This is a genomic window from Pseudomonas fluorescens, from assembly GCF_001307155.1.
In the GTDB taxonomy this organism is placed as follows: domain Bacteria; phylum Pseudomonadota; class Gammaproteobacteria; order Pseudomonadales; family Pseudomonadaceae; genus Aquipseudomonas; species Aquipseudomonas helvetica.
This window is the reverse complement of the sequence record NZ_CP012830.1, coordinates 4766732-4880679: the sequence shown is the minus strand read 5'-3', so window position 1 is coordinate 4880679 and position 113948 is coordinate 4766732. Positions and strand designations below refer to the sequence as shown.

The 113948-nt window shown below is 59.0% G+C and carries 107 protein-coding genes, 1 tRNA gene and 6 pseudogenes (1 of these 114 cut by a window edge); 52 read left to right on the top strand and 62 right to left on the bottom strand.

Going from position 1 to position 113948, the window contains the following annotated elements; genetic code table 11:
• Window positions 1–64: 64 nt before the first annotated feature.
• The 4 genes from ycaC to AO353_RS22265 all read right to left on the bottom strand — a co-directional run bounded on the left by ycaC (window position 65) and on the right by AO353_RS22265 (window position 4502).
• Complete coding sequence (ycaC, locus tag AO353_RS22280) at window positions 65–691, bottom strand: isochorismate family cysteine hydrolase YcaC (protein ID WP_019690857.1); 627 nt, start codon at window positions 689–691, stop codon at window positions 65–67.
• Between the two features lie 69 nt (window positions 692–760).
• Window positions 761–2599, bottom strand: a complete 1839-nt coding sequence (locus AO353_RS22275; RefSeq protein WP_054596909.1) for an amidohydrolase — start codon at window positions 2597–2599, stop codon at window positions 761–763.
• The gene (locus tag AO353_RS22270; protein WP_054596908.1) at window positions 2596–3231 is read right to left on the bottom strand and encodes a hypothetical protein; all 636 of its coding nucleotides are present in this window, start codon (window positions 3229–3231) and stop codon (window positions 2596–2598) included. The genes AO353_RS22275 and AO353_RS22270 overlap by 4 nt, the downstream gene beginning before the upstream one ends.
• Window positions 3232–3578: 347 nt before the next feature.
• On the bottom strand, window positions 3579–4502 hold the full coding sequence (locus AO353_RS22265) for a LysR substrate-binding domain-containing protein (protein WP_054596907.1): 924 nt from the start codon (window positions 4500–4502) through the stop codon (window positions 3579–3581).
• A gap of 226 nt (window positions 4503–4728) precedes the next feature.
• Between AO353_RS22265 and AO353_RS22260 the strand changes: the two genes are divergently transcribed.
• A complete protein-coding gene (locus tag AO353_RS22260) occupies window positions 4729–5193 on the top strand; it encodes a helix-turn-helix domain-containing protein (RefSeq protein ID WP_054596906.1) in 465 nt (154 codons plus the stop codon).
• Window positions 5194–5226: 33 nt separating this feature from the next.
• On the opposite strand, the gene AO353_RS22255 is transcribed toward AO353_RS22260, so the two are convergent.
• Both AO353_RS22255 and AO353_RS22250 read right to left on the bottom strand, forming a co-directional pair.
• A complete protein-coding gene (locus tag AO353_RS22255; RefSeq protein WP_054596905.1) occupies window positions 5227–6051 on the bottom strand; it encodes an alpha/beta fold hydrolase in 825 nt (274 codons plus the stop codon).
• A gap of 43 nt (window positions 6052–6094) precedes the next feature.
• Window positions 6095–6670, bottom strand: a complete 576-nt coding sequence (locus tag AO353_RS22250; RefSeq protein WP_054596904.1) for a flavodoxin family protein — start codon at window positions 6668–6670, stop codon at window positions 6095–6097.
• A gap of 326 nt (window positions 6671–6996) precedes the next feature.
• Between AO353_RS22250 and AO353_RS22245 the strand changes: the two genes are divergently transcribed.
• A complete protein-coding gene (locus AO353_RS22245) occupies window positions 6997–9792 on the top strand; it encodes an ATP-binding protein (RefSeq protein WP_054596903.1) in 2796 nt (931 codons plus the stop codon).
• On the opposite strand, the gene AO353_RS22240 is transcribed toward AO353_RS22245, so the two are convergent.
• Together AO353_RS22240 and AO353_RS22235 are read right to left on the bottom strand one after the other, a co-directional pair.
• Window positions 9739–11235: an ATP-binding protein gene (locus tag AO353_RS22240; RefSeq protein WP_054596902.1), complete on the bottom strand. Its 1497-nt coding sequence runs from the start codon at window positions 11233–11235 to the stop codon at window positions 9739–9741. The two genes, AO353_RS22245 and AO353_RS22240, sit on opposite strands and share 54 nt — an antisense overlap.
• 186 nt (window positions 11236–11421) lie before the next feature.
• On the bottom strand, window positions 11422–12372 hold the full coding sequence (locus AO353_RS22235; protein WP_054596901.1) for a GlxA family transcriptional regulator: 951 nt from the start codon (window positions 12370–12372) through the stop codon (window positions 11422–11424).
• Window positions 12373–12587: 215 nt separating this feature from the next.
• Here AO353_RS22235 and AO353_RS22230 point away from each other — a divergent pair, with 215 nt between their 5' ends.
• The gene (locus AO353_RS22230) at window positions 12588–13310 is read left to right on the top strand and encodes a pirin family protein (RefSeq protein ID WP_054596900.1); all 723 of its coding nucleotides are present in this window, start codon (window positions 12588–12590) and stop codon (window positions 13308–13310) included.
• Between the two features lie 360 nt (window positions 13311–13670).
• Here AO353_RS22230 and copD read toward each other — a convergent pair whose 3' ends face one another.
• Together copD and copC are read right to left on the bottom strand one after the other, a co-directional pair.
• Complete coding sequence (gene copD / locus AO353_RS22225; RefSeq protein WP_054596899.1) at window positions 13671–14609, bottom strand: copper homeostasis membrane protein CopD; 939 nt, start codon at window positions 14607–14609, stop codon at window positions 13671–13673.
• Window positions 14610–14612: 3 nt separating this feature from the next.
• Window positions 14613–14996: a copper homeostasis periplasmic binding protein CopC gene (gene copC, locus AO353_RS22220; RefSeq protein WP_054596898.1), complete on the bottom strand. Its 384-nt coding sequence runs from the start codon at window positions 14994–14996 to the stop codon at window positions 14613–14615.
• A 467-nt stretch (window positions 14997–15463) separates the two neighbouring features.
• Between copC and AO353_RS22215 the strand changes: the two genes are divergently transcribed.
• The 4 genes from AO353_RS22215 (at window position 15464) to AO353_RS22200 (ending at window position 19252) form a co-directional block, all read left to right on the top strand.
• Window positions 15464–15670 carry a co-regulatory protein PtrA N-terminal domain-containing protein gene (locus AO353_RS22215; RefSeq protein WP_054596897.1) on the top strand — a complete coding sequence of 69 codons (207 nt, stop codon included), beginning with the start codon at window positions 15464–15466 and terminating at the stop codon, window positions 15668–15670.
• Between the two features lie 219 nt (window positions 15671–15889).
• Complete coding sequence (locus tag AO353_RS22210; protein ID WP_054596896.1) at window positions 15890–17740, top strand: copper resistance system multicopper oxidase; 1851 nt, start codon at window positions 15890–15892, stop codon at window positions 17738–17740.
• Between the two features lie 12 nt (window positions 17741–17752).
• Complete coding sequence (locus tag AO353_RS22205) at window positions 17753–18688, top strand: copper resistance protein B (protein ID WP_054596895.1); 936 nt, start codon at window positions 17753–17755, stop codon at window positions 18686–18688.
• A gap of 102 nt (window positions 18689–18790) precedes the next feature.
• Window positions 18791–19252, top strand: coding sequence for a DUF411 domain-containing protein (locus tag AO353_RS22200; protein WP_054596894.1), 462 nt, complete (start codon window positions 18791–18793; stop codon window positions 19250–19252).
• 37 nt (window positions 19253–19289) lie between these two features.
• Here the strand turns inward: AO353_RS22200 and AO353_RS22195 are convergent, their stop codons facing one another.
• From AO353_RS22195 to AO353_RS22180, 4 genes are read right to left on the bottom strand one after another with little or no spacing between them, the layout of a single operon-like run.
• Window positions 19290–19961: a methionine ABC transporter permease gene (locus AO353_RS22195; protein ID WP_054596893.1), complete on the bottom strand. Its 672-nt coding sequence runs from the start codon at window positions 19959–19961 to the stop codon at window positions 19290–19292.
• A complete protein-coding gene (locus AO353_RS22190; protein ID WP_054596892.1) occupies window positions 19958–20938 on the bottom strand; it encodes a methionine ABC transporter ATP-binding protein in 981 nt (326 codons plus the stop codon). The genes AO353_RS22195 and AO353_RS22190 overlap by 4 nt, the downstream gene beginning before the upstream one ends.
• Window positions 20935–21750, bottom strand: a complete 816-nt coding sequence (locus AO353_RS22185) for a MetQ/NlpA family ABC transporter substrate-binding protein (RefSeq protein WP_054596891.1) — start codon at window positions 21748–21750, stop codon at window positions 20935–20937. Before AO353_RS22185 ends, AO353_RS22190 begins: the two co-directional genes overlap by 4 nt.
• A gap of 28 nt (window positions 21751–21778) precedes the next feature.
• Entirely contained in the window at window positions 21779–22816 is a 1038-nt protein-coding gene (locus AO353_RS22180; protein ID WP_054596890.1) for an isopenicillin N synthase family dioxygenase, read from the bottom strand.
• A 220-nt stretch (window positions 22817–23036) separates the two neighbouring features.
• Here AO353_RS22180 and AO353_RS31665 point away from each other — a divergent pair.
• From AO353_RS31665 to queC, 3 genes and pseudogenes are all read left to right on the top strand, one after another.
• A pseudogene (locus tag AO353_RS31665) lies at window positions 23037–23172 on the top strand (amino acid ABC transporter permease); the annotation flags it as partial.
• 60 nt (window positions 23173–23232) lie between these two features.
• Window positions 23233–24615, top strand: a complete 1383-nt coding sequence (locus tag AO353_RS22175; RefSeq protein WP_054596889.1) for an LLM class flavin-dependent oxidoreductase — start codon at window positions 23233–23235, stop codon at window positions 24613–24615.
• A 375-nt stretch (window positions 24616–24990) separates the two neighbouring features.
• Window positions 24991–25689, top strand: coding sequence for a 7-cyano-7-deazaguanine synthase QueC (queC, locus tag AO353_RS22170; protein WP_054596888.1), 699 nt, complete (start codon window positions 24991–24993; stop codon window positions 25687–25689).
• 241 nt (window positions 25690–25930) lie between these two features.
• Here the strand turns inward: queC and AO353_RS22165 are convergent.
• From AO353_RS22165 to AO353_RS22160, 3 genes and pseudogenes are all read right to left on the bottom strand, one after another.
• Window positions 25931–26281 (bottom strand): annotated as a pseudogene (locus AO353_RS22165) (alpha/beta hydrolase); the annotation flags it as partial.
• Window positions 26275–26415: pseudogene (locus AO353_RS31660) on the bottom strand (PAAR domain-containing protein); the annotation flags it as partial. The pseudogenes AO353_RS22165 and AO353_RS31660, both read right to left, overlap by 7 nt.
• A 132-nt stretch (window positions 26416–26547) precedes the next feature.
• Complete coding sequence (locus AO353_RS22160; protein WP_054596887.1) at window positions 26548–26760, bottom strand: DUF3079 domain-containing protein; 213 nt, start codon at window positions 26758–26760, stop codon at window positions 26548–26550.
• A 253-nt stretch (window positions 26761–27013) separates the two neighbouring features.
• Between AO353_RS22160 and AO353_RS22155 the strand changes: the two genes are divergently transcribed.
• Genes AO353_RS22155 through AO353_RS22140 form a run of 4 tightly spaced genes read left to right on the top strand, consistent with a single transcriptional unit; the run spans window position 27014 to window position 30115 of the window.
• A complete protein-coding gene (locus AO353_RS22155) occupies window positions 27014–27538 on the top strand; it encodes an iron transporter (protein ID WP_054596886.1) in 525 nt (174 codons plus the stop codon).
• On the top strand, window positions 27539–27871 hold the full coding sequence (locus AO353_RS22150; RefSeq protein WP_054596885.1) for a cupredoxin domain-containing protein: 333 nt from the start codon (window positions 27539–27541) through the stop codon (window positions 27869–27871).
• 22 nt (window positions 27872–27893) lie between these two features.
• The gene (locus AO353_RS22145) at window positions 27894–28748 is read left to right on the top strand and encodes an FTR1 family iron permease (protein ID WP_054596884.1); all 855 of its coding nucleotides are present in this window, start codon (window positions 27894–27896) and stop codon (window positions 28746–28748) included.
• A complete protein-coding gene (locus AO353_RS22140) occupies window positions 28736–30115 on the top strand; it encodes a 4Fe-4S binding protein (protein WP_054596883.1) in 1380 nt (459 codons plus the stop codon). Before AO353_RS22145 ends, AO353_RS22140 begins: the two co-directional genes overlap by 13 nt.
• Window positions 30116–30131: 16 nt before the next feature.
• On the opposite strand, the gene AO353_RS22135 is transcribed toward AO353_RS22140, so the two are convergent.
• The 11 genes from AO353_RS22135 to AO353_RS22085 all read right to left on the bottom strand — a co-directional run bounded on the left by AO353_RS22135 (window position 30132) and on the right by AO353_RS22085 (window position 44844).
• Window positions 30132–30827: an anaerobic ribonucleoside-triphosphate reductase activating protein gene (locus AO353_RS22135; protein ID WP_054596882.1), complete on the bottom strand. Its 696-nt coding sequence runs from the start codon at window positions 30825–30827 to the stop codon at window positions 30132–30134.
• Window positions 30824–30991, bottom strand: coding sequence for an anaerobic ribonucleoside-triphosphate reductase (gene nrdD / locus AO353_RS31845; protein ID WP_054596881.1), 168 nt, complete (start codon window positions 30989–30991; stop codon window positions 30824–30826). The genes AO353_RS22135 and nrdD overlap by 4 nt, the downstream gene beginning before the upstream one ends.
• A 32-nt stretch (window positions 30992–31023) precedes the next feature.
• Window positions 31024–33039 carry a ribonucleoside triphosphate reductase gene (locus AO353_RS22125; RefSeq protein WP_054596880.1) on the bottom strand — a complete coding sequence of 672 codons (2016 nt, stop codon included), beginning with the start codon at window positions 33037–33039 and terminating at the stop codon, window positions 31024–31026.
• A 326-nt stretch (window positions 33040–33365) separates the two neighbouring features.
• On the bottom strand, window positions 33366–34358 hold the full coding sequence (moaA, locus tag AO353_RS22120) for a GTP 3',8-cyclase MoaA (protein WP_054596879.1): 993 nt from the start codon (window positions 34356–34358) through the stop codon (window positions 33366–33368).
• A gap of 25 nt (window positions 34359–34383) precedes the next feature.
• Window positions 34384–35343 carry a peptidylprolyl isomerase gene (locus AO353_RS22115; RefSeq protein ID WP_054596878.1) on the bottom strand — a complete coding sequence of 320 codons (960 nt, stop codon included), beginning with the start codon at window positions 35341–35343 and terminating at the stop codon, window positions 34384–34386.
• A gap of 10 nt (window positions 35344–35353) precedes the next feature.
• Window positions 35354–36034 carry a respiratory nitrate reductase subunit gamma gene (narI, locus tag AO353_RS22110; RefSeq protein ID WP_054596877.1) on the bottom strand — a complete coding sequence of 227 codons (681 nt, stop codon included), beginning with the start codon at window positions 36032–36034 and terminating at the stop codon, window positions 35354–35356.
• On the bottom strand, window positions 36027–36782 hold the full coding sequence (gene narJ / locus AO353_RS22105; RefSeq protein ID WP_054596876.1) for a nitrate reductase molybdenum cofactor assembly chaperone: 756 nt from the start codon (window positions 36780–36782) through the stop codon (window positions 36027–36029). Before narJ ends, narI begins: the two co-directional genes overlap by 8 nt.
• A gap of 2 nt (window positions 36783–36784) precedes the next feature.
• Complete coding sequence (gene narH, locus AO353_RS22100; protein WP_054596875.1) at window positions 36785–38323, bottom strand: nitrate reductase subunit beta; 1539 nt, start codon at window positions 38321–38323, stop codon at window positions 36785–36787.
• A 1-nt stretch (window position 38324) separates the two neighbouring features.
• Window positions 38325–42098 (bottom strand): nitrate reductase subunit alpha, encoded by a 3774-nt coding sequence (locus AO353_RS22095; protein WP_054596874.1) that lies wholly within the window; start codon window positions 42096–42098, stop codon window positions 38325–38327.
• A 66-nt stretch (window positions 42099–42164) separates the two neighbouring features.
• A complete protein-coding gene (locus AO353_RS22090; protein ID WP_054596873.1) occupies window positions 42165–43562 on the bottom strand; it encodes a NarK family nitrate/nitrite MFS transporter in 1398 nt (465 codons plus the stop codon).
• Entirely contained in the window at window positions 43540–44844 is a 1305-nt protein-coding gene (locus AO353_RS22085) for an MFS transporter (protein ID WP_054596872.1), read from the bottom strand. Before AO353_RS22085 ends, AO353_RS22090 begins: the two co-directional genes overlap by 23 nt.
• Window positions 44845–45148: 304 nt before the next feature.
• Between AO353_RS22085 and AO353_RS22080 the strand changes: the two genes are divergently transcribed.
• The 4 genes from AO353_RS22080 to AO353_RS22065 all read left to right on the top strand — a co-directional run bounded on the left by AO353_RS22080 (window position 45149) and on the right by AO353_RS22065 (window position 48839).
• Window positions 45149–46951 (top strand): HAMP domain-containing protein, encoded by a 1803-nt coding sequence (locus AO353_RS22080; RefSeq protein WP_054596871.1) that lies wholly within the window; start codon window positions 45149–45151, stop codon window positions 46949–46951.
• Window positions 46948–47595, top strand: coding sequence for a two-component system response regulator NarL (narL, locus tag AO353_RS22075; RefSeq protein WP_054596870.1), 648 nt, complete (start codon window positions 46948–46950; stop codon window positions 47593–47595). Before AO353_RS22080 ends, narL begins: the two co-directional genes overlap by 4 nt.
• 86 nt (window positions 47596–47681) lie before the next feature.
• Window positions 47682–48359: a Crp/Fnr family transcriptional regulator gene (locus AO353_RS22070; protein ID WP_054596869.1), complete on the top strand. Its 678-nt coding sequence runs from the start codon at window positions 47682–47684 to the stop codon at window positions 48357–48359.
• Window positions 48360–48434: 75 nt separating this feature from the next.
• Window positions 48435–48839, top strand: a complete 405-nt coding sequence (locus tag AO353_RS22065) for a putative zinc-binding protein (RefSeq protein WP_054596868.1) — start codon at window positions 48435–48437, stop codon at window positions 48837–48839.
• A gap of 737 nt (window positions 48840–49576) precedes the next feature.
• On the opposite strand, the gene ubiT is transcribed toward AO353_RS22065, so the two are convergent.
• From ubiT to norR, 7 genes are all read right to left on the bottom strand, one after another.
• On the bottom strand, window positions 49577–50044 hold the full coding sequence (ubiT, locus tag AO353_RS22060) for a ubiquinone anaerobic biosynthesis accessory factor UbiT (RefSeq protein ID WP_054596867.1): 468 nt from the start codon (window positions 50042–50044) through the stop codon (window positions 49577–49579).
• Window positions 50038–50928 carry a U32 family peptidase gene (locus AO353_RS22055; protein WP_054596866.1) on the bottom strand — a complete coding sequence of 297 codons (891 nt, stop codon included), beginning with the start codon at window positions 50926–50928 and terminating at the stop codon, window positions 50038–50040. The genes ubiT and AO353_RS22055 overlap by 7 nt, the downstream gene beginning before the upstream one ends.
• A 10-nt stretch (window positions 50929–50938) precedes the next feature.
• Window positions 50939–51934 (bottom strand): ubiquinone anaerobic biosynthesis protein UbiU, encoded by a 996-nt coding sequence (gene ubiU, locus AO353_RS22050; RefSeq protein WP_054596865.1) that lies wholly within the window; start codon window positions 51932–51934, stop codon window positions 50939–50941.
• Between the two features lie 214 nt (window positions 51935–52148).
• Entirely contained in the window at window positions 52149–53384 is a 1236-nt protein-coding gene (glp, locus tag AO353_RS22045; RefSeq protein WP_054596864.1) for a gephyrin-like molybdotransferase Glp, read from the bottom strand.
• A complete protein-coding gene (gene moaB / locus AO353_RS22040; RefSeq protein ID WP_054596863.1) occupies window positions 53381–53935 on the bottom strand; it encodes a molybdenum cofactor biosynthesis protein B in 555 nt (184 codons plus the stop codon). Before moaB ends, glp begins: the two co-directional genes overlap by 4 nt.
• A gap of 100 nt (window positions 53936–54035) precedes the next feature.
• Window positions 54036–54683, bottom strand: coding sequence for a pyridoxamine 5'-phosphate oxidase (gene pdxH / locus AO353_RS22035; protein ID WP_054598298.1), 648 nt, complete (start codon window positions 54681–54683; stop codon window positions 54036–54038).
• An 88-nt stretch (window positions 54684–54771) separates the two neighbouring features.
• A complete protein-coding gene (gene norR, locus AO353_RS22030) occupies window positions 54772–56301 on the bottom strand; it encodes a nitric oxide reductase transcriptional regulator NorR (protein ID WP_054596862.1) in 1530 nt (509 codons plus the stop codon).
• Window positions 56302–56455: 154 nt separating this feature from the next.
• On the opposite strand from norR, the gene ytfE reads away from it, so the two are divergent.
• Window positions 56456–57130, top strand: a complete 675-nt coding sequence (gene ytfE / locus AO353_RS22025; protein ID WP_054596861.1) for an iron-sulfur cluster repair protein YtfE — start codon at window positions 56456–56458, stop codon at window positions 57128–57130.
• Between the two features lie 75 nt (window positions 57131–57205).
• Here the strand turns inward: ytfE and AO353_RS22020 are convergent, their stop codons facing one another.
• Window positions 57206–57643, bottom strand: coding sequence for a hypothetical protein (locus AO353_RS22020; protein ID WP_054596860.1), 438 nt, complete (start codon window positions 57641–57643; stop codon window positions 57206–57208).
• 28 nt (window positions 57644–57671) lie between these two features.
• Window positions 57672–58862, bottom strand: a complete 1191-nt coding sequence (locus tag AO353_RS22015) for an NnrS family protein (protein ID WP_054596859.1) — start codon at window positions 58860–58862, stop codon at window positions 57672–57674.
• A 596-nt stretch (window positions 58863–59458) separates the two neighbouring features.
• Between AO353_RS22015 and AO353_RS22005 the strand changes: the two genes are divergently transcribed.
• Together AO353_RS22005 and AO353_RS31655 are read left to right on the top strand one after the other, a co-directional pair.
• The gene (locus tag AO353_RS22005; RefSeq protein WP_054596857.1) at window positions 59459–60142 is read left to right on the top strand and encodes a Crp/Fnr family transcriptional regulator; all 684 of its coding nucleotides are present in this window, start codon (window positions 59459–59461) and stop codon (window positions 60140–60142) included.
• Window positions 60139–60339, top strand: a complete 201-nt coding sequence (locus AO353_RS31655; protein ID WP_081013795.1) for a protein DnrP — start codon at window positions 60139–60141, stop codon at window positions 60337–60339. The genes AO353_RS22005 and AO353_RS31655 overlap by 4 nt, the downstream gene beginning before the upstream one ends.
• A gap of 23 nt (window positions 60340–60362) precedes the next feature.
• Here AO353_RS31655 and AO353_RS22000 read toward each other — a convergent pair whose 3' ends face one another.
• From AO353_RS22000 to AO353_RS21975, 6 genes are all read right to left on the bottom strand, one after another.
• Complete coding sequence (locus AO353_RS22000) at window positions 60363–62204, bottom strand: nitric oxide reductase activation protein NorD (protein ID WP_054596856.1); 1842 nt, start codon at window positions 62202–62204, stop codon at window positions 60363–60365.
• A 78-nt stretch (window positions 62205–62282) separates the two neighbouring features.
• Complete coding sequence (locus tag AO353_RS21995; RefSeq protein WP_054596855.1) at window positions 62283–63710, bottom strand: cbb3-type cytochrome c oxidase subunit I; 1428 nt, start codon at window positions 63708–63710, stop codon at window positions 62283–62285.
• Between the two features lie 3 nt (window positions 63711–63713).
• A complete protein-coding gene (locus AO353_RS21990) occupies window positions 63714–64154 on the bottom strand; it encodes a c-type cytochrome (RefSeq protein ID WP_054596854.1) in 441 nt (146 codons plus the stop codon).
• Window positions 64155–64414: 260 nt separating this feature from the next.
• On the bottom strand, window positions 64415–64672 hold the full coding sequence (locus tag AO353_RS21985; protein ID WP_054596853.1) for a cytochrome C oxidase subunit IV family protein: 258 nt from the start codon (window positions 64670–64672) through the stop codon (window positions 64415–64417).
• A gap of 11 nt (window positions 64673–64683) precedes the next feature.
• Entirely contained in the window at window positions 64684–65271 is a 588-nt protein-coding gene (locus tag AO353_RS21980; protein WP_054596852.1) for a cytochrome c oxidase subunit 3, read from the bottom strand.
• Window positions 65255–66058: a CbbQ/NirQ/NorQ/GpvN family protein gene (locus AO353_RS21975; protein ID WP_054596851.1), complete on the bottom strand. Its 804-nt coding sequence runs from the start codon at window positions 66056–66058 to the stop codon at window positions 65255–65257. The genes AO353_RS21980 and AO353_RS21975 overlap by 17 nt, the downstream gene beginning before the upstream one ends.
• Before the next feature lie 199 nt (window positions 66059–66257).
• On the opposite strand from AO353_RS21975, the gene AO353_RS21970 reads away from it, so the two are divergent.
• The 11 genes from AO353_RS21970 to AO353_RS21920 all read left to right on the top strand — a co-directional run bounded on the left by AO353_RS21970 (window position 66258) and on the right by AO353_RS21920 (window position 75297).
• Window positions 66258–67949 (top strand): nitrite reductase, encoded by a 1692-nt coding sequence (locus AO353_RS21970; RefSeq protein WP_054596850.1) that lies wholly within the window; start codon window positions 66258–66260, stop codon window positions 67947–67949.
• A 24-nt stretch (window positions 67950–67973) separates the two neighbouring features.
• Window positions 67974–68288: a c-type cytochrome gene (locus AO353_RS21965; protein WP_054596849.1), complete on the top strand. Its 315-nt coding sequence runs from the start codon at window positions 67974–67976 to the stop codon at window positions 68286–68288.
• Between the two features lie 16 nt (window positions 68289–68304).
• The gene (locus tag AO353_RS21960; protein ID WP_054596848.1) at window positions 68305–68631 is read left to right on the top strand and encodes a c-type cytochrome; all 327 of its coding nucleotides are present in this window, start codon (window positions 68305–68307) and stop codon (window positions 68629–68631) included.
• A complete protein-coding gene (locus AO353_RS21955) occupies window positions 68628–69806 on the top strand; it encodes a cytochrome D1 domain-containing protein (protein ID WP_054596847.1) in 1179 nt (392 codons plus the stop codon). The genes AO353_RS21960 and AO353_RS21955 overlap by 4 nt, the downstream gene beginning before the upstream one ends.
• Before the next feature lies 1 nt (window position 69807).
• Complete coding sequence (locus AO353_RS21950) at window positions 69808–70266, top strand: Lrp/AsnC family transcriptional regulator (protein ID WP_054596846.1); 459 nt, start codon at window positions 69808–69810, stop codon at window positions 70264–70266.
• A complete protein-coding gene (locus AO353_RS21945; RefSeq protein ID WP_054596845.1) occupies window positions 70263–70778 on the top strand; it encodes an Lrp/AsnC family transcriptional regulator in 516 nt (171 codons plus the stop codon). Before AO353_RS21950 ends, AO353_RS21945 begins: the two co-directional genes overlap by 4 nt.
• Window positions 70771–71214, top strand: a complete 444-nt coding sequence (locus tag AO353_RS21940; protein ID WP_054596844.1) for an Lrp/AsnC family transcriptional regulator — start codon at window positions 70771–70773, stop codon at window positions 71212–71214. Before AO353_RS21945 ends, AO353_RS21940 begins: the two co-directional genes overlap by 8 nt.
• Window positions 71189–71692: an Lrp/AsnC family transcriptional regulator gene (locus tag AO353_RS21935; RefSeq protein WP_054596843.1), complete on the top strand. Its 504-nt coding sequence runs from the start codon at window positions 71189–71191 to the stop codon at window positions 71690–71692. Before AO353_RS21940 ends, AO353_RS21935 begins: the two co-directional genes overlap by 26 nt.
• 26 nt (window positions 71693–71718) lie before the next feature.
• Window positions 71719–72897 carry a heme d1 biosynthesis radical SAM protein NirJ gene (nirJ, locus tag AO353_RS21930; protein ID WP_054596842.1) on the top strand — a complete coding sequence of 393 codons (1179 nt, stop codon included), beginning with the start codon at window positions 71719–71721 and terminating at the stop codon, window positions 72895–72897.
• 70 nt (window positions 72898–72967) lie between these two features.
• The gene (cobA, locus tag AO353_RS21925; RefSeq protein WP_054596841.1) at window positions 72968–73807 is read left to right on the top strand and encodes a uroporphyrinogen-III C-methyltransferase; all 840 of its coding nucleotides are present in this window, start codon (window positions 72968–72970) and stop codon (window positions 73805–73807) included.
• A complete protein-coding gene (locus AO353_RS21920) occupies window positions 73804–75297 on the top strand; it encodes a cytochrome D1 domain-containing protein (RefSeq protein ID WP_054596840.1) in 1494 nt (497 codons plus the stop codon). Before cobA ends, AO353_RS21920 begins: the two co-directional genes overlap by 4 nt.
• 17 nt (window positions 75298–75314) lie before the next feature.
• Here AO353_RS21920 and AO353_RS31650 read toward each other — a convergent pair.
• The 7 genes and pseudogenes from AO353_RS31650 to moaC all read right to left on the bottom strand — a co-directional run.
• Window positions 75315–75419: pseudogene (locus AO353_RS31650) on the bottom strand (short-chain dehydrogenase); the annotation flags it as partial.
• A gap of 16 nt (window positions 75420–75435) precedes the next feature.
• On the bottom strand, window positions 75436–76824 hold the full coding sequence (gene hemN, locus AO353_RS21915; RefSeq protein WP_054596839.1) for an oxygen-independent coproporphyrinogen III oxidase: 1389 nt from the start codon (window positions 76822–76824) through the stop codon (window positions 75436–75438).
• Between the two features lie 2 nt (window positions 76825–76826).
• Window positions 76827–78194 (bottom strand): hypothetical protein, encoded by a 1368-nt coding sequence (locus tag AO353_RS21910; RefSeq protein WP_054596838.1) that lies wholly within the window; start codon window positions 78192–78194, stop codon window positions 76827–76829.
• A 119-nt stretch (window positions 78195–78313) separates the two neighbouring features.
• Window positions 78314–78757: a CopD family copper resistance protein gene (locus AO353_RS21905; protein ID WP_054596837.1), complete on the bottom strand. Its 444-nt coding sequence runs from the start codon at window positions 78755–78757 to the stop codon at window positions 78314–78316.
• Between the two features lie 54 nt (window positions 78758–78811).
• A complete protein-coding gene (moaE, locus tag AO353_RS21900) occupies window positions 78812–79258 on the bottom strand; it encodes a molybdopterin synthase catalytic subunit MoaE (protein ID WP_054596836.1) in 447 nt (148 codons plus the stop codon).
• 4 nt (window positions 79259–79262) lie between these two features.
• Window positions 79263–79508 (bottom strand): MoaD/ThiS family protein, encoded by a 246-nt coding sequence (locus AO353_RS21895; protein WP_054596835.1) that lies wholly within the window; start codon window positions 79506–79508, stop codon window positions 79263–79265.
• Window positions 79505–79978: a cyclic pyranopterin monophosphate synthase MoaC gene (moaC, locus tag AO353_RS21890; RefSeq protein WP_054598297.1), complete on the bottom strand. Its 474-nt coding sequence runs from the start codon at window positions 79976–79978 to the stop codon at window positions 79505–79507. The genes AO353_RS21895 and moaC overlap by 4 nt, the downstream gene beginning before the upstream one ends.
• Window positions 79979–80206: 228 nt before the next feature.
• Between moaC and AO353_RS30870 the strand changes: the two are divergent.
• Window positions 80207–80503: pseudogene (locus AO353_RS30870) on the top strand (integrase core domain-containing protein); the annotation flags it as partial.
• 15 nt (window positions 80504–80518) lie between these two features.
• Here the strand turns inward: AO353_RS30870 and AO353_RS21885 are convergent.
• The gene (locus tag AO353_RS21885) at window positions 80519–81418 is read right to left on the bottom strand and encodes a proline iminopeptidase-family hydrolase (RefSeq protein ID WP_054596834.1); all 900 of its coding nucleotides are present in this window, start codon (window positions 81416–81418) and stop codon (window positions 80519–80521) included.
• Window positions 81419–81508: 90 nt separating this feature from the next.
• Window positions 81509–82270, bottom strand: a complete 762-nt coding sequence (locus AO353_RS21880; protein ID WP_054596833.1) for a LuxR family transcriptional regulator — start codon at window positions 82268–82270, stop codon at window positions 81509–81511.
• 182 nt (window positions 82271–82452) lie between these two features.
• On the opposite strand from AO353_RS21880, the gene AO353_RS21875 reads away from it, so the two are divergent.
• The 6 genes from AO353_RS21875 to AO353_RS21850 are packed head-to-tail and all read left to right on the top strand — an operon-like array spanning window position 82453 to window position 88643.
• The gene (locus AO353_RS21875) at window positions 82453–83340 is read left to right on the top strand and encodes a proline iminopeptidase-family hydrolase (RefSeq protein ID WP_054596832.1); all 888 of its coding nucleotides are present in this window, start codon (window positions 82453–82455) and stop codon (window positions 83338–83340) included.
• Between the two features lie 3 nt (window positions 83341–83343).
• Entirely contained in the window at window positions 83344–84291 is a 948-nt protein-coding gene (locus AO353_RS21870; RefSeq protein ID WP_054596831.1) for an ABC transporter permease, read from the top strand.
• Window positions 84288–85145 (top strand): ABC transporter permease, encoded by an 858-nt coding sequence (locus AO353_RS21865; protein ID WP_054596830.1) that lies wholly within the window; start codon window positions 84288–84290, stop codon window positions 85143–85145. The genes AO353_RS21870 and AO353_RS21865 overlap by 4 nt, the downstream gene beginning before the upstream one ends.
• On the top strand, window positions 85142–86128 hold the full coding sequence (locus AO353_RS21860; protein ID WP_054596829.1) for an ABC transporter ATP-binding protein: 987 nt from the start codon (window positions 85142–85144) through the stop codon (window positions 86126–86128). Before AO353_RS21865 ends, AO353_RS21860 begins: the two co-directional genes overlap by 4 nt.
• Window positions 86125–87096 carry an ABC transporter ATP-binding protein gene (locus AO353_RS21855; protein WP_054596828.1) on the top strand — a complete coding sequence of 324 codons (972 nt, stop codon included), beginning with the start codon at window positions 86125–86127 and terminating at the stop codon, window positions 87094–87096. Before AO353_RS21860 ends, AO353_RS21855 begins: the two co-directional genes overlap by 4 nt.
• A gap of 32 nt (window positions 87097–87128) precedes the next feature.
• On the top strand, window positions 87129–88643 hold the full coding sequence (locus tag AO353_RS21850) for an ABC transporter substrate-binding protein (protein WP_054596827.1): 1515 nt from the start codon (window positions 87129–87131) through the stop codon (window positions 88641–88643).
• Between the two features lie 311 nt (window positions 88644–88954).
• Here the strand turns inward: AO353_RS21850 and AO353_RS30025 are convergent.
• The 8 genes and pseudogenes from AO353_RS30025 to AO353_RS21820 form a co-directional block, all read right to left on the bottom strand.
• Window positions 88955–89164, bottom strand: a pseudogene (locus tag AO353_RS30025) (PAAR domain-containing protein); the annotation flags it as partial.
• Window positions 89165–89315: 151 nt separating this feature from the next.
• Window positions 89316–89591 carry an Arm DNA-binding domain-containing protein gene (locus tag AO353_RS30020; protein WP_081013791.1) on the bottom strand — a complete coding sequence of 92 codons (276 nt, stop codon included), beginning with the start codon at window positions 89589–89591 and terminating at the stop codon, window positions 89316–89318.
• A gap of 21 nt (window positions 89592–89612) precedes the next feature.
• Window positions 89613–89688, bottom strand: a tRNA-Gly gene (locus AO353_RS21845).
• Between the two features lie 63 nt (window positions 89689–89751).
• Entirely contained in the window at window positions 89752–90312 is a 561-nt protein-coding gene (pgsA, locus tag AO353_RS21840) for a CDP-diacylglycerol--glycerol-3-phosphate 3-phosphatidyltransferase (RefSeq protein ID WP_054596826.1), read from the bottom strand.
• 33 nt (window positions 90313–90345) lie between these two features.
• The gene (uvrC, locus tag AO353_RS21835) at window positions 90346–92169 is read right to left on the bottom strand and encodes an excinuclease ABC subunit UvrC (protein ID WP_054596825.1); all 1824 of its coding nucleotides are present in this window, start codon (window positions 92167–92169) and stop codon (window positions 90346–90348) included.
• A gap of 2 nt (window positions 92170–92171) precedes the next feature.
• On the bottom strand, window positions 92172–92813 hold the full coding sequence (uvrY, locus tag AO353_RS21830) for a UvrY/SirA/GacA family response regulator transcription factor (RefSeq protein ID WP_081013790.1): 642 nt from the start codon (window positions 92811–92813) through the stop codon (window positions 92172–92174).
• Window positions 92814–92948: 135 nt separating this feature from the next.
• On the bottom strand, window positions 92949–93383 hold the full coding sequence (locus AO353_RS21825) for a GNAT family N-acetyltransferase (RefSeq protein ID WP_054596823.1): 435 nt from the start codon (window positions 93381–93383) through the stop codon (window positions 92949–92951).
• A 9-nt stretch (window positions 93384–93392) separates the two neighbouring features.
• Entirely contained in the window at window positions 93393–94151 is a 759-nt protein-coding gene (locus AO353_RS21820) for a carbon-nitrogen hydrolase family protein (RefSeq protein WP_054596822.1), read from the bottom strand.
• A 626-nt stretch (window positions 94152–94777) separates the two neighbouring features.
• Here AO353_RS21820 and AO353_RS21815 point away from each other — a divergent pair.
• From AO353_RS21815 to AO353_RS21765, 11 genes are all read left to right on the top strand, one after another.
• Entirely contained in the window at window positions 94778–95857 is a 1080-nt protein-coding gene (locus AO353_RS21815; protein WP_054596821.1) for a 3-deoxy-7-phosphoheptulonate synthase, read from the top strand.
• A 263-nt stretch (window positions 95858–96120) separates the two neighbouring features.
• Window positions 96121–97002, top strand: a complete 882-nt coding sequence (locus tag AO353_RS21810; protein WP_054596820.1) for an esterase/lipase family protein — start codon at window positions 96121–96123, stop codon at window positions 97000–97002.
• A gap of 141 nt (window positions 97003–97143) precedes the next feature.
• Window positions 97144–97425 (top strand): peptidylprolyl isomerase, encoded by a 282-nt coding sequence (locus tag AO353_RS21805; RefSeq protein WP_054596819.1) that lies wholly within the window; start codon window positions 97144–97146, stop codon window positions 97423–97425.
• 137 nt (window positions 97426–97562) lie between these two features.
• Entirely contained in the window at window positions 97563–99431 is a 1869-nt protein-coding gene (locus tag AO353_RS21800; RefSeq protein WP_054596818.1) for an extracellular solute-binding protein, read from the top strand.
• Window positions 99431–100489 (top strand): microcin C ABC transporter permease YejB, encoded by a 1059-nt coding sequence (locus tag AO353_RS21795; protein ID WP_054596817.1) that lies wholly within the window; start codon window positions 99431–99433, stop codon window positions 100487–100489. Before AO353_RS21800 ends, AO353_RS21795 begins: the two co-directional genes overlap by 1 nt.
• Entirely contained in the window at window positions 100489–101511 is a 1023-nt protein-coding gene (locus tag AO353_RS21790; RefSeq protein WP_054596816.1) for an ABC transporter permease, read from the top strand. The genes AO353_RS21795 and AO353_RS21790 overlap by 1 nt, the downstream gene beginning before the upstream one ends.
• A 53-nt stretch (window positions 101512–101564) precedes the next feature.
• Window positions 101565–103145, top strand: coding sequence for an ABC transporter ATP-binding protein (locus tag AO353_RS21785; protein WP_054596815.1), 1581 nt, complete (start codon window positions 101565–101567; stop codon window positions 103143–103145).
• A gap of 161 nt (window positions 103146–103306) precedes the next feature.
• On the top strand, window positions 103307–104722 hold the full coding sequence (locus AO353_RS21780) for a sigma-54 interaction domain-containing protein (protein WP_054596814.1): 1416 nt from the start codon (window positions 103307–103309) through the stop codon (window positions 104720–104722).
• A 325-nt stretch (window positions 104723–105047) separates the two neighbouring features.
• Entirely contained in the window at window positions 105048–106439 is a 1392-nt protein-coding gene (locus AO353_RS21775; protein WP_054596813.1) for a GntP family permease, read from the top strand.
• A gap of 7 nt (window positions 106440–106446) precedes the next feature.
• Window positions 106447–107220: a 3-hydroxybutyrate dehydrogenase gene (locus AO353_RS21770; protein WP_054596812.1), complete on the top strand. Its 774-nt coding sequence runs from the start codon at window positions 106447–106449 to the stop codon at window positions 107218–107220.
• 199 nt (window positions 107221–107419) lie between these two features.
• Window positions 107420–109375 carry an acetoacetate--CoA ligase gene (locus AO353_RS21765; RefSeq protein ID WP_054596811.1) on the top strand — a complete coding sequence of 652 codons (1956 nt, stop codon included), beginning with the start codon at window positions 107420–107422 and terminating at the stop codon, window positions 109373–109375.
• Window positions 109376–109394: 19 nt separating this feature from the next.
• On the opposite strand, the gene AO353_RS21760 is transcribed toward AO353_RS21765, so the two are convergent.
• The gene (locus AO353_RS21760) at window positions 109395–110513 is read right to left on the bottom strand and encodes a PilT/PilU family type 4a pilus ATPase (protein WP_054596810.1); all 1119 of its coding nucleotides are present in this window, start codon (window positions 110511–110513) and stop codon (window positions 109395–109397) included.
• A gap of 144 nt (window positions 110514–110657) precedes the next feature.
• On the opposite strand from AO353_RS21760, the gene AO353_RS21755 reads away from it, so the two are divergent.
• Both AO353_RS21755 and AO353_RS21750 read left to right on the top strand, forming a co-directional pair.
• On the top strand, window positions 110658–113195 hold the full coding sequence (locus AO353_RS21755) for a PAS domain-containing sensor histidine kinase (RefSeq protein WP_054596809.1): 2538 nt from the start codon (window positions 110658–110660) through the stop codon (window positions 113193–113195).
• A gap of 53 nt (window positions 113196–113248) precedes the next feature.
• On the top strand, window positions 113249–113524 hold the full coding sequence (locus tag AO353_RS21750; protein WP_019690952.1) for a peptidylprolyl isomerase: 276 nt from the start codon (window positions 113249–113251) through the stop codon (window positions 113522–113524).
• Window positions 113525–113548: 24 nt separating this feature from the next.
• Here AO353_RS21750 and AO353_RS21745 read toward each other — a convergent pair whose 3' ends face one another.
• On the bottom strand, window positions 113549–113948 hold the end of the coding sequence (locus tag AO353_RS21745) for a sugar kinase (protein WP_054596808.1). The gene runs 536 nt beyond the window's last position; 400 of the gene's 936 nt are visible here — the last part of the coding sequence; its start codon lies beyond the right edge, outside the window; the stop codon is at window positions 113549–113551.

Genomic DNA, 113948 nt, shown 5'->3' with positions numbered 1-113948 from the left:
TATGCCTGAAGCATCGGCGTAAGTGAACAGCATTGCGCCATCGGCGGGCATTTTTTTCAGCGGATTACTTGGCGGTGAACTTGGTATAGCTATTGATCAGATTGCGATAGTTCGGCAGACGCTGCGACAGCAGATTCGCCAAACCTTCCATGTCATTGCGCCAGTCGACTTGCAGCTCGCAGGCCACCGCGAACCAGTTCATCAGATGCGCACCGGCGGCCGACATCCGCGCCCACGCCGCTTGTTGCACAGTGGTGTTAAAGGTGCCGGAAGCATCGGTGACCACGAACACTTCAAAACCTTCAGCAAGCGCCGACAGAGTCGGGAACGCCACGCACACGTCAGTCACCACACCGGCGATGATCAGTTGCTTGCGACCGGTGGCCTTGATGGCTTTGACGAAGTCTGCGTTGTCCCAGGCGTTGATCTGGCCAGGGCGGGCAATGAACGGCGCGTCCGGGAATTGCTCTTTGAGTTCCGGCACGATCGGGCCGTTCGGGCCGCTGTCGAAACTGGTGGTAAGGATGGTCGGCAGGTTGAAGAACTTGGCGATGTCGCCCAGCGCCAGGACGTTGTTCTTGAACTCGTTCGGGCTGAAATCCTGCACCAGCGAGATCAGGCCGGTCTGGTGGTCGACCAACAGCACAACGGCATCGTCTTTGTTCAGACGCGAGTAAGGAACGTTGCTCATGTGAAACTCCTCGATGGATGGTTGTTGCGGGGGAGCGCCGGTCACGAAGACCGGCGCTTTGTTTCGGAATCAGAAGGCGAAGCAGGAACAGCCGAATGCGCCCCAGAAACCGGCGAAATCGCTGACCGGCGCATTCGACTGGCGCGCCTTTTCATGGCTGTGCGTATGCACCGCGCACGGGCCGCTGCAATGGTGGACCTGAGCCTGCATCGGCGAATTCGGGCGCCAGTGGCCGGGGACTTTCATCACCGGCGACCAGTCCGGCAGTACCGGTACGCTGGCCGGCCCGAGTTTTTCGAAGTCGCCGGCGGCGTACACAACCTTGCCGCCGACCACCGTCAGTACCGACTCGATCCACTTGATCGCTTCTTCCTCGACGCTGAAGAAGTCCGCGCTCAACGCTGCCAGGTCCGCCAGTTGCCCGACCTTGATCTGGCCCTTCTTGCCCTGTTCGGACGAGAACCAGGCGCTGCCGTGGGTGAACAGTTCCAGCGCAGTGGTGCGCGGCAAGCCTTCCTCGTACAACGCCAGACCACCGACGGTGCGGCCGCTGACCATCCAGTACAGCGAGGTCCACGGGTTGTAGCTGGAAACGCGTGTGGCGTCGGTGCCCGCGCCGACCGGCACGCCCTCGGCGAGCATGCGTTTGATCGGCGGGGTATGCTCGGCGGCTTTGCTGCCGTAACGGTCGACGAAGTATTCGCCCTGGAACGCCATGCGGTCCTGAATCGCGATGCCGCCACCCAGCGCCTTCACCCGCTCGATGTTCTGTGGAGTAATGGTTTCAGCGTGGTCGAAGAACCATGGCAAACCGTTGAACGGAATGTCGCGATTGACCTTCTCGAAGACATCGAGCATACGGCTGATGGATTCGTTGTAGGTGGCGTGCAGACGGAACGGCCAGCGTTGCTCGACCAAGTGGCGAACCACCGGTTCCAGTTCCTCTTCCATGGTCTGCGGCAGGTCCGGACGCGGTTCGAGGAAGTCCTCGAAATCCGCCGCCGAAAACACCAGCATTTCACCGGCGCCGTTGTGCCGCAGGTAATCGTCGCCCTGATGCAGGGTGACGCTGCTGGTCCAGTTCTTGAAGTCGGTCAGCTCTTCCTTGGGCTTCTGGGTGAACAGGTTATAAGCAATGCGAATCGTCAGTTGCTGGTCCTTGGCCAACTGCTCGATCACCGCGTAATCGTCCGGGTAATTCTGGAAACCACCGCCCGCATCGATGGCGCTGGTCAGCCCCAGGCGATTGAGTTCACGCATGAACTGACGGGTCGAGTTGACCTGATAGTCCAGCGGCAACTTCGGCCCTTTGGCCAGGGTCGAGTAAAGAATCATCGCGTTCGGACGGGCCACCAACATGCCGGTCGGCTCGCCGTTGGCGTCGCGCACAATCTCGCCACCCGGTGGGTTCGGCGTGTTGCGCGTGTAACCGACAACCTTGAGCGCTGCGCGGTTGAGCAAGGCGCGGTCGTACAAGTGCAAAACGAACACCGGCGTATCCGGCGCAGCCTGGTTGAGTTCTTCAATCGTCGGCATGCGCTTTTCGGCGAACTGGAATTCGTTCCAGCCACCGACCACCCGCACCCATTGCGGCGTCGGCGTGCGATCGGCCTGGTCCTTGAGCATGCGCAGGGCATCGGCCAGCGATGGTACGCCCTCCCAGCGCAGTTCGAGGTTGTAGTTCAAGCCACCCCGAATCAAGTGCAAGTGCGAGTCGTTGAGCCCAGGGATAACGCAGCGGCCCTTGAGGTCAATGACCTGGGTGCCCGAACCGCGCAGGGCCATGGCCTCGGCATCGGTACCCACCGTGACGAAGCGACCATTGGTGATCGCGACCGCACTGGCGAGGGGTTTTTCACGGTCAACGGTATGAAATTGGCCATTGAACAGAATCAGATCGGCGTTCATTGGTTTTCCTCAGGCAGAGTGGAATGAGGTTGTCCGGCTTTCAGCCACGGCGCGAACAGACGCGTCGCCCTGGGCATGAACAGGTACACCACCGAAACCACAATGGTCACGGTGATCAGAAAAGTGGCAACCACGTAATTGGACAGAAAGGCGTTGAGCTTGAGCAGCGGGCCCCAGATCAGCGGCACCAGCAAGGTATGCGGCAGAATCACCAGCAGCGTCACCACGGCCTGTTTCCAGCGCGGCGGTGGCGAACCGGCATCGTCCTGTGGCGCGAACCAGAACTCCTTGACCGGGTTGACCTCAGTCTGGTCCCCATCCGCCAGCATCGGCTCGGCTTCGTTGACCAACTCCAGCCGTTGCGGCGATTCGAGCCAGCGCTGCATCGCCTCGGTAGAGCAAAAACGCAGCACGCAGGTAAACATGTCCAGGCCGGCGCTCTTGCCGCGAATCACATCCACCCCCAAATGCCCCTCGCTCTGCCCGGCAATACCGACAATCCGCCGCAGCCAGGCTTCATAGGGCACTTCAAAACCGGCCTTGACCCGGTGTTTGACGACCAGGGTCACGACTTCTTCGAAGCCGCGCACCGGGTGGGTGGTTGCAGGGTCGAGTCGATTGGAATCAGGCATAACGAAAGGCTCCGGCGAAACGGAAATTGTGCGCAGCACAAGTGAAAACCAGCGGCGTTGATGCGCCAGGACTTGGTTCGATAATGCCGGTGTGAGGGAGGGGAAAATTGAACGTATGTGCTCTCTTTGCGAGCGGACTTGAGCCTGACACTTTCCTGTGGCGAGCGAGCTTGCTCGCGCCGGCCGGTCTGCGCTCGGGCGCGGCAGTCGTGGAACCGGCTGTCGTGTTCTACCTGATGAATCCCGGTGGCTGGTTTTGGGGCCGCTTCGCGCCCCAGCGGGAGCAAGCTCCCTCGCCACAGCAAGCTTGCTTGCCACAGAAGCGAAATCTGGCAGAAGTTTTTCCGCTATGAAGCTGGGATATTCAGCGGCTCGGACATGAACTGAGTAATCCGCGAGCGCAACCATCGCTCCGCCGGATCATTGTCGTGCACCCCGCTCCAGGCCATCGACAACTGTGCCTTATCGATGGGAAACGGCGGATCTTCGGCCCTCAAGGCACAGCCTTCGACCAGCGCGCAGGCGGCATAGTCGGGAACGGTAGCGATCATTTCAGTCCCTGCGAGCAACGCCCGCAACCCACTGAACTGCGGCACCCCCAACACCACCCGCCGGGTGCGCCCGACCTTGGCCAGATCAAGATCAATGTTGCCGCTCAAATCCCCCGAGAACGACACCATCGCATGGGGCCGCTCACAGTACTCATCCAGCGTCAGTGCTTCTGGCCGGTTGTCTGCGCGCAGCACTTTGCAGGGGATATCCCGCAGTTTCTTGCGTTTGGCATTGGCCGGCAGTTCGGTGGTGTAACTGACCCCGACTGAAATCTCCCCGGACGCCAGCAACGTCGGCATCAGCAAATAATTGGCCCGGCGCACCACCACAATGATCCCTGGTGCCTCCTCCCGCAGGTGGCTTAACAGCGACGGAAACAAGCCAAACTCGGCGTCATCCGACAGACCAATGCGAAACACATCACAACTGGTAGCCGGATCAAACTCCCTGGCCCGGCTGACCGCCCCGGAAATGGTGTTCATCGCCGGTTGCAGCTCCTTGAGAATCGCCAGCGCCCGTGCCGTCGGCTCCATGCCGCGACCGTTGCGCAGCAACAGCGGATCGTCGAACAGATCACGCAACCGCCCCAATGCAGCGCTCACGGCCGGCTGCCCCATAAAGAGTTTTTCGGCGACCCGGGTCAGATTCTTTTCGAACATCAGAGCCTCGAAAATCACCAGCAGGTTCATATCGACGCGGCGTAGATCGTTACGGTTCATAGGTACGGTTCCATGGTGTTTTTTTAGCCAGGCAAAGTCTTTTGGACTTTACTCAATCAAAGGTTTGCGCTCGCTGTTAACCGGAGGAATTAACAACGTTTAACTCGCAAGCCAAAGCCCTGCGACCAACAATCAAACCTTCTACGCAAACCTGTTATTCCAAAAGGGATGGTGCTGACCCACCGTGCAGTGCGCCAGCGCATTCCCACCGACACGGACATTTGCCATGGCCCACGTTCAGCACAACGCCGCCCACGCACCAGCCACGCAAACGCGAAAAGCCACCACTGGCGGCCTCAGCCCCTGGCGGGAAAGCCTGGTCAAGCAATTGATCCTCGAGCGCCTCAGCGAAACCCTGGAAGTCACCGAACTGGCCCGGGCCTGCGCGATGTCGCGCAGTCATTTCTCCCGCACCTTCAAATGCAGCACCGGCCTGTCGCCTCAGGACTGGATTCGTTGCCAGCGTATCGCCCGGGCCAAGCAATTGATCCAGAACACCGACCTGACCCTGACCCAAATCAGTCTGGAGTGCGGGTTCTGCGATCAGGCGCACTTCTGCCACATGTTCACCCGCAGCGAAGGCATCAATCCGTTTGCCTGGCGTTGTCAGGCGGTGCGCGCCTTGCCCTCTCTCAACAGCAAAAGATCGCAGCCTGCGGCAGCTCCTACGGGTGTACACATGTCCGTGTAGGAGCTGGCGCAGTCTGCGATCTTTTGATTTTGATCAGGCCTTGAGGAACGCCAGCAGATCGGCGTTGAGCTGATCCTTGTGGGTGTCGGTCAGGCCATGAGGCGCGCCTGGATAGACCAGCAGCTTCGAACCTTTGACGAGTTTGGCCGAGGCGATACCGGCGGCTTCGATCGGCACGATCTGGTCGGCGTCACCGTGCACTACCAGGGTCGGCACGTCGAACTTTTTCAGGTCTTCGGTGAAGTCGGTTTCGGAGAACGCCTTGATACAGTCGTAGGCATTCTTGTGACCAGCCGTCATGCCCTGCATCCAGAACCAGTCGATCATGCCCTGGGAAGGTTTGGCACCCGGTTTGTTGAAACCAAAGAATGGCCCGCTGGCGACGTCTTTGTACAACTGCGAACGGTCCGCCAGGGACGCCTGACGCAGACCGTCGAACACTTCCATCGGCAGGCCGCCTGGATTGGCTTCGGTCTTGAGCATCAACGGCGGCACCGCGGAAATCAGCCCGGCCTTGGCGATTCGCCCAGTGCCATGACGACCGATGTAACGCGCTACTTCACCACCGCCGGTTGAGAAACCGAACAGCACCGCGTTTTGCAGATCCAGCAGCTCGATCAACTGCGCGAGGTCGTCGGCGTAGGTGTCCATTTCATTGCCGGACCAGGGCTGGCTGGAGCGCCCGTGACCACGGCGGTCATGGGCGATGACCCGGTAGCCCTTGGACGCCAGGTAGATCATCTGTGATTCCCAGCTGTCGGCATTCAGCGGCCAACCGTGGCTGAAGACAATGGGCTGGCCGGTGCCCCAGTCCTTGTAGTAAATCTCGGTACCGTCGCGGGTGGTAAATGTGCTCATGGCGATTGCTCCTTAATTAAGGCGTGGGGGGTGTTTGGGTGAATCAATTCGATGGATGGCCCATTCGTTCGGCCAGGCGCGCCACCCGCTCGCCCAAGTGCGCGGCGGTGCAGCGATCTTCGGGAGGTGGCGCATGGTCCGGGGACTGTTCGACATTCGACTGAGCCATGACCCCCAGGGAACTGCCCAGGCGATTCAATTGCCCGTCAAACATGCCAACGCTGGAACGCGCCGGCAGCAGGTCGAGGCCGACCCAGATCATCGAGTGCTGAGCGGCGAACACGGCCATCTGCAGCAAGGTGTTGAGCTTGTCGCCGCACAGACAGCCGGAGTTGGTGAACCCGGCAGCCAATTTGTCGCGCCAGGGCTGCGCCAGGTAGAACGACGCAGTAGCCTCCATGAAGCCCTTGAACGACGCCGATGCGCTGCCCATGTACGTCGGGGCGCCGAAGATGATCGCGTCGGCGCGGTGCAAGCGGTCCCAGTGCCCATCCACTTCCTCGACCGCAATCAATTGGCAGGTACTGCCCAAGTGTCGCTCCACACCCTGAGCCACAGCTTCGGCGATAACTCGCGTATGACCATAGCCGCTGTGATAGACCACTACCACGTCGCTCATTCCGGCATCCTCCTGAAGTGTTCATCCCTTTTGCTGCACGAAGACCGGCGCCTTCGGTTGATGGACTGGAAGTAGTGTATTTTTGGGCGTAAACAGGGCGCAGGACGAGTTAAACGTTGTTAATTTTCAACGGTGCGCCTAAAGCCGCGACTCAGTCATTTGTCACCGCCGCGCCCCGTAAATACAGCGCTTGCGAACGGTGCCGCAAACGCTGCATACACTGCACACGCAGGACAGTCGTTCGGTCACTGCGTTGCGTTGACGAAAAAATCTGAAGAACATGCTCGAATACCGCGAGATAGAAGGACACAAGCAGGAGTGACCCGTTGACCCTTTCCCCCGAACAGGCTGTGCATTTCGGCCCTTACCGGGTCTACCCCGGACAACGTCTGGTGCTGGAGGCCGACCAGCCGCTGCGCCTGGGTCGGCGCGCCATGGACATTCTGTTGATCCTGCTGGAACACGCCGGGAATGTCGTCAGCAAGCAGCAATTGATCGCGCAGGTCTGGCCCAAATGCGTAGTCGAAGACATCAATTTGCGAGTGCACATCGCGGCGCTGCGCAAAGCCCTCGGCGACGGTCAAGCCGGCCAGCGCTACATCGTCACCGTGGCCCAGCGTGGTTACAGCTTTGTCGCGCCGTACTCGCTGGAGCACATCGAGCAACGTCCGCCGAGCAGCGGCCACGAGCAGAGCGGCCATAACCTGCCCATTCGTCGGACTCGCATGATCGGTCGCCAGGCCTTGGTCGACAGTCTGGTGACGAACTTGCCACGCCAACGCCTGATCACCCTCGTTGGCCCTGGCGGTATCGGCAAGACCACGGTGGCACTGCGCGTCGCCGAACAACTGATCGGTCGCTACCGGGACGGCATTCGCCTGCTGGACCTGGCCCAGATCAGCGACCCGTTGATGATCGCCACCCACCTGGCGACGCTGCTGGACCTGTCGTTGCACGACACTGAACCGATGAACTGTCTCACGACCTTCCTGCGCGAGCGGCAAATGCTGCTGGTCATCGACAACTGCGAACATCTGATCGACGCCGTTGCGTTGCTCAGCGAAAGCATCCTTCGTGGCGCGCCCGATGTGCACATTCTGGCCACCAGTCGCGAGAGCCTGCGGGCCGAAGGCGAATTCGTTCAGCGCCTCGAGTCCCTGGACTGCCCACCGCCCATCGCTGCGCTGGACCGCTCCCAGGCCTTGAGCTTTTCGGCTGTGCAATTGTTCATCGAACGGGCGATGGCCAGCCATGACAGCTTCGAACTGAGCGATGCTGAACTGCCTCTGGCGATCGAGATTTGTCGCCGCCTGGACGGCATTCCTTTGGCGATCGAACTGGCCGCAGCGCAAGTGAACAGCCTTGGTCTAAGTGGGTTGCTGACGCAACTGCAAGGCAGTTTTCGTCTGCTCGCACAGGGCTGCCAGACGGCGCTGGGACGGCATCAGACCCTGCGCGCGACACTCGACTGGAGCTTCGAGCTGCTGAGTACCTGCGAACAAACCTGCCTGCGCCGACTGGGTGTGTTCAGGGGCGGTTTCACGCTGGAATCGGCGGCCGCGGTGATTGTCGGCGAACACATCGAACCCCGCGAGGTGTTTGGCGCGATTACGCAACTGGTGGCCAAGTCACTGCTGAACGTGGAGGTCGGCGACGAGCAGGTGTTCTACCGTCTGCTCGATACCACCCGCAGCTATGCCCTGGAAAAACTCGACCAGGCCAATGATTTGCCAGACACCCTGGAACGCCACGCCGAACGCTGCCTGGCATTGATGCATCAGGCCCAGAACGACTGGGAGCACATCCAGACCGATATATGGATCGAGCGTTACGCCCGCAGTCTGGAAGACATCCGCTCGGCCCTGGACTGGGGCTTGAACGCTCAAGGACCGCAGGCTCTGGCGATCCGACTGGCTTCGGTTTCGACGCCACTCTGGCAGGAACTGTCTCTGCTCAAGGAACACGGCGTGTACGTGCGCAAGGCCCTGGCACTGCTCGAATTGACGCCCGAGCCCTGCCCTCGTCTGAAAATGGCCCTCAAGCTCGCCCTCGGCAGCTCCTGCTACCACACCCAAGGCGGCACCGCCGAAACCGTCGAAGCCTTTGTGAGCGCCAGAACCCTGGCCGAACGCTGCAACGATGTGGCCGGTCAGCTCAGGGCCGTGTCCGGGCACATGGCGGTCAACCTCAGTTGCGGCAACTACCAAACAGCTCTGGAACAGAGCCAGCAATTCGATCGCCTGGGTGTGCAAGGCAACGCCGCAGTGTCCCTGAGTACACACCGTTTGCAGGTGCTGGCCCTGCACTTTGCCGGGGATCAACAACGGGCACGGGAGAGTGCTGAACAGGTCATTCAGCGCATGGCCCAGAGCGGACACCTCAATCGCTTCACCCACGGCTTTGGCGTGCAGTACGACCAGAGCGTCGCCGCCCTGACCATTCTTGCGCGGATCCTCTGGCTACAAGGCCATCCGGAAAAGGCCTGGAGCACCGCGCGTCAGGCGTTGGGCATTGCGCTTCAGATCGACCACGGCACGTCCATCTGCTACACGCTGGCACTGTCCGGTTGCCTGATCGCCCACTACAACGGCGACACTCAAACTGCCCGCGACCTCTTGCGCCTGCTGCTCGAACAAGCACAAAAACATTCGGTGCTGTTGTTCTACAACTGGGCCCGACACTATGCACAGGTGATCGATAGCCATGGTGCACATCCAGACCCGCAACCCGGCACCGGGCTGATCAAGGAAATCATGGTCACCCTCGATAGCGGTTTCGTCGATGACGCATTGCTGGCACGGGCCGAAAACGGCGCTGCGGGTTGGAGCACGGCGGAGATCCTTCGGGCCAGAGCGAATGCTCTGCTTGCAGAGAACAGCCGAAGTGCAGCCGAGACCGTGCTGCTCAAAGCGCTGGCAGTGGCAAAAGCCCAGGGCGCTCTGGCGTGGGAGCTGCGCACTGCCACATCACTGGCCGAGCTTTGGCAGCATCAAGGCCGCCTCCAACAAGCCTATGACCTGCTGGAGCCGATCTACAACCGCTTCACCGAAGGCTTTGCCACACCAGACCTAAGCAAAGTCCGCCGTTTGCTCGACGAGTTGCAACGACATAGGCCGTCCTGAAACCCAGCGTGCCCGGCTGATGTAGCGGGCATAACGCATTTCAAATACTCGCCGCAGCCCGCTCAGTTCAAGCTTTTCCAGTACGTAAGTGCGGGTAGTGTTGAGAAACCGATAACGTGTCATGCCATCACCCTGTTCAACCGACAACAGCGATTTCAGCACCAGCCGTTCTATCACCTCTGCCAGACTGGTGGACCGCAGCACCGCACAACTGATGACACCGATCGCAGCGTCCAACGTAAAAGCTATTTTGAACACCGCCAGCCCCTGCAGTACGGTCTGCTCCAGCGGGCTCAGCCGCTGATAGCTCCATTCCAGCGCGGCCTTGAGCGTCTGATGCCGTGGCACAGCGGTGCGCCGGCCTTGGGTCAGCAGTTGAAAACAGTTGTCCAGTTGTGCTCGCAGCCCAACCAGTGCCAGGGCATCGATCTGCGCCGCTGCCAGTTCGATGGCCAGGGGCAGACCGTCGAGGCGCCGACAGATTTCCCGCACAGCCTTGAGGTCCTGTTCACGCAGAGCAAAGCCTTGTTGGCGGGCACGGGCACGGCTGACAAACAGCTGCACCGCCGAATAGCTCATAACCTCGCTGACACTCTGCAGCGCCGACATCGGCGGCACCGCCAGGGCTGGCAATCGCTGGACCGTTTCCCTCGCCGCCCGCAGCGGTTCGCGGCTGGTGGCCAGGATCGAGACCCGTGGCGCCGAAACCAATAGACCTTCCACCAGTGATCGGCAACGTTCGAGCAGGTGCTCGCAATTGTCGAGCACCAGCAAAGCATGCCGTCGCGCCAGTGCATCCACGCCAACGTCCAGTTCAAGGGTCTGGCTCAGATAATCGACGAGCCGCGCGGGGTCATCGATTGCCGCCAGATCAACGATCCAGACGCCATCGCGATAGTGCGGCAACAGCAGTTCGGCCACACGCAAGGCCACCGTGCTCTTGCCAATGCCGGCGGGGCCGACCAAGGTCATGAAACGATAAACCGGCAACTGCCTAACCACACTGCCAACGATCGAATCTCGGCCGGTCACTGGCGTGATCCGTGCAGGCAGGTTGTGCTGGTGCTTTTGAACGGTCTCGATCGAGAAAAGCGCACCGTCCAACTCACACTGCACCGGGGCGATGAAGCTATAACCGCACCGGGGAATATTGACGATGTAGCGCTGCCCGTTCTGGCCGTCGCCGAGAGCCCGACGCAGGGCAGCTATGTGCACGCGCAGATTGATTTCCTCGACCACCGAGGTCGGCCAGACGCGGGCAATCAGTTCGTCCTTGCTGACCACGTTACCCGCGCGCTCGACCAGTACCTGGAGGATATCCAGTGCCCGTCCGCCCATACGCAGCGGCCGATCACCGTCCAGGATCAGCCGTTGACGAGTGTGGAACACGTACGGGCCAAACCGCAGCACCGCACTGCTATTTAAATCTCTGAGTCTGTTCATGCACGTTTACGTGCTGAAAACCTGGCCCGTCTCAAGGTACTGCATCATCCATTGCACGAGTTCGCCCAGGCTCCCGCACCTCCATTGCCAAGAGTCCACGAGTATCTTGGCAGGCATCGGTGACGGTACAACGGCGATGGAGGGAGCGTCACGGCCATCGCGGTGCGCTGGACGGACATGAACGCTTTAGCTGAATTGTTCGCGGTACTGGGCGGGAGTCAGACCCAGTTTTTCACTGAACAGAAAACGCATGTGCCGCACGCTGCCGAAGCCGCTCTTGTAGGCGACGGTCTTGAGCGGCAGGTCACTGGTTTCCAGCAGGTTCCTGGCGCAGTCGATGCGCGCGCTTTGCAGAAATTCCATGGGCGTCATATTCACTTCACGGGCAAACACCCGAGCGAAATGTCGCGCACTCATGTTCGCCAGGCTGGCCATGCGCTCGACGCTGAAGGATTCATCAAGGTGTTCGAGCACATAATTCTGCACCCGGGTCACCGGCGTTTCCTGTGGCGCCACCGCAGTCATCAACGGGCTGAACTGTGCCTGCCCGCCCTGGCGTTTCATCACCACCAGCAACACCTTGGCCACGTCCTGGGCGACTTTCTTGCCGTGATCCTGAGCGACCACCGCCAGTGCCAGGTCGATGCCGGCGGTGACCCCGCCAGAGCTGATCAGGTTGCGATCCTGGACGTAAATCTGATCGGTCTTCACCGTCGCCTCGGGGAAGGCTCGAATCAACCGCTCCGTGTAATGCCAGTGAGTCGTCACCCGATAACCATCCAGCAAACCGGCATGCCCCAATATGAACGCCCCCGTACAGATCGAGCCATAACAGGCCACCCGGCTGACGGCGCCCTGAAGCCAGGCGAGCAGCGGCGGATGTTTTTCGTTGTAGGCCCCCGGGCCGCCCGGTACCAGCAACAGGTCATAGCCCTCGCACGCCTGATCGATATGCACATCGGCCTGAACGCTGACACCGTTGGAAGCTCGCAGCAAGCCATGCTCGGTGCCGATCATCGACAGCTGATAACGGTCGCCCGGCTCCAGATAACGGTTGGCGATGGAAAACACCTCCATGGGCCCGGCCATATCAAGCAGGAGAAAGTCTGGAAACAGCACCATTGCCACGGTTTTCATGGGTTGGAATTCACTGATATCAAAGAAATAGGAAACGTAGCGTCAGCGCTGAACATTATGGCCATTTGTAACAACAAGAATACATGAACCCGCTCACATAACTGTCAACCTGATCGAGACAGTATTTCAATTTCCATCCACTTATTGCACCCACTGATACACATTAACCTTCTCCTCACTCGGACGAACTCTCGTCCCAAACAGGAGATTTCATCATGCTGACCCTTCGCAAAGCCTCTGATCGCGGCGCGGCCAATCACGGCTGGTTGAAGTCGTTCCATACCTTTTCCTTTGCCAACTACCGCAACCCGCGGGAGCAGGGTTTTTCCGATCTGCTGGTGATCAACGATGACCGCGTGGCAGCTGGTAAAGGCTTTGGCCAACACCCGCACCGGGACATGGAGATTTTCTCCTATGTGCTCGAGGGTGCCCTGGAACACAAGGACACTTTAGGCACAGGTTCGGTGATCCGCCCTGGCGACGTGCAATTGATGAGCGCCGGCAGCGGCGTGGCGCATAGCGAGTACAACCACTCGGCAACCCGCCCGGTGCACTTCCTGCAAATCTGGATCGTACCGGACGTCAGCGGCGCCAAACCGCGTTATCAGCAAGAGCACTTCAGCACGCAGAAAAAACGCGGGCGCCTGCAACTGATCATCTCCCCAGATGGGGCCAACGGTTCGCTGCGGGTGCGTCAGGATGCCCGGGTCTATGCCGGCCTGATCGACGGCAAGGAAACCGCCACGCTCACGCTCGCCGCGAATCGCTACGCTTATGTGCATGTGGCGCGTGGCAAGGTCGAGCTCAACGGCCTGCAATTGCAGGAAGGCGATGGCGTGCGGGTTCGGGAAGAACAAGCACTGACCTTGAGCAACGGCGTGGATGCTGAAGTGCTGGTGTTCGATCTGCGTCCACAAGAACTGCCAGAAATGCCTTGATCGTAACGTGCCAGGGGGCTTTGCTCCCCCCTGGCCTCACTCATTGGAATGCGTAAACACTTCGACACTATCAACGATCACCGCGCGGTGAGCACCACGTACAGTCCACGTCTCATAGGGAGGGAGGAGATTTGTATGGTTTCCGATGAGTGAATCCCCGGGGGCCAACACTGTCGTTCTAATGCTTGTCTGACACAAAGATGTGCGGCAATAAAAAACGACCTTTTGCCCGGTACAGTCATGTGTCTCATGCCGTTACCTTGCAAAAGATCGTCTCGATATTTCTGTCAATTTAGCGTGTATTAATACTGGCCTTAACCTCTGCCAGTTTTAAACTCCTTCATTGATTGATATCAATCACTATGCAGCGTTCATCTCCACTCCTGGACTCAAAGTACCTAACCAAGCGACAAGACACACGATGACGACTGCCATTGAGAACTCAAAGATCATGCTACGCCGCAAAGCGTTGACCGCGACTGAATACTCTCCCTGTCGAACTGATCGTTCTAATAGCGGGCTCAGATGAAAACGATTGAGAATGGCCAGTACGATCATTCCGGAAAACAGCAGGACTTTCAGGAACAGCAATATCCCATAAGTGCTCAGCATCACCTCATCGAGGGTTGGACCTACGATAAACAGGTAATTCACTACGCCGGTGATACTCAGGATTACTACGATCACCGCGCCAGCCGATTCAAATCCAGTCAGTACCCGAGCAAGCATTCGTGCCTCTTGCTCGCCCTTCAGTGACTTCAAACGCAGCAGTAGAGCGAACGCCGCGAGCGCACCCAGCCAACCACCTGCGGCTAAAAGATGGAAGATATCGCTGATGAAATGCCAATAACGACGGCCACCTTCATCCATAGCACCATGTCCTGTCCACGCCAGGGTGGCCAGTGCAATGGCTCCACATGCGGTGACGATCCAGAGGCTGAGTGTCGGAAGGCGCTTATTCAATGCGACGCCAATCATTGCCACCACCAGAGCAGCTATTCGGACCATCCAGGTCAACCCGACGTCAGTCCCCATGAGGACCATTTGAAAAATATGGTGATGTAGCTCCATAAACCCCGACACACCGCTCATTGCTTTCGCAAGCAACAACATGGCGGCCAGGGATAGGGCTACACCTGCCACAGAAGTACCGTAAAGAAGCGACTCAAAATTCAAGGTTGTGCCCGATACTCTTTCCTTTCCCCTGAGGCTGTATAAGCCAAAAATGGCCAATCCGAATAACAGCATCAGGTCGAAATAAAGAGCAAAACGAACCACGATATTTATTGAGTCGCTCATGAATCATTTCACTTTGAAAGAAAAGTTGCCGGTCATCGGGTGAGTGTCCGAAGAGACGGCACGCCATTCGACTTTGTAAGTACCCGTGGTCAATGGCGATGCGGGCGTAATAACCATCGTTTTCGGATCACTGCCACCCGCGACGCCGGCCTTAACACCCATTGGAGAGTTCGGCATGCCAGGCATATCGGTCATGATCAGTTTTGCACCGGAGAACTGAGTCGTGAGGTTCTCGGAAAAGTGCAGTTCAATTTTCGAAGGGGCCGCTGCATCCGAACTTTCTGCTGGAGTGGAGGAAAGAAGTTTTGGATGTGCTTGAGCAACTGCACTCAGAAGCAAACCAGCGGTCAGTACAGCCGCGACGGTGGTGGTTTTAAGGAATGACATGCAAGACTCCTCACAGCATGAGCTGTTAGTTCGAGGTTTGGTGGGGGGAAGATCCAGTTTTTACTTCTTGTTTTTTGTTAAAACCACAGACGAATACTCAGCGTATTCCACGTCCTGGTACGTACTGAACACAGGGAACTTGGCCAAGACGCCAGCGTTATAGTGCGACTACACGATGCCACATGAACGCAGGCCGTGCGATTACATTTCAGTCAGCTTTGGAGTGGCTCTTTGCCCTGAATAAGGACTTCCCAGCCATCCAGGCTGGGCATCATGAGGTGCACCTGCATTCTGCTTACACCTATGTTCAAGAAGGAAGTTGCAACCTGACAAAACGGTAATGCTGACTTAAGGCTTCTGACAGGGGGCGAGTTTTAAAGTTGTATCGAGCCTAACGCTCAACCCCAAGAATCATCATCCTGATGTGGACTCAAAGGGGTAAACAACACTCATCCAAGGATACCCAAATGAAATCTGTCAAAACCTTGCTTATCATCGCGGCCTTGACTGTCTCTTCTCTGGCGATGGCCGAAGGCGGCAGTGATCGCGTATTCGAACGCATGGAAGCTGCCAGACAGAACTCAATGCAAGCGTACCAAGTAGCCCAAACCCAAGGCACCCAACCTCCCGTCGCCGAAAGCAAAACCAAAGAGATGGACCACAAGAATTGCTGAAGAGCTTGGAGCATTCCAAGCTGACAGAAATGTAATCACTGCGGTGGTTCAAATGTGGCAATTTCCGGGCTCGCTTGCCGTATCAATTCGTCTCTGGCAACGGCGGGCGAAACTTATCCGGGACTAATACGAACTCCCGAGAGAGTGCCTTCAACCTGTATGAGCAACTCACTGGTTGTTTCGCACAGCTCCCCTTTTGATTGATTGGACATAAACGGCATGCACTCCAAAACCTCTAGGCGGACGTTCGTCAAAGGCCTGGCCGCGGGTGGAATTCTTGGCGGCCTTGGCCTGTGGCGTACGCCTGTATGGGCAGTCACCAGCCCGGGCCTGCCGAGCGTACTGAGCGGCAACGAATTTGATCTGTTTATTGGTGAAACACCGGTAAACATCACCGGTTCGCCGCGCACAGCCATGACCATCAACGGCACGTTGCCCGGGCCTCTGCTGCGCTGGCGCGAAGGAGAAACGGTCACATTGCGGGTGAAAAACCGCCTGGACCAGGATACTTCTATCCATTGGCACGGGATCATCCTGCCGGCCAACATGGACGGTGTACCTGGTTTGAGCTTCCATGGCATCGCCCCCGATGGCATGTACGAGTACACATTCAAGGTTCATCAGAACGGTACGTACTGGTACCACAGCCACTCGGGTTTTCAGGAACAGGTAGGCGTTTACGGCCCAATCGTGATCGACTCGAAAGAGCCCGAGCCCTTTCAATACCACCGCGATTATGTGGTGATGCTGACCGACTGGACCGATGAAGATCCTGGTCGTGTCATGGCCAAGCTCAAGAAGCAATCTGACTACTACAACCACCGCAAACGGACTGCTGGCGACTTCATCGACGATGTCAGCAAGCAAGGCTGGTCCGCGGCGGTGGCCGATCGGAAGATGTGGGCCGAGATGAAAATGAACCCCACCGATCTTGCAGACGTCAGTGGGGACACATACACCTATCTCATGAATGGCCAGGCCCCCAATGGCAACTGGACCGGCATTTTCAAACCGGGTGAGAAGCTGCGCCTGCGCTTCATCAACGGCTCGGCCATGAGCTATTTCGACGTCCGTATCCCGGGTTTGAAAATGACTGTTGTGGCTGCCGACGGCCAACACGTCAACCCGGTCAGCGTCGATGAATTTCGCATCGCCGTAGCAGAAACCTATGACGTGATCGTGGAGCCTTCCAGCCAGGAGGCTTACACCATCTTCGCCCAGTCCATGGATCGAACCGGTTATGCACGCGGAACCCTGGCGGTACGCGAAGGGTTGAAGGCGCCTGTTCCGACGATCGATCCGCGCCCTCTTTTGACCATGGATGACATGGGAATGGGCGGTATGGCCGGCATGGATCACGGCAGCATGGGCGGCGACATGTCTGGCATGACCGCAATGGACCACGGCAATATGACCGGTATGGACCAGGGCGGCATGACCGGTATGGATAACGGCGACATGTCCAGCATGGCCGGCATGGATCACAGCAAAATGGCCGGGATGGACCATGGTGATATGTCGGGAATGGCTGGCATGGGTGGAGAAATGCAGACTCACCCGGCCTCCGAAACCAACAACCCCTTGGTTGACATGCAAGCCATGAGCCCAACGCCGAAGCTCAACGATCCTGGCATTGGCTTACGCAACAACGGCCGTCGTGTGCTCACCTATTCCGACCTGAAAAGTACCTTCCAGGATCCTGACGGCCGCGAACCCAATCGCACCATTGAGCTGCATCTGACCGGTCACATGGAGAAATTCTCGTGGTCGTTCAACGGCATCAAGTTCTCCGATGCCGAACCGTTGCGCCTCAAGTATGGCGAGCGTCTTCGCATCACACTGGTAAACGACACCATGATGACTCACCCCATCCACCTCCACGGCATGTGGAGTGACCTTGAGGATGAGAACGGCAAATTCATGGTGCGCAAACACACGATCGACATGCCCCCCGGAACCAGACGCAGCTACCGAGTCACCGCCGATGCCCTGGGTCGCTGGGCTTATCACTGCCACCTGCTGTTCCATATGGAAATGGGCATGTTCCGTGAAGTACGGGTTGATGAGTAAAGGAGACGGGTTATGCGCAAAAATCCAGAAAGGCAGCTTGAGACCATGACCAGTAAGCTTTTACGCCCAGCCCTGATTGCACTGGCGGTCGCCGTCAGTCCTGCTTTCTTTACCGTGGCCAACGCCGCTGAAGAGATGGCTCACGGTTCGATGGGAACCATGGATCACAGCAAGATGAACATGGACCTGGGCCAAATGGACGGTATGGAGAGTATGGACTCAGGAGCGACCACCACGAGTCGTACCCCCATACCCGTACTGACCGACGCTGATCGTGCAGCCGCCTTTCCACCGGTGGCTGGGCATGGCGTCCACGACAAGAAACTCAACTCCTTCGTCCTGCTTGATAAGTTCGAATACCAGGATGCCGACAACGGCAGTGCACTGAGCTGGGATGCAAAAGGCTGGATTGGTGGAGACGTCGATCGCCTGTGGTTGCGTTCGGAAGGTGAACGGACCAACGGCGTAACCGAGAGCGCCGAACTCCAGGCGCTTTGGGGGCACTCGATCGGTCCATGGTGGGATGTCGTCACCGGCGTACGCCAGGACTTCAAACCCGGATCACCGCAGACATGGGGGGCTCTTGGTATTCAGGGGATGGCCCTTTACAACTTCGAAACCGAAGCGACTGCTTACATCGGCGAGAACGGTCAGGCTGCCGCTCGGTTCGAGGGTGACTACGACATTCTGCTGACCAATCGCCTGATCTTGCAGCCGACCGCCGAGGCAAATCTCTACGGGAAAAACGACCCTCAGCGCGGCATTGGCTCAGGCTTGGCGAACACCGAAGTGGGCTTGCGTTTGCGCTATGAAATTGTCCGTGAGTTTGCTCCCTATATCGGGGTTTCCTGGAATCGCTCCTACGGCAAGACCGCCGACCTGGCCGAAGACGAAGGTCAAAAGACCAATGAGGCTCGATTTGTAGCCGGTATCCGGATGTGGTTCTGAGGCATTTGCCTGAGCAACACCCTCAATATCACGCACGCCCATGCGGTAATTCTGTTGCTTCGCCGAAGGTTCACACCGCTGCCGAGGCCAAGGAAAATAGCCATGCAAAGTAACTTCCGCCTGCGAGCATTACGCATCGCGACATTCGCAACATTGTTCATTGGTTCAACGGCTCACGCAGCTCAAGCCCTGACCATCGATGTTCATCGAGACGCAAACTGCGGGTGCTGCAAGCAGTGGATTCAGCACCTTGAGGCCAACGGTTTCACCGTCATTGATCATCTGGAAACCAACATGAGCGCGGTTAAACAGGACCTTGGTGTTGCTCCACGACTCTCGTCTTGCCACACCGCAATGTTCAACGGGAAGTTTGTTGAGGGTCATGTACCCGCTGAGCAAATACTTGCGATGAGCAAACGCGATGACCTGCTCGGGATCGCTGCACCCGGAATGCCGGCAGGTTCGCCAGGGATGGAAGTCGATGGCAAGCACGACGCTTATCAGATTGTCGGCCTGACTAAAGCGGGCACCGATCAGATCATTGCGCAATACCCGGGAACCTGATCTGAATGGGTGCACATCGGGCTTGAGGATGTCGAGTTCAACGTCGATGTGCCAGAGAGCGCACCAAGCGGTCGCCGAGGCTCTGCACGCCTTGGACCAGGATCACCAGCACGACCACGGTGGCAACCATCACCTGGTTGTTGAAGCGTTGATAGCCGTAGCGGATCGCCAGATCCCCCAGACCACCGCCACCAATGACGCCAGCCATGGAAGAAAACCCGATCAGCATCACCAGGGTCAAGGTGATGCCCGCCAACAACGCGGGCAGCGCTTCGGGCAGCAGCACCTTGAAGATCACATGGCGAATATCTCCCCCCATGGCAAGGATGGCTTCGATCCGGCCCTTGTCGACTTCGTCCAGGGCGTTCTCGACGATACGGGCAAAGAACGGAAAGGCGCCGATGGTGATCGGCACCACCGCGGCGGTGCTGCCCAGTGTCGTGCCGACTATCAACCGGGTCAGCGGGATCAAGGCAATCAGCATCACCACGAAGGGTAACGAGCGACCAAGGTTGACCAGGCCACCCAGGCCTTTGTTGAGCTTGGGCATCGGGTACAGACCACCGCTGCGGCTGATGAACAGCAACACGCCCAGAGGCAAGCCGATCAGCAGGGTAAAGAATCCCGCCAGCAAGACCATGTACAGGGTTTCGCCCGTCGCGTTGAGCACCAGTTGGAGGATCTCGTTCCAGTCGATGCTACGGTTCATGAGCGCTCCACCCTGACACCGCGCTGCGTGAGAAAGGCCAGCACCCGAGTCAATTTCAGCTTATCGCCGGGATGACTGAAAGCCACGCGCAAACGCCCGACCCGCCGCCCGCCGATGGACTCGACGCCACTGGCCAGCAAGTTCACCTCGACGCCCTGCTGCTGCACTAATTCGTTGAGCACCGGGGTGGCCAGAAGACTGTCGAAAAAGCTCAGCTCCAAGGCCAGGGTATCGTTGCCCAAGGGCGCGCTGTAACCCGGCAGCAGTGAGCGACCGAGACTTGATTCCGGGTTTGCCAACAGTTGTGCGATAGGCCCCGCCTCGACCAACCGGCCATGGGCCAGTAACGCCGCGTGACCACAAATGGACTTGACCACATCCAGCTCATGGGTGATCAGCACGATGGTCAGCCCCAGTTGACGATTGATGTCGCGCAGCAATTCAAGAATCGAGGCCGTGGTTTCCGGGTCCAGGGCGCTGGTGGCTTCATCCGACAGTAGATAAGCCGGTCGCGCCGCCAACGCCCGGGCGATTCCCACCCGCTGCTTCTGCCCGCCGGAGAGTTGAGAGGGAAACGCCTGAGCCTTATCGCTCAGGCCTACCAGATCCAGTAGCTCTCTTACTCGAGAATGACGCTGCGTTTTAGTGACACGCGCTATCTCAAGCGGCACGGCGATGTTGTCGAAGACGTTGCGTGAGTGCAGCAGGTTGAAGCCTTGAAAGATCATGCCGATGCGCTGGCGTTGCCGGCGCAGTTCGATGTCGCAAAGGGCTGTCAGGTCCTCTCCGTCCAGAAAAATGCGCCCGGAACTGGGGCGCTCGAGCAGATTGAGGCAACGCAGCAGCGTCGATTTACCCGCACCGCTGCGCCCCAGAATCCCGTAGATCGCTCCATCGGGAATGCTCAAGGACACCTGATCCAGTGCAGGAGCCTGCCCTGACGCGTAGGTTTTGCTCAACTGCTCGACGATGATCATGGCTTGCTGTCCGCCACCGTAACCGGGATCACCGAACCCGAGAAGTTGTCAGTGATGAACTTGGTCACCTGAGGCGAAGTCAGGTCTTTGGCCAGTTGCTTGATCCGCGGGTCGTCCCGCAACGTGGGCGTGGTCACCAGGATATTGGCGTACGGGTTGTGCTCGGCCTTTTCCAGCCCCAGCGCATCCTTGGCCGGCACCAAACCGGCTTCCAGCGCGTAGTTGCCATTTATCACTGCAAGGTCCACGTCATCCAGGGCGCGGGGAATCTGCGGCGACTCGATTTCGAGGATCTTCAGCTGTTTCGGGTTCTCGGCGATGTCCTTGGGCGTCGCCTGATCGGTGGCCGGGTCGTTGAAGCCTGCCTTGAGTTTGATCAGGCCGTTGTCCTGAAGCAGGTACAGGGCGCGACTGAGATTGGTGACGTTGTTGGGGACGGCTACCGTGCCTTTTTGTGGCACCTGGGCGAAGCTTTTGTGCCGATGGGAATAGATCCCCAGCGGCTCGATGTGCACCGTCGCAGCCACCTCGAGTTTTTTGCCAAGGGCCTGTTCCTGAGACTTCAGGTAAGGCAAGTGCTGGAAGTAGTTGGCATCTACGTCGCCATGCACCAGCAACTCATTAGAGTTCACGCCATTGGGAATCTCGATGACCTTGAGGTTCAGCTGGGGATCGATCTTCTGCACGTACGCCAGAATTTGCGCATGCGGTACCGGGTCCGCTGCCACCCGCAACGGCTCCAGGGCCAGGGCACTGAAAGAAGCAACCAGCCCGCCCAGCACTGCCAGGGTCAATCCTGTTTGTTTGAACATACTCATAGTCCTTGATCAAATGATGGGGTCAGGCACTCAGGGCCTTGGGGATCAGTGCATCGGCGTAGTAACGCTGGGCAACGTCGGGATGGGAGCGCAGGCGGCCTTTGAGGTAGTTCCAGCCCACGTCACGAAACAAGGGATTGTCAGGATCACTGGCCGGGCCCCGCGCTTCACGCAGTAACGCCGCGGGCAAGGGGTAAAGCGGCACCACCGCGTCCAGTTGCGCCCCAAGGAAAAACGCAATCGACAAGCGCTCGCTGCCCTTGGGTGGCGACAGCACCCGATGCACCGTGGCGCGCAGATAACCATTGGTGGCCAGTTCCAGTAATTCGCCGATGTTCACCACCAGGGTGTTGTCCCGAGGCAGCGCGTCGATCCAGCGCCCCTCCTCGATCTCGACTTGCAGGCCGGCCTGGTGATCTTGCAGCAGGAAGCTCAGGAATCCCGAATCCTTGTGAGCCCCGACGCCTTGATTACTTTCGTCTGGCGCCCGCCCCGGATAACGCATCAATTTGATGTGTTCATTGGGCTTGTCGCCGTACAACTGATCGAAAGCCTCCTGCGGCAGCGACAGCGCCTGGGCGAAGGCGCGCAGCAGGCGCAACGACATGCGGGTCATGGCTTGCTGCCAATCCAGCAGCAAGGGTTTGAGTGCCGGCAGCGAGGCCGGCCATTGATTGGGGCCTTGCAGACGTGCCCAGAGCGGGCTGTTCAGGTCCAGCGGCAAAGCCTCCCTCTCGGCACCCAGATCAAACTGCTCGCGCAGGTCAGGCTTGCCGCGAGTGACCTCCGAAGCCGCACAGTTATAACCGCGAAAATGTGGTGAGTTGATCATGCCAACTGCCGCCTTCTCGTGGTCCGGCAGGGCAAAGAACTGTCGGGCATGCTCCTGCACCTGCTTCAACAAGATGCTGTCGATGCCGTGGCCGGTCAGGTAGAGGAATCCGACATCCCGTGCGGCGTGGCGCAAATCGTCAAGAAACGCCTGACGCTGCACCGGGCTGCCGTCGAGCAATGAAAGATCCAGGGTCGGTAAGGTGGTGATGTCCCGTGTGTGCGGCATGGTTCACTCCCATGTGAATTGACTGAGCGCGCTCAGCCTGGCGTCCTGTTGAAGCTAAACGATCTTAAAAACCGCCAATAAATATCTTTTTTGCATTAGCTTAGGTTCGATTCTTGACAGCAAATTGAGCGTTTGAGGTCAGCCACTCGATATAGCTCGATACAAGCTTGTTATTCCACAAAAGAAGTACACATAGATTTTATAGTACGTTTCAATCTATATGTTTCTGGCGCACTCGCATGACCGATCTTCTTGTCGCCATATCGAAATGCTCACCGCCGCAGTCGTCATCTCTTGGTTGTTTTTCCATCGGCCCGGAACTGATCCAGGTGCGCCTTGAGCGACATTCGACAAAGGGTTCAAGCGCCAAAGGTGAATCCGCCCCTTCAACTACTTTTACTTTCTCTGGAGCGATGATGTCCGATGCAAAACCTCTGTTGTTTGCACTCTACGAACAAGCCAGCGTGGGTTGCGGCGGTGCTCCGAGCCTCTGGACGCACCCGGCCGACGAACGCCTGGCAATCAACTCCCTGGGCTACTGGTCGAACCTGGCGCGCATTGCCGACCAGGCTAACCTCGATATGTTGTTCTTCGGCGACGTGCTGGGTTTCTACGACGTCTTTGGCGGCAATGCCGATGCGGCGATGAAATGGGCCGTGGAAGCGCCGGCCAACGACCCGCTGATGATCATTCCCGCCTTGGCCGCGGTCACGGACAACCTCGCGTTCGGCGTCACGGTCACCACCAGCTATGAACACCCTTTCACCCATGCCCGGCGTTTCAGCACCCTGGACCACCTGACCAATGGCCGCGTGGGCTGGAACATCGTGACCTCTTATCTGTCCAGCGCCGCGCGTAATTTCGGCCTTGAACAGATGATCAAACACGATGACCGCTATGAGCGCGCCGAAGAGTTCCTCGATGTGGTGTACAAGCTCTGGGAAGGCAGTTGGGCCGACGACGCCGTGGCTGCCGACAAGGCTCGTCATTTGTATGCCCGAGGTGATCGGGTACGGCCGATCAATCACGCTGGCGAGCATTATCGGGTAGCCGGTCCGCACCTGACCTCGCCGTCACCGCAACGCACGCCGCTGCTGATCCAGGCCGGCTGGTCGGGTCGCGGCCGTGAGTTCGCGGCGAAGCACGCCGAGCTGATTTTCATCGCTAAATCCAACCCTCAGGAAATCCGCCAGGGCCTGGAAGACATATGGGCCAAGGCCCAGGCACGCGGCCGTCAGCGTGAGGATGTAAAGTCCCTGACCGTGCTGCGTATCGTCACCGCCAAAACCGAGATTGAAGCCCAGCGTAAATATGATGCGTTGCAAAGCAACTACCATCTGCAGGCGCAACTGGTCAGTTATGCGGGTGACACCGGCATCGACATCAGCCGCTACGCCGACAGCGATGCACTGTCGACCCATACCGAAGGGCTGACGTCCTATGTCATGCACCCTGATGGCAGTGGTAAACCGTTGACTGCCGGGGACGTGAAGCAACGTTTTGCCAAGGTCACCCGCGGCAGCGACCTGATCCTGGTGGGCACCCCGCAACAGGTAGCCGACCGGATCGAAGAACACGCGCGCATTTCCGGTACCAGCGGCTACATGATCAATCCATTGATCAGTCCCGGCACACTTGAAGATTTCGTAGAGTTGATCATTCCCGAATTGCAGAAGCGCGGCCTCTACAGAACCCAACCGCAAAGTGGAACCTTCAGGTCCAGGCTGAGGGAGGATGGCAGCAACCACTTACCCGATTCGGCTTACGGAGCCTCATTCCGCTTCGACAAGGACCTATAGCCGCTGGGCGACTACTTATGAGTTATTCAGCAGTCGTCGAGCGAGCGACGATTACGTCGCGGACCGGGGCTGGCCTGAAATGCGCTCGGCGGAGAACCAGATCCGGCCGTGGGCATCGGGACGCATCATGAGGTATTGACTCCGCAAAGGCGTCGGGAGCGAAGCTTTTCCGCAGGGTGGCAACCTCATAAATCTTCAGGATTTTCCTGCTGTCACGCCCAGCCATTGCTGGTATGGTTTTGCCTGCCCGGCCTTGGGCCTGGAGTCTCCTGGGATGAAAGCCTTTGGTATGAGCATCTGGATTATGCCGGCGGTTGGATCTCGAACTTTTGTTTCAAACGTTACACCTACTACATTAATGCAGGGAGCAGAACCATGAGTAACAAAGCAGTTATCGTTTTTAGTGGCGGACAAGATTCAACAACCTGTTTAATCCATGCACTGCCTCTCTATGATGAAATACACTGTATTACGTTTGATTATGGTCAGCGCCATCGTGCAGAAATTGAAGTCGCACAACACCTTTCAAAAAAGCTTGGCGTGACAGTGCACAAAGTACTGGACACCTCCTTGCTAAATGAGTTGGCTATCAGCAGCCTGACACGCGACAACATCCCAGTTCCAACCATGAATAGCTCCGGAGAAAGTCTGCCAAACACTTTCGTACCCGGAAGAAATATTCTGTTTTTAACCTTGGCTTCTATTTACGCCTATCAAGTTCAAGCTAAAACTGTAATCACAGGGGTTTGCGAAACAGACTTCTCTGGGTATCCTGACTGTCGAAATGAGTTTGTCAAGGCATTAAACAAAGCCATTGAATTAGGCATGGAATATACATTGCAACTTGAAACTCCGCTTATGTGGCTGAACAAGGCGGAAACGTGGGCCTTGGCCGACTACCACAACCAATTAGACTTGATTCGCCACGACACACTCTCCTGCTACAACGGTATAAAAGGAAGTGGCTGCGCCAACTGCGACGCTTGCAATCTTCGCGCAAAAGGACTGAATGATTATCTGGAGAATAAAACAGACATCATGAACAGCTTAAAAGACAAACTGAAATTAAAATAGAAACTCGATAAAACACATTCAACAAACGCTCACTTAAGCATGATAGGCGCACCCCTGATGATTGGCGCTCTTCGACGCGCTCGCACATGGGGTTCTTCACGACAGCCACATACTAAGTGAGCGCTGAATCCATCAGCGTTGTGCAAAGAAACTATCAATTCAAGAGGCTTTTCGAGGTCTGACGTGTTGACCACTACACTTTGTGCAACTCAATATATGAAAATAAGTCGCACTCCCCCTCTTACAAGCATTCATCCAAGAACCTCACCACTGTCCCCATACAAGCCATCCGTTCTTCGACATGGGGCATATGACTAGAGTTTTCGAACAGTGCCCAGCGAACATCTGGAATGTGATCCAGGTAGGGTTTGACCACGGTCGGGGTCGCTTCATCGTAGAGGCCAGAAATCAGTAGGGTCGGCACGCTGATCTGCCATAGCCGATCAATGATGGTCCAGTCTTTCATGCTGCCGATCACATGAAATTCGGTGGGGCCGTTCATGGCGTGATAAACGGTAAGATCGGCATCGATCTGGGCAAAGGTGCAGGAAACCTCTCCTGGCCACGGAGTGACTCGGCAGACATGGCGATCAGGCTGGCACCACAGGCGGTTTTCATACCGTCCAGCGCCACAGCAATTCCGCCCACCGTGTAGGTGCTGCTGCCCTCAGCTATGGGGAAGACGCCTTTGCACAGCGGGTAGCTGACTTTGTAACCAACAACCGCCTGTCAGCACCGGACTCAACTTCCTCTCCCCCCCCATCAATCCATCAAGGGCGTCCCAGCTTCAGTGTGACTGCCTTGAAGGTTCTCCATGCGAGGAAGACTGCGGTAACGCACGACCATTGCGGGCTTGCGCTAGATACCTTCATTCTCTGTCTTGTCTGTGACGATGAGGGACTCGATACCCCAGTCGCCAGGCAGATGCCAATCTTCCCCGAACAGCTCGGCCGGATGCATCGTACGGTCGGAGCCATTGCCGCACGCCAGGGACTTGGCTGGACAATACCGGTCGCATCCCCAACAGATCCGCTCGGGGTGCTTGGGGTTGACGGGGAAGTTCTTGGCCATGTCGATCTCCGATCATTGAGAGACGTTTTTGCAACCTACAGCCTTTGTGCAAAACCATCCTTGATCGATATCAAGAATCAACATCGAGCGACTGCCCGTTCATGCGGCGGCACAGATGACCCACAGCGCCCAGCGCTTTCGTCAGCGTGACAAGCCATCGGTTTAAGTGCTCGAAACTTGATAATAATCATTATTGTTTGCAGAAAGTCTTCCTAGACTCGGGTTCCTACTCGTTAGTGCCCAGGAAGACCTTATGCGTACCCACCTCTCACTCGCCCTGCTCTTGCTCGTACCGCTGGCTCACGCGAAGGAGTACCCGATCGGGGTACCCCAGCTGTGTCAGGGACTGGAAGTCGGGGCGGTGTATCTGCAACCCATCGAGATGGCCCCGGCGGGCATGATGCGGGCGACTGTCGATTCCGATGTGCACCTGGAAGCCGACATTCGGGCCACCGCGGACAATCGACAGGGCTTTCAGGAAGGTAGTTTCGTGCCTTACCTCAATGTCTCGTTCAACTTGAGCAGAGCGGGTAACCCGGACGAAATCAAGGGCGACTTCCATGCCATGGTCGCCAATGACGGTCCGCACTATGGCGACAATGTGAAGCTGCTGGGACCGGGCAAATATCGGCTGACCTTCACCGTGCTACCACCCACCGGTCACGGTTCCCTCGGGCGTCATACCGATAAGGAAACTGGTGTAGCGCCCTGGTTCGAACGCTGCGAACTGCACTACGAGTTCATCTATGCCGGCATCGGTAAAAAAGGTGGCTATTGAATGAAGCGCCTGCCGCTTGCCTGGCTGATGGTGGCCGGAGCCGTTGCGCCGTTGACCGTCCATGCCGATTTGCCGAGCTACGAACTGATCCTGCGCGATGGCCACTTCTCCCCTGCCTTACTCGAGGTTCCGGCCGGACAGCGTTTCAAGATCGTCCTGAGGAATAGCGGTCAGGGGCCGGCCGAGTTCGAGAGCACACCGCTGCGGGTTGAAAAAGTGCTGTCACCAGGCGTGACTACCTTTGTTGTCATTCACCCCCTCAGATCCGGCCACTACCCCTTTTTCGACGAGTTCAACCCACAACTGCCCGAGGGCGGCATTCTCGCGAAATAACCCGCACCCGCACGGAGTTTCCATGAATCAATCAATGTTCATCGTCTGGCGCGAAAGCGTCGAGGCGCTGCTGGTGATCGGCATTCTCCAGGCCTGGACCTGCCAACAAGGTCCAGGCAATCGCCTGGTCAAATATCTGTGGGCCGGTGTGATGCTGGGATTGATGCTCTCGGGCCTGCTGGCGGTGCTGATTCTGTTTGCCGGCGAGGCCATGAGCGGTTCAGCCAGTGAATGGTTCCAGGCAGCACTGGCGTTGATTGCCAGCCTGTTGATGGTGCAAATGGTTGGCTGGATGCATCGCAACGGGCGCACGCTGAAATTTGACTTGCGACGACATGCCGATAGCCATCTGGCCCGGCGAGGCGGCCTGGGGTTGTTGTTGCTGGCCATGCTCGCCGTCGGCCGCGAAGGCAGCGAAACCGTAGTATTTCTCTATGGTGCTGGCGCCCGCTTGCGAGGCCCGCAACTCGGTTTGTTTGCGGTCGGCGGCGTCATGGGGCTGGTGCTGTCGGCACTCACCCTTGCCCTGCTGCACAGCAGTCGCCGGTTCATTTCATGGCAGCGATTCTTTGCCATCAGCGAAGTCGTCCTGCTCATGCTCGGCGCGGCGTTGCTGGTCAGCGGCACCGAGCGAATCGGTGGCCAACTGCTCGTCCTCGATTTTCCAGAGCTGGTGTACAGCATCGTTGGTGACGCGCTTTGGGACACCAGCACACTGTTGAACGACAGCCATGGATTGGGTGGCTTTCTGGCCAGTTTTGCTGGTTATCGGGCAACCCCCAGTGGCCTGACCTTGTTGGTGTGGGTCGGTTACTGGCTGGTCGTCGGCGGCTGGCTACGGCAACAGACTGCGGACAACCTGCCATGCCCGACCTGAGCCGCCACAATCAATGGCTCCAGCGCCTGGGTGACGGGATGCGTCGCCATGCGTCCGTCATTCGGGCCGTGCAGTGGGTTGTCGTACTGTTTTACGCGGTGCTGTTGGTGACCCCGGCGCTATTGCCGCTACCGGATAGCCAGGCGCGGATACTCGACCACCTGACCTTGCTCGCGCAGTTTCTATTCTGGGGGATCTGGTGGCCGTTCGTGTTGCTGTCAATGGTGTTCTTCGGTCGACTTTGGTGTGGCGTTCTGTGCCCGGAAGGTTCGCTCAGCGAGTGGGCCAGCCATTACGGAAAAGGCCTGGGTGTGCCGCGTTGGGTGCGCTGGGGCGGCTGGCCCACATTGGCGTTCTGCCTGACAACCCTCTACGGCCAGTTGATCAGCGTTTATGACTACGCCCAGGCCGCGCTGTTGATTTTGGGTGGCTCGACCGTCGCAGCGGTCATCGTTGGGTTGTTGTTCGCCCGGGGCAAACGGGTCTGGTGCCGTTACCTGTGCCCGGTCAGCGGCGTCTTCGCCTTGCTCGCCCGGCTGGCCCCTGTGCACTTTCAGGTCGATGAACAACGCTGGATAGAGAATGCCGCACCACGCCTGCCACCGCCCAACTGCGCTCCCCTGCTCGATATCCGCCGCCTGCAAGGCGCCAGTGATTGCCATGCCTGCGGACGCTGCAGCGGGCAACGCGGTGCCGTTCAACTGATCGCCCGCTCCAGCAATCAGGAGATTCTTCACGCAAGCGCGCAGACGCTGTCGCCTTGGGATACACGCTTGCTGCTATTCGGCGTGATCGGCTTGGCCATGGGCGCGTTTCAGTGGACGGTCAGCCCGTGGTTTATCGCCCTCAAACAACACCTGGCCCAGTGGCTGGTCGAACACAACCAGCTCTGGGCCCTGCAGGACAATGCTCCCTGGTGGTTGCTCACCCATTACCCGCAACTCAACGACAGCTTCAGTTGGCTCGACGGCTTCAGCATCGTCACTTACTTGAGTTTGAGTTCGATTGTGCTCGGCGCAGCGTTGACGCTGCTTCTGCGACTGACGGCCCGACTGGCGCGAGATCGCGCACTGTATTGGCCTCTGGCGCTGACACTCACACCTCTGGGGGGGGCCGGACTGTTTCTCGGGCTGTCGGCCACCACCGTCAAATTACTGCGTTATGAAGGTCTGCTGCTGGAGTGGGTACAACCCGCCAGGGCCTGTCTGTTATTGGCCGCCATGGGGTGGAGCCTGCTACTGGGTTGGAAACGGCTGAAACACGAAAATATTTCCCTGGTTCGGCGCGGGTCGGGGGGCGTTTGCCTGTTACTCGCCAACGGCCTGATCGGGTTTGGCTGGTGGTTGCAGTTCTGGGGCTGGGCTTGAGTTCCCCCCAGCCCCGTTACCCCCGTAGCACGAAGACTGGGAACAACTCGCGCATGGCCCCCCACAACTCTGGCAGCAAGGCTTGTGCCGAAACGCTCGGCAACAGCGGATCGAACATCCGCTCGGTGCGAACCAGTTGCACGGCGAAGCGTTTGACGCCAAGTGCATTCAAGCGTTTGGCCAGGATCAGCAGACGTGCTGGCTCGAACAGATGCCAATGCACGGTGGTGCGACATTCGTAGTCCACACCACTGGCCAACAGATACTCAAGGCTGCGCCAGTTGGCCGCTCCACTGCCCTCGACCCGGGTGATGGCCTGGCAATCCTCGGGCAATGCCTTGACATCGAAGCCGACCCAATCAGCACCGGTCAGTGCCTTGGCGAAGGCGGCAGGCTTGATGCCAGCGCTGTGCATGCCAATGCGAAATCCCATTTCCCGCACTTCATCCATGGCACCGAGCAAGCCGTCCTGCAGCGTCGGCTCACCGCCACTGAACACCACGGCATCGAGCAGGTCCTGACGACGTTGCAGAAACGCCAACACCCACCGCCAATCCACTTCCTCACTGCCACGAGGGGGAATCAGCTGCGGGTTATGACAATAACGACAACGCCAGGCGCAACCCTGGCAAAACAACACGCAGGCGAGCTGTCCCGGATAGTCGATAGTGGTCAGGGGCACCATGCCCCCAACCCGAAGCGTTCGACTCATTGGCGCCCGACCAGCGCCGCGCTTTCAGTAAAGTGCACCCGCTCGCGGTGCTCCGACTGTTTACCCGGATTGAACGCTGACACAGGACGGTGATAGCCCATCACGCGGGTCCAGACTTCGCAGCGTTGACGTTGAGCCTGAGGCAGTGGTTGCGATGCAGTCATGGTGAAGCTCCTTGCGGTTGAGGGGATAGAAATCAATGAACAGTGCCGATTTTCTGCTCTTGCAGCAGCAGAACTTCGTCGCACTTGGGGCAGAACTCATGCTCGCCATCGAGGTAGCCGTGCACCGGGCAGATGGAGAACGTCGGGGTCACGGTCAGGTACGGCAGGCGGAAACGTCCAAGGGCCTTGCGCACCAGCTGCTTGCAGGCCTGGGTCGAGGAAATCCGCTCGGCCATGTACAGATGCAAGACCGTGCCGCCGGTGTATTTGCATTGCAGCTCGTCTTGAAGTTCCAGGGCTTCGAAGGGGTCTTCGGTGTAGCCCACGGGCAGTTGCGAAGAGTTTGTGTAATACGGCGCCTGCGTACTGCCCGCCTGGAGAATGTCCGGATAGCGCTTGAGGTCCTCCTTGGCAAAGCGGTAGGTGGTGCCTTCCGCCGGTGTCGCTTCCAGGTTGTAGAGATGACCGGTTTCTTCCTGGAAGCGCAGCAATGTGGCGCGCACATGGTCCAGCAGATTCAGGGCAAATCGCCGGCCATGCTCGGTGTGCATGCCCTCCTCGTCGCCGGTGAAATTGCGCAGCATTTCATGCAGGCCATTGAGGCCGATGGTGGAGAAATGGTTGCGCAAGGTCCCCAGGTAGCGCTTGGTGTAAGGGTACAAACCGGCATCCATGTGGTGCTGAATGACCTTGCGCTTGACCTCCAGGCTCTCCATCGCCAGCTCCATCAGCGTGTCCAGCCGTTTCAGCAAACCGCTGGTATCGCCCTTGAACACATAGCCCAGACGCGCACAGTTAATGGTCACTACGCCGAGCGATCCGGTCTGTTCCGCCGAGCCAAACAAGCCACCGCCGCGCTTGAGCAACTCGCGTACATCCAGCTGCAACCGGCAGCACATCGAACGCACCTGATTGGGCTGCAGATCCGAATTGAGGAAGTTCTGGAAGTACGGCAAACCGTAACGCGCCGTCATCTCGAACAGACGGTCGGCGTTTTCACTGTCCCATGGAAAGTCATGGGTGATGTTGTAGGTCGGAATCGGAAAGGTAAACACTCGCCCTTTCGCATCGCCAGCCTGCATCACCTCGATGTAGGCGCGGTTGAGCACATCCATTTCGACTTGCAGGTCGCCGTAGGCAAACGGCATTTCCTCCCCGCCGATGACGGGGATCTGCTCGCGCAGATCCTGCGGGCACACCCAGTCGAAGGTCAGGTTGGTGAAAGGTGTCTGGGTGCCCCAGCGTGACGGCACATTGAGGTTGTAGATGAACTCCTGGATCGCCTGGCGGACCTGCGGATAGCTCAGTTGGTCCTTGCGCACATACGGCGCCAGGTAGGTATCGAACGAGCTGAAGGCCTGGGCGCCGGCCCATTCGTTTTGCAGGGTGCCGAGGAAATTCACCATTTGCCCCAAAGCACTGCTCAAGTGCTTCGGTGGCCCGGCTTCAACACGTCCGGGCACACCATTAAGACCCTCGTGCAACAAGGTGCGCAGCGACCAGCCAGCGCAGTAACCGGCCAGCATGTCCAGGTCATGTACATGCAAATCCGCCTCTCGATGAGCGTGGCCGATCGCCTCGCTGTACACCTCGTCCAGCCAGTAGTTGGCGGTGACCTTGCCCGACACGTTCAACACCAGCCCGCCCAGTGAGTAGCCCTGATTGGCGTTGGCCTGGACCCGCCAGTCTTCACGGTCCAGGTACTCGTTCATCGACGTCGCCACTTCGACCAGGGTCCGGCGGTCGCGACGCAAACGCCCGTGCTGTTCGCGATAAACGATGTAAGCACGCATGGCGAGGAAAAAACCGGCGTCCATCAGCACCCGCTCAACACGATCCTGGATCTGCTCGACATGCAGCCTTGGCTGCCTTTCCAATCGGGCGAGTACCGCTTCGAGCAAGCCTTCGGCTTCAACGTCGGTGTACTCCCCGGTTGCCTTGCCGGCAGCGATCAATGCCTGACGGATCTTGTCGGCATCGAAGGCAACCAGACTGCCATCGCGCTTGTGCAAGCGGTTACATCCAACTGAGATCAGCGTGCTCTGCATTTGGCCTCCAGATACTACATATAGATGTTTGTAGACAAACAAACACAACATGCAGTGAAGACTACGGACAAAGCGCTGTTCTGCAATTGACCAACGTCAAGATTTGCCGGTGAAAAAACACTCGATGACGGTGAAGGGAGAATCCGCTGCGAACACGGTGGCGAGGGAGCTTGCTCCCGCTGGGTTGCGAAGCAACCCTAAATGAGGCAATACGATTATTCAGACAAATCGAGCTAGCAGGATTACGACCGCTTCGCGGCCGAGCGGGAGCAAGCTCCCTCGCCACAAGGATTGTGTTTGGCAAACTCTTTCCTTAACAGATCAGTTCACCCGCCGCTCATGTTCATGAACCGCACAATCTGCACCTCCCCTTCGGGGCCGAAGTCGTGGCGTAGCGGCTTGCCGCGCAAGGCCTTCTGCACCGCGTTGACCAGAGGTTGGTCATCCAGCGGGTAACGCCGCAGTAATCCGCGTAAATCCAGGGCATCGTCCTGCCCCAGACAGAGCAACAGCTTCCCCTCAACGGTCATCCGCACCCGGTTGCAGCTGCCACAGAAGTTGTGGCTGTTGGGTGAAATGAAACCGATCCGGGTATCGGAATGGTCTTCCAGGCGAACGTAGCGTGCCGGTCCGCCACTGTTTTCGGCGCTGTCGAGCAATCGATGACGACTGGCGATCAACGCCCGCACTTCGTCGCTGGAACAAAACGACTCGCCACGCGCGCGGCCAACATCACCCAAGGGCATTTCTTCGATAAAACTGATATCGATGTGTTGATCGATGGCGTATTGCACCAACGCCGGGACTTCATCGAAGTTGCGCCCCTTCATCACCACACAGTTCAGCTTGATCCGCTCAAACCCCGCGCCCCGCGCGGCTTCAATGCCGCCCAGCACCTGATCGAGATCGCCGTTGCGGGTGATCGCGCGAAACTTCTGCCCGTCCAGGCTATCGAGACTGATGTTCATCCGCTTGACCCCTGCCTCCGCCAACGGCCGGGCCAAACGGCCCAGTTGCGAGCCGTTGCTGGTCATCACCAGTTCGCGCAAACCGGGTAAGGCGGCGATGTTGCGGCACAGCCCGACAATACCGGGACGGATCAGCGGTTCGCCGCCGGTGAGGCGGATTTTGCGAACACCTTGGCCGACGAACAGCGCCGCCAGACGCTGCAGTTCCTCCAGCGTCAGGACCTGCTGACGCGGCAGAAACGTCATGTTTTTCGCCATGCAATACACACAGCGAAAATCACAACGGTCCGTCACCGACATCCGCAGATAGTCGATCTGCCGTCCAAAACCATCCTGCATGACAGCGTTCATCACATCTCCCCGTTTACCCCAAGGCTCACTGCACTAGCGGTGAGTCGGCGCCCTGCAAGTGGATGCCGCGAATATCCGCCGCACCGATCAGGGTTTGCAGGTATTGCACCAGGGCTTTTTGCCAGACACCTTGCTGCAACTGCGTGCGGATCGCCGTCGACACCACTTCATAGGGCAACGGCATGCCTTCGACCCGCTGATCGACACTGACCACATGCCAACCGTAACGACTTTCCAGCGGTTTACTCGCCAGCCCCGGCGCCAGGGTGAACAGCTGACGTTCCAGTTCAGGTACGGTCTGACCCTTGCTGATCTGTCCCAAAGAACCGCCTTGAGCTTTCGACGGGCAGGCCGAATATTTCACGGCCATCTCGGCGAAACTGCCGGGAAAATCCTCCAGCCGCTGCAACAGAACTTCAGCTTGAACATGCGCAAGCGCGCGGGCCTCGGCATCGTCCGGCGCACATTCGAGCAGGATGTGCCGCACCGCCAGCAACGGCGCGCTGTGAAAGCGCCCGCGATTGTTTTCGTAGTAACGAAGGCTGGTTTCCTCATCGCACTGAGGCACCTGCACCTCACGCTCAAGCAACAAGCGCGTGGCCGCTTCTTCTTCGTTCTCACCGGAGCCGACTTCCAGCGACACGCCGAGTTCGGCAATGCGTTGCTGCAACAACTCGCGGATCACCAGCGCCCTGGCGGCCAGGTAGACCGCCTCCTCGCGGCTTTCCGCCGGGTGATATTGCAGTTCCTGAGCCATCGCCTCCGGGGTGATCGACACCGCGTTGACGCTGATGATCGGCCACTCCTGCTCACTGCTGGCGATCAACTGCGCCGGGGCGTCGTGGGCCGCCGGCGCAACCGGGAGTGCGTCAAACTGCACCGCCCCGGTCGGCGCGATATCCACAACATCGGGTTGCGTTTGTTTGGAAGAACCGCAGCCACCGCTGCCCCCGTTACCGCCACCACATCCACATCCACCTGACATGATTGTCTCCTCAGAACTTCTGACGAACGATTTGATAACGACGCCCCAAGTACCAGACCGGTGCACTGATCATGTGTACGAGACGGGTGAAGGGGAACAGCACGAACAGGGTCAAACCGAGAAACACATGCAGCTTGTAGATCAAGCCGACCGGCGCGATGGACGCCGCCGCTTCCATCGGCCGCAACAGCACGGTGTTCTGCGCCCAATCGGCGAGCATCACCATCACCGAGCCGTCCATGTGTTCAGTGGACGCCACAATCGTCAGCAGACCGAGCAGCAACTGCGCCAGCAGCACCAGCAACACCAGAATGTCCGAAGTGCTGGAAGTGGCGCGTACCCGTGGATCGCTCAGCCGCCGATTGACCAGCATCAGTAGACCAACCAGGCACAACAGGCCGAAAAACCCGCCGGAGACCATTGCCAGCAGCTGCTTGTTCTCAGTGCTGATCACATGGTGATAAACCGACGCCGGGGTCAACAGGCCGACGAAGTGCCCGGCCAGTATGAACAACACCCCGATGTGGAAAAAATTGCTCGCCACGCGCATGCCGCGCTGGTTGAGCATCTGACTGGAGCCTGCCTTCCAGGTGTACTGCGACAGATCGAAGCGGGCCCAACTGCCAATCAGGCAAATAGCCAGGGCGATATAGGGATAGATCCCGAACAACAACAGGTTCCATTTAGACATTGCCTACCTCCTTGGCCGGCACGGCGGCCAACCCTTCATGCTGAAAATCCACCCAGTGCAATGGCACTGCGCTTTCTTCCCGGACCTTGCCCGGTGCGCTCGGCAGCGAACTGCAACGGTCCTGCTGTTCGGCCTGGAGAAAGTCCACGGCCTCCTCTTCCCAGATCTTGTCGAGGGCTTCGAGGGAGTCGTCACGCGGCTCCGCAGCCACCTGCGCCCGCAGGTCGGCCACCGCCTGATGCGGCTCGGCCCCGGCAATTTGCAGCAGCGCGCGGAAGCAACTGGCGTACGCACTTTCACGCTCATCCAGACGCGCCGCGAGCAAGGCCAACAGGTGCGACACATCTGCCAGGCCCTCGCGGGCCTCGATGTCTTCGCGAGTAGAAAGGAACTCCAGATACAGCGGGATATAGTCCGGAAGTTCTTTGACGCCAATGGCAAACCCGGCGGCTTCGTATTGCGCCATCATGTCGACCATCGCCTGACCTCGGTCACGGGACTCACCGTGCACATGCTCGAACAGCAGCAGCGACAGCGAACGCCCCCGGCCGAACAGCGCACCGTAGTGCTCCTGTCCGTCCATCAGGTCATTGGTGCAGATCAGCTCCAGCAACTCGAATAACGCACCGCGCTGCTTGGGGCTGATTTCCCGGGACTCGATGATCGCCTGCTCCAGTTCGTCGCGACCGCCAATCAATGCCTCGGTCGGGTAGTCGAGCAGCAGCGAAATCACTTTGAGAATTTGCATGCTCATTCCTCCCACAACTGAACGGTTTTGAGGATGTCGCGGCGGTTGGCTTTCTTGGCGCCGAACATGTTGGTGTCGGAGCTGCCGCTACAGCCGCTGCCGAAACTGAAACCGCAACCGGAGCGCTCGGCGAAGGCATCGCTCATCGCGTCTTCACGGTGGGCGCTGGGCACCACAAAGCGGTCTTCGTAGTTGGCGATCGCCAGGTAGCGATACATTTCTTCGACCTGGGCCACGCTCAAGCCGACATCCTTAAGCACTTGCAGGTCCTGGACGCCATCGACTTGCTCGGAACGTTTGTAGGCGCGCATCGCCAGCAAGCGTTTAAGCGCACGCTTGACCGGTTTTTCATCGCCCGCTGTCAGCAGGTTCGCCAGGTACTTCAGTGGAATACGCAGGCTGTCGACATCCGGGATCACCCCGTTCAGGCCCACGGTGCCGGCGGTCGCCGCATTCTGGATCGGCGACAGCGGCGGTACGTACCAGACCATCGGCAAGGTGCGGTATTCCGGGTGCAGCGGCAGCGCCAACTTCCAGTCCACGGCCATTTTGTAGACCGGCGAACGTTGCGCAGAGTCGATCACTGACTGCGGCACACCATCGGCCAAGGCCTGACGGATCACCGCCGGGTCATTCGGGTCGAGGAAGATCTCCAGTTGTTTCTCGTACAGATCCTGCTCATTGGCGGTGCTTGCCACTTCGCTGATGCGATCGGCGTCATACAGCAGCACCCCGAGATAACGAATGCGCCCGACGCAGGTTTCAGCGCAAACGGTCGGCATCCCGGCTTCGATACGCGGGTAGCAGAAGATGCATTTCTCGGACTTGCCGCTTTTCCAGTTGAAATAGATCTTCTTGTACGGACAACCGCTGATGCACATCCGCCAGCCACGGCATTTTTCCTGGTCGATCAGGACGATGCCATCCTCTTCGCGCTTGTAGATCGCCCCGCTCGGGCACGAGGCCGCGCAGGTCGGGTTGAGGCAGTGCTCGCACAGGCGCGGCAGATACATCATGAAGGTGTTTTCGTATTCGCCGTAAATGTCCGCCTGAATCTTGTCGAAGTTCTTGTCCTTGCGGCGCTTGGCGAACTCGGTACCGAGAATCTCCTCCCAGTTCGGGCCCCACTCGATTTTCTCCATGCGCTTGCCGGAGATCAGCGAACGCGGGCGCGCTGTTGGCTGGTGCTCGCCCAGCGGCGCGGTGTGCAGGTGCTGGTAATCGAAGTCGAACGGTTCGTAGTAGTCGTCGAGGCTCGGCAGGTCAGGGTTGGCGAAAATGTTCGCCAACACCCGGAATTTCCCGCCAATGCGCGGGTTGATCGTGCCGTTGGCGTTGCGAATCCAGCCGCCCTTCCACTTGTCCTGGTTTTCCCATTCTTTCGGATAGCCAATCCCCGGTTTCGATTCGACGTTGTTGAACCAGGCGTATTCCATACCTTCGCGGCTGGTCCAGACGTTTTTGCAGGTGATCGAACAGGTGTGGCAACCGATGCATTTGTCCAGGTTCAGAACCATGCCGATTTGTGAGCGAATCTTCATCTCAGTTCTCCTCGATATCGGTCGGCAGGGGACGTGGCAGGTCATCGCCACTTGAACCATCGAGCCAGTCGACTTTGGCCATCTTGCGCACCACGACGAATTCATCGCGGTTGCAGCCGACCGTGCCGTAATAGTTGAAACCGTAGGCCTGCTGGGCATAGCCGCCGATCATGTGGGTCGGCTTGAGCACCACCCGGGTGACTGAATTGTGGTGGCCGCCACGGGTCTTGGTGGTTTCTGAACCTGGCACGTTCACGATCCGTTCCTGGGCGTGGTACATCATCACCATGCCTTCCTTGACCCGCTGGCTGACCACCGCCCGGGCGGTCAATGCGCCGTTGGCGTTGAAGCACTCGATCCAGTCGTTGTCCTCGATGCCGGCGCGTTTCGCGTCGACCTCCGAGAGCCAGACAATCGGCCCGCCACGGCTGAGGGTCAGCATCAGCAGATTGTCGCTGTAGGTACTGTGAATGCCCCATTTCTGGTGCGGAGTGATCCAGTTCAGGACGATTTCGGTCTCGCCGTTACTGCGCTTGCCTTTCACCCCTTCGATGGTCCGGGTGTTGACCGGCGGCCGATAACTCATCAGTTGCTCACCGAATGCCTGCATCCACGGGTGATCCTGATAGAACTGCTGACGGCCGGTGATGGTGCGCCATGGGATCGCCTCGTGAACATTGGTGTAGCCGGCGTTGTAGCTGACGTGATCGTCTTCGAGTCCCGACCAGGTCGGGCTGGAGATGATCTTGCGCGGCTGTGCCTGAATGTCGCGGAAACGAATCGCCTCATGGGCCTTGGACAACGCCAGGTGACTGTGATCGATGCCGGTAAATTCCGACAACGCGGCCCAGGCCTTGACGGCGACATGGCCGTTGGTTTCCGGTGCCAGAGACAGAATCACTTCCGCGGCATCGATCGCCGTGTCGATTTTCGGCCGACCATGGCTGATCCCGGCAGCCCCTTCGTGGTGATTGAGTTCACCGAGGAACTTCACTTCGTCATCGGTGTTCCAGTTGATGCCCTTGCCGCCGTTGCCGTGCTTTTCCAGCAATGGCCCCAGCGAGGAGAACTGTTTGTAGATGTTCGGGTAGTCACGCTCGACCACATGCAGGTTCGGCGCGTTCTTGCCCGGTATCGGTGCCACGCCGGCGCTTTTCCAGTCGGTGCCGCCAAACGGCTGGGCCAGTTCGCCGACGCTGTCGTGCATCAGCGGGATGGTCACCAGGTCTTTTTCAACGCCCAGGTGCCCTTCCGACATGCTGGAAAACGCCTTGGCGATGCCTTTGTAGATCTCCCAGTCGGAACGCGATTCCCAGGCCGGATCGATAGCCGCCGACAACGGGTGAATGAACGGGTGCATGTCCGAGGTGTTCATGTCGTCTTTTTCGTACCAGGTTGCGGTCGGCAAGACGATGTCGGAGTAGACGCAAGTCGAGGACATGCGGAAGTCCAGCGTGGTGACCAGGTCAAGCTTGCCGATGGCACCCTCGTCCACCCATTCGGCTTCTTCGGGTTTGCAATCGCCGACCTGGCCAATGTCTTCGTTCATCACTCCGTTTTTGGTGCCGAGCAGGTACTTGAGCATGTACTCGTGGCCCTTGCCCGAGGAGCCCAGCAAGTTCGAACGCCAGATAAACATGTTGCGCGGGAAGTTCACCGGGCTGTCCGGCTGCTCGCAGGAGAAGCGCAGCGAACCATCCTGCAGCGACTTGACCACGTAGTCTTTCGGGTCCATGCCGGCTGCGGCGGCATCGCGGCAAATGTGCAGCGGGTTGGTATTGAGTTGCGGTGCGCTGGGCAACCAGCCGGCACGTTCGGCGCGGATGTTGTAGTCCAGCGCATGCTCGGGAAATTGCGATTTATCGGCCAGCGGCGAGAGCACGTCGTGCATGCTCATTTTCTCGTGGCGCCATTGCGAACTGTGGGCGTAGAAGAAGCTGGTGCCGTTCATTTGACGGGGTGGACGATTCCAGTCCAGGCCGAACGCCAGGGGCAGCCAGCCGCATTGCGGACGGAGCTTTTCCTGGCCGACGTAGTGCGCCCAACCGCCACCGGTCTGACCGACACACCCGCAGAGCATGAGCATGTTGATCAGCCCGCGGTAGTTCATGTCCATGTGGTACCAGTGGTTCATTGCCGCGCCGACGATGATCATCGAGCGGCCCTTGGTCTTGTCGGCGTTGTCGGCGAACTCACGGGCGATCTGGATCGCTTTCTCACGGCTGACGCCAGTGATCTGCTCCTGCCAGGCTGGAGTTCCCGGCACCGAAGCGTCGTTGTAATCCTTGGCGACGTTAGCGCCACCGAGACCGCGGTCGATAGCCAGGTTGGCTGCCGACAGGTCAAACACCGTTGCAACTTTAGCGATGCTACCGTCTGCCAGCACCACGTTATGCACTGGCACACGGCGGTACTGCACGGCATCGCCAGCAACGTGCTGGAAGTGCTCGTGGGATTCGCCGGCAAAATACGGGAACGCCACTTCGGCGACGTCATCGCCAATCAGGCTCAGCTTGAGATCGATCTCACGGCCTTCGCCGCCTTCACGAGGGAGGATGTTCCACTTGCCCTTCTCGCCCCAGCGATAGCCGATGGAACCTTGAGGGGATACCAGTTCACCGTTGACATCCAGGGCGATGGTTTTCCATTGCGGATTGTTTTCCTGACCAAGGTTGTCGGTCAGGTCACTGGCGCGCAAGAAACGGTCCGGCTGATAACCGGCACCCGGTGCCTTGTCGGGCATTTGCTTGAGCAGCACCAGCACCGGCAAATCGGTGAAGCGCTTGGCGTAGTCAGTGAAATAAGCGCTCGGTTTGTCCAGGTGGAACTCTTTGAAGATCACATGGTTGAACGCCTGGGCCAGCGCTGCGTCAGTGCCTTGTTTAGGGTTCAGCCACAGGTCGGTGAGCTTGGCCACTTCCGAATAGTCGGGGGTGATGGCGACAGTCTTGGTGCCCTTGTAACGGACTTCGGTGAAGAAGTGCGCGTCCGGGGTGCGCGTCTGCGGGACGTTGGAGCCCCAGGCGATAATGTAGTTGGAGTTGTACCAGTCGGCCGATTCCGGCACGTCGGTCTGCTCGCCCCAGACCATCGGCGAAGCCGGTGGCAAGTCGCAGTACCAGTCGTAGAAACTCAGGCAAGCGCCGCCGATCAGCGACAGGTAACGCGAACCGGCCGCATAGCTGACCATCGACATGGCCGGGATCGGCGAGAACCCGACGATGCGGTCGGGGCCATATTGTTTGATGGAGTAGACGTTGGACGCGGCAATGATCTCGTTGACTTCCTCCCAGTTGGAACGAATGAAGCCGCCCATGCCACGCTTGCTTTTATAGGAGTCGGCCTTGACCTTGTCCTCGACGATGCTGGCCCACGCTTCCACTGGCGCCAGGGTCTGCCGCGCATCACGCCAGAGCTTGAGCAACGGCTTGCGGATTTTCGGGTACTTGAGCCGGTTGGCGCTGTAGATGTACCAGCTGTAACTGGCGCCACGCGGGCAACCACGGGGCTCATGGTTAGGCAGATCATTGCGGGTACGCGGGTAGTCGGTCTGCTGGGTTTCCCAAGTGATCAAGCCGTTCTTGACGTAGATTTTCCACGAACAAGACCCGGTGCAGTTCACCCCATGGGTGGAACGCACGATCTTGTCGTACTGCCAGCGCGAACGGTAGACGTTCTCCCAGTCGCGAGACTCTTTGCGGGTCTCGCCGTGACCGTCGGAAAACTCGTTTTGCTTGCGATTGAAAAACCGCAGTTGATCCAGTAAATGACTCACGGTGTGTCCTCTCAGGCTTGCTGCGGGGTTCTGTGCCCCGCCCACGCAGGTTGGATTCGGATCGTCTTAGCAGGGGGTTGCGGCGCCTTTGCGCGCGTACCACCACCAGGTCACCACAATGCAGCTCAGGTAAAAGCCGACGAACATGTAGAAAGCCATCTCAGGGCCGCCGGTCTGGGCCATCGAAGTGCCGAAGGATTTGGGAATGAAGAACGCACCGAAGGCGCCGATGGCCGAACTGAAACCGAGGACGGCGGCCGACTCTTTGCCGGCATCCTTGAGCGCTTGTTCGCGCACGGCGGGTGGTTTTCCGGCAGAGGCTTTTTCATGCTGGGTGCGAAAGATCACCGGGATCATCCGGAAGGTGGAGCCATTGCCGACACCGGTGGTGATGAACAGCAGCATGAACATGCCAAGGAAGCCGTAGAAGTTGCCGCCCGAACCGTTCTGGGGGAGGAAGTGCAATACGCCGAAGACCATCACGATCATCAGCATGAAGTTCCACAAGGTCACTTTCGCACCACCGAGCTTGTCCGCCAGCCAGCCACCCAACGGGCGTACCAGTGCGCCGACCAATGGGCCGAGGAAGGCGAATTTCAAGGCGATGACATCAGGAAAGGAGGTCTTGATCAGCAGCGGAAACGCCGCGGAAAAACCGATGAACGAACCGAAAGTCGCCAGGTACAACCAGCACATCAGCCAGTTGTGCTTGCGTTTGAAGATAACGGCCTGGTCGCTGAACGAAGCGCGGGCACTGGACAGATCATTCATGCCGAACCAGGCCAGCAGCGTCACCAACACAATGAACGGCACCCAGATCAACCCGGCATTCTGCAACCACAACTGGCCACCGTCGGCCAGGACTTGCGGTTTACCGCCCATAAAGCCGAACACACCGAAGGTGATCACCAGCGGTACACAGAATTGCATCACCGAAACGCCCAGGTTACCCAACCCGGCGTTGAGGCCAAGGGCTGTACCCTGCTGAGACTTGGGATAGAAGAAGCTGATGTTGGACATGCTCGAGGCAAAGTTGCCGCCACCAAAACCGCAGAGCAAGGCGATCAATACGAACACGCTGTAAGAGGTGCTTGGGTTCTGCACGGCGAAACCCATCCAGATCGAGGGCAACAACAGCGATGCGGTACTCAGGGCGGTCCAGCGCCGGCCACCGAAAATCGGCACCATGAATGAGTAGAAGACGCGCAAGGTCGCACCAGACAAACCCGGCAACGCCGCCAGCCAAAACAACTGGTCGGTGGTGAAGCTGAAGCCGATGGCATTCAAACGCACAATTACCGTGCTCCAGACCATCCACACCGCAAAGGCCAGCAGCAGTGCAGGAATGGAAATCCACAGGTTGCGGGTGGCAGTCTGTTTGCCGCTACGCCCCCAGAATGCGGGGTCCTCGGGGCGCCAGTCATGAATCACCGGGCCTTTGTCAGGCTTTTGCAGAACGGACATGTTCTTCTCCTTGGGCAATGCTGGAAAACGGGGAAGTGGTCACCGGCAGCTCTTTACCGAACACCGGGGTCTTGCGTATTTCGCTGAAGTACATCCAGGTGAGGGAGACCCAGACCACGCCGTACATCAACATGAAGCAGGAAGAGCGCACCCCGGTGAGGTCCACCAGGGCGCCGAACAGAATCGGCAACACGAAACCGCCCAGGCCGCCCGCCAGGCCAACGATGCCGGACACGGCCCCCATGTTTTTCGGGTAGTCATTGGCGATGTATTTGAAAACCGAGGCTTTGCCGAACGCGAAGGCGATGCCCATGACGAATAGCAGCACGGTAAACAGCGCAGGATTCAGGCCGATGTGAAAATCCATCGGACCGTTGAGGGTTTGCACTTGCAGTTGGGTCTGTGGGTACGAGAGCAGGAACAGGCAGATCCAGCTGACCCACAACACCCACCAGGTCACGCTTTGCGCGCCCCAGCGATCCGACATCCAGCCGCCGACGGCACGCAGGACCCCGCCGGGCAGGGAAAAACAGGCCGCCAGCAGCGCTGCGCTTTGCAGGCTGAAACCGTATTCCTGCACGTAGTACTTGGTCATCCACAAGGCCAGGGCGACGTAGCCGCCGAAGACGATCGAGTAGTACTGGCAGTAGCGCCACACCGCCGGATCTTTCAGCGAACGCAACTGTTCACGCAAGCTGGCGCCGGCGGCACTACGGTGGTTCTTGTTTTCGGCGCTGACGAACCAGAACAACAGCGCGGTAATGAACAGGATCGCGCTGAAGACCTTTGGCACCAGTTGCCAACTGCCGGCAGCGATCAGTGCCGGAGCGAGAAACTTGGTCACTGCGGCTCCCGCATTGCCGGCACCAAAGATGCCCATGGCGAAGCCCTGGTTCTCCTTGTCGAACCATTTGGCGACGTAGGCAATGCCCACTGAAAACGAGCCACCGGCCAGACCGACGAACAAGCCCAGTACCAGGAATTGCCAGTAGGCGGTGGCGTGACTGATCAGGTACAGCGGTGCGACGCAGGACAGCATCAGCAAGAAGAACACGCTGCGACCACCAAAGCGGTCAGTCAGCAGGCCCAGCGGTAAACGCACCAGCGAGCCGGTCAGCACCGGGGTTGCGGCCAAGAGGCCGAACTGGGTTTCGTTGAGCTGGAGCAGTTCCTTGATCGGTACCCCGAGCACAGCAAACATCATCCAGACCATGAAACAGACGGTGAAGGCCAACGTACTCATGCCCAGCACCAAGCCTTGTCGTACACGCGGTTGGATCACAATGCTCTCCAGTCAGTTAGCCATGGCGGCAGACTAGAGAGGCGAACCCCGCAAAAACTTGATCCACGTCAACGAAGCCCATGAGGGCAAGGGGCTATCCTTGCCCGGCCTACCTCCAAGGAGGTAGTTCAAGAAAACCTTGAAACCCTTTATTTATCAGCTTCTTAAGGTTTTCCAGTAACGCCATTGCCGACAGGGAGACGTCGGCAACTCTTTAGAGGTAGCGCACCCGGGACTGGCTGCAAAACCGCACTCCGGGACGCCGTATGCTCAGTTTCCGTGTCTTTCCCCAGGATCATCGCTGATGATGCGCTGGTTGCGCAGCTCCCTGCCCGCTCGCGCCGGGTTGGCAGTGATCCTTATCGCCATACTCGCCCTTGCCAGTTCATTGAGCGCCGGATTGATCGCCTGGTTCAGTCAGGGCGATGCCGCAGCGATCAACACCGCAGGCTCGGTGCGCATGGAGACGTACCACCTGAGCTGGAAACTGGCCGCTGGCGCACCTGGCGAAGAAGTCGCCAGCATCACCGACAGCCTGCAAACTCGCCTCAACAGCCAGTCACTCAAAGCGGTACTGGAAGATGGCCCGCCCACCGCTCTGCAAATCAGCTATGGGCAAATCCAGCAACGCTGGAACGAGGATTTACGCCCGGCACTCGAACGTGGCGATGTGGCCTCTTTTCAGGCTCTGACCCAGCCTTTCGTTGAACAACTGAACCAGTTTGTCAGCCTGTTGCAGCGCCAAAGCGAACAAAAGCAAGGCTGGCAACAGGCGATCCAGGGCCTGGCCTTGTTCACTACCATGATCGTCCTGCTGGTAGGGCTATATGAACTGCAGTACGGCGTTGTCACGCCCTTGAAAGAATTGGTGGACGCCACCCAGCGCTTTCGTCGTGGCGATTTCAAGGTGCGGGTCAACCATCAGTCCCAGGACGAACTGGGCCAGTTGGCCACGAGTTTCAATGCCATGGCGGAAACGATCGAAGAATCGCATCGCACCCTGGAGAGCCAGGTCCAGCAAAAAACCCTGAACTTGCAACAAGCCAATGCAGCCCTGGAGCTGCTGTACCAAAGCAGTCGAAACCTGGCCACACGCCTGGCCAACGCCGAAGGCCTGGACGAGTTGATCCGGCGCTTCCAGCAACGCCTGCCCGGCTTGCGTCTGTCGCTGTGTCTACAAGGACACTTGCAGGCACCCGCCCAGCAATTACTCGCCCTGCATGGGGCAAACAGTCGGGATGTCTGCGCCAGCAGCGATTGCGCCACGTGCCTGAAGCACCAAAAAACCAACCCGCAGACTTTCAGCATCAGCAACCAGGGCAGCGAACTGGGGGAGCTCAAGGCGCATTTTGTCGACGGGCATCCGGCGCAAGCCTGGGAAACCCAGTTGATCCAGGCCCTGGCCAACCTGATTGGGACCTCGCTTTCGCTCAAACGCCAACGGGAACAGGATCATCGCCTGCTGTTGCTCGAAGAGCGCACGATCATCGCCCGCGAACTGCACGATTCACTGGCCCAGGCCCTGTCCTACATGAAACTGCAAGTCAGCCGCATGCAGACCCTGATGCGCCGTGGCGAACCAGTCGAAACCCTGGAAACCGTCACCGCCGAATTGCGCGAGGGGCTGAACAATGCCTACCGCCAGTTACGCGAACTGCTGACCACCTTTCGCTTGCAGATTCACGATGCGGGACTGGTGCAAGAGCTCAAGGACGCCGCCGAGGAGTTCTCCCGTCGCGGAGAATTTCAGGTCCACCTGCACGTCGATGCGCTGGCCTTTCCGCTCTCGGCCAGCGAGCAAATCCACATTCTGCAGATCACCCGCGAGGCACTCTCCAACTGCCTGCGCCACGCCCACGCGCAAAACGCCTGGTTACAACTGCGCCAGGACGGCGAAACCGTCAGGCTCATCGTCGAAGACGACGGGCGCGGCTTCAGCGGCAACGTCGACCAGCGCGAACACCACGGCCTGAACATCATGGACGAACGAGCTCGCAGCTTGCACGGCCAATTGCAGATATTTTCCAGGGAGCCGCAAGGCACCCGTGTCCAACTGGAATTCCAGCCGGAGTTTCTCGGGCAGCAAACAGAAGGTAGCGTCACATGAACCCGTCCCAACAACACACCATCCTGCTGGTAGACGACCATCCGATGATGCGTCACGGCATCCGCCAGATGCTCGAACTCGAAGATGATTTCAAGATCGTCGGCGAAGCCGGCAACGGCGAAGAAGCACTCAGCCTCATTGAGCCGCTGCAGCCGGATCTGGTTTTGCTCGATAACAACATGCCGCAGATGAATGGCATTCAAACCCTGCGCCGATTACGCGCGATGCATTACACCGGCAAGGTGCTGCTGTTCACTGTCTCGGATGCTGAAGACGATATTCGCGATGCACTGCGCCTGGATGCCGACGGCTATCTGCTCAAGGACATGGAGCCCGAACTGTTGATTCAGTACATCCGTGATGCGCTGAACGGCGCGTTGGTGGTCAGCCCGGGGCTGACCCAAGTCATGGCCCAGGCGCTGCGTGCTCCTGCGCGTCAGGTGGTGGTGGAACTGACCGAACGTGAGCGGCAGGTGCTGAAAATCATCGCCAGCGGCTTCAGCAACAAAGTCATCGGGCACAAGCTCGGCATCACCGAAGGGACGGTCAAGGTTCACGTCAAGAACCTGCTGCATAAACTCGGCTTGCGTTCGCGGGTCGAGGCGGCGGTGTGGGCCATGGAGCATCTGCGCAACGCCGGCTGACGGGTATTCCTCTTTGGAGGTAGGCCTGCAGAGGCATAGGTCATCCGGGCCGCGCCCTCTACTATGACCGTCAGCGGAGGTACGCCATGCTGACCCACCCTTCTATCGTTTTAACGTTGCGCCGTCATCACCTGTTCAGCCAATTGCCGGAGAAAGTCTTCGAGGAAGTCTGCAGCCAGGCCATGCTCAAGCGCCTGAGTTGTCACTGCACACTCATGCACCAGGGGGATCCGGCCAAGCGTTTTTTCCTGCTGGTCAGCGGTCAGATCAAGTTGTACCGGCTCACCGGCGAAGGTCAGGAAAACCTCGTGGAGATCATCCAGCCCGGCCAGACTTTTGCCGAAGCCTTGCTGTTCAGCCAGGCCCGACTCTATCCAGTGAGCGCCACCGCGCTGAAAGACAGTGTGCTGGTCAGTATCGAGGGCAACCATTACCGCAACGCCCTGGAGGACCAGCCGAAGGTTTGCCTCGCGATTCTGGCCAGCATGAGCGTTCACTTGCACCTGCGTCTGCGGGACATAGACACGTTGACGCTGGCGAGCGCGAGTCGTCGGGTCATCAATTTCCTGCTCCAGGAACGCCATCCCGTCACTGGCCAGATCGTCTTGCAAGTATCCAAACGCCTGGTGGCATCGAAACTGGGGATTCAGCCGGAAACCTTTTCGCGGATTTTGCATCGGTTGGTCGAGTGCGGCCTGATTGCAATGGAACGACGCAATATCCGCATCCTCGCCAAAGAAGAGGCGCTGGCAGCGTTCCAGTAGACAGAATTGACCGCAATCAATTGAGTAACCTCATGCGCCTTGCACACTGGAAGAGCCCATCAATGGAGAGTGTCAATGCCCCCCTCAACTTTGCCTCTGGTTTACTCCTGCTCAGGCTGCTCCAACGTCGCCCAACTGGCCAACACCCTGGCCGTGCGGCTGGATCGCAGCGGCTTGGCTGAAATGTCCTGCATCGTCGGTATCGGAGGGCATGTGCCAGCGTTGCTCAACAAGGCGCGCTCGGGGCGCCGGATTTTCGCGCTGGACGGCTGCCCGCTGCAATGCGTCGAAAACTGCCTCAAGCAACATGGCCTGCATGCTGATGTGCACCTGATCCTGAGCCACTATGGGCTGCGCAAACGCCATGGCGAAGACTGCACGCAGGCGCAGAGTGATGAGTTGTTTGAGGGGATCAGGCAGTTGATTGCCAGTGATACTCGCCAGCATGAATCCGACAGCAAACGATGGCTTGAGGGCTGACGAAAATCTAATGTGGGAATGAGTCTGCTCGCGAAGGCGGTCTGTGGTTTGTTGATTGAGTACATATCCATTTCTGCCGTAACGGCGGCTTAGGGTTCCGCCCTTACGGCGGGTCACTTTCGAAAAGCGCGAAAGTAACCAAAGCGCTCTTGCCCCTTTCGTTCGGTGCCTCGCCCAGGCTCGGCATGCCCTCGCTCCGGTCCTGCTCCGTGGGCCCGCCGCCATCGGCCATCCATGGCCGGGGGCGGCTAACCCGGCATCCATGCCGGGTTGCCCACTGCGCAGAACCTCCACTCGGCCTCTCGAGGGGGCGTGCACCGCAAAGGCGAGGCGGCCTACCGGCCGGCCTGTCTCTTCAAACGTACTCATTTCCCTGTGGGAGCAAGCTCGCTCCCACAGATTCAATGCCACTTTGGCTCTAGCTGTTGATCTTGCTTTGGCTTTGGCTTTTGATCTTGATCTGCCCCGTCGGAAGGCCGAGTGGAGGTTCTGCGCAGTGGGCACCGCGGCAAGGATGCCGCGGTAGCCGCCCCCGGCCATGGATGGCCGATGGCGGCGGGCCCACGGAGCAGGACCGGAGTGAGGGCATGGCGAGCCTAGGCGAGCCACCGTACGTCAGGGGCGAAAGCGTTTGGTTACTTTGCGCTTTTCAAAGTAACCCGCCGTAAGGGCGGAACCCTAAGCCGCCGTTACCGCAGAAATGGATATGTACTCCGACCAAAAATACAGGTCGGCTATCAGGCCGCCAACCCCTTCCCCGCCCGCTCCAGATTGCGCCACAACCAAACAGGCAAAACATCGGGATCAAGACTGTCGATCAGATTCTTCAACGCCAGCCCCAACTCCGTATCCCCTTCAATCACCAAACGCCTGCGAAAAAACAGCGTGTCCGGATCTTCCTGACGACTGGCCAGGAGCAGAAACTCTCGCCAATTGCCGCTGATGGTCACGTGAGCCGTGGCCTGCCTGGCAATTTGCAAGCCCTCGCGGCCCAGCGTCAGATACCAGGACAGGCCCAGATCCGGAATCCGCAGGCACAGCCAACGCCCCCGCAGCACGTCGAACTCACCCTCGCGCAATGGCTCGGCGAGGCAGCGATTCAGTGCCTGTTGCAACGCCAGGCGCTGCACGGCAAAAGGCACTCGACGCACCAGCGGCAGTAAGCGGTCGGCGCCTTTCAACAGCCACTTTTTTCGGTTCAACACAGGCCAACCTCCTCGACGCGCAACATGCCGGCCTGGCCATGCCAGTAACCATTGCAGCCTTCGACGAACAGCGGCGGTGTCTCGCCCAGACGAACCCGTTGATAGGCGTCGATCACCTCGGCCATACCCTGAGCACGCGGGCTCAGACGCAGCAGATCGGCGCCGCAGGCCACCAGTCCGGAATAATCGGCCAGTAGATTGGTCACCTGCGCCGACATCGTTTGAATGCCATTGAGGGTAAACAACGGCTGCCCCTCCTGGCTGGTCAGCGCGAGACCATCGGGGTAGTTGATACAGCAAAACTGGCAGTCGTCCTTGGGCCGATTTTCCGCACGGGCCGTAAAACACCGTGCGGAATAGGCCAACGGCAAATGCCCATAGGCGAAGATTTCCACTTCCGGTACTGTGCGGCCAAGTCCGCGGACCTGCTCGATCACATCGCCAATCAACGCTGCCGAACATTCTACTGGCGGCACCCAACGGGTCATTCCGCAGTCCAGCAATTGCGTCAGCGCGTGCCCGTTGTACAAATTGAGCGCCGGACCGCCCACGAACGGCAATTTGCGCTCGGCCAGGAACTGCACCGCGCCCATGTCGTTGGCCTCCACCAACAATTGGCCGTTGTCGCAGAGTCGGCGCAGGCTGGAGAGTTCGGACGCGGCTTCGATCAGTGTCAGGCTGGAGATCACCAACTGCGCCTGGCTGCAGGCCTGTAACTCGCGCCCCAACCCCAGCCATTGATCCAGCGAAAAAGCCCGACGTTTCGAACACACGGTTTCCCCCAGGTAAATCACATCCAGAGGCAAGGCCGACATCTCGGCGTAAAAGTTGCTGAGTTGCGCTTTGTCCCAATAGAACAGGACCGGTCCCAGGCTGAGTTTCATGTCGCGTCCCTCATTGCCATGATCGATGATAAGCGCCCAGGGTGGTCTGGCTGCCTTCGGACAAGCCGGCCAGTACCTGACGCCATTCCTCCTTGACCCGAAAACTGCCCGGTGAACCACGATGGGCATCCAGTGCCGCCCGCCAGACGCGAGTGACTTGTTCGACATAGGCCGGACTGCGTTGTCGGCCCTCGATTTTTACCGCTTCGACACCGATGGCCGTCAGCTCCGGGAGCAAGTCGAGGGTGTCGAGGCTGGTGGGTTCCTCCAGCGCATGAAAGCGTTTGCCGTCGACCAGGAAGCGACCCTTGCACAAGGTCGGGTAACCGGCCGGTTCGTCAGGGGTATAGCGGTCAATCAGCACTTCGCTGAGTCGTGCGCTCAAGCCTTGAGCGTCCTCGCTCCAGCGCACCGCCTTGGCCGGCGAACAGACACCGCACAGGTTCGGCGACTCACCGGTAATGTAGGAGGACAGGTGGCAACGCCCTTCGGCCATGATGCACAAGCTGCCGAAGCCAAACACCTCGATGGGTACCGGGCTGCTGGCGGCAACCTGGCGTACTTGCGCCAACGACAACACCCGCGGCAACACGGCGCGTCGAATGCCGTAGCGCTGGGCATAAAACTCCAGCGCCGCGGCATGGGTTGCCGAGCCTTGGACCGACAGGTGCAACGCCAGTTGCGGATGTCGCTGGCTGGCATAGTCGAGCACCCCCGGGTCAGCGGCGATCAGCGCATCCACGCCGAAATCGGCGGCTCGATCGACTGCCCGCTGCCAGCGCTCCCAGCCCTTGGGTTGCGGGTAAGTGTTGACCGCGACGTAGAGTTTGCGTTGATGCTGACGGATGTGGGCGACCGCAGCGTCGAACTGCTTGTCGTCCATGTTGAGGCCCGCGAAATGCCGGGCGTTGGTGTCATCGCGAAAGCCGACATAGACGGCATCGGCGCCTTGGCGCACCGCCGCTTTTAGCGCAGGCAGGTTCCCTGCCGGGCAGACCAGTTGCATGGGTAATCCTCATGAAAAAACGCAGTCCGGGGCCTGATCAGTCATGGTTGGAATGCGCTTGTGGCGAGCGAGCTTGTTCCGGGCGGCGTTCCGACGCTGGACTGCGCAGCAGGCCTGAATAACAGGGCCGCTTCACGACCCAGCGGGAGCAAGCTCCCTCGCCACACAGTCTAGCCAGACCGGCAGGCACGGCCTTGACGGCAATCAATTGCCATCAATGCATCAGGTCGGCGAAGGACAGGAACATCACGTTGTCGTGCTTGAGCACTTGCTGCTCGCACTCGATCACCGCCAGCCCGTCGGCCCAGCAGGCAGCAGTCAACATCGCCGAGCTTTGCTGAGGGTGCAGCTCCACGCTCAACTGGCCGTCAGCACCAGGCGTCAGCCTTGCCCGCAGGTACTGCCGGCGCTTGTTGCGTTGCAACCAGTCGAATCCGGCCGGGACGGCTAATGGCACCGGCAGCACGTCAGTCACGCCCTGGGCCCTGAGCAGGAACGGACGCACCACCACCAACGCGGTAATCAGCGCCGCCGAAGGATTGCCCGGCATGCCGATCCAGGGTTTGCCGGCGACTTCGCCATAAGCCAGTGGTTTACCCGGCTGAATGGCCAGCCGCCAGAAATCCACGCTGCCCAGTTCCTCGATTGCCTGTTTGAGGTGGTCCTCCTCGCCTACCGACACGCCGCCGGAACTCAGCAGCATGTCGCATTCCGAAGAAGCCAGGCTCAAGGCATGCCGACTGGCCGCCAACTCATCGGCCATGACGCCATAGTCGTGAACCTCAACGCCCCAACCGCGCAACAGCGCAGCCAGGCAATAGCGATTGCTGTTGTAAATCTGCCCCCGCACCAATGCATCGCCTGGCTCACGCAGTTCATTTCCGCTGCTGAGCAAGCACACTTGCAATGGTCGATAGACCTCGACCCGCGCTATGCCTGCGCCGGCCAGCAACCCCAGTTCTTGTGCGCGCAGGCGCTTGCCGGCCTTGAGTAACAGATCGCCTCGACGAACCTCTTCGCCTTTCTTACGCACGTGATCCCCCGCAATCACGGGCGGGAACCAGACACGCTCGCCCTCGATACGGCAGCGCTCCTGTGGCACCACCGTATCGGCCCCCACAGGCAATGGCGCACCGGTAAAGATCTGCACCGCCTGCTGTGCGATCAAGGGCAAGCAGGCCTGATCCCCCGCCGCAATTCGCCCGCCAATCGGCAGATAACCACCTTCCGATGGCAGGTCGGCCGCCCTGAGGGCATAACCGTCCATGGCACTGTTGTCCCAGGCCGGCAGGTTCACCAGGGAGTGAAGGTCGGTTGCCAGAACTCGCCCCAAGGCTTGATCCAGACCGATCATTTGCGCCTGGGGTGGTGGCGGTGCCTGATCCAACAGACGATCGATGGCCTCGTCGACGGGTATCAGGTTGCCGAGATCGCACACCCGACCGGTCATGAGCGTGTCTCGCAGGCTTCGATGACCCGCTGCGTTTGCGGCTTCAAATGCGGGGCGAAGTTGCACGGGCCGGTACGACTGTCCAGTTGTTCCAACAGGATCATGTTCCAGGCTGTTCGGCAGGCCCCCGGCGAACCCGGAACGCAACACACCAGCACACCGTTGCTCATCCCGGCCAATGCCCGTGACTGCAAGCTGGACATGCCGATTTCCGCCAGGGAGACCTGACGGAACAGTTCGCCAAAGCCTTCCACATGTTTGTCCAGCAAGGGCAAGACGGCTTGCGGCGTATTGTCGCGAGCGGTGAAGCCGGTGCCGCCGGTCATCAGTACAACCTGCACCTTGGGGTCGGCGATCCAGAGGGATACCTTGGCGCGGATCTGATAAATATCATCCTTGACCAGATCACGATCGACCAGCACATGCCCGGCCGTTTGCAGCAAATCAGTCAGGGTCTGTCCCGAGGTGTCGGTCTCGAAGGTGCGCGTATCGCTGATGGTCAACACGGCAATGTTCAGGGGTTCAAACGTGCGTTGCGCCAAATGGGCCATATCCAAGCCTTCCCGTAGATGAGGGTTTGGCCAAGCCTGAACCGCAATCGCGGCCTGGCCTATTCCTCCAAGGAGGTACCTCGACCGGGCAAATAGAGGCTCAAGGCGCCAGGCGGCTGCGATACCACACCCTGTCCTGCAGGCGGTAATCGAGACGGTCATGCAAGCGGTCGGCACGCCCCTGCCAGAACTCCAGGCGTTCCGGGTGCAGGCAGTAGCCGCCCCAATGCTCGGGTCGCGGCACGGTCTGGCCAACGAAACGTTTGATGGTGTCGGCCAACAGCGATTCCAGCGCTGCCCGACTGACCAGCGGCCGGCTCTGCGGTGAAGCCCAGGCACCCAGCCGACTGGCCATGGAGCGGGAATCGAAGTACGCGTCCGAGAGTTGCGGATCGAGCCTGGACACCTGCCCTTCAATACGAACCTGACGCTCCAGCCCCGGCCAGAAAAACGTCATGGCGGCATTCGGGTTAGCGGCCAGTTGCAGGCCTTTGTCGCTCTGGTAATTGCCAAAAAACGTAAAACCGTCGTCGCTCAAGCCTTTGAGCAGCAGAACCCGGCAATGTGGTCGCCCGTCACTGTCGACCGTCGCCAACATCATGCTATTGGCCTCGACAGGCGCGCACTCGGTATCGCGTGCCTGTTGCAACCACTGTCGAAACATGGCCAGGGGATCGTCCAGCGCAGCCTCATCCTGTAAGCCATTAAGGGTGTAGTTACGGCGCATCTGAGCCAGGGAAAGGGGCATGACGGTGATCTCCGGATGGTTTTTCGCAGTGTGCGAGCCACTGCGCCAAGCCACCTTGACCGTCATCAACATGCTGCGCCGCCCAGACTTACTTAAGGCGAAGACGCCGGGCCAGTTTGTGCAGATTGCTGGGATCGACTTCCAGCAACCGCGCGGCGCTGGCCCAGTTTTCCCCGGAAAGGCTCAGGGCATGGAGAATTTTTTGCCGCTGACAATCGTCGACGGCGTCGCTCAGGGCCTGGAATGGCACATCAGACGTCACTTCCCGCGGCGGTTCGACGCTCGCCCCTGCAGCGCCCATCGTACTGTCGAGATCAAGGACGTGCGGCTCCAGCGTCATGATCAGCGCGCGACTGGTGCCACGGCTGAGCTGCTTCAACGCGGCGCGACTGATCACATGCTCCAGCTCGCGCACATTGCCCGGCCAGGTATACGCCAGCAAGGCCCGCTCGGCCGCAGGCGACAAGCGCAAACCACGCAGGCCGAGCCGCGCCCGATTGAGTTCCAGGAAGTGCCCGGCCAGCATCAACACATCGTGACCGCGTTCGCGCAGTGACGGAATCGGCACCGGGTACACCGAGAGCCGGTGATACAGGTCCGCACGAAACAGGCCATCGCGGATACTGTCTGGCAGATGCCGGTTGGTCGCGGCGATGATTCGCACATCGACATGCAACGGCTTGTCCGCCCCCAGTCGCTGGATCTCGCCGTTTTGCAACGTTCGCAGCAACTTCGCTTGAACGCTTAACGGCAATTCACCCACTTCATCGAGAAACAGCGTGCCGCCGTTAGCCGCATCGAAACGACCCGCGCGGTCGCTGGTGGCGCCGGAAAATGCGCCTTTGACATGGCCGAACAACTCACTCTCTGCCAAAGACTCCGGCAAGGCGGCACAGTTGACCTGTACCAGCGGCTTGTGGCTGCGACGCGAAAGACGGTGCAGCCGTCGGGCGAACAGCTCCTTGCCGACGCCCGTTTCGCCCAACAGCAACACCGGCAAATCGGAATCGGCCAGTACATCCAGCTCATTGAGCAACTGGTGCAACACCTCACTCTGCCCGAGGATTTCACCTTCATCCGCAGGCATCCGCAGGTCTTGAAGATCGCTGCGGGACAAGCGCAAGCTGCGGTTTTCCTGTTCAAGCCGGGTGACGCGCACGGCCGCTTCGATCTGCAACGTGCAACGCTTGAGCTCCTCCCGCGCACGGCTGTCGAAGGTTCCGGCATGCAGCGCATCGAGGGTGATCGCGCCCCAGATGCGACCCTCCACATACAGGCTCACACCCATGCAGTCATGCACCGGCAACGGCTCGCCGACATGGTTGTCGAGCAGGCCGTCATAGGGGTCCGGCAGTCGACTGTCCGGCTCGAACCAGGTCGGCTCGCGCGACGCCATGATCGCTGCCAGCCGAGGATGCTGAGCAATGACAAACCGGCGCCCCAACGCCTCATGCACCAGCCCCACCGTCGCGACAGGCCTGAGACTGTCGTCGTCCAGACGCAGTAATCCCACCGCGCCACTGTTGAAGTATTCGCGCAGGGTCTGCACCAGTCGTTGCAAGCGTACGGCATTGGGCAACTCGACAATCAGGTCGGCTGCCAGGCTTTCTCGCAGCATGGTAGTAATTACCCTCTATGGTTGGATTCACCCTGAAGCGTCAGGGTATCTATCACCACAACTAAAAATTAATCCATATGAATCAGTCGTTTAAATATGGCATGCCGGATGCAATGAGCCTGGGGAACCGTTGAAACCCAAATAAGGAACCCCGATGAGCCAGACCCTACTGGAACAAAGCCTCGGCCAACTGGCCTGCGATATACCCGGTGCCACCCGGATTTTTCATACCTTCAAACTGGACTTCTGCTGTGGCGGCCATAAAAGCCTGCGTGAAGCAGCCCAGGGCAAAAACCTCGACCCGATGCTGATTGCCGATGCCCTGCACACTCTGCAAGACGCCGGTGAAACCCAGCACGACTGGCGCAACGAGCCGTCGGAACTGTTGATCGCCCACCTCCTCACGCGCTATCACGCCCGCCACCGCGAGCAACTGCCGGAACTGATCCGTCTGGCCCGCCGGGTCGAGCACGTCCACGGCGCGCGCAGCAGCTGCCCCAATGGCTTGGCCGATCTCCTGACCAACATGCAACAAGAACTCGAAGGCCACATGCTCAAGGAAGAACAAGTGCCCTTCCCGATGCTGCAAAAGGGCATCGGTGCTCAAGCGGCTCCGCCGATCCAGGTGCTGCGCTTCGAACATGATCAACATGGCGAAGCGCTGGAAAAGATGCTCGCCCTGACCAATCACATAATCCCGCCCGCCGATGCCTGCAACACCTGGCGTGCGCTCTATCGCGGACTGTTGGAGTTCAAAGACGACTTGATGCAGCACATCCACCTGGAAAACAACGTGTTGTTCATTAACGCCCTGAACCCCCGCCATTGATCGCTTGCCGACCACACCCAACCCGCGCCATCCCACCGGTTGACGCGGGTTTTGTTTATGAAGGACGTCTTGCGATCAGCCATGCCAATAGAACATGGCCTTGGCCAGGATCACGATCAACAGCATGTGCCCGAGAATGCTGCGGCGAATCCAGCTTGCGCGGGGCGCGGTCAGGCGCGCGTGGGTCAGCCAATAGGCCAGCAGCAAGTAATGACCAATGATGCTCAGGGCCAACAGGATTTTCAGGCTCAGCAACGTACCAAAACTGCTGGCCAGCGGCTGACTCAATGCGCCCCGGTACTGCCATGCCAAACCGATGCCGGCGCCATATAACAGCAACACCACGCCGTGCAGCACCTTACGCGAGCGCACTGCAATCGTCTGGTCCGCGGTCAATTGCGCGGCCGCCATCAAATGCTGGCGGGCGTGATGCCAGATCACCACCTCGAAAAACAGCGTGCCGATAAAGGCAATCGCCGCCAACAGGTGTGTGACCAACAGATAGGGATACATCAGCGTCCGCCTCCTTCAGTTCGCTGGCTCATCCCGGATGACCGTCAACTCGGGTGCGCAGCAGCATCGGCCCATAACGCCAGGCGAACAACGCAAACGCCAGCGTCCAGCACAGACCGGCCAGCCACAACGCCGTCAATGGGAAAAACAGGATCAACACCACTCGGCTCAGACATGCCAGGTTGAGCACGATGAACGCCAGGGTCATGCCCGACGGCGGCTCCAGTGCACGACCGGTGTGCCCGAGGCTGACCCGCGCGATCATCGCCAGCACCAGGCCGCCCATGGCCCCAATAGTCAGGCAATGCACCGCCAGGCTCGGGTTAACCGGCACGCCAAAATGCCAGAACGCCATCCCGAGACACGCCACCGCCAACCAGCCATAGGCCAGGTGCAACGACCACAGCAACGGCACACGCCAGAGTGCCCGGTCATGCCAGCGCACCAGACGCACCAGATGCCCTGCCGCCAGCACCGCGAACAGCAGACCCACCCAGACATTGGGAACGAGCGCGGGTCCTGCGGCATACAACAACGCCACCAACGGCGAACCGACCAACAGCAGTCGATCCAGCCAGGGCCAGGCGGCAACACCTTCCACCCGACCAAGGCCACGCTGGGTGAAGAACGGAATCACCCGCCCGCCGATCAACCCCATCATCGCCGCCACCAGCCAGATGCCGGTCAGCACGCCCTGGCGCTGCCAGCCTTCATGCCCCTCGACCAAGCCATACAGGGACAACCCATCGGCCACGGCCAACAACAGCAAAACCAGCACAATCGGGTAGTTACGTTTCTGCCGCACCTTCCACAAGGTGAAGCCCATGAGGACCGCCACCGCCAACGGGAACGCCAGCTCCAGCACCGCGAGCAACGGCCACGGTGCGTTGGCCAGCCAGGCCACGCGCGCCAGTAACCACAGCAGCGCCAGCGCAGCCAACGGTTTGCCGCTGAGGCCGGGGCGACCGGTCCAGGTCTGCACGGCCGTCAGCAGAAAGCCCGCGATAATCGCCAGCGCAAACCCGAACAACAGTTCATGCCGATGCCAGCCCAGCCAACCGCCTGCCGGCTGCCAGCCGGAAATCCCACCACTGAAGGCGGCCAGCCAAAGCGGTATGACCAGCACCGCCAACAGGCAGCCCGCGAGGAAAAATGGCCGAAAGGCCAGCCGTAACAGCGGTGGGATCGCCAACGCTTTACGGCGCTCAAGCACTTGCATAAAGCCACTCCTCTGCCTTGTTGCGGACCTGGCACCAACCCGCAGGCGCCGAGGTAAATCCCGGGGCCATCATCGGGTATTACCGATCCATTGCCTTTGTCGCAGATCAAGTGTGCAAGGGGCGTGCCCCGATACTCATTCGAACCCCGGTGGCGAGGGGGCTTGCCCCCCGTTGGAGTGCGAAGCGCTCCTGAAACCAGCATCCGCGACGCGTCATATAGAACCCATCAGCCAGTTTTACGACTGCTGCGCAGCCGAACGGGGGCGAGCCCCCTCACCACGGGGTGATCGGCTCAGGGTAGAAATGACCATTTAAGGGTCATTTAAACCACTAGCCTAATGGTCTTTTTTACCCCATCTCCTGCCCCCCCCAATAAACAAGGGCCTCCGAGCCTGGCCCACGTCTTGCTCTGCATGGGCAACCTTATAGAAATCCTGGATCCCTCTCGATTGCCCGGAGTCCTCATGAAAAAAATCATCCAGCCACTGGCCTGGTTTGTGGTGTTGACCTCAGTCCTGGCCCTGGCCAGCAGTCTCTCCCTGGGCCTCGTTTGACGGGATAACCGCTCCTTCCTCAATCTTCAGGATGAATTTCCATGGTGCTTCATCGTGTCCATCACCAGATTCTGCGCAGTCATCACTTGTTCGAGCCGTTGAATGAAGAACAGCTGGATGAGTTGATGAGTACCAGCCACTTGCTGAGCATCGACAAAGGCGAGCCGTTGTTCCGTCAGGGTGAGCCGGCAGATTCGTTTTATTTCATAATTGCCGGGGCGGTGAAAATCTACCGGTTGACACCCGATGGGCAGGAGAAAGTGTTTGAAGTCATCGGGGATCGACAAACCTTCGCCGAGGCGATGATGTTGATGGACACACCCAACTATGTAGCCTCGGCCGAGGCGGTCTGCCCAACCCAGCTCTACCGGCTGTCCAACAGCACCTACATGCGCCTGCTCCAGAGCAACAGCCGGTTGACCTTTGCATTGCTCGGCAAGCTCTGCGTTCGCTTGCATCAACGGGTCAATGAAATCGAAACCTTGTCCCTGAAAAACGCCACCCACCGGGTCGTGCGTTACCTGCTGACGCAACTGGTGCGCCAGCAAACCGTAAACAGCCATTTCGAGCTGCCGATGGCCAAGCAACTGATTGCCGGGCATCTGTCGATCCAGCCGGAAACCTTTTCGCGGATCATCCGGCGCCTGATCGATGAAAACATCATCACTCAGGACGGCCGCCAGATCGCCATTCTTGATCGTCTGCGCCTGGAGCAGTTTGAGTGAGCACCTTGCCCGTCTGCCTGTATTGCCAACACCCTAACCCGCCAAAACAATCCGAATGCCTCCAATGCGGCATGCCCCTGCCGGCGATGGCCGAACGTGCTCAGGAACGTCGACTGCGCCGGTTCAGGTGGTTCTGTATCGGCCTGACAATCTTTTGCATAGCAATGTTTTTCGGGTTGCCACGCGGCATCAGTTGATGCCGCTTGAGTCAGACCCGGGCTCAAGGCTGAGTCAGTTGGCGATACAACTGCGGCAAACGCAGCGGCAATTGCTCAGGCTGACGGATCACGGTGTAGCCATTGGCGCCAAACATGTACGGCAGGTAATCCCCGGCCTCACGATCAATGGTGATACAGAACGGCGTCAGTCCTTGACGCCGTGCCTCCAGCACCGCCTCGCGGGTGTCTTCAACACCGTAGCGCCCCTCGTACAAATCCAGATCATTCGGTTTGCCATCTGTCAGCAGCAGCAACAGTTTACTGCGCCGTTTGCTGCTGCCCAGCAGGCGCGTGGCCTGGCGAATCGCAGCCCCCATGCGCGTGTAATACCCCGGTTTGAGCCCTTGAATACGACCGCGGGTGTTGTCGTCATAGCGCTGGGTGAAGGACTTGAGTTCCTGCATGCGCACTTGCTGACGACGCAGTGAGGAAAACCCGTACAGGGCGAAATCATCCCCCAGCCCCGACAGGGTTTCGCCAAACAGCAACAGCGTGTCGCGGATGACATCAATCACACGATGCTCATCGTTCAGGTGTGCGTCGGTGGACATCGACATATCGGCCAGCAACAGGCACGCCAGGTCGCGGCGCGTCTGGCGTTGCTCCATGAACAGACCGCGCTCGGCACACTGGCCATGCTCGCGTTCAACGTGAAAATCCAGCCAGGCCTGCATGTCCAGTTCCGAGCCCTGAAGTTGCTGGCGTAACCACTGACGGTCATTGCGCAAGTGCTCGAACTGGCGTCGCAGGCGCTGCGCCGAAACCTTCAACCGAGGCGGCAGCGGCTGCGCATCACAGTCACGGGGCACCATCATTTGCAGATTGACGAAGTCGCCCTGCATCTGCTGTTTTCGATAGTCCCACTCTGGCAACTTGATGCCCTCGCCCAAGGGAATATCGTCGACATCGGCCGGTGGCAAATCCAGGTGCAGCTTCAGCCCGCCGCCCTTGCGCAGCCGGGTGCGCGACAGGGTCAATTCGTCCAGATCATCAGCGACCCTGGCGGCGTCCGGGTCTTCGCTGTCATCCGACCAGCGATCCAGGTCCACGTGTTCGGTCCAACTGAACAGGTTCTCCAGGCGCACCACCAACAATCCACCGTCACGGGGGCTGTCATCAATGCGTTTGGCGCGTTTGCGCCCACCTTTCTGCTCGCCGGGTGGAGTCGTCAACGATTCTTCGGATTCATCACCCAGATCGGCCGCCAGCGGGCTGGCGAGATGTTGCGGCGGGTACAACCACAACGGCAGCGGCCATGCGGCCCGTTCGCTACGCGGAAAATCCTCGACACTGCCCGGCTCGCGCAACGCCTGGCATAAGACGCGCTCCAGTGCCGCTTCACTACGGCTCAATGAGGCCGGGTCCGGGCGCAATTGCAGGTGGGCCTCGACCAATCGCTGGTAGCGCGCGCGTAGTGCTGGATAGCGCCGCAACAGCAATTGCGTCCAGCGCTGGTTGTCCCGCCCCCAATGCCGCATCCGACCAGCCTGCGCTGCCAGCAACGCGAGCCAACGATAGAGCTCCTCATTCAGTGCGACTTCAGGGAACACCGCGAGGCTCGACGGCAGCCGCAGGGTATTTTCGTCACACCACGCCAAGGGCACTTGTTTGCAGGTGCCGGCGATTTGCTGCAGCACGTTACGCCGCAGCAGCAGGTCGCGGTCGCTGGCCGCTTCAAGCCCGATGCCATTGGCACCGCCCATGGCGCGGAACAACAGCGCCAGTGGGCGTTGCTGGTTGATCAGTTCAACCCGTGCTTCGGGGAAATCCGGGCTGGCGCGCCGGGTGATAAAGCGGTGCCAGGCACTGCCTACCCACTCTTCCAGTTCGACGGTAAAGGCCATGCTGTTTGCCCTTGTTGGACACCAAAAAAACGGCCCGCTGTATCAGCCGGGCCGACCTTTTCTAGCCGTTAACCCGGCTCATGAAGGCACCACGGCCGCCGGGGCGCGCAAGGCGGCACGCCCCCGCTGCTTGAAACTGAACAAATAGCAGAGCAGCCCGGCGAGGAAACCGACCCCGGCCCCCAGACGCGTCCAGAACAGCACCTGCAAATGTTCGACCGTGGCCATGAACGGCAAGGCAATTCCGTCAGCCTGCCAGCGTTGCAGGTAGATCTGTACAACACCGGCAGCGGTGAGCAACAACGTGATCATCACCATCGACAGGGTCATCATCCAGAAGCCCCAGATCTCCAGAGTCTGCGAGCGCTCGTCGCCGGCCTCACCCAACCCGCGCAAGCGTGGCATGGCGTAGCTGATCAAGGTCATGACGATCATCGCGTAAGCCCCGTAGAAGGCCAGGTGAGCATGAGCTGCCGTCAGTTGCGAACCGTGGGTGTAGAAGTTGACCGGGGCCAGGGTGTGTAGAAAGCCCCAGACGCCCGCACCGAAGAAGGCCGTCACCGTGGTGCCCTTGGCCCACAGCGTCGCGGCGCGGTTCGGGTGTTGCCGACGCCGGTTCTTCACTGTGCTGAAGGCGAATATCACCATCGCCAGGAAGGGCAGCGGCTCCATCGCGGAGAAGATTGAACCGACCCACAACCAGACCTCAGGTGCGCCAATCCAGAAGAAGTGGTGACCCGTGCCGATGATCCCGGTAATCAGCGCCATGGCGATAATCACATACAGCCATTTCTCCACGACTTCCCGGTCTACACCAGTGATCTTGATCAGCACGAAGGCCAGCATCGCCCCCATGATCAGTTCCCACACGCCTTCCACCCAAAGATGCACCACCCACCACCAATAGAACTTGTCGCGGGCCAGGTTGCCGGGGTTATAGAAGGAAAACAGGAAGAACACCGCCAGCCCGATCAGCCCGGTCATCATGACCATGCTGACGGTGGTCTTGCGACCTTTGAGCAGGGTCATGCCGATGTTGTAGAGAAAGCCCAGGCACACCAGCACAATGCCCATCTTGGTGATGGTTGGTTGCTCCAGAAACTCGCGCCCCATCGTCGGCAGCAACTCGTTGTGGGTCAACCTGGCCAGGCCGGCATAAGGCACCAGCAAGTAACCGAGGATAGTCAGCACACCAGCAGCGGCGAATACCCAGAACAGAATGAGCGCCAGCCTTGGACTGTGCAGTTCGCGATCGGCCTCTTCCGGAATCAAGTAGTAGGCAGCGCCCATAAAGCCGAACAGTAACCAGACGATCAGCAGGTTTGTGTGGACCATTCGCGCCACGTTGAAGGGAATGATCGGGAACAGAAAATCCCCGATCACGTATTGCAGGCCCATGATCAAACCGAACAGCACCTGACCAAGAAACAGCATCAAGGCGAACACGAAGTAGGGTTTGGCCACAGCTTGCGAGGCAAATTTCAGATGCGGATTAGCCATGCTCATCTCTCAGCCCTCCTTGTTTGGCGGCCAGCCATTGGTATTGATTTTCGAGCTCCATTTGAGGAACTCGGCGATGTCGTCCACCTCCTGCTCACTCAACTTGAACTGAGGCATCGCTCGCCGGCCCGGTATGCCCAACGGCTGCATTTTCATCCAGGCATGCAGGAAGGGTTTGAAGCCGTCCTCCCCGCCCCGGCGCTGGAACACATTGCCCAACTCAGGCGCAAAGTAGGCGCCTTCGCCCAGTAATGTGTGGCAGCCGATGCAGTTGTTTTGCTCCCAGACCGTTTTGCCGCGTATCACTGATTCAGTTAATTGCGCTTCATTGCTGCGCTTTGGAAAGGTTTGTTCCGTGTGATAGGTCAAAGCCAGGAATATCAGGAAGAAAAAGATGCTTCCCCCGAAATAGATGTTCCTGGCCATGCCTTTTGTGAAGGTCTCTGACATGGTCGCTTCCTCGTTGCTTGGCCCGTCCATGATAGGAAGCGAAGGGTTGAAACCCGCTTGATGGCGATCAAGAAAGCCAGATGGTTTGGTCGGGTATAGGCACCAGGACGCCAGGCACTACCCGTGGCGAGGGAGCTTGCTCCCGTTGGGGCGCGCAGCGGCCCTAAAACCAGTCACCGCGAATATTCAGATAGAAAGCAGGCACAGGTTTACGGCTGCTTCGCAACCGAGCGGGAGCAAGCTCCCTCGCCACGGGTTGGCTAGTCGACCAACACCAGCGTCAGCCCCACAACGACTGCCAAAACCAGCGCCCAGCTCACCATCAACCGGCGCCACAATTGCGGCGCATGGCGCATCTCCATGAAGCCATCGGTGATCAGCCAGGCCTTGCCAACCGCCACCAGCAAAATGGCAATGGACAACAGCCACGTCGCGCCGACTTGTGACAACACAACGGTGCACACGCTTAACGTGGCCAGCGCGGCCCAGCAGACCAGCAGTAACCTGGAAGCGGACATAAAACCTCCCGTCAATTCAGCACGTAGACCAGCGGAAACAGCACGACCCAGATCAGGTCGACCATGTGCCAATACAGCACACCGGATTCAAACCCGCTGCGATTGTCTTCGTTGTACAAGCCACAACGACAACGCTCGGCCAACCATCCGAGAATGACCATGCCAAGCAATACATGGAGAAAATGAAAACCGGTGAGGATCCAGTAGAGGGTGAAAAAAGTGTTGTGCTCCATGCCCAGCCCCGAGGCCAGCAAGTGCTGGTATTCGGTAAGTTTCAACACCACGTAGACGCTGCCGGCAAGCAACGCTGCCAACAAAAGCACGGCGCCGTGGCGGGACCGAGAGCGCCTGACTTGTTCCTGAGCCAGCGCGGCGAACAGCCCGGCGGTGAGCAGGCTCAGGGTCATCGCCAGGCCGGTAGAGGTGTAGAGCAACAGACGGCTTTCGCCGAACAGCTGCGGCTTGAGCGCCTGGGTCACGGCGAACGCCAGAATCAGAACGGCGAACACCGACAGCTCGGCCAGAATGAAGAACCACATCGCCAAGTCGCCCGGCAGGTGACCACGCACAACGCCCCTGGACTCAGCCGAAGTGGACATCAACCACGTCCATCAGCGCCGCAACCGTCAGCGGATCATCGCTCAACGGCTCGGCCAGGCAGGCCATGCACGCCTCACGCGGACTCATGCCGGAGCGGATCATTCGCGCCGTGAAAATCAGCAGCCGCGTTGAGGCGACCTCTTCCAGATCATGCTGATCGAGCCGGCGCAGCGCCTGCCCCAGCCTGACCACTTGCGCCGCCAGGGCGCAGTCCACCTGCGCTTCCCTGGCGACAATGCGCTCTTCGTCAGCCACCGGCGGATAGCCGAAGCGCATCGCCACGAAGCGTTGGCGGGTGCTGGGTTTCATGCCTTTGAGCAGGTTCTGGTAACCGGGGTTGTACGACACCACCAGCATGAATGAGGGCGGCGCCTTCAACACTTCGCCGATGCGTTCCAGAAACAATTCCCGACGATCATCGGCCAGTGGATGCAGTACCACCACGGTGTCCTGACGGGCCTCGACCACTTCGTCGAGGTAGCAGATACCTCCTTCTCGCACCGCGCGGGTCAACGGCCCATCCTGCCACCACGTGCCCTGGGCGCCGATCAAATGCCGGCCGATAAGGTCGGCGGCACTTAGATCATCGTGGCAAGCCACGGTGTAGAGCGGCAGTTTCAGCCGGTGGGCCATGTGCTGGACGAAACGGGTCTTGCCGCACCCGGTCGGGCCTTTGATCAGCACCGGCATGCCGTGACGCCAGGCCTGCTCGAACAGCGCCTGCTCATTATTCAGCGGTTGGTAGAACGGTTCGACGTGGTGTTCGCAAGACGGGATACGGTCCATGGGCTGCCTGTTCCAAAAGCGGATTCAAGCAACACGCTACGAGCGCCTGCGACAACCTGGCAAGTGACATGGCCGGCAAACTTGATCGCGGTCAAGCGAGCATTGGCCTGCTCGGGCATAGCCTTGCACGGCACTAAGAACCTGCGTTCTGCGCTGCCGTCAAAGCACATCGCAAAGGTCTTGCCTGAGGAGAAATGGAATGCTGATCAGCAATAGAAAAACGTTTGCTCTGACTGCCGCCACACTGTGTTCAACGCTGGCCCTGGCAATGAGTCATGCCGTTGCCGCTGAGGAACCTGCCGCAGGAGCGGCCACCCCGCCCATGGTCAAAACCGCGGGAGCGCCGGACCTGAGCCAGGCCGACTTCGACGCATCCAAGGAGATCTACTTCCAGCGCTGCGCCGGTTGCCACGGCGTTCTGCGCAAAGGTGCCACCGGAAAACCACTGACACCGGACATCACCCAGTCCCGTGGGCAACCGTATCTGGAGGCCTTGATTACTTATGGGTCACCGGCGGGCATGCCGAATTGGGGGACGTCCAACGCCCTGACCAAGGACCAGATCACGGCAATGGCCAAGTTCATTCAGCACACGCCGCCAACGCCGCCGGAATGGGGCATGGCCGAGACGCTGAAAACCTGGAAAGTACTGGTCAAGCCCGAGGACCGTCCGAAAAAACAGCTGAGCAAACTCAATCTACCCAACCTGTTTTCGGTGACGTTGCGCGATGACGGCAAGATCGCTCTGATCGACGGTGACAGCAAGAAAATCGTCAAGCTGATCGAGACTGGTTATGCGGTGCACATCTCGCGTATTTCAGCCTCCGGTCGCTACCTGCTGGTGATTGGTCGAGACGCCCGGATCGACATGATCGACCTGTGGCCGGTGGAGCCGACCAAGGTCGCCGAAGTCAAAGTGGGCATCGAAGCACGCTCGGTGGAGACCTCCAAGTTCAAGGGCTACCAAGACAAATACACCATCGCCGGTTCCTATTGGCCGCCGCAGTTCACCATCATGGATGGCGAAACCCTGGAGCCGAAGCAAATCGTCTCGACCCGTGGCATGACCGTCGACAAACAGGAGTACCACCCGGAACCCCGGGTCGCGGCGATCATCGCCTCCCACGAATGGCCGGAGTTCATCGTCAACGTCAAGGAAACCGGCAAGGTCATGCTGGTCAATTACCAGGACATCAAAAACCTCACCGTCACCTACATCGATGCCGCGCCGTTCCTGCATGACGGTGGTTGGGACAGCACTCATCGGTATTTCATGACCGCCGCCAACAACTCCAACAAGATCGCCGTGATCGACTCCAAAGAGCGCAAATTGACTGCTTTGGTGGACGTCGGAAAAACCCCTCACCCAGGCCGCGGCGCCAACTTCGACCATCCGGCTTACGGGCCAGTCTGGGCCACCAGCCATCTGGGAGATGACGGTATCTCGCTGATCGGCACCGACCCGATCAAACACCCGCAATACGCCTGGAAACAGGTCGCCTCGCTCAAGGGCCAGGGCGGCGGTTCGTTGTTCATCAAGACCCACCCCAACTCGCGCCACCTGTATGTCGACACCACCCTCAACCCGGACGCCAAGCTCAGTCAGTCGGTGGCGGTGTTCAATCTCGACAAGCTCGACGCCGGCTACACCGTGCTGCCCATCGCCGAGTACGCCGGCATCAAGCAAGGGGCCATGCGCGTTGTACAACCGGAGTACAACAAGGCCGGCGATGAGGTCTGGTTCTCCGTGTGGAGTGGCCAGGCAGACGAGTCGGCACTGGTGGTGATCGACGACAAAACCCTGAAGCTCAAATCAGTCATCAAGGACAAACGGCTGATTACGCCCACCGGAAAATTCAACGTCTACAACACCCAACACGACATTTATTGAGCTCCATCAATGAAAGGAATCGTCATGAAAAATACGCTGATATCACTGATCGTCCTGGCTGGCGCATTGAGCCTGCAACCGGTGATGGCGCAAGACGCGCCAGAGCTGTTCAAGAGCAAACCCTGCGCCGCCTGCCATGCCATCGACACCAAGCTCGTCGGCCCGGCGCTCAAGGAGGTAGCCACCAAGAACGCTGGTGTCGCCGGTGCCGCCGATACCCTGGCTAACCACATCAAGAACGGCACACAAGGCAATTGGGGACCGATACCGATGCCGGCCAACCCAGTAACGGATGAAGAAGCGCAGACCCTCTCGACCTGGGTCTTGAGTCTCAAATAGCCAACGGGAGGGCGTCATGAAGGTTTATCGACACGCGGTGCTTCTGGCGGCCCTCCTCCTCATTTGCGCGACCTCGGTAGCGACGCCGGACGCCAAGCGTCAGGCGCAACTCGAACACCTGCTGGCCCAGGATTGCGGTGCCTGTCATGGGCTGCGAATGACCGGTGGGCTGGGCCCTGAACTGACCCGTAGCGCATTGTCCGGCAAGCCCCGGGGCAGCCTGATTGCCACCGTCACCCAAGGTCGCCCCGGCACCGCCATGCCCGGTTGGGGCCCGCTGCTCAGTGCTGACGACATCCGTTGGCTGGTCAATCTTCTTCTCCAGGGATATCCCGCATCATGATCCGTTCAATCCTGCTGTCAGCGGCGACCGGCCTCTTGTTATCCGCCTGCGTTCAGTCCCCCCTGCGCGGCACGGGCGACCTGGGTGTAGTGATTGAGCGCACCAGCGGTAGCGTACAAATCATCGAAAGCGACACCCGCACCGCGCTGGCTCGCCTCGAAGGCTTGGGCGACCTGTCCCATGCCTCGGTGGTGTTCTCCCACGACCAGCGTTATGCCTATGTGTTCGGTCGCGACGGCGGACTGAGCAAAATCGACCTGCTGACCCAACGCATCGACCATAGGGTCATCCAGGGCGGCAACAGCATCGGCGGCGCAATCAGTCAGGACGGCAAGTTGATCGCGGTGTCCAACTATGTGCCCGGCGGCGTCAAGGTATTCGATGCCAACACCCTGCAACAGGTGGCCGACATTCCCGCCACAGCCCTGGCCGATGGCAGCAAACGCTCTCGGGTGGTTGGTCTGGTGGATGCCCCCGGACAACGTTTCGTGTTCAGCCTGTTCGATAGCGGCGAAATCTGGACCGCCGACTTCAGCCGAGGCAACACACCGCAGATCAACCGCTTCAAGAACATCGGCCAACAGCCCTATGATGCCTTGATTACCCCGGATGGGCGCTATTACATGGCCGGGTTGTTCGGCGAAGACGGCATGGCCCAACTCGACCTCTGGCATCTGGAGCGTGGCGTGCAGCGGGTGCTTGGTGATTACGGGCGCGGCCAGGTGAAATTACCCGTCTACAAGATGCCCCATCTGGAAGGCTGGGCGGTTGCTGACAACCAGGCCTTTGTGCCCGCCGTCGGCCACCATCAAGTACTGGTGATGGATTCGCGCAGCTGGCAGCAGACCGCGGCCATCCCTGTGGCCGGGCAGCCGGTGTTCGTCACCTCACGGCCAGACGGTCGGCAGCTGTGGGTCAATTTCGCCTACCCGGACAACGATCGGGTTCAGGTGATCGATACCGAAACCCACGCCGTGGTCGCCGACCTGCGACCGGGGCCGGCGGTGCTGCACATGGAGTTCACCGCGCGCGGCGACCAGTTGTGGCTGTCATTACGCGATGGCAATCAGATTCAGGTCTGGGACCCGTACAGCCTGAAACTGCTGAGCACCCTTCCCGCCATCGCGCCGAGTGGCATCTTCTTCAGCAGTCGCGCACAGAAAATGGGCTATTGAAATGAACCTCGACCTGCTCAGTCGCCAACTGATCGATCGCTTCCAGCACGACATGCCACTGTGCCCGGAACCGTATAAAGAGATCGCCAAAGTCCTCGGTTGCGACGAGGCGCAAGTGCTGGCCTGCCTGCAAGCAATGGATCAGGCCGGCACCCTCTCGCGGATCGGCCCGGTGTTCGAACACAGCCGCGCCGGGGCCAGCACCCTCGCCGCCTTCGCCGTGCCCGCCGAACGCCTGCAACAAGTCGCCGAGCGCGTCAGCCAGTATCCCGAGGTCAATCACAACTACGCACGGGAGCATTTCTACAACCTGTGGTTTGTGTTGACCGGGCCTGATCGCCCACACATCGAACGCGTACTCGACGAACTCGAGAAAGATACCGGCCTCACGCCGCTGGATCTGCCGATGTTGACCGCTTACCGCATCAACCTCGGTTTTGCCCTGGGAGAAGGCCCATGAAGCCGGGATTGAGCCCCAAACAGGCACTGGCGCTACGTCGGCATCTGGAAGGCGGATTGCCGAGAGTATCACGGCCTTATCAGGCCCTCGCGGAACGGATAAGCGCCGATGAAAACCAGGTGCTCGCGCAAATGCATCAGTGGCACGAACAAGGGCTGTTTCGGCGGGTCGGTCTGGTGCTCAACCATCGCGCGCTGGGTTTTGCTGCCAACGCCATGCTGGTGCTGGATGTTCCGGACGCGCTGATCGACGAAGTCGGCCAACGCCTGGGGCAAGCGCCCGGTATCACCCTCTGCTATCAACGGCCGCGGCGCCTGCCGCAGTGGCGCTACAACCTTTTCTGCATGGTTCACGGGCGCCAACGCGCGCAGGTCGAGGCGCAGATCCAGGCGTTGCTGGAAGAACACTTGCTGAGCGACCTGCCCCACCAACTGCTGTTCAGCACCCACGTCTTTAAACAGTGCGGCGGACGCTTTGCCGCCTCCTCAACGGGAACCACGCCCCATGGATGATCTTGACCGTCGGCTGATCAACCGTTTGCAACTGGGCCTGCCGCTGGTGCGTAACCCCTGGCAGGCACTGGCCAGCGAACTGGACAGCAGCAGTACTGAATTGCTTCACCGCGTCCACGAACTGCTCTGTGAGGGAATACTCACGCGCTTCGGTCCGATGTTCGACATCGAACGCCTCGGTGGCGCCTTCACCCTCGCGGCGCTGGCGGTGCCGGAAGAACGGTTCGAAGAGGTCGCCGAGCAACTGCACGCCCTGCCTGAAGTGGCGCACAACTATCGACGCGAACACGCCTGGAACATGTGGTTCGTACTCGGCTGCGCGACCGAACAAGGCATCACCGAAACCTTGCAGCACATCGAAACCCTGACCGGTTTGCCGCTGCTCAACGTGCCCAAAGAGGAGACTTACCATGTCGGTCTGTACTTCCCGGTCTGAAGACACCCTGGCACACCGACTGATCGAATTGACCCAAGCGGGCCTACCGCTGCTGGACGACCCTTGGACCTGGCTCGCCGAACAGCTGAACCTGAGTATCGAATCGACCCTGGATTTGCTCAAGCGCTTGCAGGCCGAGGGCGCGATCCGACGCATCGCCGCCGTCCCCAACCACTATCGCCTCGGATATCGCTACAACGGCATGACAGTCTGGGATGTGCGCGACACCGATATGCCGCGCCTCGGTGCGCTGATCGGTGCGCAGCCTTTTGTCAGCCACTGTTATCGACGCCCGCGACGAACCGCGTGGCGCTACAACCTGTTCGCCATGGTCCACGGTCGCAGCCGCGAGGAAATCGACAGCTACCGCGAACACCTGCGCTACTTGCTGGGCGACGCCTGTGTCGCCGACGAGATGCTGGTGAGCAGTCGCATCCTGAAAAAAACCGGTTTACGGCTACCGCCAGCACCACGCTGAACACACGCTGGCTCAAGGAGATTTGCATGTTGAGGATCAGCCAATATCTGCGTGCCCTGACCGACCGGGTGCCTGCCCCCAGAACCAGTCCTCCGGGCAGCAACCGGCCGCCGGTGGTGATCTGGAACCTGCTCAGGCGCTGCAACCTGACCTGCAAACACTGCTACGCCACCTCGGCCGACAGTGTCTTTCGCGACGAACTGGATACGGCCGCCGCGCTGACCGTGATTGACGACCTGCACGACGCTGGCGTGAAGGTACTGATTCTTTCCGGGGGGGAACCGCTGTTGCGCGAGGATCTGTTTGTGCTCGGTGCCTATGCCCGCGCCAAAGGTTTCTTTGTGGCCTTGTCCACCAATGGCACGCTGATCGATGAGCAGAACATCACGCAGATCAGCGCGGCGAAGTTCGACTATGTCGGGATCAGCATCGATGGCCTGGAAGCCACCCATGACACCTTCCGCCAGCTGAAGGGCAGCTTCGCCCGCTCCATGCACGCGATCCAGCTCTGTCGCGAACAAGGCATTCGCGTCGGGCTGCGGACCACATTGACCCAGGCGAACCATGCGCAGCTGCCCCAGCTGCTGGCGTTGATGCGCGAGTACGACGTGCAAAAGTTTTATCTGTCGCACCTCAACTACAGCGGTCGCGGCAAACGCAGCCGCCAGCTCGACGCCCGACAGCAGATGAGCCGCGAGGCGATGACGCTGATCTTCGAACGGGCCTGGGAAGACATCCAGCACGGTCGCGACAGCGATTTTGTCAGCGGCAACAACGATGCCGACGCGATTCTCTTGCTGCAATGGGTGGGCCTGCATCTACCCGAACATTACCCACGCCTGGAACATATGCTCCGCGCCTGGGGCGGCAACGCCTCGGGCAGCGGCATCGCCAACATCGACAACACCGGTGAAGTACACCCCGACACCTATTGGTGGCAGCACTCGGTGGGCAATGTCCGGCACACGCCGTTTCGCACACTGTGGCTGGATCACCCGGACGCCTTGTTGCAGCAGCTGCGCGCGCATCCTCGGGCCGTCGGTGGCCGCTGTGGTCAATGCCGCTGGCTAAGCATCTGCAACGGCAATACCCGCACCCGCGCCTGGGCCGAAGGTGATCTCTGGGGCCAGGACCCCGGTTGCCACCTCAGCGATGAAGAAATCGGCATACCACCCTCAACGATCATCCCTTGCGTCATGCACTGAAGCACCCGCCTGGCGAGCCATCTGACACAGGATGGGGCCGGACCACCTGATGAAGCACCAAGGACGTCCCATGCATCCATCGATTATTTTACCGGCTGCACTTGAGTCCCCGTTCAGACCGGGCGAAGTCGCCTTGGTCGGCGCCGGCCCCGGCGATCCACGCTTGCTGACCCTGCGTGCCTGGAGCCTGTTGATGCAAGCCGACGCCGTGGTTTACGACCGCCTGATCAGCCCCGAGCTGCTGACGCTGATCCCCCTCACCTGTGCCCGGCATTACGTCGGCAAGGCGAGCGGCTGCCACAGCCTGCCCCAGGAACAGATCAACGAACTACTCGCCGACCTCGCCGATCTGGGGCAGCGCGTGGTCCGGCTCAAGGGTGGCGACCCGTTCATATTCGGCCGTGGCGCCGAGGAGTTGGAGTATCTGCTGCAACGTAACATTGATTGCCAGGTGGTCCCCGGCATTACTGCCGCCTCCGGGTGTAGCGCTTACGCCGGCATTCCGCTGACCCATCGGGATCTGGTCAACTCCTGCCGTTTCATCACTGGGCACCTGCAACGCGATGGAGAGTTGGCACTGCCCTGGAGCAGCCTGGCAGACAGCACTCAGACCCTGGTGTTTTACATGGGGTTATCGAACCTTGGGATTATCGCGCAGCGCTTGATCGAGGCCGGAATGCCCGCCGACACGCCGGCGGCGCTGATCAGCAACGGTACGCGGCCCGACCAGCATGTTGCTCGAGGCAGGCTGCACCAGTTACCGACCCTGGCGCAGGATTGCCCACCTGGCATTCCGACGCTGACGGTGATCGGCAAAGTGGTTGATCTGTTCGCTACTCAACAACAGGAATACCCGGCGCGTTTTTACCCCGCCCCAGCGCTGCAACGCTACCCCAAGGTGGCGATATGAGGCGGATTCTGCTTGCCCCATTGTTGTGGATCGGTCCGGCTCATGCCGGTGCGGCGGTTCTGCCCTCCGACGCGGCCGCCAACCTCTACCAACAGCATTGCCAGAGCTGCCATGGCGCCAACCGTTTCGGCGGTGCGGGGCCGGCCTTGCTGCCGGAGAGTCTGAGCCGGATCAAACCTGACGAAATCCGCAGCGTTATCCAGAACGGTCGCCCCGCGAGTCAGATGACCGGGTATGCCAACGTGTTCAACCCCACGCAGATCGACGCGATGGTGGATTACCTTCAGCAACCACCCGCCACCCCTCCCACCTGGAGTAACGATGACATTCGCGGCAGTCATTCCATTCTCACTGATATCAACAAGCTGCCCGACACTCCTCAGCATGGCGCCGATCCACTGAACCTGTTCGTGGTGGTCGAAGCCGGCGATCATCACATCGACATCCTCGACGGCGACCGCTTTGAAGTGCTGGCACGGTTTGCTTCGCACTTTGCCGTGCATGGCGGGCCGAAGTTCTCGCCGGATGGACGCTTCGTCTACGTGGCCTCTCGCGATGGCTGGATCAGTCTGTATGACTTGCACAACCTGAAACTGATCGCCGAGGTCCGCGCCGGGCTCAACACCCGCAACCTGGCGGTGAGCAAGGATGGCCGCTGGGTACTGGTGGGCAACTACTTGCCAGGCAATCTCGTGGTGCTCGATGCCCACGATCTGTCGCTGGTCAAAACGATCCCTGCGATCGGTCAGGACGGTACCGCGTCGCGGGTCAGCGCGGTGTACACAGCCCCGCCGCGTAACAGCTTCATCGTCGCACTCAAGGATGTGAAGGAAGTCTGGGAGCTGCCCTGCGCCGGCACACCGGACTTCGAACCGCGACGGATCAAGGCAGAGGATGTGCTGGACGACTTTTCCTTTTCACCGGACTACAAGCAACTGCTGGCCACATCGCGCAAAGCCAAGGGCGGCCAGGTGATCGACCTCGACAGTGGCAAGGTGGTCACCGACATTCCGCTGCCGGGCATGCCGCACCTGGGGTCGGGGACGTATTGGAAACGTAACGGTGAGTGGGTGTTCGCCACGCCGAACATCAGCAAGGGCCTGATCTCGGTCATCGACTTCAAGACCTGGAAACTGATCAAGGAAATACCGACCCTGGGGCCAGGATTCTTCATGCGCAGTCATGTCAATTCGCGGTATGCCTGGACTGATGTGTTTTTCGGTCCCGACAACGATGCGATTCACCTGATCGACAAACAGACTCTGGAAATCGCCCACACACTACGCCCGATGCCCGGCAAGACCGCCGCCCACGTCGAATTCACCCGCGACGGTCGCTATCTGCTGCTGAGTATCTGGGCCACCAACGGTGCGCTGATTGTCTACGACAGCAACACCCTCAAAGAGATCAAGCGCCTGCCGATGAACAAGCCCTCGGGCAAGTACAACGTCGGCAACAAAATCGAGTTTGCTGAGGGCACTTCACACTAGACCTTGTGCCGATCGCTCTACCCCAAGGTGTAACCGTTGTCGACTTCCCAGTCCTGAACGTAGACACCCCGAGCACCTTGGGACAGCTGAAAAACAATCACGTTGGCCAGCGCTGACGCATCCCCGGTGCCGGGGACTTCAAACGGTGCGTGAAAACCGGCCTTTTTGATCACCGTCCAGATAGGCGTCAAACGCCATCGCCGCGCTGCGCATCATCAAATGCCCATGAGGCAACAACACCAACGCATCTTCGTGAATCTCCAGCAATCCATCGCGAACATGCTCGTCCAGTTGCATCAGCGCATCGGCAAAGTACTCGGTAAAGCAGATGGCATGACGCGTTTCAAACTTGCCGAAGTCGATCCGGCCATGACACATCAGATCGCTGATCACTTCACGGCGAAGCTGATCATCGGCGCTCAAGCGGTAACCTCGGTGGACTGGTAACAAGCCTTGATCCAGTCGCGCGTAATACTGCGAAAGCTCCTTGACGCTCTGGCTGTAGCTATCGCCGACCTTGCCGATCGAAGACACCCCGAGACCGATCAAATCGCAGTCGGCGTGGGTGGAATATCCCTGGAAATTACGCTGCAACGTGCCATTGGCCCGGGCCAACGCCAACTCATCGTCCGGCAAGGCGAAATGGTCCATGCCGATATAGACATAACCGGCCTCGGTCAGACGGCGGATAGTCAGTTCAAGCAACTCCAGCTTGCGCTCAGGAGGCGGCATATCGGCCGGACGAATCAGCCTTTGCGCGCGCACCAGCTCCGGCAAATGGGCATAGCTGTAGGCGGCAATCCGGTCCGGGCGCAACGCGATGATCTTGCCGAGGGTGACGTCGAAACTGTTCACGGTTTGCAATGGCAGGCCGTAGATAAGATCGACGCTGATCGACTTGAATTGCGCCTGACGCGCAGCAGCGACCAGTGCGTAAATTTGCCCTTCACTTTGCTGACGATTGACCGCAGCCTGCACGTCGGGATCGAAGTCCTGCACGCCGAAGCTCAGGCGATTGAATCCCAACCGACGCAGTGACTGGATCTGTTCAGTGCTGATGGTGCGAGGGTCGACTTCAATGGAAAACTCATGGTCATCACTATCATCCATGTCAAATGCCTGGTGCAGACAGTCCATCAGCTCAGCCAGCTGTTCGCTGGTCAAATAGGTCGGCGTGCCACCACCCAGGTGCAGTTGTGTGAGTTTGCGGGTGCGGTCGAACAAGGCGGCTTGCATCACGATTTCGCGCTTGAGATACGTCAGGTACTCCTCGGCGCGGTGGGTTTTCCGGGTAATGATTTTATTGCAGGCGCAGTAATAACAAAGGCTCTTGCAAAACGGGATGTGGATGTACACCGACAGCGATTTTGGCGTTGCCGCCTGGTTGCTGTCCGAGGCGGCACGCTGATAGTCATCGACGGCGAACGCCTGATGAAACTGCGGCGCAGTCGGGTAAGAGGTATAGCGCGGCCCCGGGCGGTCATACTTTTCGACCAGGGCACGATTGAAATCAAACGAGATTGTCATAATCAATCCATTCGCAATGGGGGCTCATGCCCCGCACTGCCCGAATCCTTTTCAAACAGGTTGCAGATGGCATCCACGTGCGGCCGACCGGCCGGAAGAATACTGATGAAACGATCAGACAACTCAATCAACCCGTCACGGGTCAATTGCTCCAGCACAGGCCAGACGGCGGAAAAGTACTGACGAAAAATCAGTCCATAGCGCGTCTCGATTGCCTGGATATCCAGCTCCAGATCACATGCCAGGCGCTCCACGACCATGTGCCTGACCTGATTCCCTGTCTCACAGCGCCAGCCACGGCTCGTCGGCAATTGATCCATGTCCAGTTGCTGCTGATACAGCTCCAGCTTGTCGGTGTTTTGCGCATACAAATTGTCGATCTGACTGATAGCGCCCAAACCGAACCCGATATGGTCGCAATATCCGTGACGGGTAAACCCCTCACTATTGCGACGTAATCGGCCGCGCTCCTGAGCAATCGCCAAATCGTCATCGGGTCGGACAAACTGCCCCAGCCCAATGTAGTGATAACCGGCACCGATCAACTGTTCAAAACAGATCTGGCGCATGGCGCCTTTATCTTCCTCATTGCAAAACGCCCTGATTTCGTCTGCGGCCTTTGGCCGATAGCGTTGAGGTGGCCGGGCGTAATCAAACACCAGCAGCCGGTCCGGCTCCAGTTCGATGATGGTTGCCAGTTTCAACGCAAAACTTTCTGGCGTCTGCCAGGTATGGCCATAACCCAGATCGACATTGATGGATCGATAACCGAAGGTACGAGCGGCATCGATAAGCGAATGGATCGGTGCCGGGTTCTGGTAGCAGGCCACCGACATCGCGCTGTCGGCACCGATGTCTGGAACTCCGATGCTGACATGGTTGAATCCCAGATCACGCAGCACGCCCATGGTCGACCAATCGGTATGGTGAAGGTCCACTTCTACGCTGTAGTCAGCGCACTCATGCCCAAGAAAGTTGAATCGACCACGAAGGTGATCCATCAGCCGTCTCAGGTGGGCGATGGCAGGTGTTCCGCCCCCCAGATGAAACTGCTCGACCCGCTGTCCGGTCCCCAGGTGACAACCGACGAGGTCGATCTCATGTTGCAGACGCTGAAGATAGTGTTCGACACCACTGTGTTCGCATGAAATATCACGAGGGGAACACAAGGAAGGCTTCAGGTTAGAAGGCAGTTGCACATTCAGCGACAGCGGACGGCACTTCTGTCGGCTGACGCGCAATGCACGAAGCAAATCCAGAGAGCCGATACCGTCATGGAACTTTTCAGTGTCGACATGGCAGTTGGGATCGAGCACGCCTTGATCGCACCGAGCGTTCGGCTCGCCGGGGTTGTGGAATAAATTGAGCATGACGGGTCTCAGAGACTGGCTGCGGACCGCCAGTGTCGGGGTTTGGCGATCAATGCTCCTTGATTTGTATCAAGCGCGAGCAAGGTGCTTGTCGCGCAACAGACACCAGGTACTTACAGTCACCACGTCAGGTAAAACATCCACTTGGCCAACAGTACGATGACGACCATGTGGCAGAACAGGCTGCCATGGATGAAATGCAGGTATCGAGCACTCATTCGGCCACTTTTGAACAAAAACATGGCGACCAGGAAATGCAGCAGTACGCTGACGGCCACCACGATCTTCAACATCAGCAATGTGCCGAATGATGAGCTCATCGGCGTTGCAAGGACCGGCAAATAACGCAGCCAGACCATCCCCAGCCCGGCGCCGAACAATACCAGCAGAACCCATGGAATCAAGGTGCGGGCACGTCGACCGATCCCCTGCTCGACCAGCAACATGACCTTGACGGGCAGTTGCTTGCGGATGCTTTCAAGGAACAGGACTTCGAAGAACACCGTGCCGATAAAAATCAGTGCGGCAAACAGATGCAACGTCACAAATAGCGGATAGAGCATGGGATTCTCGCTCTCAGTACAGCTGAACACGATTCACTCACAGCGAGGGAAACGTCAATCCCATCGTTGCGCCGCCTCGCGATCACTGTTGCGAGCCTCGACCCAATGGGAACTCTCGGCCGTCTGTTCTTTCTTCCAGAATGGCGCGCGGGTTTTCAGGTAATCCATCACGAACGCGCAGGCCTCGAAAGCCGCCTGACGATGACTGCTGCTGATGCCGACAAACACAATAGGCTCTCCCGGTTGCAACGCTCCGATTCGATGGATCAACAGCAATCCAAGTAACGGCCAGCGCTGTCGGGCTTCATCGGCGATCTTGCCAAGCACCTTTTCGGTCATCCCGGGGTAATGCTCAAGAAACAGACCGGCGACTTCCCGTCCGACGTTGGAGTCACGCACATACCCTACGCAGCTCACCACCGCGCCGACATCAAGGCTCAAAGCATGCAGCGTGTTGATTTCAGTACCGGGGTCGAAGCTGCCTGTCTGGACTCGAATCATCGATTCAGCCTCCCGTTACGGTTGGGAAAAAACCCACTTCATCACCGTCTATCAACGGCTCATCGAGCCCACACATGTCCTGGTTGCGGGAACACATGAGGTTCTGTTCGGCCAGCACCCGCCAGACACCGGAACGATGTATCAGGTGCTGACGCAACTGATCGACAGAAGTGAAATCACCTTCAATCGTTTCATCGTCACGGCCCAGCGTTTCGCGGTACCGCGAGAAATACAAAACATTCAGCTTCATTGTTCCAACGCCTGATACCAACCGCTTTTACCACCCCGTTTCTCCAACAGCCGCACCGATTCGATACTCATGCCCCGGTCCACGGCCTTGCACATGTCATACAGGGTCAAGGCCGCCACACTCGCGGCGGTCAGTGCCTCCATCTCGACACCGGTCTGTCCGGACAACTTGCACCGAGAAACAATGCGTACGCGTTGGTCACCTTCAAAACTCAACTCAACGTTAACACTGCTCAAAAGCAGCGGATGACAGAGCGGAATCAACTCGCTCGTGCGTTTGGCCGCCTGAATGCCAGCGATCCGCGCTACCGCAAAGACATCACCTTTAGGGTGAGCACCACTGGCAATCAGTTGTCGGGTCTCGGCAAGCATATGAACCCATGCCTCAGCCACTGCTTCTCGGGACGTCACGTCTTTATCCGTAACATCGACCATTCGTGCGCGTCCCAGTGAGTCGAGGTGAGTCAGCATCAATTCCGTCATAAGCGATAAGCCTTGCGCTACCAACAGTCGGTTTCAGCGCAGAATACAGAGCGGGCCGACACATACGGTTGACGTCAATCAAGTAATCCAGACAAGGCCATTGCTACAACCTTGCGTAAATCTGGACGAACGTATCGCTCCTCGTCCTGTCAACTTCCATCCAGCCTGCAGGTCGTCCCATAAACATCTCGATCAAAAGTGTTGCGATGACCGGTTGAATCCGCCCAGTATGCGAGTCGTTTATTTCGCCAGCGGCTCTGGCGTTATCGCATGCCCCACAGCATGAGTCGCCGAGGAGATTGCTGGGACAATGCGTCGATGGAGCGGGTATTTCGGAGTTTGAAAACCGAATGGATACCAACCACGGGCTACCGAACGGCCTAAGAGGCCCAATGCGATATCAGTCATTTTTTGATGCATCGGTACAACTGAATTCGGCCCCATCAATTCAACGGTGGGCTGGCACCCGCTCAGGCCGAGAAAAAACTTAACGTCGTGTCCGGGATCAGTTGACCACTACACCCCCTCTTACAAGCATTCATCCAAGAACCTCACCACAGTCCCCATACAAGCCATCCGCTCTTCGACATGGGGCATATGACTAGAGTTTTCGAACAGTGCCCAGCGAACATCTGGAATGTGATCCAGGTAGGGTTTGACCACGGTCGGGGTCGCTTCATCGTAGAGGCCAGAAATCAGTAGGGTCGGCACGCTGATTTGCCATAGCCGATCAATGATGGTCCAGTCTTTCATGCTGCCGATCACATGAAATTCGGTGGGGCCGTTCATGGCGTGATAAACGGTAGGATCGGCATCGATCTGGGCAAAGGTGCGGGAAACCTCTCCTGGCCACGGAGTAACTCGGCAGACATGGCGATCATAAAAGACGCGTGTTGCCTCAAGGTACTCGGCAGATTTCAAAGTACCGGCCCGTTCATGCTTAAGGAGGGTTTGCTGCACGTCGTAAGGTAGAAGCAGGCGCAAGCGGTGAGCTTCACGGATCCAGACACCCATATCCGCCGGGGAGTTGGCGACAATCAATGCCCGCAGCCCCGTAGGCCGAAGTACCGCATGTTCGCTGGCCAGCATTCCGCCCCAGGATTGCCCCAGGAGTGCGTAATTGTCGCTAATGCCGAGATGATCCAGCAGATTCTCCAGCTCATCGAGAAACAACGCTACGTTCCAGAACGAGGAGTCTTTTTCCGGTAGGTGGGTGGAGCGACCATTGCCCAGTTGGTCGTAATGAATTACTGGATATCCACTCGTGGCAATATCCTTGAAAGCGTCAACGTAATCGTGCGTGCAGCCCGGACCTCCATGCAGGATCACGAGTGGAGTGCGGCCATCGCCGAGGTCACCAGTAATGCGATACCACGTCCGATACGGGCCAAAAGATGCGAAGCCTTCGCGTATTCCGATAAATTCCATTTTGTGTGCCGCCCCTGAAAACCATACGGCACACGATAGCGGGAGCGAAGCCACGAAATAACTAGAGAAAAAGATAGGTTTTGCCCTATTTCAGCTATCGAGCAACCGATAGTGCGTAGCCCGAACCACTGACTGGACCCGATTCTTGGCACCGAGCTTATGCATGGCCGAGGTCAGATGCAGGGTGATGGTGGCCAATGAGCGATTCAGTCGAGTGGCGATCTCAACGGTGGTCAGGCCTTCAGCCGCCCAACTCAAGCACTCACGCTCGCGCCTGGTCAGGCGGAACGGGCTCGCACGAACTTCCTTGTTGAGCAGTGGATAGGCCACTTCTTGCAGGGAATGAGAAATCAGACTGAAGTCCCCCAGCGTCTGACGGAGATCCTGTAATGCACTTGCGGAACTGCCTGAACGCAGGCCTGTCAGGGTAGCGAAGCCGCCTTTGGGTAGATGAATCGGCACAGTCACACCACAGGTCATCTGAGAGTCCTGCAGATAGCTCACCACTGGCGCATGACTCTGGCCGATGAACGACCGCAGTATGGTGTCGGCATCTCGCTGATAGGACCAGACAAAGGGTGAAACAGCATTCACCGCCAGATGTTGGACAGGGTCGATTTGGTAGTAGCCCTCCCCACACCAGAGCGAATACCAATCACGGGGGGTATTGCGCAGTTTGAGCACCGAAGGCGTGATCAGTGCGCCCTCATGGTCCAGCGGCACAGGACTGTAGTCGTAAACCAGGGCGTCGAAGCCCAGCTCCTTGACCATCAGCAACGCATTGTCCATCTGTTCGTCCAGATTCCTGCCGGACAGAAGACGACTATTGAAGTCGGACAGCTTGGTCTGCATCCATTCAGCTCCCTTATTAATTTCAATCCTGAAATCGGGCAAGTAGAATGCCACGCTTGGGCGAGGGACTGCCAGACAAACCTATAAGAATTGCTAGCTTATGGGGTCTCGGTTCCTCCAGTAGAATTGGGACGACGGCGTCGTATACCCGGCACGGCTGACATTTGACAGGGAGAGTAACAATGTGGCGTGAAATCGAGCCGGACCAGCGATATACCGTGGAGGTTGATGGCCACAATCTGGCGGTTTATGGCTTCGGTGACGGCCATGAGGTGCTGTTCTGCCTCAATGGCGGCCCGGGCTTGCCTTGCGATTACCTACGTGATGCTCACGGTTGGCTCAAGGACAAGGGCTTGCGCGTCATCGCCTTTGATCAACTAGGCACTGGTGCATCGGCCAAGCCTGTCGACAAATCTCTGTGGGACATTACGCGTTATGTCGCGGAGGTGGAAACCGTCCGCGAAGCCCTCGATCTGGGCGTAATACACCTGCTTGGGCACTCATGGGGCGGCTGGTTGGCGATCGAATATGCCATTCATCACCCCCAGTCGGTGAAAACCCTGATTCTGGAAAATACCGCCGGCGATATCCCGCACTTGTCCCAGGAACTGGAGCGTCTGCGCGGTGCCCTAGGCAGCGAAACTGTGGCGATGATGCAACGCCATGAAGCCTTGGGCACCCTCAACCATCCCCAATACCAGGCGGCCATCACACTGCTCAACTATCGCCATGTCTGTCGCCTGGACGAATGGCCTGCGCCGTTGGCACGCTCTCTGAGTAACTGGAACATGGGGCCTTACGTGACGATGCAGGGCCCTAACGAGTTTCTCTACACCGGCAATCTCAAGAACTGGAACCGCATCGAGCAGATGGTCGATTTCGACATGCCGGTGCTGATCACTACCGGCCAGCATGACGAACAGACGCCGGCCTGCGCGATGCGTATGAAAATGGCGCTCAAGGATGCCGAGCTGCATGTTTTCCCCAATAGCAGCCATATGCCGTTCTACGAAGAGCCTCAAGCCTATTTCCCGGTGTTACTGGACTTCCTGCAGCGCCATCGGAGCTAGCCAATGAATCTGGCGCGCTATCGTTTCATCCTGTCCCGTCCGCTGCAGTTGTTACCGGTGCTGTTTGGGATCAGCGTGATCACCTTTGTGCTCGTGCGTTCGATTCCTGGCGACCCGGCTCGGGCACTCTTGGGCTCACGCAGCACGCCGGATGCGCTGATCAGGATTCGTGCTCAGTACGGTCTCGATCAGCCGCTGTGGATGCAATATTTCTTCTTTCTCAAGAACCTGTTGAAGGGTGACCTCGGCCAATCGCTGCTCTATAAGGTCGATGCCCTAAAATTGATCAGCACCCGCATTGAACCCACCCTGTTCCTGGTGCTGGGCAGCGTGTTGCTGGCGTTACTGATCGCCGTGCCTCTGGCAACGGTGGCCGCACGCAACAAAGGCGGTTGGAGCGATAGCCTGATTCGTCTGTTCACCACCGCCGGCCTTGGGATGCCGGCGTTTTGGCTGGGAATCATGTTGATACTGCTGTTCAGTGTGCAACTGGGGTTGTTTCCGGTCTCGGGTTATGGACGTACCTGGCTGGACAAGCTGCATCACATGCTCCTGCCGTGCCTGACTATTGCCTTGGCGCTGTCCGCGGTTCTGGTGCGCAACCTGCGAGCCAGTATGCTCATGGAGTTACAGGCCGATCATGTCACCGCGGCTCGGGCTCGCGGCTTGCCCGAGGGGGCGGTATTTCGGCGACACGTGCTGCCCAACTCGCTGGTGCCAGCGATCAACCTGCTGGCGGTGAATATCGGCTGGTTGATCAGCGGTACGGTAGTCATTGAAAGTCTGTTCGCCATTCCCGGTATCGGCCAATTGCTGGTGCGTGGCATTTTCACCCGTGACTACATGGTGGTGCAGGGAGTCGCCATGGTGCTGGCCTGTGCCACCGTGGTAGTCAACTTCCTAGCCGACGTGGTAACGGTGGCGATCGATCCGCGGGTGAACATGCGATGAGCAGCCAGGTCATGATTCCAGGCTGGTGCTTGCGCCTGCGTTTCAGCGTGCGCAACGGCCGTCTGGCTATCGCGTCGGGGCTGGTGATTCTATTTGGCTGGCTGTTGCTGGCGCTCTTCGCACCATGGGTCGCGCCTTTCGATCCGATCGCCCAGAACACCGATATCCGCTTGCTGGCGCCGAGTCTGGTGCATCCGTTCGGCACGGATAATTTCGGCCGTGACATTCTTTCCCGAGTGATCTGGGGAGCCCGCATCGACCTGCAGATATCGGTTATAGGAGTGGTTTTCCCTTTCCTGATCGGCACCTGTATTGGAGCACTCTCCGGCTATATCGGTGGCCGCTTCGACACGATCTGCATGCGCCTGATCGATATCATCCTGGCCTTCCCCTTTTTGGTGCTGATGTTGTCAATCATGGCCATTCTCGGGCCAGGCTTGAGCAGCTTCTACGTTGCTATGGCCTTAGTGGGCTGGGTGTCCTATGCACGGTTGATCCGTTCACAGATCCTGGTGCTCAAGGAAAGCGATTTCGCCTTGGCAGCGAAAAGCCTGGGGTTCGGCCATGGACGCATTCTGTTTCGGCATCTGCTGCCCAACGCCTTATTCGGCTCGATCGTGTTTTCCATGTCCGATGCGGTGCTGGTGTTGCTCAACGGTGCAGCGGTCAGTTACCTCGGTTTAGGGGTTCAGCCACCTACCGCCGAGTGGGGTACGATGGTCGCTGAAGGTCAGAGTTTTATCACCAGTGCCTGGTGGATCTGCACCTTCCCTGGGCTGGCGATCGTCACCCTGGCAATGGGTTTCAGCCTGCTGGCCGACGGTGTTGCCGAACACCTCGGAGAGCGCTCATGAGTACACCGGCGCTGCACGTCGAGGAGCTCAGCGTGATCGCCCATAACGGTGAGCGCGACGTCACTCTGGTAGATCGCTTGTCGTTTGACCTGGCCGAAGGCGAAATCCTCGGTCTAGTCGGCGAAAGCGGTTCAGGCAAGACTATGGCCTGCCGCGCCTTGATGCGTCTGCTGCCATCGCCAAGCCTGCGGGTCCAGGGCAAGGCCGTGCAGCTTGCCGGTAAGAATCTGTTACAGCTGGACGAAGCCGGAATGCGCGCCATACGTGGTCGACGGTTGGGGATGATTTTTCAGAATCCCAGCAGTCACCTTGATCCGTTAATGCGTATCGGTGAGCAGATTGGCGAGGGTATTCGCCTGCATCAGGGCGCGTCCAAACGTGAAGCGCGGGCACAGGCCATCGAGGTGCTGCGTCAAGTGGGCATTCCCGACCCGCCGCGGCGGGTCGACAGTTATGCCCATGAGTTTTCCGGCGGCATGCGTCAGCGGGCGATGATCGCTGTGGCATTGGCTTGCAACCCCCAGGTGCTAATCGCTGACGAGCCGACCACCGCTCTGGATGTCACTGTGCAGGCACAAATTCTGCGCCTGCTACTGGACTTGCGCGACCAACGCGGTTTGTCGATCATCTTGATCACCCATGACTTGGGTGTCGTCGCCCAGACCTGTGATTCCATCGCAGTGATGTATGCCGGTCGGCTCTGCGAGCACGGTAGCAAGCATGAACTACTGGTTCGACCGCGGCATCCCTATACGGCCGGCCTGATCGACTGCCAACCCGCCTCCAGCGTCGGCCATGCCATGCTCAGGACCATCGCCGGCCAGCCTCCTCTGCTGGATGCGTTGCCCTCCGGTTGCAGCTTCAATCCACGCTGCCTGCAGCAAGGCAGCCAATGCACGATGTTGTTGCCGGATTTACAAATCATGGCTGAGGGGCAGCGGGTAGCCTGCCATTACCCGCTGACTGCGGCAGGTCAGTTATGACGCTGTTGCAAGTGAAGGATCTGCAGGTGCGCTTCGCCGCTCCCGGCAGTGGCCTGTTCAAGATGAACAGGCAATGGGTGAATGCAGTCAACGGTGTATCGCTGAGTCTGGCCGCAGGGGAAGTTCTTGGGTTGGTGGGGGAGTCGGGCAGTGGCAAGAGCAGCCTTGGCCGGGCCATCTTGCGCCTCAATGATATTGCCGCCGGGCAAGTACTGTTCGATGGGGTCGACATGGCCCTAGGCGGGAAGATCAACATCGAACGGCTGCGGCGCGAGACCGCCATGATATTCCAGGACCCTTATGCTGCCCTTAATCCGCGGCTGAGCATCGGTGAAACCATTGCTGAAGTACTGCGGGTGCAACGCAAGGTCGCTACACCACTGATTCCCCGCCGAGTCGATGAATTGCTGACACAGGTCGGTCTGCGGTCGGAGCTGGCCAGCCGCAAGCCCGGCTCGTTGAGTGGTGGCCAATGCCAACGTGTAGGTATTGCCCGGGCGCTGGCCATCGAGCCGCGGCTGATCATCGCCGACGAATGCGTGGCCGCTCTGGATGTTTCCATCCAGGGGCAGATCATCAACCTGCTGCTGGAGCTGCGCCAGCGCATGAACCTGGCGATTCTGTTCATCGCCCACGACCTGGCGATCATTCAGCGATTGTGTGATCGAGTAGCGGTAATGTACCTCGGCCAGATCGTTGAAGAGGGCCCAGTGGAGGCCGTATTCAGCTCCCCGCGCCATCCTTATACCGTCGCATTGATCCAGTCCATTCCGAACATCAATCCGACTCGCCCGTTGCCGAGCATGCCCCTGCCGGGTGAGCCGCCCAGTCCTTTGAATCGTCCATCCGGTTGCGCCTTTCACCCACGCTGCCAGCATGCGCAACCCATCTGCGCCGAAACGCTCGCGCCAACCCATAACCTCAAGGGGCACCGCTACAGCTGCGTGCTCGGAGAGCCGTTGTTATAGAACCAACACATTCATCAAGAAGGATTTTGACCATGAAATCGAAACATCTGAAACTGTTGACCGCCGCTACGCTGGCTGCTTGCACACTTGCAGCCGGTGTCTCCCAGGCGGCAGGCGTACTGACCATCGGTTGCCGTGAAGAAAGCACAACCTTCGACCCGATCAAAAGCGCACAGAACCGTGATAACTGGGTGTTCTCCAATGTTTATGATGTGTTAGTGCGTGTCGACAACGCGGGTACCAAGCTGGTACCGGGGTTGGCTGAAAGTTGGAAAATTTCCGATGACGGCCTGATCTACACCTTCAAGCTGCGCTCGGCCAAGTTCTCCGACGGCTCACCGATTACCGCCAGCGATGCGGTGTTCAGCCTATTGCGCATTCGCGACAACAAAGGGTCGCTATGGAGCGACTCTTACAAGATTATCGACAAAGCTGAAGCGATCGACCCACAGACGCTGGTAGTGACGCTCAAAACCCCTTCTGTGCCGTTCCTCTCGCAACTGGCATTACCCAATGTTTCCATCCTATCGCAGAAAGCCATGGAAAAAATGGGTGAGGAGGCCTACGCCCAGGAGCCTGTTGCGTCCGGTGCCTTTACCGTCAAAGAGTGGTTGCGCGGGGATCGCGTCGTACTGGAGAAGAATCCCAACTTCTGGCAGGCCGACAAAGTCAGTCTGGATGGCGTGGAGTGGATCTCCATACCGGATGACAATACGCGGATGCTGAAGGTACAGGCAGGCGAACTGGACTCGGCAATCTTCGTCCCCTTCTCCCGCGTCGAAACCCTGAAGAAGGACTCCAACCTGGTCGTGCACATGAACCCCTCCACCCGGGAAGATCACTTATTGATCAATCATGAACACGGACTGCTGGCCAAGCCTGAAGTGCGCCAAGCACTGGATCTTGCAATCAACAAAAAGTCCCTGGTCGATACCGTGACTTTCGGCCATGGCCAAGTGGCTTATTCATATATCCCTAAAGGTGCGCTTTATCACAATGCCGATAATCTGCAGCGCCCGTATAACCCGGAAAAAGCAAAAAAAATGTTGGCGGATGCTGGCGCTTCACGCCTGAAGCTCAACTATGTAGTCAACGCTGGCAACGAGGCCGATGAGCAGATCGCCGTCCTGGTTCAGCAGCAACTCGCAGCAGCGGGGGTGACTGTCACCTTGCAGAAAGTCGACCCGACCCAGAGCTGGCAAATGCTGATCGACGGCGATTACGATCTGTCCGTGATGTACTGGACCAACGACATCCTTGATCCGGACCAGAAGACCACCTTCGTTCTGGGGCACGACACCAACATGAATTACATGACCCGCTACAAGAACGACAAGGTCAAGGATCTGGTCGCTACCGCACGAGTCGAAGTGGACCCGAGCAAACGCAAGCAGATGTATACCGACCTGCAGACGATGGCCAAGCAGGACGTCAACTGGATCGACCTCTACTACAGCCCGTACATCAACGTTTCGCGCAAAAACATCGAACACTTCCAGCAAAATCCGTTGGGACGTTTTAGTCTTGAGGAAACGGTGAAGAACTAGTTGTTGTGATTCAAGAGGTTATTCATCCGCCCCTAAGCGATCAGCGTCGGGGGGTAGGCTCACCGGAGACATACATCGTAGTCGGGTAGATCACTGTGGCCGTCGCTGGGAAACGCCCCTTTGCATAGGGGACAAGGCTGTGGCCACAGCTGATAACACAAACTATACCCCCTTAAAAACCGGTTACATTTCATTTGGCGCCCCGGCCTATTCGATCTACTCAATCAACTCATCGCCTTGTGCCTGCCCAGGCGGGGGTGTTCACTGTATTCTCGTTCGTCCTGTGATTACGTTTGCACGACATCGAGTAGTCACAACAGTCGGATACCCCGCCTTGAAGTGCTTGGCTGCCAGCTGATCACAGCCCCCTTCGGATCACTGGCGATCAGGCTGGCACCACAGGCGGTTTTCATACCGTCCAGCGCCACAGCAATTCCGCCCACCGTGTAGGTGCTGCTGCCCTCAGCTATGGGGAAGACGCCTTTGCACAGTGGGCAGCTGACTTTGTAACCAACAACCGCCTGTCAGCACCGGACTCAACGTCCTCTACCCCTCATCAATCCATCAAGGGCGTCCCAGCTTCAGTGTGACTGCCTTGAAGGTTCGCCATGCGAGGAAGACCGCTGTAAAGGAGTTCTCATCAGCCGCCAAAGCGGTAAAACGATCCTCTCTTCAAGCTGCGCGAGGGTCAGCGCCCTTGGCAACCAAGGCTCGTACTTGATCGCGTGCCAGCCTAGCGTCTTTAAGGCTTATTTCCGGATACATTCCCAAGGAAATGCGAGCCGGTTTACCCAGCCAGTTAAAACGAAAATGCCAGCTCTTGGCACCCTTCGAGCTGACGAATAGGTGCAAGCCATCCATGTCCTTGAGGCTGTAATTTTTACGAGGTTTTTTACGTTGCGAATGGACGTACCAATAAGATAACGCACAAAAAAAAACGCCACTCATAGAGTGGCGTTTTTTTGTATTTGGAGCGGGAAACGAGACTCGAACTCGCGACCCCGACCTTGGCAAGGTCGTGCTCTACCAACTGAGCTATTCCCGCGTCTTGGTGTGGCGCATTTTATAGAATTTGGAAGTCTCGTCAACCCCTTGATTCAAAAAAGTTTTATTTTTTTTCTACATCGGTTTTCAGATGCGGCCAGGCAGCACGCAGATATTGCACCATGGACCACAACGTCAGGCCTGCGGAGACCATCAGCAAGGTATAACCCACCAGAACCCAAAAGCTGAAGTCCGACGGATTGGCCAGCAGGATCACCAGCGCCAGCATCTGCGCAGCGGTTTTCCATTTGCCCAGGTTCGAGACGGCAACATGCGCACGCGCGCCCAGTTCGGCCATCCACTCTCTGAGTGCGGAGACGACGATTTCACGGCCGATGATCACCGCAGCCGGCAGCGTGAGCCACAGGTTGCCATGCTCTTGCACCAGCAGCACCAATGCCACTGCGACCATCAGTTTGTCGGCTACCGGATCGAGAAATGCGCCGAACGGTGTGCTTTGTTCCAGGCGGCGGGCCAAATAGCCATCCAGCCAGTCGGTAGCCGCAGCGAACGCGAAGACCGAGGCGGACGCCAGGTAGCTCCATTGGTACGGCAGGTAAAACAGCAAAATGAAGATTGGAATAAGTAGAACGCGTAGAACGGTGATCAGATTAGGGATATTCATCGGCACAACTGGCTACGAGGTGAGTTGGGCATTCTACTCGCTGTGCAGGTTTGCATAAATCAACTCAGCGAGCTTTTTACTGATCCCCGGTGCTTTGGCGATCTCTTCGATGCTTGCACGAGACAGCTCCTGCAATCCACCAAAATGTTTCAACAGGTCACGCCGCCGTGTCGGCCCTACCCCGGCAACGCCTTCAAGCGTTGAAGTGCGGCGGGTTTTACCACGTCGCGCGCGGTGACCGGTAATGGCGAATCGGTGAGCCTCATCGCGAATTTGCTGGATCAGGTGCAGCGCCGGAGAATCCCCGCGCAAGGTGAACTCATGGGCGGCGTCATTGAGATACAGCGTTTCAAACCCGGCCTTGCGCGTCGCGCCCTTGGCCACGCCCAGAAGAATCAGGTCAGGCACGGCCAACTCGTTGAGCACATCACGCGCCATGGACAACTGCCCCTTGCCGCCGTCCACCAGCAAGATGTCCGGCAACTTGCCCTCGCCGTCCTTCAGCTTGCTGAAGCGTCGAGTCAGCGCCTGATGCATCGCCGCGTAGTCATCGCCCGGTGTGACACCTTCGATGTTGTAGCGGCGGTAGTCGGACTTCAGCGGTCCTTCGGGGCCAAACACCACGCAAGACGCCACTGTCGCTTCGCCGCTCGAGTGACTGATGTCATAGCATTCCAGCCGTTGCGGTGGCTCATCCAGGTCAAGCACTTGCGCCAAGGCTTCAAACCGTGCGGCAACGTGCTGACGGTTGGCCAGACGCGCCCCGAGCGCCTGCTCGGCATTGGTCACGGCCAGTTGCTGCCAGCGTGCTCGCGTACCACGGACCCGATGGCTGATAGTCAACTCACGACCACGCAGCTCTTCAATGGCCGCGATCAGGGTCGGAAAGTCCTCGTGGACCACATTGACGATCAATTCGCTCGGCAAGTCGCGTTCGGGACTGCTGATGAAGTACTGGCCAAGAAACGCCGCCATCACCTCGGCAACATCTTCTTCAATACCCACCTGTGGGAAAAAGTTCTTGCTGCCCAGCACCCGTCCGCCACGCACACTGATCAGATGAACACAGGCACCGCCCGGGTTGATGAACGCCGCGATGACGTCGACATCCCCCGTTCCGCCTTCCATGCTCTGTTGATCCTGCACCCGGCGCAGCAGGGAAATCTGATCCCGCAGCTCGGCCGCCCGTTCGAAATCGAGGGTACTCGCCGCCTGCTCCATGCCTGCGGACAGCTCGTCTGTCAGCGCATTGCTGCGACCTTCGAGGAACATCACCGAGTGACGCACATCCTCGGCGTACACCTGCGGTTCGACCAGGCCAACGCAAGGTGCCTTGCACCGTTTGATCTGGTACTGCAGGCAAGGTCGCGTGCGGTTCTTGTAGTAGCTGTCTTCGCACTGACGAACAAAAAAGGTCTTTTGCAGCAGGCTCAGGCTTTCACGAATCGCACCGGCGCTCGGGTAAGGACCGAAGTACTTGCCCTTCAGCTTTTTCGCACCGCGATGGATGCTCAGGCGTGGAAAATCGCCATCCGAAAGAAATACGTACGGATAGGACTTGTCGTCTCGCAGGAGGATGTTGTAAGGCGGCCGCCATTCCTTGATCAGCGTCTGCTCAAGCAGCAGTGCTTCGGTTTCGTTGGCAGTGATGGTGGTTTCAATTTGGGCAATCCGGCCAACCAATGCAGCCGTTTTGGGTGCCAGACCGGTCTTGCGGAAATAACTCGCCAGACGTTTCTTCAGGTTCTTGGCTTTGCCCACATACAGCAGGCGCGCATCGCTGTCGAACATGCGATACACACCGGGGCGCCCACTGACGGTCGAAAGGAAGGCGCTTGGATCAAACGGGTCAGTCATTGTCAGAGGCTGGCATCGACCATGCCGTGACGAACCGCCAACAGCGTCAACTCAACATCGCTGCTGATCGAAAGCTTCTCGAAAATGCGGTAACGGTAGGTGTTCACGGTTTTTGGCGACAGGCATAGCTTGTCGGAAATGATCTGGACCTTCTGGCAGCCGACAATCATCAGGGCGATCTGGATCTCCCGCTCGGACAGTGCGTCGAAGGGCGAATCATTGCTCGGCTGGAACGACTTGATCGCCAACTGCTGGGCAATTTGCGGACTGATATAACGCTGCCCGGCAAATACCAGGCGAATCGCCTGCACCATTTCATTAAGCCCTGCGCCCTTGGTCAGATAGCCCGCGGCACCTGCCTGTAACAGTCGGGTAGGAAACGGATCTTCCTCGCACACGGTTACAGCGACGACTTTGATGTCCGGGTGGCTGCGCAGCAACTTGCGCGTGGCTTCAAGACCGCCGATCCCAGGCATCTTGACGTCCATCAGCACCACATCCGGTTTCAACTCACGCGCTTTAAGCAGGGATTCCTCCCCCGACTCAGCCTGGCCGACTACTTGCAGACCATCGATGTCAGCCAACATTCGTGTAATACCTGCACGAACGAGATCATGGTCATCGACTACTAGCACCCTAATCAAGCAGACACCTCGCGATATGGTCTTATTGGTTGCCGAACACCTTAGCAAAAAGCATCCGGTAGACCTAGCAGCAAGCGCTATATAAAAAGTTTCAATTGGTCTTGAATGGCTTGAGCTACAGGCTTTACAGAGGTTTCAGCGGGAACATTTGCGCTCCATCCTCAGGAAACAATCGTCCTGCCCGACAATCTCCAGGCCCATGCGTTGATAAAGCGCTTGGGCGGGATTGTCCTTGAACACCGTCAGACGCAGCGCCGGACGTCGCTCCGCACAGGCTTTCGAATACACCTGTTCGAGGGCCCAGGTGCCAACGCCCTGACCGCGAGAGGCCTCGACCACATGCAACTCGCGAATGTACAGGGCTTTCGAGTCGCGGCTCAGGCTGGTAAAACCCAGCACCGATGCATGTTGGCAAATCAGCCAGTTTTCCCGACCTGCCCAGGCAACATCGAAAGCCTCGTCGATCCACGGTAGGTCATGCCGAATGTAATAGCCAAGCATCGCCTGGCACGTCAGTGCTCGCGCAAATGACAAATGTTCCGCCGAGGCCGACCGCAGTTCAAGATCCATTTGCCCTCCTCATGCACTGACCACGGGCAGGACCTCGCCGCTCCATTCGCTGGAATTTCGACGGGCGATCACCAGTAAATCCCCGGTTCCCGGGGCAGCTGTGATCAGCGAACCGTCCGACGCCCAGATTGCACTGCGCCCCGCCGACTCCCAACCGCCCGTTGCACCGCCATGATTGGCCATCAGCACCACCATCGAGTGCTCGCTGGCATAACCCTGCAGCAATGCAGTGTCCGGAGCATAGCCACCTTCGGTAATCAGCACGCCGGCGGCGTAGATATTTGCCCCCTTGTCGGCGGCCGCAGCGGCATGACTGGCATGCGAAAAGTCCGCGCACACCGCCAACGCGATCGTATCGTCACCTATTGTCAGCAGCGAACCGCCCGATCCCGGTGCAAACGCCACCTCCTCGCCCGAATGCAGATGCTGCTTGCTGTAGACCCCCAGCGAACCGTCGGCAGCCAGTACCAGCGCGCCAATCAGTACCGGCGAATCGGCCGCCAGGCGAATTGGCATTCCGACCACAGCGGTGATACCCAGCTCTTGAGCCAGATCCCGCAGTGGCTGCAAAACCGCTGCATCCGGCGCGATCGCCAATTGCGCCGCCAATCCACGCTCATACCCCGTGAGTGACAACTCGGGGAACACCAACAGTTGTACGCCCTGCTCGGCGGCGACCTGGATGAAGTGCTGGTGCCGAGTAATGTTGGCGCGAAGGTCCCCGGCAATCGAGATCGATTGTGCGGCAGCGATGGTCAGTGTCGTCATCTGCGTTGTCCTTGATGAGTGTCCGCGAGCAATCACGAAGTGTGGCACAAAGCTACGCCGTGCTTAAGCCATAGAAACTGACCTGCGAGCCGATAGTATTTACTGATTGAATCTGCACACCCGCCTCTAGTAAGCTCGGCGCATTCATCGGAGACAGACCATGCCGCATACCCCTTCACAGCGTCACACCGCCAGCGCCCTGCGCTCGGTTGCGGCTGCACGGGTAAATGGCGTCTGCGCACCGGTAAACTTTTATTTTGGGTATTGGTTTAGCCACTGGCGCGCCTGATACCCACACGGCGCCCACTACTCAAGGGGTCGCCTACCAGAGAATTCTCTACCCCCGGTCGGCTTCCCGACCGGGGGTTTTGTTTTTTCAGCCCCATACATTTTTAGCGACATCACTGACTTCAAGGAATCACGACATGAACTACGCCACTTATTACCGTTACGACAGTTTTTCCGCCTGGCGATTTACCAGCCTCCGCTCGGGACAGCCTGCCGCCTCCGATCGGTCACCCACAGGTGGCATGCACACACTCGAAGCCAACCCGGCCAATTGTCGAACACCCCAGTAGGGCCGAGCGCGCGGGACCGAACCCGCTGCCAGCCCAGGAAGCCTGAATATGAACTCGTCCATCTCTGCTCTGCCACTGTCCACCTTGAGCCCGGCCAATGAAGCGCTGACCCAGCGTTTGCCCAGCTCGCTGCAACTCAAGCACCAATTGCCACTCAGCCTCACGCTGACCCAACAGGTCGCTGCCCACCGTGAAGCGGTTCGCGCGATTCTCGACGGTGAAGACTCCCGTCTGCTGGTCGTCGTCGGCCCTTGCTCGATACACGACCCGCAATCAGCCCTCGAATACGCTGGCAAGCTCGCCCGGCTTGCGACCGACGTCAGCGATGAAATGCTTGTGGTAATGCGCGCCTACATCGAAAAGCCTCGCACCACGGTAGGCTGGAAAGGCCTGGCCTACGACCCGCACCTGGATGGCAGCGACGACATGGTCGGCGGCTTGACCCTCTCCCGTGAATTGATGCGCGAAATGCTTCGCCTCGGTTTGCCGATCGCCACTGAACTGCTGCAACCCATGGCCGCCAGCTACTTCGATGACCTGCTGAGCTGGGTCGCAATCGGCGCACGCACCACCGAATCACAGATTCACCGGGAAATGGCCAGCGGCCTGGGCATGCCGGTCGGTTTCAAGAACGGCACAGATGGCGGTGTCGGTGTAGCCACCGACGCCATGCGCTCGGCAGCGCATCCGCATCGGCACTTCGGTGTCGACAGCCAGGGGCACCCGGCAATCATTCAGACTCAGGGCAACCCGGATACACATCTGGTACTGCGCGGCGGGCATCGCGGGCCAAACTATGATGTTCAGAGCGTCGCTCAAATACAGAACGACTTGCAGAAACTGAAGATTGCCTCGCGGATCATGGTCGATTGCAGCCACGCTAACAGCGGTAAAGACCCGCTACGCCAGCCAGCCGTGTTCAACGAAGTGCTTGAGCAACGCCTGAGCGGCAATCGCTCGCTGATCGGCATGATGCTTGAAAGTCATCTGTTCGAAGGCTGCCAACCGTTAAGCACGTCGCTGCGCTATGGCGTTTCGGTGACTGACGGCTGCCTGGGGTGGGAGGCGACCGAGCAATTGTTGCGCAACGCCAGCCTGAAACTGCGCGGATCTGAAGCGGGCATCTGAACAAACCCACATACAAGTACTCAGCGATCAATTGCCCGGCACTGCCGTTCCAGTTGCACCTCTGGAACGGCAGTGCCAGACAATCACTGACGAAAAGATCTCAAAATGTTCCGAGCAATGCCTCGAAAAAATCTGATCTTTCCCGCTATTTCTATTCCGCTTTCAACAGTTTCTAGCGGTTTTTTCCCACACCGCTCGCCTGTCGCCCTGCATTAGAGTGAGGACGTGAACCCCACTCGAACTTACGGAATACAGGTACGCCCATGCAACGGAATGCAATCACGCAACACCCGATCCTGCTGGTCCATGGTCTCTTCGGATTCGAAAGTATCGGCAAACTGGAACTCTTCCATGGCGTAAAACAGGCACTGAGGAACACTGGTGCTCAAGTGTTCATACCCCACCTCTCGGCCACTCACTGCAATGAGGTCCGTGGCGAGCAACTGCTGGCACAAATCGATCGGGTGCTGGCAGGCACCGGCGCGAGCAAAGTCAATCTGATCGGTCATAGCCAAGGTGCACTGACCGCTCGTTATGCCGCAGCGATGGCCCCCCAGAACATCGCTTCGGTGACCTCGGTCAGCGGACCGAACCATGGCTCCGAGCTCGCCGACTGCTTGCGCAAAGCGTTGACCCCCGGCCACCTGCCAGAACACGTCGCAGTGGCAGTCTCGACGTTGTTTGTCGAATTCCTGTCGTTTATCAGTGGCAACCCGAATATCCCGCAGAACGCCGTCGCCGCCCTCAACGCTTTAACGACTGAAGGCGTCGCGGCCTTCAATGCCAAATACCCTCAAGGCCTGCCGAAGACCTGGGGTGGCAACGGCGAAGAACTGGTCAACGGCGTTCGTTACTACTCCTGGAGTGGCACATTGCAGGGCAACCTGCTGGATGCAGGGCTGCATGCGCTCGATCCACTGCACGCTTTTTGTCGAGGGTTTTCCAGGTTTTTCACTCGCGAGACCGAGCAAAACGACGGGATGGTCGGTCGCTACAGCTCGCACCTGGGCACCGTCCTGCGCTCCGATTACCCAATGGACCACCTGGATGCGATCAATCAAACGGCCGGTCTGATACGCAAAGGCATCGACCCCGTCGAATTATACTTGCTGCATGCCGAACGCTTGAAAGGCGTCGGTCTCTAGGGTTTGTTGATGTTGGGTGACGGCGGCGACGGCAAGTCGTCGCGACAGCAGGCAATGGTTTGACGGAACTTTGACGAGAAATAGGTCACTGAATCCGGTAGGCTCAGCACCTTACTTGAACATTGAATGGAGATTTCTCTCATGGCCAAAGCCACTGCCCGCCACATCCTGGTTGCCACCGAAGCCAAGTGCAACGAACTGAAAGCCCAAATCGAAGGCGGCGCTGATTTCGCCGAAATCGCCAAAGCCAACTCCACTTGCCCGTCGAGCCGTGACGGTGGCAACCTCGGTTCGTTCGGTCCAGGCCAGATGGTCAAGGAATTCGACACCGTGGTCTTCAGCGCTCCGGTCAACACCGTACAAGGTCCGGTCAAGACCCAGTTCGGTTACCACCTGCTGGAAGTGACCAGCCGCCAGGACTGATTATTCCGCGATTTGCTCAAACAACGGCCCACCTTCTGGTGGGCCGTTGCGTTTGGATCGAATGATTATGGCTGGCGAGTCACGCGCTGCTAGCGTACAAATTGTGCTTATCGATCATCCGGCTCTTAAGGCTGACAATGCGACTGGCTTTCCCCTCATTGATCTTCACGGCCCTGGCCTTGCTGCTGAACACCGCAGGCGTGAACGCTGCGCCACAACACGCCTTGACCGTGTATGGCGAACCGGCCAAGTACCCTGCCGGTTTCAGTCACTTTGCCTACACCAACCTGCAAGCCCCCAAGGGCGGCAGCATGCGCCGCTCGGCGATGGAAATCGGCCACTTCGACCACGTGTTGCCGTACATCGACAAGGGGATTGGCGTGACTCAGGTCGACGGGATGATTTACTCGCCGCTGGCCCAGCGTTCGCTGGATGAGCCCTACACCGTGTACGGGTTGGTGGCAGAGAAAATGGAGCGTGCCGACGATGGTCTGTGGCTGCGTTTCTACCTCAATCCCAAGGCTCGCTTCGCCGACGGCACGCCCATCACCGCCGAAGACGTGCGCTACACCTTTAACCTGCTGATGACCCAGGGCAGCCTGCGCTATCGCACCCAATTCGCCGACGTCAAAGGCGTCGAAGTCGAGTCGCCGAGCACTATTCGCTTCGACTTCAAGAGCAGCGAAAACCGCACCCTGCCCCTGGACATTGCGACCCTGCCAGTATTTCCCGAGCACTGGTGGACAACCCGCGACTTCGCCAATGGCGGTGGTTACGAAGCCCCCCTGGGCAGCGGCCCGTACCGCGTCGGCAAGGTTGATTCGGGGCGCAGCATTACCTTCGAGCGCAACGCCGACTGGTGGGGCAAGGACTTGCCTGTCAGCCGTGGCCTGTACAACTTCGACCATTTCAGCATCGAGTACTTCGGCGACACCGATGTCGCTCGTCAGGTCTTGCGCGGCGGTGCCTATGACTACAACCGCGAGTTCTCGGCCACCGCGTATTCCATCGGTTACGAAGGTCCGGCGTTGAACGACGGTCGCCTGCAAAAAGCTCATCTGGCCAAAGAGGCACCACAACCTTCCCAGGGTTTTGTGTTCAATCTGCAAAAGCCGATGTTCCAGGACCGCCGTGTACGTCAGGCCCTGGCGATGCTCTGGGATTTCGAGTGGAGTAACCGGCAGATGATGCGCGATATGTACATTCGCCAGCAGAGTTACTTTTCCAATAGCCTGTTGGCAGCCAGGCAACTGCCCGATGCCGGCGAACTGGCGATTCTCGAACCCTTGCGCGGGCAGATTCCGGACGAGGTCTTTACCCAGGTTTTCGAAGCACCGAAGACCGACGGCAGCGGCCTGATCCGTGACAAGCAATTGCAGGCACTGGCGCTGCTCGAACAAGCCGGCTGGAAAGCCGATGGCGATCGACTGGTCAACGCCGAAGGCGAGCCACTGGCGTTTACCTTCCTGATCGGCCAGAACGGCATGGACCGTCTGCTACTGCCGTACAAGCGCAACCTGGCGCAGATCGGGATCAATCTGGACATCCGCCGGATCGACTCGTCACAGTACGTAAACCGCTTGATGAGTCGTGACTACGACATGATCGTCACCGGCTATCCGGTAACCACCTCACCAGGGAGCGAGCTGTACAACTACTTCGGCTCGGCCGCCGCCACCGACCCCGGCTCCAATAATTACATGGTGCTGAAAAATCCGGCCGTCGACACGCTGATTACCGGTCTGGTCAAAGCCACCACCCAGGCTGACATGCTGCGTTATGCCCACGCACTGGACCGGGTGCTGCAATGGAACTACTACTGGATTCCCAACTATTACCCGCCAGGCTCCTCGACCGTGTGGTGGAACCGTTTCGGCATTCCGGCGATACAAGCGAGCAATGACGAAGCCATCGAGAGCTGGTGGGAAATGAGCCCAACGCCGCTGACCAACGAACAGATGGCCGTCGAACGCATCAGCCGTGGCAAACCCGGAGGGCCGCATTGATGCTGGCTTATATAGTGCGACGTTTGCTGCTGATCATTCCGACGCTGGTGATCATTCTGCTGGTCAACTTCGTGATCGTGCAGGCCGCACCGGGTGGCCCGGTCGAACAGGCCATCGCTCACCTGCAAGGCATCGGCGGCCCAGCCATCGGATCTTCCGGTGATGCCATCAGCCACGGCTCGCGAGCCAGTCGCGGGCTTGATCCGCAACTGATCAAGGACATCGAAAAACAATACGGTTTCGACAAACCGGCACCGGAACGCCTGTGGCTGATGATCACCAGCTACGCCCGACTGGACTTCGGCAAGAGCTTCTTTCGCGGCGCCACGGTTACCGACCTGATTCTTGAAAAGATGCCAGTGACCATCTCCCTCGGGCTTTGGGCGACACTGATCACCTACCTGGTATCAATCCCGCTGGGCATTCGCAAAGCCGTGCATCACGGCAGCCTCTTCGATATCTGGAGCAGCACCATAATCGTCATCGGGTACGCGTTGCCGGCGTTCCTGTTTGCAATGTTTCTGATCGTGGTATTTGCCGGCGGTACGTCGTTGAACTGGTTTCCGGTACGGGGACTGGTCTCGGAGAATTTCGATCAGTTGTCGACACTGGGAAAAGTGGCCGACTACTTCTGGCACCTGGTGCTGCCGGTGACGGCGCTGGTGGTCGGCGGTTTCGCTACCTTGACCATTCTGACCAAGAACTCGTTCCTCAACGAGATCACCCGTCAGTACGTGGTCACCGCCCGCGCCAAAGGCCTGAGTGAACGCCGAGTGCTCTACGGCCACGTGTTTCGCAACGCAATGCTGCTGGTGGTTTCGGGCATTCCCCAGGCGTTGATCAGCGTATTTTTTGCCGGTTCCCTGTTGATCGAGGTGATCTTTTCCCTCGATGGCCTGGGACGGATGAGTTATGAAGCGGCGGTATCCCGGGACTACCCGGTGGTGTTCGGTTCGCTGTTCATCTTCACCCTGTTCGGTCTCTTGATAAAAATCATCGGCGACCTTTGCTACACCCTGGTCGACCCGCGCATCGACTTCGCCGCGAGGAACGCTTGATGCTCAATCTCTCGCCCCTGGCGCGCCGACGCTTCGAACGCTTCAAGAAAAACCGTCGAGGCTGGTGGTCGCTGTGGCTGTTCATCGGCCTGTTCGTCCTCACCCTCGGTGGTGAGTTGATTGCCAATGACAAGCCACTGGTACTCAGCTATCAGGGTTCGTTGTACTACCCGGCGTTCAAGCGCTACACCGAGCAAGAGTTCGGCGGGCAACTGCCGTTCCAGGCCGACTACCGCAGTGATTACGTGCAGAAGCTGATCCACAAGGATGGCGGCTGGATGCTCTTCCCGCCGATCCCGTTCAGCGACGACACGCCGAACTACGACCTCAATCAGCCGGCGCCGAGTCCACCCTCGAAGGTCAACTGGCTGGGCACCGATGATCAGGCGCGCGATGTCTTGGCGCGGGTGATTTTCGGCGCCCGGGTGTCGATACTGTTTGCGTTGGCGCTGACCTTCATCAGCGCACTGATCGGCATCGCCGCTGGCGCCTTGCAGGGCTACTACGGCGGTTGGGTCGACCTGCTCGGTCAGCGTTTGCAGGAAGTCTGGTCAGGATTGCCGGTGCTTTACCTGCTGATCATCCTGTCGGGTTTCGTCGAGCCGAACTTCTGGTGGCTGCTGGGGATCATGGCGCTGTTTTCCTGGCTGGCACTGGTGGACGTGGTGCGCGCCGAGTTCCTGCGCGGGCGCAACCTGGAGTACGTCAAAGCGGCGCGCGCACTGGGCCTGACCGACCGTAAAGTGATCGTGCGGCATATTCTGCCCAATGCGATGAACGCGACCTTGAGTTACCTGCCGTTCATTCTCACCGGGGCGATCTCGACCCTCACCGCCCTCGACTTCCTCGGCTTTGGCATGCCCGCCGGCAGCGCCTCGCTGGGTGAGTTGATCGGTCAGGGCAAACAGAATCTGCAAGCACCGTGGCTTGGGCTGACGGCGTTTTTCACTCTGGCGCTGATTCTTTCCTTACTGGTGTTTATCGGTGAAGCATTGCGCGATGCATTTGATCCGCGATCTTGATCCACGCTCTTGAGCCGCGATCTTGATCCACGAATTTGAGCTGGACATTGGACATGAGCGACAACCTGATCGAAATCCGTGACCTCAACGTGGCCTTCAGTGGTCAGGCTGCAGTGCGCAATGTGTGCCTGGACATCCGTCCCGGCGAGTGCCTGGCGCTGGTCGGCGAATCCGGCTCGGGCAAATCGGTGACCGCCCAATCGATCCTCCAACTGCTACCTGACGGCGGCACCGAAACCCGGGGCAGCATTCGCTATCGTGGCCAGGAACTGATCGGCGCGGACGTCGCGACCCTGCGAGCATTGCGCGGCAATCGCATCGCGATGATTTTCCAGGAACCGATGACCTCCCTCAATCCGTTGCACAGCGTCGAAAAGCAGATTGGCGAAACCCTGCTGGTGCACAAGGGACTGGGTGACAAGGCGGCGCAAAAACGCACCCTTGAGCTGCTCGAACTGGTGGGCATCAAAAAACCCGAAGAGCGCCTCAAGGCCTATCCGCACCAGCTCTCGGGTGGCCAGCGGCAACGAGTAATGATCGCCATGGCGCTGGCTTGCGAACCCGAGTTGCTGATCGCCGATGAGCCAACTACCGCGCTCGATGTGACGGTACAGCGCAAGATCCTGCGGCTGCTCAAATCACTGCAACAACGCCTGGGCATGTCGCTGCTGTTGATCAGCCACGACCTTAATCTGGTGCGCAGCATCGCCCAGCGTGTCTGCGTCATGCACGCTGGGGAAATCGTCGAGCAAGCCGAGTGCGAGCGCCTCTTCAACCACCCGCAACATCCCTACAGTCGCCTGCTGTTGAACGCCGAACCGGAAGGCGAACCCCTGCCTCGTGACGAGCGTGAAGTGGTGTTGGAAGTCAACGACCTCAATGTGCGCTTTCCGCTGGGCGGCGGATTGTTCCAGCGCAAAACCTGGCTGCATGCAGTCGACGGCATCAGCCTGAGTATTCAACGTGGCAAGACGCTGGGCATCGTTGGCGAATCCGGTTCCGGTAAGTCCACCCTCGGTCAGGCGATCCTGCGGCTGCTCGACTCCGACGGCAGCATCCGCTTTCAGGGCGAGGCGCTCGACAGCCTGAACCAGAAACAGTTGCGGCCCTGGCGCAAGCAGATGCAGGTAGTCTTTCAGGACCCGTTTGGCAGCCTCAGCCCGCGAATGTCAGTCGCACAGATCATCAGCGAAGGGCTGGAAGTCCACAGCCAATCGAGTGCTGCCGAATGCGAGACCCAGGTCATTCAGGTGCTGAAAGAGGTTGGCCTTGACCCGCAAAGCCGCCACCGCTACCCGCACGAATTCTCCGGTGGCCAACGCCAACGGATTGCCATCGCCCGCGCCTTGGTACTCAAGCCCGCGCTGATCCTGCTCGACGAACCGACCTCGGCACTTGATCGCACGGTGCAAAAACAGGTGGTCGCCCTGCTCCGCCAGCTTCAGGAAAAATACGGCCTGACCTACCTGTTTATCAGCCATGACCTGGCAGTGATTCGCGCCCTGGCCCATGACATGATCGTGATCAAGGACGGTAAAGTCGTGGAACGCGGTGCCAGCCATGACGTGTTCGCCGCTCCGCAGCACCCCTATACCAAAGAGCTGTTGGCCGCAGCGCATCCGGGCTGGGTATGATCGCGCACATGTCGTTTGCCCGCGTCGCATCCATCGCGGGCAAGCCTTGCTCCTACGGTTTTTGTATCGTTCCCATTATTGGGATCGGCGCGGACCTGTAGGAGCAAGGCTTGCCCGCGATGACGCCCGAACAGACACCACACATTCTGGACACAACACCGATGAACACCACCGAAAGCCTCAAGGACTACCAACGTGTGCGCATGCTGGCGATCCGCTCGCTGTTCGAGATCATCGAGCAATCCAGCGAAGGCACGGTGATCGTCGACCGCGACGCGAACATCGTCTGGATGAACGAACGTTATGCCAAGCGCTTCGGTCTGGCGTCAGCTGAAGTGGCAATCGGCAGGCCTTGCGAAAGCGTGATCCCCGGCAGCCTGTTGCGCGAGGTGGTGCGTACCGGTCGACCGATCCTGCTGGACATGCAGGACACGTCCAAAGAACCGCTGGTGGTGATGCGCCTGCCGATTCACGATGACACCGGTGCGGTGATCGGCGCCATCGGCTTCGCACTGTTCGATGAACTGCGCAGCCTGTCGCCGATGCTCAAGCGTTACCTGAGCATGCAGGAAGAGCTTGCGTCCACGCGTTCGCTGCTGCGGGCCCGGCAAGCCAAGTACACCTTCGCCCACTTCATCGGCACCAGCGCCGCCAGCCTGGAGGTCAAACGCCGCGCCCGACGTAGCGCCAGCACCGAATCCCCGGTCTTGTTGCTGGGTGAAACCGGCACCGGCAAAGAACTGCTGGCCCAGGCGATTCATGGGGCCTCGCCACGGGCGCATAAAGCCTTCGTCAGCATCAACAGCGCGGCGATCCCCGAAGCGTTGCTCGAAGCCGAATTTTTCGGCACCGCGCCTGGCGCCTTCACCGGTGCAGATCGCAAGGGCCGCTCCGGCAAGCTGCAGATCGCTCAGGGCGGGACCTTGTTTCTCGACGAAATCGGCGACATGCCGCTGCCGTTGCAAAGCAAACTGCTGCGGGTATTGCAGGAAAAAGAATTCGAACCGGTCGGCTCCAACAAAGTGATCCAGAGCGACGTACGGGTGATCGCCGCGACCTCCACCGACCTTGAAGCGGCGATCAAACGCGGCGAGTTTCGTGCCGACCTGTATTACCGCCTCAACGTGTTGCCGATCCAGGTGCCGCCCCTGCGCGAGCGCCTCGACGACCTGCCGGCCCTGAGCGAAGCGATCCTGGAAGAGCTGCGCAGTCAGCATGAGCTCGACAGCCAGGCCCTGGAGTTGCTCGGCCAACACGCCTGGCCGGGAAATATTCGCGAACTGCGCAACGTGCTGGAACGGGCCGCTTTGCTCAGCGATGACCTGATCCTCAATGCTGCGGAAATTCGCGCGGCGATTGGCAGTTTTGTTCCGGTACAGCGTTGCGCATCACTGGCCATTGAAACCCATGCCAACGAGACCTTCAGTGCCGCACGCGAACGCTTCGACCGGCAGTTGATTGAAAGCACGCTCGCGCATTGTGGTGGCAAGGTGATCGAAGCGGCGACACGGCTGGGGCTGGGGCGTTCCACGCTGTACAAGAAGATGGTGGCGTTGGGGATTGCCGAGTCTCTATAAAGAGATATTGGTCTCTATTTATAGACATGACTTGAAACCGCGTCGCGGCCATCGCGGACAAGCCTTGCTCCTACAGGTTTCGGGTGTACGCATCATCCGAGTTCGGCACAAAATCTGTAGGAGCAGCCGGGCGGCGTTCCGTTTGCCCGCGATGGCGTCAGCTCGAACAGCACAATCTCAAAACAGAGACGAATATTTTAAGAGTTATCGCCGTAGATAAAAATATCCTTACTTATCAATAACTTAATAAGTTGGCACAAAACTCGCTATAGCCCCCTCCACACCCGCTCCACCCCAAAAAAAATAACAATCCAGGAGACACACCATGAGTGTGATCATTGCCTTGGCAGCCCTCGCGCTGCTGATGCTGGCTGCTTACCGTGGCTACAGCGTCATTCTCTTCGCTCCGATTGCCGCCCTTGGCGCGGTCCTGCTCACTGACCCCTCTGCCGTTGCGCCCGCCTTCACCGGGGTGTTCATGGAGAAAATGGTCGGGTTCGTCAAACTGTACTTCCCGGTGTTCCTGCTCGGCGCGGTGTTCGGCAAGCTGATCGAGTTGTCGGGCTTCTCACGTTCGATCGTCGCTGCTGCGATTCGCCTGCTCGGCACCCGCCAGGCGATGCTGGTGATCGTGCTGGTCTGCGCCCTGCTCACCTACGGCGGTGTGTCGCTGTTCGTCGTGGTATTCGCGGTGTATCCGTTTGCCGCGGAGATGTTCCGTCAGAGCAATATCCCGAAACGGCTGATCCCGGCGACCATCGCCCTCGGCGCCTTTTCCTTCACCATGGACGCCCTGCCCGGCACCCCGCAAATCCAGAACATCATTCCCAGCACCTTCTTCAACACCACCGCCTGGGCCGCGCCGTGGCTGGGTTTGATTGGCACGATCTTCGTCTTTTGCGCCGGCATGCTGTTCCTCCAGCGTCAGCGCAACAAAGCCCAGCGCAACGGTGAAGGCTACGGCACAACGCTGCGTAACGAGCCGGAAACCGCCGAAGACGTGAAGCTGCCTAATCCGTGGATCGCGCTTTCGCCATTGCTGCTGGTGGGCATCATGAACCTGCTGTTCACCCACTGGATTCCGCTGTGGTACGGCAAGACCCACAGCCTGAGCCTGCCGGGCATGGCCGTGCCGGTGACCACCGAAATCGCCAAGCTCACCGCGATCTGGGCGGTCCAGGCGGCGTTGCTGGTCGGCATCATCATGGTGCTGGTGTTCGGCTTCCAGGCGATCCGCGGCAAGCTCGCCGAGGGCAGCAGAAGCGCGGTCAGCGGCGCCTTGCTGGCGGCGATGAACACCGCATCGGAATACGGTTTTGGCGCGGTCATCGCCTCGTTGCCCGGCTTCCTGGTACTGGCCGACTGGCTGAAAAGCATCCCCAACCCGCTGGTCAATGAAGCGATCACCGTGACCCTGCTGGCGGGTATCACCGGTTCGGCCTCGGGTGGCATGAGCATCGCCCTGGCGGCGATGGCCAATGACTTCATCGCGGCAGCCCATGCGGCGAACATTCCGCTGGAAGTGCTGCACCGGGTCGCCGCCATGGCCAGTGGCGGCATGGACACCCTGCCGCACAACGGCGCCGTCATTACCTTGCTCGCGGTAACGGGCCTGACCCACCGCGAAGCCTATAAAGACATTTTCTGTATTACGCTGATCAAGACCCTGGCGGTCTTCGTAGTCATCGGTACTTTCTACGCCACCGGCATTGTGTGAGGCATTCATGACAACTCTTTCGGGCAAAACCGCACTGGTCACCGGCTCCACCAGCGGCATCGGTCTGGGCATCGCACTGAGCCTGGCCAAGGCCGGCGCCAACCTGATCCTCAATGGTTTCGGCGATGCCTCCACGGTCATCGCGCAGGTGCAACAGTTCGGCGGCAAGGTCGGCCATCACCCGGCCGATGTCAGTGACCCCGCGCAAATTGCCGAGATGATCGCTTATGCCGAGCGCGAGTTCGGCGGCGTCGATATTCTGGTGAACAACGCGGGCATCCAGCATGTGTCTGCGGTGGAAGACTTCCCCGTGGAGCGCTGGGATTCGATCATTGCGATCAACCTGTCGTCGGTCTTCCACAGCACCCGTCTCAGCCTGCCAGGCATGCGTGCCAAAGGTTGGGGACGGATCGTCAACATCGCCTCGGTACACGGCCAGGTCGGCTCGGTGGGCAAGGCCGCCTACGTCGCTGCCAAGCACGGGGTGATCGGCCTGACCAAAGTGGTCGGCCTGGAAACCGCCACCAGCAACGTCACCTGTAACGCCATTTGCCCCGGCTGGGTACTGACGCCGCTGGTGCAGAAACAGATCGACGACCGCGCCGCAGCAGGGATCGACCCACAGCAGGCGCAACATGATTTGCTGGCCGAGAAGCAACCATCGCTGGAATTCGTGACCCCTTCACAACTGGGTGAACTGGTGCTGTTCCTGTGCAGTGAAGCCGGCAGCCAGGTGCGTGGTGCGGCGTGGAATATTGATGGCGGGTGGCTGGCGCAGTAAAAGGCTAGTCAGCCGCTGTGGCGAGGGAGCTTGCTCACGTCGGCCGGTCCGCGTTCGGGCGCAGCAGTCGTAAAATGATGAACGCGTTGCCATTGGAAGAACGCGCCAGCCAGTTTGGGCTCGCTTCGCGACCCAGCGGGAGCAAGCTCCCTCGCCACAAGAGCCAGTGAGCGTGTATTAAGAAAAAAAGAGGCCAATCATGTCGGAAGTTCTTTGGCAACCCAGCGCCGAACGCATCGGCAAGACCCGCATGGATGCCTTCCGCCGCTTCAGCAATCAGCGGTACAACCTGACACTCGCGGACTACCCCGCCCTGCACCAATGGAGCATCGATCAGCGCGAAGATTTCTGGCAGGCCATCGTCGATTTTTTCGAGATAAAATTTCACCAGCCAGCGAGCACGGTACTGCGTGAAGGCCCGCAGATGCCCAACGCCGAGTGGTTTCCCGGCGCCACGCTGAACTTCGCCGAACACCTGTTGCGTCGTCGCGATAACGCAATCGCGGTGATTGCCATCGCCGAGAATGGCCAGCGCGAAAGCTTGAGTTACCGTGAGCTGGCCGAACACGTCGCCGGCCTGCAAAAAAGCCTGAGAGCCGCTGGCGTCGGCCAGGGTGACCGGGTGGCGGCGTGCATGCCGAACACTTGGCAGACCCTGGTGGGCATGCTCGCGACCACCAGCCTGGGAGCGATCTGGTCCTGCTCGTCACCGGATTTCGGCACGCATGGAGTGGTCGACCGCTTCGGCCAGATCGAACCGAAAGTGCTGATCACCTGCGCCGGTTATCGCTACGCCGGCAAGAAAATCGACCAGACGACCAAGGTCAACGAAATCCTCGAGCGCCTGCCATCGCTGCAGCAACTGATCATCGTGCCTTATGCCCGGCCACAGGCCCGCGTTGACGATTACAAAACCCAAGCCAACGTCGCGTTGTGGGACAGTTTTTATCGCCCAGGCGGCGAGCCCGGGTTCGTCGCGGTGCCCTTCGCGCATCCGCTGTACATCCTCTACTCCAGCGGCACCACCGGCGTGCCGAAATGCATCATTCACAGCGTCGGTGGCGTGCTGCTGCAACACGTCAAGGAACACGGCTTGCACGTCGACCTCGGGCCAGACGACCGACTGTTCTACTACACCACCTGTGGCTGGATGATGTGGAACTGGCTGGTCTCGGCATTGGCGGTCGGCAGCAGCGTGGTGCTGTACGACGGCTCGCCTTTCCACCCCGGCCCGCAACGCTTGATCGACCTGATCGACAGCGAAGCCATCAGTGTCTTCGGCACCAGCCCGAAATACCTCGCGACACTGGAAAGCAATGAGATCCAGCCGCGCCTGAGCCATGACCTGGGCAGCCTGAAAGCCCTGCTCTCGACCGGTTCGGCACTGTCGCCGCAAAGCTACGATTACGTTTATCGCGAGATCAAAAGCGATCTGTGCCTGTCGTCGATGTCCGGCGGTACCGACATCATTTCCTGCTTTCTGGCCGGCAATCCGGTCCTGCCGGTCCGCCGTGGCGAGATGCAGTGCAAGGGCCTGGGCATGGCGGTTGAAGTCTGGAATGAGGCCGGTCAGCCGGTGATCGGTGAAAAAGGCGAGCTGGTCTGCACCCGGCACTTCCCGGCGATGCCGATCGGCCTGTGGAACGACCCGCAGCAGGAAAAACTCCGCGCCTCGTATTTCAGCCAGTTTCCGGGCGTCTGGGCTCAGGGCGACTACGCCGAACAACGGCCCAATGGCAGCTGGCTGATCCACGGGCGCTCCGACGCAGTACTCAACCCTGGCGGCGTACGCATCGGCACCGCGGAGATCTACCGTCAGGTGGAAAAAATCCATCAGGTACTGGACTCGGTCGCCATCGGCCAGCAATGGCAGGATGACGTGCGCGTGGTGTTGTTCGTGCGCCTGCGTGACGGCGTAACGCTGGACGAAAAACTTGAGCAGGAGATTCGCCAGGTCATCCGCGCCAATACCACGCCTCGGCATGTGCCGGCGAAGATCGTCGCGGTGACGGATATACCGCGAACCATCAGCGGCAAGGTGGTCGAGCTGGCCGTCAGAAATGTCGTGCACGGCCAGCCGGTGAAAAATACCGATGCACTGGCCAACCCCGAAGCGCTGGAGCAATTTCGGGATCGACCAGAGCTGGCGAACTAAAAATCCGCGTAAGGGAATGTCAGTCCATCAACCCCCATTCACCGGTTTCGGTGGATGGGGGGGCGGTATTCGGCACACTGTCCGCGTGCAACTTCAGGCGCAAGCGCAAGTTATTCACCGAATCGGCGAATTTCAACGCCTCTTCTTCATCGATCGCGCCCTCGACAACCAAATCGAACAACGCCGTATCAAACGTCTTCATTCCCGACTCTGCCGACTTTTCCATGATCTCCTTGAGCTGGTGAAGCTCATTGCGCCGTATCAGATCGCCAATGGTTGGCGTACCCAGCATCACCTCCACCGCCGCCCGGCGCTGCCCATCGAGGGTGCGTACCAGACGTTGGGAAACGAAGGCCTTGAGGTTGTTACCCAGATCATTGAGCAACTGCCCACGGCGTTCTTCCGGGAAAAAGTTGATGATCCGGTCCAGCGCCTGACTGGCGTTGTGGGCGTGCAAGGTGGAGAGCACCAGGTGCCCGGTGTCGGCGAAAGCCAATGCATGCTCCATGGTTTCGCGGTCGCGAATTTCACCGATCAGCACCACATCCGGGGCCTGACGCAGGGTGTTCTTCAAGGCGGCATGAAAGCTGCGCGTATCGACGCCCACCTCACGCTGGTTGATGATCGACTGTTGATGGCTATGGATATACTCCACCGGGTCTTCGATGGTGATGATGTGCCCGCTGCTGTGGCGATTGCGGTAATCGATCAACGCTGCCAGCGATGTCGACTTACCCGAATCCGTGGCGCCGACGAACAACATCAGTCCCTGTTTGAGCATCACCGTCTCAAGCAGCACGGCCGGCAGCTTGAGGTCTTCAAAGCGCGGGATATCGAGTTTGATGTTGCGCGCCACGATCGACACGTCATTGCGCTGCTTGAAGATGTTGACGCGAAAGCGCCCGACTCCGACCAGAGAAACCGCCAGGTTCATTTCCAGCTCGCGGTCGAACTCTGCGCACTGCTCGACGTCCATAAGGGTCTCGGCAATCCGGGCGATTTCGCCGGGCTTGAACACTTCATGGGCCAGTGTTCGGAGCGCACCCTTGAAACGCCCGGTAGGCGGTGCGCCAGTCGACAGGTAAAGATCGGAGCCATCCTGGCTGGCCAGCATTCTTAGCAGCGAGTGAATGTCCATGGCAAAAAAATATCCATTGAGCCTTCCATTGAACGAAAATTGCCAAGGCACGCCACTTTTCACGCGTCCGAGCGTCTACTCCTTCGAAGCATAGTAGATGCCCCAGTACCGATATGTAGCACGGACATGATGCAGGAACCCTTGATGAACGGATCCCCTACCGGCAGCGACGCCCAGGCCTTGATTGCCCGAATCGACTGGACACAAAGCCCGCTGGGCTCTGCCAGCCACTGGCCGCAGAGCCTGCGCACCGCCGTGGACATCGTGATTCACTCGCCCATGCCCATGCTGTTGTTATGGGGACCAGAGCTCTCGCAGATCTACAACGACGGCTTTGCACTGTTGGCCGGCAACAAGCATCCGCAGGCTTTCGGACAACCCACGCACCAGACATGGCCAGAACTTAAAGACTTCACCGACCCCATTTATAGCGCTGTCCTACAAGGCCAAGTGCGTTCCTACAGCGAGCAGCGTTTCAGCCTGCAACGCGATGGTGGCGAATCGGATGTCTGGCTGGACCTGACCTACAGCCCGATTCGTGACGAACGCGGGCAGGTTGCCGGGATCCTGGTCACTGCCATCGAAACCAATGAGCGCCGACGCATCGCCCTGGAACTCAAACAACGCTCTGAGGCCAGTCTCAAGGCCCAACACGAAACCGAAGAGCGCCTGCAACTGGCCCTCGCCGCCACCGACGCGGTGGGCACCTGGGATTGGGATATCGGCGAAGATCGCTTTATTGCCGATGCTCACTTCGCCCAGTTGCACAGTGTTGATCCGGCACTGGCCAGCCAACTGCCCATCACCGAATACCTCAACGGCGTGCACCCGGAAGACCGGGGCATGGTCGCCCGCAGCATCAAGCATTGCATCAGCCATGGCAGCGAATACGCCGAGGAATACCGACTGCTGCAAGCCAGTGGCGAAGTGCGCTGGGTCTTTGCCCGAGGCCGCTGCTACAAGGATCACCACGGTCGCCCCCTGCGTTTTCTCGGTGCCGCTCTGGACCTGACCGAGCGCAAGCACACCGAACAAGCGTTACGGCAAAGCCAGACCGAGCTGCAGCTGATCATCAACGCCATGCCGGTGCTGATCGGCTATGTCGATCATGAACAGCGCTTTCGCCTGAACAACAGCGCGTACCTGGACTGGTACGGCATGACCCCGCAGGAGCTGTACGGCAAAACCATTCGCGAAATTCTCGGCGACGAACTCTATGCCACCCGCGTCGAACACATCAGCGCCGCGCTGGCGGGCAAAGCCTGCAGTTTCGAGGCCTATTCACCGCACCGCGACGGCCGACCGCGTTACGCACTGATGAAGTACCTGCCACGCTTTGGTTCTGACGGTGCGGTCAATGGGTTCTACATTTTCGTGATCGACGAAACCGAACGCAAACAGACCGAGGAAGCCTTGCGCAACCTCAACGAGACGCTGGAAGAACGGGTCGACACACGCACCAAGGCACTGGCTGAAGCCAACCATCGCCTGCAAAACGAAATGTTCGAGCGTGAACGCGCCGAAGATGCGTTGCGCCATGCCCAAAAAATGGAAGCCGTCGGCCAACTCACTGGCGGTATTGCCCACGACTTCAACAACATGCTGACCGGGATTATTGGCAGCCTGGACCTGATGCAGCGCTACATTGCCGATGGGCGTAGCGATGAGATCGGCCGCTTTGCCGATGCGGCCGTGTCGTCAGCCAATCGGGCTGCCGCCTTGACTCACCGGCTGCTGGCATTCTCCCGCCGACAATCGCTGGACCGTCGACCGCTCGAGCCCAACACGCTGGTGCGTTCGCTCGAAGAGCTGTTGCGCCGCACCAAGGGCGAGCATATAGAACTGAAGTTTCAGCTGGCACCGGAAGTCTGGCCGGTCAACACCGATGCCAACCAACTGGAAAACGCCCTGCTCAACCTGGTGATCAACGCCCGCGATGCAATGCCTGAGGGCGGCGAGCTGGTGATTGAAACCGCCAATAGCTACCTCGATGGCAACGACATCAGCACCCTTGAGCCGGTCAAGGCCGGTGACTATGTGATGCTCGGCGTAAGCGACAACGGTACCGGCATGACTCCGCGCGTATTGGCCAAGGCCTTCGATCCGTTCTTCACCACCAAACCCATCGGCCAGGGCACCGGGCTGGGGTTGTCGATGATTTATGGCTTCGCCCAGCAATCCGGCGGCCACGTGACCCTCAGCAGTCAGCCGGGACAAGGCACGTCGGTGCGCCTGTATTTGCCACGCCTGCACAACGCGCCTCAGCACAGCTCGCTGGCGGCAGTCAGCCTGGGCAGCCCCTATGCAACGGCGGGCGAGTCGGTGGTGCTGGTCGAAGACGACCCTGCGGTGCGTATGCTGGTGCTCAATGTGCTGAACGAACTGGGCTACATCGCCCATGAGGCGCAAGATGCCAAAAACGCCCTGCCGCTGCTGGAGTCTGACCTGCGTATCGATCTGCTGGTGACCGATGTCGGCCTGCCCGGCATGAATGGCCGGCAACTGGCGGAAATCGCCCGTCAGCATCGACCTGGGCTCAACGTGCTATTCATGACCGGTTACGCGGAAAAAGCCGCCGAACGTCAGGGTTTTCTCGACGAGGGCATGGACCTGTTGGCCAAGCCCTTCACCCTTGAACAACTGGCCGGCAAGATTCGCCACATGATCCGCCGAACCGGATGATTTGAGGCATAATCGCGCCCCGCTGCCACCACCGCTCCAAGGTAACTGCCCCAATGAAAGCTCAAGCCCGCCATATTCTGGTGAAAACCGCCGAAGAAGCCGAACAGCTCAAACAACGTATCGCCAAGGGCGAAGCCTTTGATGTGCTGGCCAAGAAGTATTCCACCTGCCCGTCCGGCAAACGCGGGGGTGACCTGGGCGAAGTCCGGCCCGGGCAGATGGTTGGCGCCATCGATGCGGTGATCTTCAAGAAACCGCTGCGTGTCGTGCATGGGCCGATCAAAAGCAAGTTTGGTTATCACCTGGTGCAGGTGTTTTACCGCGATTGAGAACACAGGACCCCCTCTGTGTTCTCAATCTTTGGGGATCAGTGCCCCCGGCACCTGGATCACCCGGCTCGCCAACCGATGCCCGGCTTCTGCAGCCTCTGCCGGGCTTGCGCCACGGAGCCGACTGGCCAGATACGCCGCGCTGAACGAATCCCCCGCCGCCGTGGTGTCCACCACCCGCTCGACGCGTAACGCCGGGACCTCGAATGACTCACCGTCACAGCGAATCAGACACGGCTCGGCGCCGCGCTTGAGCACCACTTCCGGTATGCCGATCTGCTCGTAGGCGGCGAACACCGCCGCCTCATCGGAAAAGCCGAACAACGCCTGTTCATCATCCACTGTCAGCAGTGCCAGATCGACATAGGGCAAGACTTCCCGGTACGCCGTCCGAGCCTGTTCGACGCTGCTCCACAGACGTGGC

What these genes read in the sequence shown, in the direction of transcription:
- AO353_RS21775 (WP_054596813.1), top strand. Translation starts at nt 105,048, where the DNA reads ATGAGTGTGATCATTGCCTTGGCAGCCCTCGCGCTGCTGATGCTGGCT.
- narJ (WP_054596876.1), bottom strand. Translation starts at nt 36,782, where the DNA reads ATGCAAATTCTCAAAGTGATTTCGCTGCTGCTCGACTACCCGACCGAG.
- AO353_RS21765 (WP_054596811.1), top strand. Translation starts at nt 107,420, where the DNA reads ATGTCGGAAGTTCTTTGGCAACCCAGCGCCGAACGCATCGGCAAGACC.
- AO353_RS22250 (WP_054596904.1), bottom strand. Translation starts at nt 6,670, where the DNA reads ATGAGCGACGTGGTAGTGGTCTATCACAGCGGCTATGGTCATACGCGA.
- AO353_RS21940 (WP_054596844.1), top strand. Translation starts at nt 70,771, where the DNA reads ATGGATGATCTTGACCGTCGGCTGATCAACCGTTTGCAACTGGGCCTG.
- ycaC (WP_019690857.1), bottom strand. Translation starts at nt 691, where the DNA reads ATGAGCAACGTTCCTTACTCGCGTCTGAACAAAGACGATGCCGTTGTG.
- AO353_RS22115 (WP_054596878.1), bottom strand. Translation starts at nt 35,343, where the DNA reads ATGTCAGGTGGATGTGGATGTGGTGGCGGTAACGGGGGCAGCGGTGGC.
- AO353_RS21860 (WP_054596829.1), top strand. Translation starts at nt 85,142, where the DNA reads ATGAGTACACCGGCGCTGCACGTCGAGGAGCTCAGCGTGATCGCCCAT.
- AO353_RS21805 (WP_054596819.1), top strand. Translation starts at nt 97,144, where the DNA reads ATGGCCAAAGCCACTGCCCGCCACATCCTGGTTGCCACCGAAGCCAAG.
- AO353_RS21865 (WP_054596830.1), top strand. Translation starts at nt 84,288, where the DNA reads ATGAGCAGCCAGGTCATGATTCCAGGCTGGTGCTTGCGCCTGCGTTTC.
- narL (WP_054596870.1), top strand. Translation starts at nt 46,948, where the DNA reads ATGAACCCGTCCCAACAACACACCATCCTGCTGGTAGACGACCATCCG.
- AO353_RS21870 (WP_054596831.1), top strand. Translation starts at nt 83,344, where the DNA reads ATGAATCTGGCGCGCTATCGTTTCATCCTGTCCCGTCCGCTGCAGTTG.
- AO353_RS21905 (WP_054596837.1), bottom strand. Translation starts at nt 78,757, where the DNA reads ATGCTCTATCCGCTATTTGTGACGTTGCATCTGTTTGCCGCACTGATT.
- AO353_RS22260 (WP_054596906.1), top strand. Translation starts at nt 4,729, where the DNA reads ATGGCCCACGTTCAGCACAACGCCGCCCACGCACCAGCCACGCAAACG.
- AO353_RS22200 (WP_054596894.1), top strand. Translation starts at nt 18,791, where the DNA reads ATGCAAAGTAACTTCCGCCTGCGAGCATTACGCATCGCGACATTCGCA.
- AO353_RS21920 (WP_054596840.1), top strand. Translation starts at nt 73,804, where the DNA reads ATGAGGCGGATTCTGCTTGCCCCATTGTTGTGGATCGGTCCGGCTCAT.
- AO353_RS22020 (WP_054596860.1), bottom strand. Translation starts at nt 57,643, where the DNA reads ATGTATCCCTATCTGTTGGTCACACACCTGTTGGCGGCGATTGCCTTT.
- AO353_RS21895 (WP_054596835.1), bottom strand. Translation starts at nt 79,508, where the DNA reads ATGAAGCTGAATGTTTTGTATTTCTCGCGGTACCGCGAAACGCTGGGC.
- AO353_RS21995 (WP_054596855.1), bottom strand. Translation starts at nt 63,710, where the DNA reads ATGAGCATGGCTAATCCGCATCTGAAATTTGCCTCGCAAGCTGTGGCC.
- AO353_RS21780 (WP_054596814.1), top strand. Translation starts at nt 103,307, where the DNA reads ATGAACACCACCGAAAGCCTCAAGGACTACCAACGTGTGCGCATGCTG.
- AO353_RS21880 (WP_054596833.1), bottom strand. Translation starts at nt 82,270, where the DNA reads ATGCAGACCAAGCTGTCCGACTTCAATAGTCGTCTTCTGTCCGGCAGG.
- AO353_RS22160 (WP_054596887.1), bottom strand. Translation starts at nt 26,760, where the DNA reads ATGGCCAAGAACTTCCCCGTCAACCCCAAGCACCCCGAGCGGATCTGT.
- AO353_RS21790 (WP_054596816.1), top strand. Translation starts at nt 100,489, where the DNA reads ATGCTCAATCTCTCGCCCCTGGCGCGCCGACGCTTCGAACGCTTCAAG.
- AO353_RS22180 (WP_054596890.1), bottom strand. Translation starts at nt 22,816, where the DNA reads ATGCCGCACACACGGGACATCACCACCTTACCGACCCTGGATCTTTCA.
- copD (WP_054596899.1), bottom strand. Translation starts at nt 14,609, where the DNA reads ATGAGCGACTCAATAAATATCGTGGTTCGTTTTGCTCTTTATTTCGAC.
- AO353_RS22065 (WP_054596868.1), top strand. Translation starts at nt 48,435, where the DNA reads ATGCCCCCCTCAACTTTGCCTCTGGTTTACTCCTGCTCAGGCTGCTCC.
- nrdD (WP_054596881.1), bottom strand. Translation starts at nt 30,991, where the DNA reads ATGACTGCATCGCAACCACTGCCTCAGGCTCAACGTCAACGCTGCGAA.
- AO353_RS22210 (WP_054596896.1), top strand. Translation starts at nt 15,890, where the DNA reads ATGCACTCCAAAACCTCTAGGCGGACGTTCGTCAAAGGCCTGGCCGCG.
- AO353_RS22070 (WP_054596869.1), top strand. Translation starts at nt 47,682, where the DNA reads ATGCTGACCCACCCTTCTATCGTTTTAACGTTGCGCCGTCATCACCTG.
- AO353_RS22135 (WP_054596882.1), bottom strand. Translation starts at nt 30,827, where the DNA reads ATGAGTCGAACGCTTCGGGTTGGGGGCATGGTGCCCCTGACCACTATC.
- AO353_RS21855 (WP_054596828.1), top strand. Translation starts at nt 86,125, where the DNA reads ATGACGCTGTTGCAAGTGAAGGATCTGCAGGTGCGCTTCGCCGCTCCC.
- AO353_RS22090 (WP_054596873.1), bottom strand. Translation starts at nt 43,562, where the DNA reads ATGTCCGTTCTGCAAAAGCCTGACAAAGGCCCGGTGATTCATGACTGG.
- AO353_RS22235 (WP_054596901.1), bottom strand. Translation starts at nt 12,372, where the DNA reads ATGAAAACCGTGGCAATGGTGCTGTTTCCAGACTTTCTCCTGCTTGAT.
- AO353_RS22055 (WP_054596866.1), bottom strand. Translation starts at nt 50,928, where the DNA reads ATGAAACTCAGCCTGGGACCGGTCCTGTTCTATTGGGACAAAGCGCAA.
- AO353_RS22265 (WP_054596907.1), bottom strand. Translation starts at nt 4,502, where the DNA reads ATGAACCGTAACGATCTACGCCGCGTCGATATGAACCTGCTGGTGATT.
- AO353_RS21960 (WP_054596848.1), top strand. Translation starts at nt 68,305, where the DNA reads ATGAAGGTTTATCGACACGCGGTGCTTCTGGCGGCCCTCCTCCTCATT.
- nirJ (WP_054596842.1), top strand. Translation starts at nt 71,719, where the DNA reads ATGTTGAGGATCAGCCAATATCTGCGTGCCCTGACCGACCGGGTGCCT.
- AO353_RS22080 (WP_054596871.1), top strand. Translation starts at nt 45,149, where the DNA reads ATGATGCGCTGGTTGCGCAGCTCCCTGCCCGCTCGCGCCGGGTTGGCA.
- ubiU (WP_054596865.1), bottom strand. Translation starts at nt 51,934, where the DNA reads ATGCAACTGGTCTGCCCGGCAGGGAACCTGCCTGCGCTAAAAGCGGCG.
- AO353_RS22275 (WP_054596909.1), bottom strand. Translation starts at nt 2,599, where the DNA reads ATGAACGCCGATCTGATTCTGTTCAATGGCCAATTTCATACCGTTGAC.
- narH (WP_054596875.1), bottom strand. Translation starts at nt 38,323, where the DNA reads ATGAAGATTCGCTCACAAATCGGCATGGTTCTGAACCTGGACAAATGC.
- AO353_RS30020 (WP_081013791.1), bottom strand. Translation starts at nt 89,591, where the DNA reads ATGAGTGGCGTTTTTTTTTGTGCGTTATCTTATTGGTACGTCCATTCG.
- moaE (WP_054596836.1), bottom strand. Translation starts at nt 79,258, where the DNA reads ATGATTCGAGTCCAGACAGGCAGCTTCGACCCCGGTACTGAAATCAAC.
- AO353_RS21750 (WP_019690952.1), top strand. Translation starts at nt 113,249, where the DNA reads ATGAAAGCTCAAGCCCGCCATATTCTGGTGAAAACCGCCGAAGAAGCC.
- AO353_RS21815 (WP_054596821.1), top strand. Translation starts at nt 94,778, where the DNA reads ATGAACTCGTCCATCTCTGCTCTGCCACTGTCCACCTTGAGCCCGGCC.
- AO353_RS21965 (WP_054596849.1), top strand. Translation starts at nt 67,974, where the DNA reads ATGAAAAATACGCTGATATCACTGATCGTCCTGGCTGGCGCATTGAGC.
- AO353_RS22175 (WP_054596889.1), top strand. Translation starts at nt 23,233, where the DNA reads ATGTCCGATGCAAAACCTCTGTTGTTTGCACTCTACGAACAAGCCAGC.
- AO353_RS21785 (WP_054596815.1), top strand. Translation starts at nt 101,565, where the DNA reads ATGAGCGACAACCTGATCGAAATCCGTGACCTCAACGTGGCCTTCAGT.
- AO353_RS22230 (WP_054596900.1), top strand. Translation starts at nt 12,588, where the DNA reads ATGCTGACCCTTCGCAAAGCCTCTGATCGCGGCGCGGCCAATCACGGC.
- AO353_RS22270 (WP_054596908.1), bottom strand. Translation starts at nt 3,231, where the DNA reads ATGCCTGATTCCAATCGACTCGACCCTGCAACCACCCACCCGGTGCGC.
- AO353_RS21760 (WP_054596810.1), bottom strand. Translation starts at nt 110,513, where the DNA reads ATGGACATTCACTCGCTGCTAAGAATGCTGGCCAGCCAGGATGGCTCC.
- AO353_RS21820 (WP_054596822.1), bottom strand. Translation starts at nt 94,151, where the DNA reads ATGACGACACTGACCATCGCTGCCGCACAATCGATCTCGATTGCCGGG.
- norR (WP_054596862.1), bottom strand. Translation starts at nt 56,301, where the DNA reads ATGCTGCGAGAAAGCCTGGCAGCCGACCTGATTGTCGAGTTGCCCAAT.
- AO353_RS22190 (WP_054596892.1), bottom strand. Translation starts at nt 20,938, where the DNA reads ATGATCATCGTCGAGCAGTTGAGCAAAACCTACGCGTCAGGGCAGGCT.
- AO353_RS21885 (WP_054596834.1), bottom strand. Translation starts at nt 81,418, where the DNA reads ATGGAATTTATCGGAATACGCGAAGGCTTCGCATCTTTTGGCCCGTAT.
- AO353_RS21875 (WP_054596832.1), top strand. Translation starts at nt 82,453, where the DNA reads ATGTGGCGTGAAATCGAGCCGGACCAGCGATATACCGTGGAGGTTGAT.
- AO353_RS21935 (WP_054596843.1), top strand. Translation starts at nt 71,189, where the DNA reads ATGTCGGTCTGTACTTCCCGGTCTGAAGACACCCTGGCACACCGACTG.
- AO353_RS21795 (WP_054596817.1), top strand. Translation starts at nt 99,431, where the DNA reads ATGCTGGCTTATATAGTGCGACGTTTGCTGCTGATCATTCCGACGCTG.
- AO353_RS22205 (WP_054596895.1), top strand. Translation starts at nt 17,753, where the DNA reads ATGCGCAAAAATCCAGAAAGGCAGCTTGAGACCATGACCAGTAAGCTT.
- AO353_RS21950 (WP_054596846.1), top strand. Translation starts at nt 69,808, where the DNA reads ATGAACCTCGACCTGCTCAGTCGCCAACTGATCGATCGCTTCCAGCAC.
- AO353_RS21980 (WP_054596852.1), bottom strand. Translation starts at nt 65,271, where the DNA reads ATGTCCACTTCGGCTGAGTCCAGGGGCGTTGTGCGTGGTCACCTGCCG.
- AO353_RS21755 (WP_054596809.1), top strand. Translation starts at nt 110,658, where the DNA reads ATGAACGGATCCCCTACCGGCAGCGACGCCCAGGCCTTGATTGCCCGA.
- AO353_RS22140 (WP_054596883.1), top strand. Translation starts at nt 28,736, where the DNA reads ATGCCCGACCTGAGCCGCCACAATCAATGGCTCCAGCGCCTGGGTGAC.
- ytfE (WP_054596861.1), top strand. Translation starts at nt 56,456, where the DNA reads ATGAGCCAGACCCTACTGGAACAAAGCCTCGGCCAACTGGCCTGCGAT.
- copC (WP_054596898.1), bottom strand. Translation starts at nt 14,996, where the DNA reads ATGTCATTCCTTAAAACCACCACCGTCGCGGCTGTACTGACCGCTGGT.
- AO353_RS22255 (WP_054596905.1), bottom strand. Translation starts at nt 6,051, where the DNA reads ATGAGCACATTTACCACCCGCGACGGTACCGAGATTTACTACAAGGAC.
- AO353_RS21955 (WP_054596847.1), top strand. Translation starts at nt 68,628, where the DNA reads ATGATCCGTTCAATCCTGCTGTCAGCGGCGACCGGCCTCTTGTTATCC.
- narI (WP_054596877.1), bottom strand. Translation starts at nt 36,034, where the DNA reads ATGTCTAAATGGAACCTGTTGTTGTTCGGGATCTATCCCTATATCGCC.
- AO353_RS22015 (WP_054596859.1), bottom strand. Translation starts at nt 58,862, where the DNA reads ATGCAAGTGCTTGAGCGCCGTAAAGCGTTGGCGATCCCACCGCTGTTA.
- AO353_RS21970 (WP_054596850.1), top strand. Translation starts at nt 66,258, where the DNA reads ATGCTGATCAGCAATAGAAAAACGTTTGCTCTGACTGCCGCCACACTG.
- AO353_RS22145 (WP_054596884.1), top strand. Translation starts at nt 27,894, where the DNA reads ATGAATCAATCAATGTTCATCGTCTGGCGCGAAAGCGTCGAGGCGCTG.
- pdxH (WP_054598298.1), bottom strand. Translation starts at nt 54,683, where the DNA reads ATGCCCCTTTCCCTGGCTCAGATGCGCCGTAACTACACCCTTAATGGC.
- AO353_RS22125 (WP_054596880.1), bottom strand. Translation starts at nt 33,039, where the DNA reads ATGCAGAGCACGCTGATCTCAGTTGGATGTAACCGCTTGCACAAGCGC.
- glp (WP_054596864.1), bottom strand. Translation starts at nt 53,384, where the DNA reads ATGACCGGTCGGGTGTGCGATCTCGGCAACCTGATACCCGTCGACGAG.
- AO353_RS21800 (WP_054596818.1), top strand. Translation starts at nt 97,563, where the DNA reads ATGCGACTGGCTTTCCCCTCATTGATCTTCACGGCCCTGGCCTTGCTG.
- pgsA (WP_054596826.1), bottom strand. Translation starts at nt 90,312, where the DNA reads ATGAATATCCCTAATCTGATCACCGTTCTACGCGTTCTACTTATTCCA.
- AO353_RS21985 (WP_054596853.1), bottom strand. Translation starts at nt 64,672, where the DNA reads ATGTCCGCTTCCAGGTTACTGCTGGTCTGCTGGGCCGCGCTGGCCACG.
- AO353_RS22195 (WP_054596893.1), bottom strand. Translation starts at nt 19,961, where the DNA reads ATGAACCGTAGCATCGACTGGAACGAGATCCTCCAACTGGTGCTCAAC.
- AO353_RS21945 (WP_054596845.1), top strand. Translation starts at nt 70,263, where the DNA reads ATGAAGCCGGGATTGAGCCCCAAACAGGCACTGGCGCTACGTCGGCAT.
- AO353_RS22240 (WP_054596902.1), bottom strand. Translation starts at nt 11,235, where the DNA reads ATGAACAGACTCAGAGATTTAAATAGCAGTGCGGTGCTGCGGTTTGGC.
- cobA (WP_054596841.1), top strand. Translation starts at nt 72,968, where the DNA reads ATGCATCCATCGATTATTTTACCGGCTGCACTTGAGTCCCCGTTCAGA.
- AO353_RS21850 (WP_054596827.1), top strand. Translation starts at nt 87,129, where the DNA reads ATGAAATCGAAACATCTGAAACTGTTGACCGCCGCTACGCTGGCTGCT.
- AO353_RS22150 (WP_054596885.1), top strand. Translation starts at nt 27,539, where the DNA reads ATGAAGCGCCTGCCGCTTGCCTGGCTGATGGTGGCCGGAGCCGTTGCG.
- moaA (WP_054596879.1), bottom strand. Translation starts at nt 34,358, where the DNA reads ATGAACGCTGTCATGCAGGATGGTTTTGGACGGCAGATCGACTATCTG.
- AO353_RS22215 (WP_054596897.1), top strand. Translation starts at nt 15,464, where the DNA reads ATGAAATCTGTCAAAACCTTGCTTATCATCGCGGCCTTGACTGTCTCT.
- uvrC (WP_054596825.1), bottom strand. Translation starts at nt 92,169, where the DNA reads ATGACTGACCCGTTTGATCCAAGCGCCTTCCTTTCGACCGTCAGTGGG.
- AO353_RS22000 (WP_054596856.1), bottom strand. Translation starts at nt 62,204, where the DNA reads ATGGCCTTTACCGTCGAACTGGAAGAGTGGGTAGGCAGTGCCTGGCAC.
- AO353_RS22155 (WP_054596886.1), top strand. Translation starts at nt 27,014, where the DNA reads ATGCGTACCCACCTCTCACTCGCCCTGCTCTTGCTCGTACCGCTGGCT.
- AO353_RS21975 (WP_054596851.1), bottom strand. Translation starts at nt 66,058, where the DNA reads ATGGACCGTATCCCGTCTTGCGAACACCACGTCGAACCGTTCTACCAA.
- AO353_RS21825 (WP_054596823.1), bottom strand. Translation starts at nt 93,383, where the DNA reads ATGGATCTTGAACTGCGGTCGGCCTCGGCGGAACATTTGTCATTTGCG.
- hemN (WP_054596839.1), bottom strand. Translation starts at nt 76,824, where the DNA reads ATGACAATCTCGTTTGATTTCAATCGTGCCCTGGTCGAAAAGTATGAC.
- queC (WP_054596888.1), top strand. Translation starts at nt 24,991, where the DNA reads ATGAGTAACAAAGCAGTTATCGTTTTTAGTGGCGGACAAGATTCAACA.
- moaB (WP_054596863.1), bottom strand. Translation starts at nt 53,935, where the DNA reads ATGGCCCATTTGGCGCAACGCACGTTTGAACCCCTGAACATTGCCGTG.
- AO353_RS21910 (WP_054596838.1), bottom strand. Translation starts at nt 78,194, where the DNA reads ATGCTCAATTTATTCCACAACCCCGGCGAGCCGAACGCTCGGTGCGAT.
- moaC (WP_054598297.1), bottom strand. Translation starts at nt 79,978, where the DNA reads ATGCTGACTCACCTCGACTCACTGGGACGCGCACGAATGGTCGATGTT.
- AO353_RS22005 (WP_054596857.1), top strand. Translation starts at nt 59,459, where the DNA reads ATGGTGCTTCATCGTGTCCATCACCAGATTCTGCGCAGTCATCACTTG.
- AO353_RS21990 (WP_054596854.1), bottom strand. Translation starts at nt 64,154, where the DNA reads ATGTCAGAGACCTTCACAAAAGGCATGGCCAGGAACATCTATTTCGGG.
- AO353_RS21810 (WP_054596820.1), top strand. Translation starts at nt 96,121, where the DNA reads ATGCAACGGAATGCAATCACGCAACACCCGATCCTGCTGGTCCATGGT.
- AO353_RS21770 (WP_054596812.1), top strand. Translation starts at nt 106,447, where the DNA reads ATGACAACTCTTTCGGGCAAAACCGCACTGGTCACCGGCTCCACCAGC.
- AO353_RS22185 (WP_054596891.1), bottom strand. Translation starts at nt 21,750, where the DNA reads ATGTTCAAACAAACAGGATTGACCCTGGCAGTGCTGGGCGGGCTGGTT.